Below are 96,384 nucleotides of genomic sequence, written 5' to 3' on the forward strand. Positions count from 1 at the left end.
GCCGTCACCATCATGGGCAAAACTACGGCATGGAGCGTGCGTTGGCAAGACCCTTTTCGTCCTATTACTAAAGGAAAGCGGCGCCCGAATGAGCGCCGCTTCAGGAATCTGCCTTCTGTCCGGGTCAGCAAGCGCACGGGTCGGGCCCGCTGCGGAACAGGTAGTTGATCAGGTAGGTCAGATCCGACACCTTGACCGATCCGTCGCAGTTGACGTCCGCCGTCTCCAGATGCGCCGGCGGCGGACCGGACCGGAAGAGGTACCCCACCAGGTAGGTGATGTCGGCCACGCTGATTCCCGGGCTCCCGTCCAGATCCCCTCGCGGCGGGCATAGGTCGAGCGTTCCCGCCTGCAGAACCGGCGTATACGTGGCCAGCGGCCCGCTGAATGCCGGCAGATAAGTACCGTAGCCGGTCAGCTTCACGTCGGCTGACTGCGGGAATTCGGCTTCCGGTGAGATGACGAAGACCAGGTTCACAATCGGTCCGGCCCCGGGTTCGAGCGGCGGGGCGGTCCCGGTCACCGAGCTCTGGAGCCGCACCGCCATGCGCCGGCCCCCCGGAAAGCTGTACCACAGGTCCTGAACCTGGAAATATGAGGTCCGACAGCCGACCGTGTTGAAAGTCGCACTCGAAATCAGGATGTCGCCGGGGTACTCGACGGGAATGTCAATGCGGGTCAAGGGGACGTTGTTGCGGGCGTAGATCGGCACGATGACCGTGTCCCCGCGCCCGCCTTGGGCGGCCGGGGCGACCATCGTGTCAGCCAGAACCGCCACGTAGTCGACCCGCTGGGCGACCCGCGGCTGCCCGTCCGCCATGATTTCCAGGCGAACCGTGTACTGCCCCCCGGCCTCGTAGGTGTGGACCGGGTCCTGAACGAACGCCGAATCACCGTCGCCGAAATCCCAAGTCCAACTGGTCACTTCAAGTCCGGAACTGCCGGTGAACGCCACGTCGAACGGCGCCCAACCGATCGTCGTATCGGCGCTAAACGAGACCCCGATCACCTGGTCGGTCGCGCCCTGGAGGTCGGGGAGCGGGCCGACATGTTTGTAGTGGGCCGCCTGGGGTGTGCCGTACGTTTGCATCAGGCTGCGGATTTCGTTGTGGTATAATGTGGTGCCGTGGGTCGCCTTGTTGATCCCCTGGAGCACGGCCGCCGACCCGGTGATGATCGGCGAGGCCGACGATGTCCCGGAGAAGGAACCGGTGTACGAATCATTGATGCCGGTGCCGTAGAGCGACCCGTAGCCGAGGGTGTACACATCCCAGGTGCCGAACGCATGCACGTCGACCCGCTGGCCGTAGTTCGTGAACGACGCGGGCACGTGGCCGGCGCTGGTGGCGCCGACCATGATCGCACCCGAGAAGCGGTAGGCGGGGTCGAACGTCTGGCCGTAGATGCCGACGTCGTCCAGGTTTTCGTTGCCGTTGCCGCCGGCTTCGACGACGATCCGGCCGAGGGCCGAGGCCTGGAGGATGGCATCGAAGACGTCCTGCCAGTACTCCATGGGGACATACCCCGCCTGGTCATCGCGGGGTTCGAAATCGTAGTGCGGACCGGGCGCGTGCAATTCGATGAGGAAGACGTCGCCGGCTTCGGAATTTGCCACCGCCGTCGTAATCGCCGCCGCCGTCGACATCGAGCCGATCGAGACGGTCCCGAGATCGACGTTGAACGCGATGCCGGTCATGCCGAAGGAATTGGAGTCGGCGGCAATCTCGCCGAGCACCGCCGTGCCGTGATTCCACCAGCCGGCGTCGTTGATCCGGGTGCCGGCGATGTGGAAATTGTCCGTGCCGCCGTGGAGATCCTCGTGCGTCTCGATCCAGTTCCCCTCGATGTCAATCACTCTGACCGTTTCCCCCTTGCCGCCGGGGTAGTTCCAGGCGTAGTACGCGTTCACGCCGATCGGGGCGGCTTTCAGGTAGTACTGGTTGTTCTCCCAGTTCGGGGTCGCCTGCACTTCGGCGATCGACAGCATGGCCGGGGAGAGGGATCTCCCGGAGGCCGGTTCGGGGTCGGGCTGAAAGAAGGCGATTTCCACGAGGTCAAGGGCGTTGAGGTCGTTGACCGCCGCCAGTTTCTCGGCCGCCGTGGCCGAGGCGGGGAACCGCAGTTCGTAGTACCGGGTGAGGTCGGGCATCGCCCAGCCGACGCGGGCCGAGGCCTCCTGCCGCATCCGGTCGAGCACGGCCGGGTCCAGCGGAATATGCGGCGCCAGCTCGCGGGCCGCTTTCGCCGGGCCGGCCACGATTGCGTTCAGCCGGTCCCACTGCGCCCCGGACTGAACGAAGCGTCCGCCCGCGACCGCGGGCCGATCGGGCGCCTCCGCAAGTTTGAACACCACCCGGCCGGCGCCATCGCCGGCGCGAAGAGATTTGAGCGCGCTTTTGACCGGAACCGGGCGCTTGAGCGAGGCATCGGCGGCGCCGCTGGCCGCACCGCTCCACCACAAAACGAGACTGAGGCAGCACGCTGCCACAAGGGCAATACGCTTGTTCACGATATGGTTACCTCGGCAGTAATGAAGTTTCTCTGTGAGCAGATCGTCCTGGCGGTCACACCAAAGATAATAGCCATCTCGAATTCTGCAACAAGTATTCCGTTGCCCGGTTCCCTCGCGACGGCCCGTCTCAGTCGGCCGGCGGCGGGCCCCCGCGAAACAGAAACGCCACCATGCAGGTGAGGTCGCCGATTGTCGGCTGCGCCGGATCATTGCCCGACCCGTCGCAGTCGCACCGGACCGAGGGGCAACTGCCGCCCCGGAAGAGCAGGTTGGTCAAACAGGTGAGGTCGCCGATGCCGTAGGCGCCGTCGCCGTTGAAATCGCACATCAGGGGTTCCGGCAAGACCAGCTTGATCGACCCGGGCCCCATCACGACCAGCGTCGTATCCATCTCGTGGACGTAAATATCGTAGACATAGATCGAATCCCAGTCGGCCGTGTCCGGGTCGATCTGAACCCACCCGAGGCAGATATCTCCGTCCCAGGCGGTGCAGCGGTAGAAGAGCGTGTCGGGGACGGTGTCGACCACCACCATGCCAATGCTGTTGCCGCGGGGATCGGAGAAGGTGTAGGGACCGGTGACCGTGATGTTGCAGGTCAGGCCGCCGGTGGTGTCCGGTTGGGCAGCCGTGCTGAAGGGCAGGCGGGCCAGAACGGCCCCGTTCTGGGCGGGGATCCCGGGCGTCTCCGGTCCGCTGAACGGCAGGTTGGCTAGCGCGATCAGCCGGTAAATGCTGTGGTCTGCGCTGTCCCGGGCCAGGACCAGCTCAAATCCGGACAGAAGGGCGCCGGCGGTGTCGAAATCCGGTCCACTCAGATCGAACCAGACAAGGTCCGGGCGGTCTACCGATAGGCGAAATTCAAGGCCCGCAATGGTATCGACATAATTGCTCAAGTATAAATCCAACCAGGCCGCCGACTCGCCCGGCGAGGCGGTGGTGTCCTGGACATCAAATACGATTCGCGGAGAATCGGCCGCCGTTGATAGCGGGGCCATCAGGACTCCCAGCACTAGGAAGGCCAGGCTAATTCGATGCGCGTACGCCATAGGGTCAATCCTCGTTCAACTTGCCTGTTTCGCAACGAATTAGCGCTGGTTCTCCAGTCGGATCTCCTCGGCCACGGGTGCATGGCGGACCGGCCGTTGGTAGTAGTATCGGCATCCGCAAGATAGGGCAAATCAGGAAATTGTCAACGCCAATCGGGCAACAGAAAGCCGGCCGGGAGGGCCCGGCCGGCGCGATCTGACCAATGCTCGAAAGCCAACCGCTCACTGCGGCGGCGCGAAGACCTCGGCCGCTATCGCGGTGTTGACGTCGAACACGCTGATATTCTCTTCCATGATCTTCTGGCCGTTCAGTTCGGTCACCGTAACCGTCGGAAGAGTGATCTTGCCTTTCGGCTGCAGGTTGGAGTACTTCTCGGTGACCATACCCTCGCCCATCATGGTCTGATCGAAGTACATCTTGGCGGCCAGTGTATGACTGCCGGCGTCAAAGCCGAAGCGGGCGAGCTGCTCGCCGGAGGCGTCGAGGATGGCGACCCATTCGACCGGGGTTCCGCCGAGCTCTCCTCGGCCGTTGTAGACCGCCTTGTAGTACGGATTGCCATAGGCCTGGAAGACGCGGATAGTCTCGCGGAGGCGCTCTTTCTCGCCTTCGGCCACTTCATCCGCCGACAGGGGCACCATCTGGCCGGTTTGATCGGTCCTCCAGCCCTGCTGGCCGACCCGAAGGCTGATGATCTTCTGACCCATGATGCTGATTTCGGATTTCTCCTTGTCGGGGATGACTTCCCAGCTGTTGACTGTCGCGGGGAGCTCCTGGCCGCCCATCACGAGCTTGATGGAGCGGGTGCTGACGACACTGGTGACGCCGGCGAAGGCCTCCGTCCCGCCGTGGGCCGCAATGGCCTTGCCCAGGATCTCCATCCCCTTGGCGATGTTCGCATCGTTGACGACCAGTTCCTCCTGGTCGGCCTGCTGCGGCGCCGGAATCGATATGTCGACCGCCTCGATCGGACCCCAGCCGAGCGAATCGAGCGGCAGGTCGAACTTCTCCTTGTCGCCGACGACCAGGATGACCATGGAGTCCGGGTGGAGACTGCGTTTCGCGGCCGCCACGACATCGTCCTTGGTGGTCTGCTCCACGCGGGTTTTCTCGCGCTGGAGGAAGTCCTCGGGCAGGCCGTAGAAGTCGTAGCTCATGATCCGGCCGATCACCTCGCGGCGGGAATCGAAGTTGAACACGAACGAGTTCAGGTATCCGTCCTTGCCCTTCTTCATTTCCATGTCGGTCGGCGGCACCGTCTGCATCGAGCGGATCTGCTCGATCATGGCCCGGCAGGCTTTGACGGTGTTCCCCGGATCGGTCGAGGCCAGCGCGAAGAAGTACCCGGGATAGGCGGCGTTCGACACGTAGCGCCCGCCGGCCGAGTAGGCCAGACCCAGGCGGGTCCGGACTTCATCGGTGAGCCGGCTTCCGAATCCCAGCCCGAGGATCGAATTCATCACGATCTTGTCGGCATAGTCGGGGTCTTTCAGCATGCCGCCGAGATGTCCCATGCGGATGTACGACTGCTTGGCGCCTTTCTTTTCGGCGTAGTACACCTGTTTGCGCCACTGGTAGTCGACCACCGGGGGCGGCGGCACTGCCGCGGTCCCTTTCTTCCAATCGCCGAACAGCTTCTTGACCCGGGCGAGGACCTTGTTCTTGTCGAAGTCGCCGTAGATCGCCATCTGGATGTTCTCGGGACGCACATAGCGGTCGTGGAAAGCGACCAGGTCGTCGCGCGTGACCTTGTCGAGCGTGGCGTACTCCATAGTGCGGGCGTAGGGCGACTCGGCCCCGTAGATCAGCTTGCGGAACTCGCGGAGCGCGATCTCGGAAACCTCGTCGTTGCGGCGCGCGATGTTGGTTCGCGCCTGCACCATGGCCAGGTCGATCTTGTCCTGGTCGAACCGGGGGTAGCGGAGAACTTCGGCCAGCACAAGGAGGCCGGTGTCGGCGTAGTCGCTCAGCACGTTGACGAACGCGCCGCCCTCGACGTCCCCGAAATTGGTCTCGACCATGCCGCCGATTCCCTCGAGCAGCTCGTCAATCTGATCGCCGGTCCAGGTGCGCGTGCCGCCCGTCCGCATGACGGTGCCGGTGATTTCGGCCAGTCCGGCCTGATCGCCTGGCTCGAGGTAGGAGCCGGCGGCGAGGCGTACGTTGACGTTGAACAGCGGCAGCGACTTGTCCGTCAGCAGGTAGAGCCGCAGGCCGTTGTCGAGCTGGATCTTCTCGACTTTCGGAATCTCCAGCGGATTGAGCGGCGGGAAGGTGATGCTCTCGACGTCCTGGGCGGCCGCCGGCAACGCGAGCGCCGCCAGCCACCACAGGCACAGGAGGGTCGTCCATTTCTTCATGACACACTGCTCCCCTAACTCTGAACCGTGTTCAGGCAGACGACGGTCCGGTTGTTCTTGGTGAAGTACTTCTTGGCCACGCGCTGGATGTCCTCGGGGGTAACGCCGTTGATCCGGCCGAGCTCCTTGAACAGGGCGCGCCAGTCGCCCCAGTCATTCTGGGCGGAGGCCAGCTGCGAGGCCATGCCGAGGTTCGAGGTCAGGCCGTTGATGAAGTCGGCTTTGGCGCGGGCCTTGATCTCGGCCACGTCCTCCGCGGGGAGCAGCTCGTTCTGCAGCCGCTCGACCTCCACGTACACCTCGCTCTCGCACTCCTCGTTGGAGTGGTCGGCGGCCGGGATGACGCCGACCAGGGCCAGCGTCGGGTATTTCGAGGCGGGATAGCCGGCAAAGGCAAACACCTCGGCGGCGATCTTCTTCTCCTTCACAAGGTTCGTGTACAGGAGCGACGTGCGGCCCTGGCCGAGGTAGTCCATGAGCGCCTGCACCGCCGGCCAATCGGGGTGGGTGTACTCCGGCACGTGCCATGCCGCGGCGAAGAACGGCTGAGCCGGATCCTCAAGGATCACCCGCCGCTCGCCCTGCTGCTCGGGTTCCACCGTGGCGACCGGCTCCGGATTCGGCTTGGCCGGCATGCCGCCCCAGTACTGCTCGGCCAGCCGGAAGACCTCGTCCGGGTACACGTCGCCGCAAATGGCGATGATCATGTTGGACGGGACGTAGTACTTCTCAAAGAAGGCCTTGGCCGCGTCACGCGTGTAGTTCTTGATGTCCGACATGTGTCCCACGATCGAGATGCCGTAGGGGTGGGCCGTGAAAGCGGTCGATTTCAGGACGTCGATCGCCCGGCCGATCGGGTTGTTCTCGAGCGTCTGGCGGCGTTCCTCGGCGATCACCTCGCGTTCGCGGTACATCTCGCGGAGCACGGGCTGGTTGAACCGGGCCGACTCCATCGCCATCCACAGCTCGAGCTTGTTCGAGGGCAGGCTCATGATGTAGCTGGTCTGGTCCATGCCGGTCCCGGCATTGAGGTTGACCGCCCCGTGGCGCTCGAGGATGTTGTCGAATTCGTTGGGCACGACGACCCGGTTGGCCGCCTCGATGGCCTCGTCAAAGGCCTTCTGGAGAGCCGCCAGGCGGGTCGAATCCGCCTGCGCGCCCTTTTTCCGCTCGGCGCGGAGCTCGTAGAAAATCGAATCCTCCACCTTCATCAACTGCAGTTCCGTGTCGATGTCCTGGGTGCCGACCTGGCGCGTGCCTTTGAAGGCCATGTGCTCGAACATGTGCGCCAGTCCGGTGTACTCCTTCGGGTCGTCCACGCCGCCGACATCGACGTACGTGACGAAGGACGCGACCGGCGCCTCGTGACGCTCCATGACGATGATTTTCAGGCCGTTGGCGAGGGTGTGTTCCGACACCGTCTTCTCGATCTTCTGAAAATCGAAGGCGAAGACCAACGGCGCGGAGACGAGGGCGAGGCAGGCGATCGCCGTGCCCGCTCGCAGGATCATGCGTCTCATCAGTACCTCCATATAGTTATGTCGCATTCCGGCAAAAGTCAGACTAATGTAGGGAACGGGGGAGAAGCTGTCAAGCGGCAGGCTGGCGGCGGCGGGGGGGGCGTCCCGGCGAGCCGCGGACGGGGCGGGCGCCGGACAAAAGAAAGGCGGCAGGCCGAAAGCCTGCCGCCGCCATCTGCCGCCGCACTCGGCACCCTACCACCAACTGATGAGGCGGGGTTTGAAGACGTGGGGGAGTGCGTCGTTGCGGGGGATGATCCGCGCCTTGATCCCGAACCGGCCCGACTCCGTGCACTCGACCTCAGCGGCGAACGTGTACGTGCCGCCGCCGTCGACCGGCTTGACCAGCTTGGCCGGCACCGAGCGGTAGTTCACGAGCTGCTCCTGAGAGTTCAGCCGCCCGGCGACCAGTTCGACAGACACGTCGTCGGGCGTGATCGCCCCCAGGAAAACGTCGGCTTCGATCGGGAGTTTCTGGCCCACGTAGACGGTGGCGCCGACGTCGGGAATGCGGACGTCGTTGATCGCCAGCGTTCCCCAGCCGGCCCGCATCCGGTCGAGCCAGGCGGTCAGGCTCCGGGTCTTCGCGAAGTTGTTGTCGCGGAGCTGGCGGGCAGAGTGGATGGCGCGGACGTAGAATTCGTCGGTGTAATTGCGCAGCATCCCCTGGGCCGCGAACTCCTCGCCGGCCATCTGCACGGCCGCCTTCATCTTCTGGATCCACTTCTCCGGCAGGCCGACGCCGTTCCGGTTGTGGAAGAGCGGCACCACCTCGCGCTCGAGCACGTCGTAGAGCATTTCGGCTTCGAGGCGGTCCTGAATCTCGACGTTTTCGTACTCCTCGCCGTTGCCGATTTTGAAGCCGCGCTCGTCGCTGTACCCCTCGGCCCACCAGCCGTCGAGCACCGACACGTGGAGCGCCCCGTTGAGGGCGGCCTTCATGCCCGAAGTGCCCGAGGCTTCCTGCGGCCGGCGCGGGTTGTTCAGCCAGACGTCCGCTCCCTGCACCATGTAGCGGGCGACGTTGATGTCGTAGTCCTCGAGGAAAATGATGCGGTTGCGGAAGCGCTCCTCGCTGATGACGCCGACGATGTACTTGATGATTTCCTTGCCGGGGTTGTCCAGCGGGTGCGCCTTCCCGGAAAAGATCAGCTGCACCGGGCGCTTTTCATCGTTGACCAGGCGTTCCAGGCGGGCGAGGTCGGCGAAGATGAGGCTGCCGCGCTTGTAGGTCGAAAACCGCCGGGCAAAGCAGATGGTGAGGGCCTGGGGATCGAGCAACTGCTCGGCGCGCTGGATATACAGCTGCGAGGCGCCCCGGCGCTGCAGCTGCTGTTTGAGGCGCTTGCGGGCGAAAAAGATGAGTCGCTCGCGCCGCCGGTTGTGGGTGCGCCAGAGCTCCATGTCGGGAATCTTCTGCACCCGCTTCCACACCTCCGGCGCCCCCGGCCGCTCGCGGTAGCGGGGGCCGAGGTACGATTCGTAGAGCTCGTCCATGTCGTGGGAAATCCACGACTGCGTGTGCACGCCGTTGGTGATCGCCTTGATCGGAACTTCCTCAATCGGCAGGCCGGGCCAAATGTTGTGCCACATCTCGCGCGACACCCGGCCGTGCAGTTTCGACACGCCGTTGGCGAAGGCGGACGTCTTGAGCGCGGCCACCGTCATGCCGAACGGTTCCGATTCATCCTCCGGCATCACCCGGCCGAGGGTGAGAAAATCCTTCCACGGCACGCCGAGCGAAGCCAGGAAGTCGCCGAGGTAGCGGTGCACGAGGACGGGGTCGAACTGCTCGTTGCCGGCCGGCACCGGGGTATGGGTCGTGAACACCGTCGTCGCCCACACATACTGGAGCGCCTCGTTGTAGCTTAGCCCCTGCTCCTGCATGAGAATCCGCAGCCGTTCGAGGGCGAGAAACCAGGAGTGCCCCTCGTTCATGTGGAAGATGGCGGGCTCGATCCCCAGCGCCCGCAGGGCCCGGACCCCGCCGATTCCCAGAAGGATTTCCTGGCGGATGCGCATGTCCTTGTCGCCCCCGTAGAGGACCGATGTGATCTCCCGGTTCTTGGTCGAATTCTCCGGGATATTGGTGTCGAGCGCGTACATCGGGATGAGGCCGACGGTTGTCTTCCAGACCTGGACGTGCACCGGGGCGCCGGCCATCTGCACGGTGATCCGGAGCGGCTGGCCGTTGGCGTCCTTGACCAGCTCCACCGGCATGTGGTACCAGTCGTTCTCCTCGTAGCGCTCCTGCTGCCAGCCGTCGGACGACAGGAACTGGCGGAAGTAGCCGTAGCGGTAGAGGAGCGCCACCGCGGTCATGGGGAGGCCGATGTCGGAGGCCGATTTCAGCGTGTCCCCCGAGAGCACCCCGAGGCCGCCGGAGTACACGGGCAGACTCGTATCCAGGCCGTACTCGAGGGAGAAGTAGGCGATGCGCTCCCCCTCGTACTGGCCGTACTTGTAGTGGAACCACTTTTTGGCCTTCAGGTAGTCCTGGTACTTGTCGTACACGCGGTGGAGGGCGGCGACGAAAGCGTCGTCATCGGCGGCGCGCTGGAGGGCGTCCTGGGGCAGACGCGACAGCATCTCCACCGGGTTCTGGTAGCACTGCTCCCACATCTCGGCGTCCAGCCGGATGAACAGCTTCACCAGGTCCCAGCTCCAGGCGTACCACAGATTCTGCGCCAATTCCTGCAGGGGCAGGAGGCGCTCCGGCAACTTCGGGAGGACAAAGAATTGACGTACTCGCATCGCTCTCCTACGCTTCCGCGGGTCGGACGGTCCCGGGGCTAGATAATTGTTCGGCAGCGGCGAATGCAACCATAAACTTCCCGGCTCCCGGACCGCGCGGGGTCCTCTGGCCGGGTTGTCGGTCCTCCTCATGTGATCGGCTCGTCGGGCGGTTTGGTTCACTCCCCGCCGCGACAATCCCCGGCCGGTCCCTCAAGCTCTCGGCCGGCCGGGCCGACAAATATTTAGGTTGTTTTTAACCCCCTCCCGGCCTTGTTTACAGCATGGCAAAATCGGTGAAACGAATCGGTGTGCTAACCGGCGGGGGCGACTGCCCCGGCCTCAACGCGGTCATTCGGGCGATCGTCAAGACCGCCGATAACGAGTATGACTGGAACGTGATCGGGTTCCTCGACGGCTACGAGGGACTCATCGACAACCGGTACCGGGAGCTGGCCGGCAGCGACGTCTCCGGGATCCTAACCCTCGGCGGCACCATCCTCGGAACCTCCAACCAGGCCGACCCCTTCCACTACCCGGTCCTCCAGGACGAGGGGTTCATCTACCTGGACCGGTCGAGCCAGGCGATCCGGAATTTTGAGAAACTGGGGCTCGACACCCTGGTGGCGATCGGCGGCGACGGCACCATGGCCGCTTCCGCCCGCATGATGGAGAAGGGCCTTCCCGTCGTGGGCGTCCCCAAGACCATCGACAACGACCTCTGGGGCACCGACGTCACCTTCGGCTTCGATTCCGCCATGGCCACTGCAACCGAAGCGGTCGACCGGATCCACACGACCGCCCAATCCCACCACCGGGTGATGATCATCGAGGTGATGGGGCGGTACGCGGGGTGGCTGGCCCTCGGCTCCGGCATCGCCGGCGGAGGCGACATCATTCTCCTGCCTGAATTCCCCTACGATATCGACAGCGTCTGCGGCGCCATCAAGGCCCGGAACGCGGCCGGCAAGCGGTTCTCGATCGTGGTGGTGGGGGAGGGGGCGAAGCCTCACGGCGGGGACCTGGTGGTCGAGCGGCGCATCGAGACCTCGCCTGACAAGATCCGTCTGGGCGGGATCTCGCGCCAGGTCGCCGCCCAGATCGAGGGGCTCACCAACATCGAGTGCCGCGTGACCATCCTCGGCCACCTGCTCCGGGGCGGGTCGCCGACGCCGCGCGACCGGCTGCTCGCCACCCGCTTCGGCTCGGAGGCGGTCCACCTCATCGCCCGCGGCGAGACCGGGCGGATGGTCGCCATGCGCAGCGGCGACATCGGCGCCGTGCCGATTGTCGACGTCGCCGGACGCCTGCGCGTCGTAACCCCCGACCACCCCTGGGTCCGGGCCGCCCGCTCGTTGGGCATCTCGCTCGGCATTCCCCCCGACGCCCGCCCGGAAGACTTCTTCGCCGCGCCCAAGCAGAAGGCCGGAAAACTGTAGCGGACACCACCGAGGGAAGGCAGGCATTGTCTTGATCACGCTCTCCTTTCACGGCGCCGCCGGCACCGTGACCGGTTCCAAGTATCTGGTGACTGTCAACGACGCCCAGGTGCTCATCGACTGCGGCATGTTTCAGGGCCCGCGCGACCTGCGGCTGAAGAACTGGGAGATGCCCCCCTTCGACCCCAAAGCCCTCGAGGCGGTCATCGTCACCCACGCCCACATCGACCACATCGGCTACCTCCCGCGGCTCGGGCGCATGGGATTCCACAAGGCGATCTTCGCCACGCCGCCCACCGTCGAACTGGCCCGCCTTGCGCTCAAGGACGCCGCCTACCTCCAGGAGGAAGACGCGGCTTACCGCAATAAGAAGAAACTGACGCGTTACGAGAAGGCCCTGCCGCTGTTCGACGAAGACGACGTGGCGCGGATCGACGAACAGTATGTGGACGAGCGGTTCGGGAAGTGGGTGGTGGCGGCCGAGGGTATCCGCTTCCGCTACCACATTGTCGGGCACATCCTCGGCGCGGCCTGTGTCGAGGTGGCGGCCGACGACGGCGGACGCGCGGTGTCCATCCTGTTTTCCGGCGACGTTGGGCGGTACGGCAACCCGCTCACTCGCAATCCGGGCGAGCCGCCCGTGACCGACTACCTCGTCTGCGAATCGACTTACGGCGGGCGGATTCACGAACCCGAGGATCCCTATTTCGAGTTCGCCAACCTGATCAACGAGGTGGTGGAGCGGCGCTCCATCCTGCTCGTCCCCGCCTTCGCCATCGGCCGCACCCAGCAGATCGTCTACCTGGTGAACGACCTCATCACCCACGGCCGCGTGCCGCCGATCGACATCCACATCGACTCCCCCATGGCCGTCACCGCCACCGAGCTCTACGTCAAGTACGCCGACTACCACGCGATCGACCTCCGGCGCCTGGCGGGGGAGGACTGCGTGCTCCACGGCCCCCGCGTTTTTCTCCACCGCGAGCGAGCCGATTCCAAGGAGTTGAACAAGCTGCGCGGCCCGGCCATCATCCTCTCCGCCAGCGGCATGCTCACCGGCGGGCGCATTCTCCACCACCTCATCCAGCGCCTCCCCGATCCCAAGAACATCGTCGCCCTCGTCGGCTACATGGCCGAGGGGACGCTGGGGCGGCGGCTTGAGGAGGGCGCGGCCAGCGTGTATATTCACAAGCAGCCGGTGGAGGTGCGGGCGAAGGTGGTCAAACTGCACAGCCTCTCCGCGCACGCCGACTACCACGAGATGCTGCACTGGCTGGAGCCGGTCAGCCGCCGGCCGCGGACTGTCTTTTGCACCCACGGCGAGGAGTCGCAGTTGGCGGCGATGGCCGGGCACCTGAGAGACGAACGGGGTTGGGAGTGCCGCATCCCCAGGCTCCACGAAAGCGTTGAACTGTAACGGCAGGAGAGGATCGACCATGGCCAGAAAGCCGCATGCCCACGACAAGGCCCCGCGGCCGCGTCTCACCAAGACCGAGATGACCCGACGTCTGAAACGGACGCCTGCGTACCGCCTCGCATACAAGGATCTCGATTTCCTGAGCACCGAGGACTGCCGCCCCATCCGGCTCGAACTCGAACTGCTCAAGCCGGAGCTGCTCCTGCGACAGAACAACATCGTCTCCACCATCGTCGTCTTCGGGAGCACGCGCATTCACGATCCGGCGGAGGCCCGGCGGGCGGTGGTCCGGCTGGAACGGCTGGTCCGGCGCGCGCCGCACGACCCTCAACTCCGCCGCCGCCTGCGCATCGCCCGTTCGGTCGAGGCCAAGTCGCACTACTATGAAGCGGCCCGCGAATTCGGCCGCATCGTCTCGGAGGAGAGCCAGGGGAATACCGAGAATCCCTACGTCATCGTCACCGGCGGCGGCCCCGGGATCATGGAGGCGGCCAACCGGGGCGCGCACGATGTCGAGGCCAAGAGCATCGGCCTCAACATCACCCTGGCCACCGAGCAGGAGCCCAATCCGTATATCACGCCGGAGCTGTGCATGCAGTTCCACTATTTCGCGGTCCGCAAGATGCACTTCATGCTCCGCGCCCGCGCCCTCGTCGCCTTTCCCGGCGGCTACGGCACGCTCGACGAGCTCTTCGAAGCCCTCACGCTGGTCCAGACGGGTGTGATGAAACCGCTGCCGATCATCCTGTTCGGTGAGGACTACTGGCGGGGCCTGATCAATTTCGACTACCTCGTTGACCAGGGGGTCATCGACCAGGATGATCTCAACCTCTTCGTGTTTGCCGACACCGCCCGCGACGCCTGGGAGTACATCAAGTACTTCTACGCCGAGGAAAACAACAACCACGGCATCCGCGACCGCCGCCGTCCGCGGCCGTGACATCCGGCCGGGAGCCGCAGCGGCCGTCCGCCGACAGCCCGCCGACCGACCGCTCTACGAGCGCAGCAGTCCCCGTTCCCGCAGGAAAGCCTCCAGGTGCGGCCGCCGCACCTGCGGATCCTCGCTCGCCAGCCGCCGGGCAGTGTGTTCCGACCAGGTGTAGCGGCCGGAGAATCCCGGGTAGCGCTCCGGTTCGACCGGTCGCGCCCGCAGGTAGCCGAGGCGGTCGAGCGTGTCGTCGTACTCCGCCACGGCGAGGTCGAAGTCCCGGTCCGAATACTCCTCCCGAAACAGCACGGCCGCCAACGGGAGCCGGGGTTTGACTTTCGGCGGCTCGGCCGGTTCCCCCAGCGACATGCCCATGACCGGGTAGACCAGGCGGGGCAGGCCGAGCAGATCGCAGACGTCGGCCGGGTGGTTGCGGACGCCGCCCACCATCACGCCGCCGAATCCCATCGCCTGCGCCGCCAGGAGCGCCCGCCCCGCCGCCAGCGCGGCGTCCCCCGTGGCCACCAGGAGCAGCTCCAGGTCGCCCCCGTGAAACGGATACCCGCGCGCCTCGTTCAGACGGCTCAGGCGGTGGAGATCGGCGCAGAAAACGAGGAAGAGGGGGCAGGCCGCGACGTGCGCCTGGTTGCCCGCCAGTTCCGCCAGCCGCGCTTTCCTGCCCCGGTCGCGCACAGCGACAATCGAGTAGGCCTGCAGGTTCGACGACGTCGGCGAACGCTGCGCCGTGGCGGCAATCAACCGCTCCTGCTCCTCCGAAATCTCCCGGCCCGTAAATTTGCGGCAGGAGCCGTGGGAATTGAGAAAGGCCAGCAGTTCTTCTTCCATGCGATCCATAGCCTCCTTTGAACAAGGGGCGGGAAAGCTGCCTTTCCCGCCCCGCATAAACGCACGGAGGATGCCACGGCCGGGGGCCGCGACTACATTTTCGAATATTGGCGCATGGCGCCCTTGGCGGCGTCGATCTGGCGGACCACTTCTTTGCAGTGGGCCAGCGACATGCCGTCGAGCTTGCCGGACGCCGCCGCCCTGGCCGCAGCCGTCCCGATCAGGTCGAGGTCGTTGGCCGCCAGCGTCCGCGCATCCGAGGGAAACGCCGCCGCATCGCTCAGGTAGATCTGGATCAGGCGCTGCAGGTGCAGCAACTGGAGCTGCCGCCGGAAGCTGTTGATCGTCTGGGCCTGCGCCAGCTCGCTCCAGATCGAACCGCGCACGTCGCTGAACATGTCGTACATCGTGTAGCGGTCGGCCGCCGGGGCCACGCGGGCGAGGTTGTTGCGGAGGCGCCCGAGGGTAAGCGGGTCATAGAGCCGGCTGAGGACGGCGTTCTGCATGCCCAACCAGATCTCGTGGAGCGGATAGTCGATCTGCTGGGTCGTCCAGATGCTCCCGCTGAAGTCGGACTCCCGTTCCGGCTGGAGCTTGTTCACCAGGTCGGCCGGGAGGGTGAAAGCATCGGCGGCGAAGATGTTGTCCTGAAGGAATTTCATCGCACGCCGCTGTTCGGCCGCCGGTACCGGTGTGAACGGCGTCACCCCCGCCGTGTCGCCGACGTGGTAGCGGTTGTGGTGAATGCCGCCGACATAGCGGCAGATGTACCCGGCCGCCTCGCTGTAGGCACGCCAGCCGGTCTGGAACGCCCGAAGCACCGTCTGGTACCCCTCGCCGCTGCGCTCGAACTCCTTCACCGTGTGATGCCAGAGCTGCTTGGTCAGGGCCAGTTTGTGCTCGCAGAACGCCACGTTGTCGTCGCCGTGGTCGAATGTGAGGCACTGAGGGTCGATCCCCTTGGTGCTGGTGCCGAACGCGTCCTCGTCGGTCCCGTAGGCCAGGAGCGGGTCGGCGGCGCGGCCGGCGATCGCCGCGAGCTTGTCCTTCTCCTCCAGCGGCGAGGCCACCGGGCCAAAATCAGCGTAGCCGTATTCGATTACCCAGTAGTCGTAGGGACCGGGGACGGAGGCGTAGAATTCCCCCTGAGGCTGGCCGACCGCGCCGATATTCGGTGGTGTGTAGTCCATGATGCTCCCGGTGGTTCCGTGCACGGTCGTAAAACTGCGGTCGCCGAGCTGGGCGAGCGAGTAGACGGTCGAGCCTTTGTAGTTGTGCCGGAGGCCGAGCGTGTGCCCCACCTCATGCGCCACCAGTTCTACCAGGTAGGCATGGACATACTCGCGGGTGAGCGAATCTTTCTCGGCCAGGCTCCCGGCGCCCGACAGCAGGTAGGTCAGGCCGACGGCCGCCTCTTTGGCCGATTCCCGGTCGTAGTCGCACCCGTAGCCGTACGCGTCGTTGTATTTCCGCCACTCTTCCAGCGGGTCGGGCGATTCCGGGAATCTCCCGTCGAACGACACCGGCTTGATGAAGTACTCCATGTTGTTGAACATGTAGCGGATGAAGTCGGCGGAGACGCGGATGTCGGCGTCGTAAATCTGCCCGGTGAAGGGATTGGCGCGGCTTGGGCCGACCGCGTAGCCGGCCCCCGGCATGACCATCCAGCGCACCGTGTTGTAACGCACGTCCGCCGGATCCCAGTCCGCCGTGTCGGGCATCTGTTTGGCCACCACCGCGTTGCGGAACCCGATCCGCTCGTAGGCCTTGTTCCAGAACTCGATCCCCTCGGCCACCGCGTCCCGGTACTCGACCGGCCAGGTGTTCTCCACCCAGAACACGATCGGCTCGACCGGCTCCGATATCCTCGCCTCCGGGTTCTTCTTCTTCAGGTTCCAGCGATTGATGTAGCGGACGTAGGGACTGTAAGTGTCCATGCGTGTGTAGTCCATGTACATCGTCTGGAAATACCCCACCCGGTCATCGGCCAGGCGCGGTACGTAGTCGGTCTCGGGCAGCGTCGAGAGCGAGTAGTGGATCGTGTGGAACATGCTGTAGGGGTTCTGCATCGTCTCGCCGTTCATCGGCTTGTTCGAACCGTAGTGGAGCCGGACGTCGATCTCCGTATTCTGCGGGAATGACTTGACCTGCGTAAAATAGCTGTTCTTCTGGTCGAACCGGAGGCCCATCTGGGCCGCCTGGCCGAGGAAGTAGCTGAGGTTCTGGGCGTCCTGAACGAACAAATCGGCCGGATCCACCAGAATCGTCCCCGAGTCGTTCGGGAGCGACTTGACCGTGGTCGAGGCCCACAGCCCGTCGGAGATGCCATGCTGGACCGCGCGATACGACGGCGATGCGGTGTCGGCCTGCAGGCGGAGATTCTTCTCCATCATCTGTACCGTCTTGCCGACCTTGGCGAAATAGAACGGGAACGACTCGCCCATGGAGCCGTTGTCGAAAAACGCCCCTTCGGCGGCCGACCGGGTCTGCCCGAGAAGGTAGATCGGGCCGAACTGGCTCGGCTTGATCGCCATGAGCCAGGTGTCGTCGGTGGTGTCCTTGTAGAACGTGAACAGCCCCTCAACCGCCACCTTGTTCTTGGTCAATTCGGCGAAGGGCTTCTCCGCCTTGCCGCCGTCCGGCCGGGGGGCCGCGTCGGCTTTCGGGGCCTCCTTGGCGCCGAACGTACGCACCCGCCGTCCGGCCTGGGCATCGGTCACCGCACCCGCCAACAGCGACAGGCACAAGGCGGCGACGCCGATCAGTCTTGCGCGCATGACAACTCCTCGGAATGTGAAAAGGAATATGTGTGAGACGATCGTTTGCATCCGGTCAAATGGCCGTATCCGCTTGCATTATTAGCACTAATACGGGGCCGACGCCGGATATGTTCCCGCCCCCCGGCCGTTTTTGCCCGGCCTAATTTCCTCCCGCAACCGGGGTCGCCGACCCGGGCCGAATCTCGCCGGCCGCCTTCGCACGCCCGCACCCTGACAGCCGGTGGCGCCCGCGACCACGCGTATGATTCCGTGGAATCTCACAGGGTCGGAACCTCAGCGGCCGGGGCTCATGCACTATTAACCGCGAATCCCACGGTGGGTGCGGACAAGGGACCGGGCAACGGCTTTCCGCATCGCTTTGCGTTGGGCCGGAACGAACCCACGCCGATCAGGCCGGTGACGAGCGCGATCTTTAACGAGCCGGACCAGATGATGCGTACGCCTGTAAGCAATTAACAGTCGGCGCGTTAGTGTCGGGTCGAGGGGAACGCTCCTGATGACGCGGGTAACCCGGTTTCGGCCGAGATGAATCTCTATCGCTTCCACGCCGGCAATTCCGTGCAGACGGAGAAGCTACAGCTCACGAGGCGGAGAGCTCTTCCCCGACACCGTGGACTCGGGGCAGGCCGGCACGGTGTGCCGAACATCTCTGGTTGTCCCTCCGCGCCGCCAGGCCGGGTCTTTCGGAATCCGGCCGCCCACTGATTGCGAAGCTGGCTCGGCGGCCGCTGAATTTGTCCGCGCCACTTGGGTTATCCGGCTTGACGGCGCGGATTGGCACCCTCATATTCGCATAAGCGGATACAAGGATGATACCGTCCTGGCTCGAAAGTGAGGAGCAACTGCGCGTGGCGAAGCACGAACCTAAGCGACTCTCATTTCTGGACCGCTATCTCACGCTCTGGATATTCCTCGGCATGGCGGCCGGGGTCGGGCTCGGTTATCTGGTCCCCTCGGTCGAGGGATTCATCAACCGGTTCCAGGTTGGCACGACCAACATTCCCATAGCGCTCGGCCTGATACTGATGATGTACCCGCCGCTGGCCAAGGTGAAGTATGAGGAGCTGGGCGATGTGTTTCGCAACGTTCGGGTTCTCAGCCTCTCGCTGGTGCAGAACTGGGTGATCGGACCGGTGCTCATGTTTCTCCTTGCGGTGGTCCTCCTGCGCGGCTACCCGGAGTACATGACCGGCCTCATAATGATCGGCCTCGCCCGGTGCATCGCCATGGTCATCGTCTGGAACGAACTGGCCAAAGGCGACACCGAATACGCCGCCGGTCTGGTCGCATTCAACTCGATCTTCCAGGTGCTGTTCTATTCGGTCTACGCCTGGATCTTCATCACGGTTCTGCCGCCGCTGTTCGGCCTCAAGGGGTCGCTGGTCGACGTGCGCATGGGCCAGATCGCGGAATCGGTCTTCATTTACCTCGGCATTCCCTTCCTGGCCGGCATGCTGACCCGCCTTCTTGTCCTCAAGACCAAAGGGCGAGCCTGGTACGAACAGAAGTTCATACCCAAGATCAGCCCCGTGACGCTCATCGCCCTTTTGTTCACGATCGTGGTGATGTTCAGCCTGAAGGGGGATCTCATCGTCCGGATTCCGCTTGACGTCGTGCGCATAGCGGTGCCGCTGCTGATCTATTTCGTCGTCATGTTTCTGGTCAGCTTTTGGCTGGGCCGCCGGATCGGCGCGGACTATTCCAAGACGGCCACCCTGTCATTTACGGCGGCGTCGAACAACTTTGAACTGGCGATCGCAGTCGCCGTGGCGGTCTTCGGCATCAATTCCGGGGTCGCCTTTGCCGCGGTGATCGGACCGCTGGTCGAGGTGCCGGTGCTCATCTCGCTGGTCGGTCTCGCGCTCCATTTCCGACGACGGTACTTTGACGAGAAGACCGCCGGGGCGGAGGCGCCGTGATCAAGCACCACGAGCTGTTCAAGGGGCTCGGCGACCCCACCCGGCTGCGCATCGTCGCTCTCCTGCTGGTGCGGGAGCTGTGCGTGTGCGATCTCATGGCGGTGCTGCGATTGCCGCAGTCTACCGTATCCCGGCATATGATCCGCCTGAAGGGCGCCGGTTTGGTTCAGGATCGCCGGGAAGGGAAGTGGGTGCACTACCGCCTCAAATCGAACCCGATCGTCAGCGACCTGCGCCGGTTTCTAAAAAGCCACGTGACCGACGCCGAACAATTCAGGAAAGACGCCGCCGGTTTGGCGCGGTACAGCCGGACCAAGCGCGGTGCACCGGCACAATGAGCGGGAAGATGCGCATCTTGGTCCTCTGCACGGGGAACTCCTGCCGGTCTCAGATTGCCGAGGGACTCTTCCGCCATTACGGCGGCGGGCAAGTCGGGGTCTATTCGGCCGGACTGGAGCCCAAGGGGGTGAATCCGCGAGCCGTCCAGGTTATGCGCGAGATCGGCATCGACATCGCGGGCCACACGTCCGACCACCTGTCGCAGTATCTGGAACGGTCGTTCGATTTCGTCATCACGGTGTGCGACAACGCGGCCACCAACTGCCCCGTCTTCCCCGGCGCCGCGACAAAGTTGCACTGGCCGTTTGCCGACCCGGCGAACGCGACCGGCTCGGAGGAAGAGATCACCGCATCCTTCCGCAGCGTTCGGGACCACATCGAACTGACCGTGAAGAGATGGCTTAGCGAGGCGCTGGGCAGAGGTGAGGGCGCTTGACGGACTCGCGAGCCCGCTCGCGACAGCGGTGAGGGTTGAGCCGGGCACCGCCCCGGCGGATTCCGCGTGTGGATCTGTGCGGCGTCTGGTGATGACGCTCAGAGCTATCCTCTGATTTTTCCCCACTCAACCGCCTTGACCGTCGCGCCGTCCCGACCGAACAAGGGAGGCCGCCAAGGTGCGGGAGTGGGCAGCGAGTACATACCGGGGGGCAGGATCGAACTGCCGACCTCCTGATCCACAGTCAGGCGCTCTAACCAGCTGAGCTACCCCGGCATGGGCGCCGACAAGGTAGCGCTTTTTGACCCGATGTCAAGGAAATTGGAGTCCCGCGATCGTTCCCCCCGCGGGCGCTCGCCCCGCAATCGTTCGTCGCGCGGGCGCTCGTGCCGCGGGCGCCCGGCCGCCGCGGCGGCCCCGCAGGCGCGCACCGCAATTGTCGGACCCGCTTCAGGCCAGCAGGTGGGCCAGGCCGGCCAAAATCACAACTACCGCCGCCACCGGCAAGAGGATACCGACAAGCCCGCCGATCGTGCCGAAGACGACTCCGAACAGGCCGACCACCAGGCCGAGAGCCGCGCCGAGGATCCCCGCGATCAGGCCGAACAGCCCGCCAATCAGGCCGAGCAACAGCCCGATCCCGCCGAGCCCAAGCAATCCCATCAGGAAGATGACTCCGATTACCGCCACAAACGCCTTGATCACGTCTCGTTCCTCCTCATCCTTCGGACCAGCCAGCCACTCTTCACTACGTTATCCGGCCGTCGAGGTTGCATCCGCACGGAGCCGCCGGCGCTGCCGTCAACGAGGATTACGCCCGAGCGGCCGGACTATTCACCCGGGATCCATGTTCCGGGCGATTCTCCGTACAATCTCCCACTCCGATCTCGACACCGGCTGGACCGACAGGCGGGAGCCGCGGCGAGCAACCTCCATGCCTTCAAGCCCGGGCGTCGTTTTCAACTTCGCCAGCGGGATGAGCTGCCGAAACTTCTCCACGAACCGCACATCGACCATGTACCAGACCGGGCGCGCCGGAGTCGATTTGGGATCAAATTGCTCGCCATTGGCCTCCCAGGCCGTGTGATCGGGATAACCGGCCCGCACCACCTCAGCGATCCCCGCGATTCCGGGGGTGGCCGTGCCGCTGTGATAGAAGAGAACTCCGTCACCGGCTTTCACGCGGTCGCGGAGGAGATTTCGGGCCTGGTAGTTGCGGGCACCGTCCCAGGGAGCGATCCCCTGCGGTGCGGCGCGAAGGTCATCGATGGAGAAGCGGTTCGGTTCCGATTTCATCAGCCAGTATCGGCGGGGCATCTTTTTGCGTCCTTTCTCTGTTGAGCGTCCACCGCCATCCAGTATATTGCAGCCGCCTCGGGCCGGCAAGTCGGTCGGCCCTGGCGGCGGCTTGCGCCTTCGGAGAGTGACGCAATGGCGGATCGAACCAAGGAAGAGAAGTACGCGCTGCTGCGCAGCCGGATGGTCGATGAGCAGCTGGTGCGGCGCGGTATCAGCGATCCCGGGGTGCTGGCCGCCATGCGGGCGGTGCCGCGGCACCTGTTCATTCCCGAGAAGTACCGGGCCGACGCCTACCGCGACAGCCCCGTGCCGATCGGCTCCGGGCAGACTATCTCGCAGCCCTACATCGTGGCCTCGATGACCGAGGAACTGGCGCTCGACCACGCAAGCACGGTGCTTGAAATAGGGACCGGCTGCGGCTACCAGACCGCTGTCCTGGCCGAGATCGCCGGCCGCGTCTATTCGATCGAGCGGTTGCCCGATCTCCACGAGCTGGCCTGCGCCACCCTCGGTCTGCTCCGCTACGACCGCGTGAACCTGCGTCTCGGCGATGGTTACCGGGGCTGGGCGGAGGAGGCGCCGTTTGACGGCATCATCGTCACCGCGGCCGCTCCGCGGATCCCGGAGCGGTTGACGGGTCAGTTGTCGGTCGGGGGGCGGCTCATTCTGCCGGTCGGATCCGAATTCGGCCGGCAGGAGCTGGTCCTCATCGAGAGGACGGCCACCGGCTTGGTGGAGAAAGTCCTCTACGAAGTGAGATTTGTACCGATGCAGGGGGATAGCCAGGCCTAGCGGCGGTCCCGCCCCCCTGGGATCTTCCGAAGTCCTGCCGCTGCTTTTCGTCCACACCGACCCTTCAAGCTAAGCCTCCTTTGAGAACGTCCCCTTGAGCCCCATGGGCCTCGATCGCGACTGGGCCGGAATGCTCCCACGATCGCCCGGCTTCTCGGCCACGGGCTTCCTGATCTCCTGCGCTCCCGGGGGATGGGCTGAGCTCCGGCAGAGTATTGGGAACCTCCCCCATCTTGGCCGGGCGCGGGGCGGCCGGGGCGATAAATCGCCCGGCGGTTCGTATTGTCCGCCAATAGGTTGCAGCCCGACGAGCAGTCCCGGGAACGGGTCGGAGCGTTTGGCAGCCGTTTTGCGGTGGTCCAGGGAAAAGACAAAGGAGTCTGCGGCTATGAGAATGAAATACATTCAGAAACAGAGCGGCCTGTCGCTGCTGGAAGTTCTCATCGGCATGATCGTGCTGGCGATGGGTCTGCTGGGTCTCGCCCCGATGCTGGTCATGTCGATTGAGGGGAACGTGATGTCCCGGGACAACACCGTGGCCGCCAACCTGGCCAAGCAGCAGGTGGAACAGTACGAAGGGATGAACTCGCTCCCGGCGATTCCGTTTACGCTGCAGGAGACGGGCCTCGCCGGCGGGCGGTACACCCGCTCGACCTATATCCGCGGGCACGCCACCGACGCCTCCATCCCCACGGGGGTCTACCAGATCGACGTGACGATCGCGTGGACAGACAACCAGAACGTGCCGCGCACCACGCAGTACTCCACGTTTATTCTCGAACCATGACGGGGAAGGACGGAAGGCAATGTATAGACCACTTCGACACAGCGCGGGCTACACGATCATGGAACTGCTCGTGGCCCTGGTGCTCACGGGCATTGTGGCGGCGGCCGGTTTCAGCTTCTACGTCTCCATGCACAACTCGGCGCTGACGCAGGAGGACATCTCCAACATGCAGCATACGTCGCGGTCGAGCCTGCAGGAGATCGCCAAGACGCTGCGCATGGCCGGGTACAAGCTGGCCGGGCACGCGGCCTACCGGATCAGCGGCGACAGCCTGTACGTCTTCTTCAGCGACACCCAGCCGGTGGACACGGTGCTGTACTACCTGCAGGAGAACACCGCGCTCGGGGTCAACGCGCCGAACGGGTGGAAGCCGATGTTCCTGATGAAGAAGGTGAACAATCAGCCCGCCGCAGTCTTCTCCGATGTCGTGCGCTCGATTACCTACACCGTCATCGACTCGGCCAACGTCCAGGTCTCGATCGAGGCGCAGACGGCGAAGTCCGACGAGTCGTGGGACGAGGACAGCGGCTACCGGTCGTTCACGGCGACCGAGCGGGTGACGATCCAAAACCTCGAACTCTAGCGAGGATGTCATGATGAAAGCGAAGTTACAGACGATACGAGGGAGCGCCCTGCTCATTGCTCTCCTGCTGACAGGGATGCTCTCGCTGATCGCCATCATGGCGATCGAGAGCTCCAACACGGATATCGAACTGTCGTACAGCCAGTCCCACCTCGACGCCGCGTTCTACAACGCGGAGGCGGGGGCGAAACGGGCTTTCGTGGCCCTCAACGATAACGACGACTGGCGGTCCGGGTACGCCGATTTCGGCTTCGGGCAGGGGACGTTCTCGGTGAACCTGTTTGACTCCCTGACCACGCCCAGCCTTGCCGACACCGTGGTCATTCGCTCGCGCGGCGACGTGCGGGAGGCGCAGGCCGAGGTCGAGATGTGGACTGTGCCGGTGTACATCAACCCGTTCGTCTGGGCGATGTTCGCCGATTCCGCAATCACTATGGATCAGACGACCTGCACCGATTCCTACAACTCCGACTCGGGCGCGTACGCGGCGACCGTGCTGCAGGACGAGGGGAGCATCGGCACCAACGGGCGCATTTCGACTTCCAAGACGGTCACGATCGGGGGGGATGCCAAGACCGCGGTCGGCGGCAGCATTACCCTCGGTGCCGGGAGCCAGGTGCTGGGCGACACCTCGACGACGCAGGATTCGGTCAACATCGACATCATCCCGCAGTCGGAATACGACTGGGCGCGCACCAACAGCCTGGCCCCGCTGGGTCTCTCCGGGACCGGCTGGAGCTACAACAACGGCACCCGCAAACTGACCATGGGGTCGTACTCCAGCGTCGTTCTCCAGAGCGGCGTCTACTACTTCTCGGAGATCGTGATGGGGCAAGGGTCGACCATCAGCCTTGCGCCGGGAGCCCAGGTCAGAATCTACATGAGCGGCAACATCGACTTCAACCAAAACGGGCGCGTGAACGCGAGCGGCGCCCCGCAGAACCTCCAGATTTACTCGCAGGGCAACCTCTTCCAGCTCGACCAGGGGAACATCTTCTGCGGTACGTTTTTCGGCCCCAACGCGCACATCCAGTACGACCAGACGACGCAGGTTTACGGCGCCCTGGTGGGCAACAGCATCAAGCTCGATAAGGGCGCCTGTTTCCACTACGACCGCAACCTCGCCAAGATCCGCCACGGCACGACCGGCGAGATGATCCAGGTGGCGTGGAAGGAGCTCTGACGGTGCCTTCCGTCCGCCGGACCGAGACACAGAACACGGTGGGTCGGGGCGGCCATGACAGCGGCCGCCCCGCCTTCACCTTTCAATCTGGGGAGTACGTACCGATGGACAAACCTTTCACCACTGAACGGGGGAGCGCCCTGCTGATCGCCCTGCTGCTGACAGGGATGCTCACACTGGTGGCCTTCATCGCCATGGACAACTCCAATACCGATATAGCCCTGTCCTACAACGTGATGAACAGCGACCGCGCTTTCTATGCCGCCGAGGCCGGGGTCAAGCGGTCGCTCGTCGCGCTCAACGCGGATCCCTCCTGGAACGAAGGCTTCGCCGACGTCCCGATCGGCGCCGGCAGTTTCAGCGTGGCGGTCGAGGACAGCTCGGTCACTCCGGCCCTGGCCGACACCATTATCGTGACTTCGACCGGCCTGGTCCGCGATGCCCAATCGACGATCGAGATGACGCTTGTGCCGGTCCGGTTCAATCCGTTCCTCAAAGCCCTTTTCGGCGACAACTCGGTGGACATCAAGAACAGCATGGAATCCGATTCGTACAACTCCGATTCCGGCGCCTACGCCGGCACGCGGACGTGGCACGACGGGGATGTCGGCTCGAACGGAACGATCACGATCGCGAACGGGGCGATTGTCGGCGGCGGCGTGGCGACCTCGCAGCCCGGCGGGCTGAGCATCAACGCCGGCGCGACCGTCTACGACGACACGACCAGCACGGCCCCGCGGCAGGAGGTGCCCGACGTGCCGCAGACGGAATTTGACTGGGCCGCCGCCCACAACCAGAATCTCAGCGGTATTTCCGGGAGCTTCACCTACAACCCCTCGACGAAAGCCTTCGAGACGTCCGGCAGTGTGACCCTGAGCAGCGGCGTGTACTATTTCAGCAGTATCATCCTGAAAAACAGCGCCTCGATGGAGGTCGCACCGGGGGCGACAGTCATGATCTACGTGACGGGGGACATCGAGATGAAAAACTCGGCGGCGATGAACACTGCCGGTGCTCCCAAAGACCTGCAGATCTACTCGCAGGGGGACATCGTGCTCAAGAACAGCGGCGACATCCATGCCGTGTTCTATTCCGCGGGCGGCGAGGCCGACCTTCGTAATTCGGGCCAGTTCTTCGGGGCGGTGGTCGCGCGCGACATCGTCGTCCACAACAGCGCCAAGTTCCACTACGACCGCTCGCTGGGCGAAATCGAGAAGAATTGGGACGCCCACATGAAAGTCGTCGCCTGGCGCGAACTCTAGCGCCCGCGGCCCAGGTCCGCGCGAACTACAGCGGCTGCCGTTCGATGGCGACGGCAGCCGCTTTCTTTGATCGTCCGGCCCGCCTCCGGGCTACTCGGCGCCGGACATGCTCTTGACCGCGCCGGGCTCCGCCAGCCGCCGGTTCTTCACGTAGGTGTCCAGCCATTGCGTCATCTCCCACAGCACGTGGAGGACCGATTCCCGCGCCTGGTAGCCGTGGCTTTCGTGCGGGAGCATCACGAGGCGGACTGTCGCCCCCTGCCCTTTCAGAGCGGCGTAGAACCGCTCGCTCTGCATGGGGTACGTGCCGGGGTTGTTGTCGGCCTCGCCGTGAATCAGTAGCAGCGGTTCGTTGATCCGGTCGGCTTGCATGAAGGGGGACATCGTGAAATATGTCTGCGGGGCCTCCCAGAAGGTGCGCTCCTCCGACTGGAACCCGAAGGGGGTGAGGGTGCGGTTGTAGGCGCCGCTGCGGGCGATCCCGGCGGCGAACAGGTCGGAGTGGGCGAGCAGGTTGGCGGTCATGAACGCGCCGTAGGAATGCCCGCCGACAGCGATGCGGTCGCGGTCGGCCACGCCCCGGCGGACCATCTCGTCGACCGCCGCCCGGGCGCTCGCCACCAACTGCTCCACGTACGTGTCGTTCGGCTCCGCATCTCCCTCCCCGACAATCGGCATCGAGGGATCGTCGAGAACGGCGTATCCGAGCGCCAGCCAGAGCAGGGGAGACGACCAGGAGGCGCGGACAAAGCGGTAGGGGGAGTCGGTCACCTGGCCCGCGGCGCCCGCCGACTTGAACTCCTCCGGGTAGGCCCACATGAGCATCGGCAGCGGGCCGTCCCGCTTCGGGTCATACCGCGGCGGCAGATAGAGCTTGCCGCTGAGCTGCACGCCGTCAGCCCGCGTATAGGTGACCAGCTCCTTCTTGACGTCTCTCAACTGCGGGGTCGGGTGGGGGAAGAACGTGATCTGCATGAGATCGTCGTGGCGAAGATCGCGGCGGAAATAGTTCGGCGGCTGGTCAACCGATTCCCGGCGGGTGAGCACCAGGCGGCGGTCGATATCGAGGAAATCCACCGGCTCTTCATAGTACGGGGCCGCGGAACGAAACAGACGGGTGGTCTCCTTCGTGTCCACATTGAAGGCATCGAGGAAGGGCTGGTTGCCCTCCGGCGAGGCGCCGGCCCCGGTGCGAAAGATCACCGTCCCGGTGTCGGCCGTCGCCAGGACATACGTGCCGCGCCCGCTCCGGTCCAGCATCGGTGCGCCCGGGTCCTGGTAACGGTCCTCCCACGACCGGTCGACGATCAGCTCGGCGCGGGCCTCCGGCCGGCCGGGACGGAGGCGCCAGGTCCGGACGGTGCGGGTCGGCCACCAGGTCTCGTTCACCAACGCCAAGCTGTCATTGCCCCACTGGACACCGGAGTAACGGAAACCCAGCGTCAACAGCGCCGCCGGCTCGCCGGTGAACGGGGCCGGAAGCAGAAAGAGGCGGTCGCGCTCGTCGGTGACGACGGCGGCATCCCCCCCGTCGAGCGCCTCCACCCAAAAGAGCGCCGCGTCGGCATCCGCGCGCCAGTCGACGTCGCGTGGGCCGGTCGGGGCCGAGCCGAACGTGATCGGCACCCGGTCGGCCAGCGGGAGGTCGGCGACCCGGTAGACGGTCGCGCCGGCGCGGTCCCACACCTCGATCGTGCGCGGGAAACGCTCGGCGGGCACCGTGTACGAGTAGGGGCGATGAATCGTCTCCGCCAGAATGTAGCGGCCGTCGGGCGAAGGAGACGTGTTTACGAGGACTCCGGTCCGACCGACCGGCGTCACCGCGCCATCGACGGTCACGAGCGCCGTCTGGGCGGCCCCGTAGTAGTCGAACAATTGCTCGTCGCAGGGGTTGGCCAGAAGGTCCTGGTAAGTGCGGGCGGGAGCTTTCGCCCCGAGATTCTCCTGGACGTTCGGGCCCTCAGGAACGCGCGGTTTGACGGGCGGCTCTCCCCGATCGTCGGGGAGGAACCGAACAAGCAGCGTCCGGCTGTCCGAGAACCATGTGAACGGGCTGCCGAACACGGCGTTCAGGGGCCGCTCCGAAAGCCGCCGGGCGGTGCGTGCAGCCAGGTCGAGCAGCCACAACTCAATCCGATCCTCGATCGTACAGGCAAAAGCGACCCGTGACCCGTCCGGAGACCACTCTATGTCGGTGATGCGGACGGGAGAGGGCAGACCCGTGATGGGATACTCGGTCCGATCATCGAGCGTCCGCAGCTTCATGCTGCTGTAATACCCGCCGCGGCTGGGGCCGTTGGTGCGGGGGTTGATGCGCTCGCCGGCAAGCCGGAGTTCCGGTTGGGCCACCTCCTCGAGAGGCGGGAGGGCGGGGTACTCCAGGAGGAGAAGGTTCTGTCTGTCGGGGCCGAGCGACAGCCGCGGCGTCCGGGGTGCGTCGACGATGTCGACAATCGCCTGCGGCGGCGTCTGGTAGGTGATGTTCTCCTGGGCCGCCGGCCCCGTCGCCGGGCCGAGCAGGGCCAGAAGAAGGAAGAGCGCGCAAGCGGTTCGCAGCGGGCGAGACATCATGGCGAGACTCCTGTAGAAAAGAGCACACATGTTGCTGGTCACGCCGGGAGTATAACACGGCCGGCGGCCGGGCACAAGACCGTCGGAATTGTCGTTGCGTCTTGAGGCCGCGCCCGGTAGTTTGGCCAGCGGATGATGCGAACTGCGTGCTACATGAGCCGCGCCGGGTGCGCGCTGGCCGCGCTTAGCGTGGGCGCGGCCCTCTCCGCCGGCTGCTCGAAATCGACCGATGCCGAACCGCCGCCGGCCCCCGACTCCACGCGCACTTACACGTACACGGTGATCGACAGCTTCCCCCACGACTCGACCGCGTACACCCAGGGCCTCGCTTTCGGTCCCGAGGGTTACCTGTACGAGGGGACCGGTTTGTACGGCGGCTCGTCGCTGCGCCGGGTCGAACTGACGACCGGCCGGGTCGATACGATGATCGGCCTCGCCGCGCTCTATTTCGGCGAGGGGATTGCCCTGCTGGGGAATCGCATCGTCCAACTCACCTGGAGAGAAAACTCGGCGTTCGTGTGGAACCGCGCATCGTTCGCGCGGGAAGGTCAGTTCAGCTATGCGGGCGAGGGCTGGGGGCTGACCTTCGACGGCAGCCGGTTTATTATGAGCAACGGCGGCTCGGCTCTCCAGTTTCGTGACACGGCCACGTTCGAGATCCGGCGGAGCGCCCAGGTTCGCGACGACGACGGGCCGGTTGACCGCCTCAACGAACTGGAGTATATCGACGGCGAGGTCTGGGCCAACATCTGGCTTACCGATTGGATCGCCCGGATTGACCCGGACGACGGCCGGGTGACGGGCTACGTCGACCTGACCGGGCTGCTCTCGCGAACTGCCCACCCGACGGCGGAGGTCCTCAACGGCATTGCCTGGGATTCGGCCGGGGCGCGGCTCTTCGTCACCGGCAAATACTGGCCCTGGCTCTACCAGATCGAAGTGCGGGAGGCGCCGTGACGGCCGGGCCCGGCAGGCCGCTGCGCGGCGCGGTCATCGCCGCCTTGCTGGCGGTGCTGCCGGCCGCCTGCGGATCGTCGCAGAAGCAGCCGGCGCCGCCGGCGAAGATCGCCGCCTACCGGGTGAAAGTGATCCGCACGTATCCGCACGACAGTCTCGCTTTCACGCAGGGCCTGGCCTACGAAGGAGGCTACTTGTACGAGGGGACCGGGAAACCCGGCGCGTCGAGCGTGCGCCGGGTCCGGCTCGAGACCGGTGCGGTGCTGCAGCGCCGCGATCTGCCGGCGCCCCATTTCGGCGAGGGAATCGCTCTGGTCGGAGACCGCCTGGTTCAGCTCACCTGGACCTCCCGCACCGGATTCGTGTACGACCGGGCGACGCTCGCGCCTCTGTCCGAGTTCAGGTATCTCACCGAAGGCTGGGGGCTCACGTACGACGGGATCCGTCTGATCATGAGCGACGGCAGCGCGACGCTGCAGCTTCTGGATCCGCAGACGTACGAGTATTGCAGTTTCCTGGCCGTGCGGGCCGACGGCGAACCGGTCGAGCGGCTCAACGAGCTGGAGTATGTCGACGGCGAGATTTTCGCCAACGTGTGGCCCGGCGACCGCATCGCCCGTATCAGCGCCGCCACCGGACAGGTCACCGGCTGGATCGACGCCTCCGGGCTGCTCGCGCCCGAGGACTACGGCGACAGCACCGATGTCCTCAACGGTATCGCCTGGGATGCCGAGCACCGTCGTCTGTTCCTCACCGGCAAGTGCTGGCCCAAGCTGTTCGAAGTAGAACTGGAACCCGTGGAATGACTGCAAGGAGTGTGAGCTGTGCGCGCCGGTAAGTCGATCGCGACGCTGCGGCTGGAACTGATCCCGGCCACGCCCTCGTTGCTGGCGGCCGATGTCGCCCGTTCGGCCCGATTGGCGGAGGAACTGGGGGCGGTCGTGCCGCCCGACTGGCCGCCTTCCGAACTGGCCGAGGTGCTCCCGCGCCTGCTGTCGGCTCTGGAGCGCCGTCCGGACCTGCGCGGCTGGTGGGCCTACTACTGGGTGGCTTCAGGCGAGGGACGCGGACCGCGCACCCTGATCGGCAGCGGCGGATTCCACGGCCGGCCCGATGCCGAAGGGTGCATCGAAATCGGCTACGGCGTGTTGCCGGACTTCCAGGGCCGCGGATACGCGACTGAGGCGGTGGCTGCCCTGGTCGCCTGGGCGCTGCGCCATCGCACGGTTACGATGGTCTTCGCCAACACCGGAGCGGACAACCAGCCGTCCATCCGTCTCCTGGAGCGGCTCGGATTCCTCCGCGCAGGCATCGGGGCCGAGCCCTGGACAGTCCGTTTCGAGGTTGACCGGCGGCGCTTTCGCCGCCCCATGCCCCGGTAGCCTCCTGCTAATCCGGTTTTCCGCCTTGCGCCGAAAAATCCCGCCGGCTCATCCCCGCCGCGCGCACGAATCCCAGACGCTCATAAGACGGCTGGACTGACGGATCGCACATCAGGTCGATCATATACAGCCCCGACAGCCGCTTAAGCAGTCGCCGGACCAACTCGCTTCCGATGCCCTGTCCCCGGTACTCGGGGAGAACCTCCAAAAGCGGAATGTAGGCGGAGAGGACGCGGTCGGTGAGAGCGTTGATGAAGCCGACGACGCGGCCGGCGGATGGATCGATCGCGAGCACGACACAGTCGCTCCGCCGGAGGATGCGCCGGTGCATCTCCGGCGACGGAGGATTCGGCCAGCCGGCGAAAAAGCCGGTCAGACGGTCGGGCGCGAGACCGGCCGCCGAATCCACATACTCGATCACCATGGATCACCTCCCCTTGGCAAAGCTTAGAATGATCCCCAAAACGAACGACCAGAGCGCCGCCAGGCCGATCTGGTACTCGGTCGGCAACGAAAAGGTCAGCGTGTGAGCCGGGATCCAGAACCACAGGAGCGTCCACCACGCGGTGGTTAGCCCGGTCATGTCCCAGCGGCGGAGGATGAGATTGTCCTCGAGCCGGTGGAAGAACATCATCTGCGGCCCGAAAAGGAGGTTGGTGAGCACGGAGACGGCGAACGCCCAGCCGAGCCCGGCGCCGCACGCCGCGGGCAGAAAATGATGGTCCAGCAGGGCCGCCGTAAATCCCTTCATCCCCGTGAACCCGTACTTGATGACAATGCCGAGCACTGCCCAGGCCGGGACTTTGGCGAGCGTTTCCCACCACGTTCCGGGGAGGGCGGGGCGGCCTCTCCGGATGCTGACCGAGACGATTTCACCAAGCGTGCCCAGCAGGGCAAACTGCAGGGCGGCCGAGAGCAGCGGGCGGGCCGTGACCCAGGCGACGTACGAATCCATCATCGCTCCAAAGGCGGTAGGTTGATGTCGACGACAGCATATCGGCCGCAGGCGGTGAGTTCAAGAAAAAACAGGAGAGATTAAACAGACACCGGGCGACTGCCGTCATTGATTGACAGCACAGGCATGGCGCGCTATTGTCAGGCATCAAATTCAATCGAGGAGGAACGAGGATGACCAGGTCTGGTATTGTGACAGCGTGGGCGCTGGCCACAGCCTTTCTCTGGACTGCAGGCCAGGCCCGAGATCAAAAACCGGACGCCGGTGAGGGGCGGCAGAACCGGGCGCTGTATGTTGCACCGTACGCCGCAGACACTGTGATTGATCCGCTGATCAACTGGCCGACGTACTATGGCCAGCAGAACACGGGACTGGTGCGCGCGACATTCGGGGATAATGGCTCCTTTGGGTGGTCCTTCCTGCGGCGTACGATGGGGATTCCCGGTTGGCCCGAGGCAGGTTTCGAAGTACCGGTGAGCAGCGGGGTCGATTACCTCTTCGGAGGCGCCGTCTGGATCGGCGGGGTGGTGGGGAGCGACACGCTGGTGTCCACAGGATCTGAAGGTTGGGTTAACGTGCGGGAGTTCTTCCCCGATGATCTCGCGGGCGCAGTCGATGAGCTGTTCGGTCCGGCGGACTTTGCGATGCGGGCTGAATTCACCGATACCAGCGTCGCCCGCGTTTCCGTGACGGATGAGTTTGACTCCCGCCTGCACCTGCCGCTGGATGTCCGGATCACCAACCGCAGCCATGCCTGGCGCACGTCGCCGGCCGATGCGGCTGTCGTCTATGACCTGGTAGTGACCAACATCGGCGTCGAGGCGGTTCACGACGGTTATATCGGGTTCTACTTCGACTCGGATGTCTGCGGTGACTGTGACGCCAACTCAGGTTTCGCGGATGATCTCTCCGGGTCTCTGCGCGAACAGGGAATTGGCTACGTCATTGACAACGACGGGGACTCATTGCCGGGTGAGACGCCCCGGGCGTTTTGTTTCAAGCTGCTGCACTCGTCCGTGCCGCTGCCCGACACGAGCTTCAACTGGTGGGCCTCAAGCGCAATCGCCGAACTGGATTTCGGTCCGCGGATGAAGGACCGGCCGGGCGACCCGTACCGGGATTTCGGAACCGGCGGGACAGGCACCGCCGTCGGGGATGCCAACCGGTACTACCTGATGCGCCATCAGGAGTGGGACTACGACCAAGTATGGTGTCACTCCATTGGTCCGGATGATACCCTCTGGTGGCAGCCGCCGCTGTCCCTGGCCTACGACCTGGCGGACGGCTTTGACGCCCGATTCCTGATGTCGTTCGGGCCGTTCGATCTGGCGCCGGGCCAGAGCGAGCGGTTCATCATCGCCACCTTCACGACCGATTCGATCCACACGCTCCCTGGGAATGCCGCCAACTTGCCGGGGGACCCGGCAGCCTATCTGGCGAACCTGGACTTCACCAGCATGATCCGCAACGCCAACGTGGCCGATTCACTGGCCGCGATCCTTGTTGACCCGCTGCAGCCGCCGGCCGGCTTGCAGGTGAGAGCGACCAGCGGGAACGACGTTACCATCGGTTGGGATGGCTCCTGCCTGCCCGAGGTGACCGGCCATGTCGTTTACCTGTCAGTGGTTGACCCCGCCTCTCTTCCCTATCCCGGGGTTGCCCCGCCCTGGCTGGAAATGACCGAATTGGAGATCGAGGCCACGCCCGGGCCGGAGCAGTCCGCTTGGACGCTCCCGAACCTTGCGACTGATCGTTTCTATCTCGCCTCGGTTTCCTACCGGAGTGCCTCCGGGACCGGTGAACCCGCCCATCCGATCACGGTCTGGGCCGGCGAGCGCGCCGAGGCGCCGGAATTTGTCGGCAGCGAGTACGTGTTCGTCGCGCCGGGCGACAACATCCCGCTGAGCTGGACGACACTTTCTTCGATGGCGGTTGATCACTTCAATCTCTACCGATTTTCTACGCCGCAGGATGCAGAGAACGCGTACCATGCGTTCTACGACCGTGGGTTCGCAGCGTCTGCGATCGCGCCGGCGGATTCGTTCGACGTGAACGGGCGGCGGTACTACTACTATGCCATGTCGCCGTATCAAGTACTTCCCGGCGCGGCGACATTATTTGTGGACGAACCGGTTGCGGAGAGCACGACCTACATCGTCGCGGCAGTCGATCCGGCCGGATTCGAGTCGCACTTCTCGGAGCCGGTCGAAGCGGTGCACGTGCCGCCGCGCGATAAAGATATCCTCGTGCTCACCCACGGTTCGCTCGCGGGCGTGCAATTTCAGAGCCTCAGCAGGGTGGTCGAGTTCTATGACTCACTGCTGACCGGCTACGATTACGACCTATACGACTGGGGCGACTCCAACCGCATCTACATCGAAACCGACTGGCACCTGCTGATGGAGTATAATCTGGTGGTCATCGATGACGATCTGCGGGACGGCATCTTCCGCCCGGTCTGGGAGGACACCACGCAGGCGTTCACCCGGTACCTCCTTTCTGGGGGGCGTCTGGCGTATTTCGGTTCAGGGGGCAGCATGGCCGGGGTGGATGCCATTACAGGCGCGCCCTCGACGCGAAACCTGACCCATTCGTTGGTGAGACGGTTTTTCGGAGCGGAGTCCGGCCGAATCGTCCCGGCCATCTACCTGGCCGCCCTCTACCATTTTCCGCCAAGCTATGCGGACACGATATTCGGATTCCAGCGGGCCGATCCGGCGGCGCTGGAGTACCCCGCGCTGACCTATGATCTCGCGAGCGGGCGCATCAACCCTGGCGCCCTGCAGCTCTGGCCAACTAATGCGCCGCTCTCGGTCTCGACTTTCGCGCCGACCGCCGCCGGGGAGGTCACCCACTTGTTCGGAGCCGATGCCGCCATCAATTCGACCATGGCCGGAGAACCCGTGGGTATCCGGCGACAGGTCGGCCCGGCCGAAACGTACCTGTTTGGATTCCACCTGTGGTACCTGGAATTGCCGGGCGCGCGGGCGCTCATCGACGGGATGTTCGACCGGGCGGTGCTGGCGCGGTTTGATCCGGATACCGTTCTGATGGTATCGGCCTGGAGCCTTGAGCCGGAGACGCTGACTGTCCATGTGGGCAACCTTCCGTCCGGCCTGTCGGTGTACGACATCGAGTCGGGATCGGTCCGGCTGTCGGAGACGGTGGTCCCTCTGTCAACGGAGTATACGTCCGGTGTGCCGGGGTTTGTGGGTGACGTGCTCGCGGTCAGGGTCTCCGCCGCAGACCTGCTGTCGCTCTACGGACAGGTCTACGGGTATTTCCGAATTCCGATCAAAGTCTCCGGATCCTTCGCCGGCGGCGATCCGTTCGCCGTGTACGCGGGGCTCGTGCTGCTCGGCAAGCTGGTCGGAGACTACGACTGGAACGGCAAGGTGAATATCGCCGACATCACCATGGGGGTCGATCGCCTCTTCCGCGGTGCTTATCCGGAGTTGGCGCCCGAGGACATGGATGTCTCCGGCGACTGCCGGTTCGGCGTAGCGGATCTGGCGGTACTGATTTCGTACGTGTTCCGCGACGGTCCGCCGCTCATGCGGTGTCCCTGACCGGGGCCCGGTGCGCGGGAGCCGGACACAGGTTCCGGGGGCGCCGAAAGGAGGTTCTTTTTCTTGTTGTCAAGAGGGAGTCCGGAGGATACATTGTCGTCAGGAATGGCGCCGCTGCCGAAGCGGTGGCTGTCGAACCGGCGCTGTGCCGGTCCGAGGTTTCAACCGTCTCTCCTTTCAGGGAGGTCGCATGCTCTATATCATCGATCCGATCGGCAAGAAGCCGAGCCCGTGCGGGCGCCTGAGCATCTACCCGGTGTGCCCGCCGGTGGTGATCTGCAAAGTGTACAAGTGATCGGCGCTTGCTGATCGAGTTCGTGAGGTTTGTGTGACACGGCGCTCCGTCGCGATGGCGGGCGCCGTGGCTCTGTTTGGGGGGGCGGGCTTAGCGGAAATCGCGCGAGCGGAACGTGACATCCCCCGGGGCCGCCTCGAGCGGCGCGAACTGCCTCCCGATCACGTTGATCACTCCGTCCTGGCGTTCAAGAATCCCTTGCACGATCAGCGCCTGGTGGTGGACAATGGTGCGGCGGTGGCGGGCCAGCATGCTCGGCATGACGACGACGTTGATGAACCCGGTTTCGTCCTCCATGGTGAGGAAGAGAAAACCCTTGGCGGTCACCGGGCGCTGGCGGATGACGACCACGCCGGCGACCGCGACCCGGCTTTTGTCGCGGCGATGGCGCAGGTCGGCGGCGGCGAGGATTTTGCATGCGGCCAGCTGGTCTCGGATCAGCGCCATCGGGTGCGGCCCGGTGGAAAGATCCATGCCCTTGAAATCGGCAACAATCTGCTCTCCTATGTGCATGGGGCGCAATGTCGTATGGCCTGTTTCCTCAACTGCTAAGTCAAGCTCTCCCGCGCGCCGCGAAAGGCCGAGCACAATCCAGAGCGCCTGCCGCCGGTGATACCCGAAACAATCGAACGCCCCGACCCGCGCCAACTGCGCCAGCGGCTGCGGGCCGAGACGGCTGCGGCGCACGAAATCTTTGAGCGAAGTGAACGGTCCCCGGGCCTGTTCGCTTTCGATCGTCGCCCGCGCGGTTTCGCCGATGTGCCGCACGGTCCGCAGGCCCAGCCGCACGGCGTCGCCTTCGACCGTGCTGTCGAACCGGCTGCGGGACACGTCGACCGGGAGGATCATAACGCCGCGGCGCCGGGCCTCGTAGACGATGCTCGACGGCGCGTAGAAGCCCATCGGCTGGGCGTTGAGCAGCGAGCAGTAAAATTCCTGGGGGTAATACACTTTCAGATACGCGGAGACGTACACGAGCAGGGCGAAGGAGGCGGCGTGCGACTCGGCAAAGCCGAAATCGGCGAAGGCGGCCAGTTGGTCGAAAATCCGCCGGGCGGCGTCGTGGGGAATGCCGTGCCGCTGCATCCCGTCGATGAGCCGCTCCGCCAGCGCCGCCATCCGCTCGCGCGAGCGCTTGTGCCCCATCGCGCGGCGAAGTTCGTCCGCCTGGCTGGCCGTGAACCCGGCCGCCGCTACCGCGACCTTCATCCCCTGCTCCTGAAAAAGCGGCACCCCGAGAGTGCGCCGGAGAATCGGCTCAAGGCACGGGTGCGGATAGGTGACCGGCTCCTCGCCGTTGCGGCGGCGCAGGTAGGGGTGGACCATGTCCCCCTGGATCGGGCCGGGACGGATGAGCGCCACTTCGATCACGAGATCGTAAAAACAGCGCGGCCGGTGGCGGGGAAGGGCGTTCATCTGCGCGCGCGACTCGACCTGGAACACGCCGAGCGTCTCCGCCCGGCAGAGGAGGTCGAAAACTTTCGGATCATCGTAGGAGAGCCGGGCCGGGTCGATCGTGACGCCGCGGTGCTCTTTCACCAGCTTGAGCGCGAGGTCGATCAGGGTGAGCATGCCCAGCCCGAGCAGGTCGATCTTGACCAGCCCGGCCGCACCGACGTCGTCCTTGTCCCACTGGATCACGCTCCGGTCGGGCATCGTCGCATTCTCGATCGGCACCACCTGCGAGAGGGGCTTGCGGGTGATGATCATGCCGCCGACATGAATCCCGAGGTGGCGGGGGAAACGGTGAATCTGACGGCAGAGGTCCAGCAGCAGGCGGACGCGGCGGTCGCCAAGATTGAGCGCCGCCTCGCGCAGCCGCTCCGCGACATCCTCCGGCGAGGCCCAGTGGTCGAGCAGTTTGGACAGGCGGGTGACCTCGTCCGGAGAAAACCCGAGCGTCTTGCCGATATCGCGCACCGCCGACCGTCCCCGATAGCTGATCACCTCGCATACCATCGCCGCGTGCGTCCGCCCGTACTTGGCATACACGTACTGGATGACCTCCTCGCGGCGGTTGTTGGCGATGTCGATGTCGATGTCGGGCGGCTCGCGGCGTTCCTCGGAAATGAAGCGCTCGAACAGCAGGTCGAGCTTGATCGGATCGACCGCCGTGATCCCGAGGCAGTAGCAGACCGCCGAGTTGGCGGCCGAGCCCCGCCCTTGGCAGAGAATGGCGCGCTCGGCGCAGAAACGGGCGATATCCCAGACGATGAGGAAGTAGCCGGCCAGCTTGAGCCGGTCGATGATGCGCAGCTCGTGTCTAAGCTGGCGGACATGCGGCTCCGCCATCTCCGGGTAGCGCCGCCGCGCCCCGGCCCAGGTCAGTTCCTCCAGGTAGCTCTGCTCGGTGTGCCCCGCCGGAACCGGGAAATCGGGCAGCGAGGTTTCGAGCTGCTCGAGCGAGAACCAGCAGCGCTCGGCGATCGCGAGGGTGTGGGCCGCCGCCTCGGGGTAGCGGGCGAACCGGCGCGCCATCACCGCCGGCGGCTGGAGGCACCGCTCCGCATTCGGGTAGAGCAGCTCGCCGGCCTCGTCGAGCGTGGTGTGGTGGCGGATACAGGTAAGCACGTCCTGCAGCCGGCGGCCGTCGGGGGCGGCGTAGTGGACATCGTTGGCGGCGACCGCGGGAAGGCCGAGCCGCCGTCCCAGCCGCACCAGCGCGGCGCAGAGGTGCTCGTGCACCGGCAGGTTGTGATGGCGAAGCTCGACATACACGTGGTCGCGCCCGTACAGGTCGCGGTAGTCGGCGAGCAGCCGTTCCGCCTCCGAGTGCTCCTCCCGCAAGAGACACGCCGCGAGGTCATCGTGGACGAGCGCGATGAGACCGTCGGCGTGCCGCTCCAGCAGAGCGCGCGACACCCGTGCCTCCCCCTTGGGGCTCTCCAACTGGGCGGTGGAGAGCAGCTCGGAGAGGTTGGCGTAGCCGGCGCCGTCTTTGACCAGCAGCACCAGCCGGTGCCCGGTGTCCAAAAGCGCGGCCGCCCCGAAAATCGGACGGAGCCCCGCCCGGCGCGCCTGCTGGTCAAAACGGACAATACCGTACAGACCGTTGGTGTCGGTGATCGCCAGCGCGGGATAGCCGAGTTCGACCGCCCGGTCGACCAGCGCCTCCGGGTCGCTGGCGCCGTCGAGGAACGAAAAGTTCGAGTGGCAGTGGAGTTCGATGTAGGGAACGGAGGTCATGGATCTTCTCGGTCAGGCCCCTTGTGGTCCTGACATTCTTGCCATCGATGAGGACGACCCCGTCAGGACCATAAAGGTCCTGACCTACAAGAAAAATCTACTCACCGAAGTCTCCCTCAAGGTTATCCGGTTTTACATTTCCCCAACCCTCGTCATAAAATCCTCGCTCGGCGAACCATGCCAGGGAGGAGTGCCGGTAGTCGAAAGGGTTGCCTACGAGGCCGTGTTTGACCGGGTTATAATGGATATAGTCTACATGGCGTTGCAGATCTGCCGGACTGCGGATGACATGATCCCAGTAGCGATGCTGCCACAAGCGGCCCTGGCGCACATGATGTCGAGCCCGATAGAGTGTGGAGAAATTCTGTTTCATGCGATGGATGATTACATCGGGCTGAGTATTCCGCGGTTGCAGAATAGCATGCCAGTGCTCGGGTTGAATTACCCACGCCAGTATTCGGTATTTCAGGACCATGCGGGTTCTCCTGATAGCGGACAGCAGCAAATCCGCGCAGTCGAGGAGAATGGGCTGCCGGTTGTATGTAACGCAGGTGATGAAATATGTCCGGCCAGGTTCGAAGAAACGACGCAGTTTCGACATAGGTGATTTCTTGTAGGTCAGGACCCTTGTGGTCCTGACATTCCTCCTATCCTCGATAATTCACCCGTCAGGACCATAAAGGCCCTGACCTGCCATTTCTCCCCATCAATCAAACACCCCCTGCACAAACCACCGCGCCCGGCTTCGGTCGAAAAAAACGAGGTACTGCCGGTGCTCCTCCGTCTGTAGCTCGTAGTACAAGCGGTCAAAACCGGTCTGCCACCAGTCGCCCGACAGTTTCCACGGCCCCCGCCGTCCGGTGACCCGATGCTTCCCCGAACCATCGCGCAACCAACCATCCGCCGGATGCACCTCGGCCGGCTGGGGCGGCTGCAACAGCCGGAGTCCGGCGATCCGGCGCAGGCTGTACGGGGGAAGGCGATCGAGGGGTGCGGCGCCGGCGGACAACGAAGAGGCGGAGGGGCGTTTGGCCGGCGACGGCGTCACGGGGGAGAGGCGGAACGCCCGCTCCGGCAGGTGCGACGGCAGCAGGCGCGCCGTGCACAGGCGATTCCCGCTCAGCGTGCGCCGGATTGTCGCGGCCGTCTCCGCATCGATCTCGCCCCGCGCGCCCGGCTGCGCGAACGCGGTCTGCTCCGCGGCCGCCGCGGCGGGGTGCGGAATGCGGAGGGTGATGTCGCGCACCGCGGCGGCCGGCGACATCCGTTCGAGCGCCAGGCGCACCTGGCGCAGGAAGCGGGCGGCGGCGGCCGACGGTTGTTCGACCGCCGCGGTGAAAACCTGCTCGGTGCGGTCATCAAGGTGCAGGCAGACCTGGATCTCGCGAACCGCGCACCCGGCGCAGCCTGGCTGCGCAAGCAGGTGCTTGAGCAGTGCTTCGATGTGGGCAAGGATCGTCGCCGCGTCGCGCACGGGAGAATCAAGTCCCGCCGTTGCGCACCAATCCGCGGCCGGGCGGTCGGGAGTGAACGGTTCCGGATCATCCCCGCGCGCCCGGCGGGCCAGCACTGCACCCTCGGCGCCGAACCGCTCCACCACCTCGTTGGCCGGCAGCGCCGCCGCCTGCCCGACCGTGGCGATTCCCAGATCCGACAGCGTCTCAGCGGTGTCGTCCGACAGCGCCAGGTGTTCAACCTGGAGCTGCTGCAGCCAGGCACTCTCGCTCCCGCTCGGAACGATCACCCAGCCGCCGGGCGCGGCCTGGCGGGCGGCGGTCAACGCGACAAACTTGTTGGCGGCGAACCCGATCGCCACCGGGTAACCGAAAGGCTGCAGGACCGCCTGGATCCGGCGGGCCAGCCCCGGTTCATCGCCGTACAATTTCCCCAGGCGCGCCGACTCCAGAAAAATCACACCGCCGGTCTCGATCTCGATTTCCGGCCCGACTCCGGCGAGCGCGCCGCCGATCTCCCGGAGAACCGCCGTTTCGCGGCCGCACTCGCGCACCCCGATGACCAGCCCGGGGCAGAGAGAATTCGCCCGGGCAACCGTCATCCCGGCCGCCACGTCGTATTGGGCGGCGCGCGCGTTGCAGATAGTCACAGTCGCCGTCTCCCCCTCCGCGGTCGTCAGCACAAGCGGGTGCGCCCGCACTTCAGGATGGAGCCTGCTGTACAACACGAGCGGAAAATCGGGCAGATGGATGCATGCCAGCCGCCGCTCATTCATCGAAACACACCTCCACGCTTTCTCCCTCTTTGCAGATGCGGCTCCGGGCGACCGTGAGGCGCACCCCGCGGCCGGCCCGCGCGACCGCCAGGCGAAGCGACGCCATGCTCGGCGGAATAACCCCGGAGTTGTTTTCGGTCAACAGCAGGACCAGCCCCCGGGAACGGCTGACTTTCAGACGCAGCCGGTGCAGCATGAGCCCCGGGAGCGGTTCCTTTTGACCGACCAGGTCGAGCACGATCCACGAGGCGATACGGGATTGCAGGAGCAGTTCGGCGACACGGAGAGCGGTCGGTCCATTGGCCGGAGCGACCGTCAGAAGCCGCTCCAGATCCACCCCGCAGGCCGCCGCCGCCGCAGGGAAAAACGACCGGCTCAGATCAATATACACCGCCCGCCCGCTCCGGCTCAAAGAGGCCAGCAGAGTCAGCAGCAATGTCGTTTTCCCCGAGGACGGCCCGCCGGTGATCTCAATCAACTGGCCGCAGGGAATCCCCTCATGAGGAAAAAGAGCATCGAGCGCCGGCAACCCGGTCCGGAACGCCAGATCCAGGCGCTCCGAAGCCAGCCCGACCGCCTCCGGCCACTTTCGTTGAATCAGCCGCTTGAGCGCGGCCAGATCTTGCGGGATGTCACCAGGAGCTATCATACGGTTCATGCTACCACGAGAGACACAACAGCCGCCGGGCGCCGGGGCGGCCTGACGGCAGGTTAATCGGCTGATACTGTTCATTTGTGCAGTATGTATACGAAAATTCCCTGAATTGTCAAGGGGCGGCCAATGAATATGTGACACCGGAATGCGGGTTCTCCGGAAGGCCGGGAAGAAACGGTTCGCCGGGGGGTATTTCCAGCAAGAACACAGACGATGGTTCCCCCGGATCGGCCGGATTCGGGTTAACCCAGGGCAAGGAGTACTCGTATGAGCAGCAAGCATTTACTGGCGGCAATGACGGTTGCGTTCCTGATGCCGGTTCTAGCGGCGGCCTCGGCCGAAGACAATTCCACGGTTATCGACTCGCGGATCGACCGGGTCACCGTATACCCGGATCGGGCGGGCGTGGTGCGGCTCAGCACACTGAACCTCCCGGCGGGGGAACACTCAATCCTGTTTGAAGGCCTGCCGATCGGAATCGACCCCGCGTCGTTTCGCTCAAGCGCCCGGGGTCCCAGGGGAACGATGGTGTTGGGATTGACCCATGAGACGGTTGCGCACCTCGATGCTCCCCAGGCCAGGGCCGCGGAACTGGAAAGGCAGATACAGACGCTGGAGCGGGAGACGCGCCAGGCGCTGCAGGTGCGCCTCGAAGTGTTAAACCGGCAGCGCGACCTGCTGGCGGCGCTGGCCAAAGAGCACGGGGAAGAGCCGGATCGCAACGGGGGCGTGGGACGCCTCGATATGGCCAACTGGGCGGCCGCCTACGAGTTTTTGTCGCGCCACCTCGTGCAGGTGGGCGACTCCGTGCGCCTGGTCACGATCGCCCTTGAAGACGCCGACCGGCAGCTCGCCCTGCTTCGCGAACAGCTCGACAAACTGCGCGCCGATCAGGGGCGCGAGACCCGTACGGTCCGCGTGGATCTGGCGCTGGCGCAGGCCGGCACGGTAGAGATCGAACTGCAGTACACGGTCGCGGGCGCAGGGTGGCGGCCAATCTACGACGCCCGCCTCCGTACCGCCGCCGACAGCGTCGAACTCGCCTGTTTCGGCGAGGTGATCCAGCGGACGGGCGAGGATTGGGAAAACGTGGCGCTCACCCTCTCCACCGCGATCCCCTCGCAGGGGATGGAGCCGGCCGCTTTCCGGCCGTTCTTCCTGAGCGTGCTGAGCGACGCCTACGAAGCGAAGAGACAGCGTAACACGGCGCTCGAGGCACCCGCGCCGGCCATGATGGACATGGCGGCGATGGGGAAGGCGGAGCAGGAACTCGCGGAGGCGGTCAATGCCGCGGCCATCATCAACGCCGGAGGACTTGCGACCACCTTCACAGCGGCCCGGCGCGAGGATGTCCCGTGTGACGGTCGCGGCGTCCGGGCTCCCATCGCCCAGTGGACCTTCGGCGGCACACTCGCCCTCATCAGCCGCCCGCGCTTTGCCGACGGCGCGTACCGCCGCGTGACCATGACCAACACCTCCGACGCTCCTTTCCTGCCTGGACGGGTGGCGGTTTTCGCCGGGTCGGATTTCCTCGGATCGACGGCGTTCACGAAATTCATCGCCGCGGGGGAGACCTTCGACCTCCCGTTCGGGCGCGATAACGACGTCACGGTCGAGCGGAAAATCGTCCGCCACGAGGTCGGCGACGGTTCCACCTGGCTGGGAATCGGCGGCAACCGGCGGCGGGTGAGCGAAACGGTCGCGATCACCATCAAGAACAACGGCCGCCGCGCGCGGACAATCACGATCGAGGAACCGCTGCCGGTCAGCCAGGACGACCGAATCGAGGTCAGCTTGAAGGATTTCAGCCGGAAACCGGACGATCAGGATGAATCAGGCCGGGCGATCTGGACGGTGACCGTCAATCCCGGGGCGGAGGACCGGCTGACCTACCGGTACGAGATTGTCCACCCCGCCGACGTGATCATCAGCGGAATCTAGCCTTCGGCCCTCCCCAGGCGCGCTCGCGACAACCGCCGCCGGGACTCCCCCCGGCGGCGGCTTTCCTGTGACAGAGAAATGACGGAAGGCCTTGACCCAGGTCAAGGAGTCTTCGCCCGCCGCCGGCGATCCTGGTACAGCATGATGGAGAGAGATTAACGACGATGCCGGACACGATGGAACAGCCAAGCGCGAGACAGACCGCCCCGCCGAAACCCGCCCGGCGCCCCCGCTATGTCCGGCGCGACCGGAGCGACAACATCCAGAAGTGGCGCTTCGCCGCCCAACTCTTCTCGACCGCGGTCAGCCTGTGGATCGGCGTGCAATTCTACCTTTGGACGAAGAAGCTCGAGGGCGCGGCCTTGTGGTCGTGGGTGCCCCGCCCGCCGGGCGTCGAGGGCTGGCTGCCGATCGGCGCCATCGTCTCCCTCCGCTACTGGATCGAAAGCCACGTGTTCAATTATGTCCACCCCGCCGGTCTCGTCATCTTCCTGTTCATCCTTGGTTCCTCGTGGCTTTTCAAGAAGGCGTTCTGTTCGTGGGTTTGTCCGGTCGGGTTCATCTCGGAAATGCTGGGCGATTTCTCGAAACGATTCCTGCGTCTGAGAATCCGCCCCTGGAAAGTGCTCGACTGGCCGCTCCGGATGATCAAGTACCTCCTCCTCGGTTTCTTCGTCTGGGCGATCCTCATCCAGATGACCCCGGCGTCGATCGAGGCGTTCGTCTACTCGAACTACAACCAGGTCGCCGATATTCTCATGCTCCGCTTCTTCACCGACATCTCCCGCTTCGCCCTCGCCGTGACCGGCGCCCTGGTTTTGCTGTCGCTGGTCGTGCGCGGCTTCTGGTGCCGCTACCTGTGTCCCTACGGCGCTCTTCTCGGCCTGATCGGATTGATCTCGCCCACCCGCATCCGGCGGAACGAGACGACCTGTATCGACTGCGCCCGCTGCGCCAAGGCCTGCCCGGCCTTCATCAAGGTTGACAAGGTAAAATACGTGGTCTCCGATGAGTGCGTGGGCTGCATGGCCTGCGTCGACAGCTGCCCGGTGAAGGATGCCCTGACAGTGCACATGTTCACGAAAAAACGGCCCGTCAACAAGCGCTACTGGGCGCTTGCCCTGGTCGTCTTGTTCTGGGTCGGGCTGGCCGGGTTCAAGCTGTTCGGACCCTGGGAAAACAACATCAGCGACGCCCAGTACCGCGAGCACCTGCCGCGCCTCGAGCGGGGAGAATACGTCCACCCGCGTTAGGCCGACACGCTTGCGGGGCGGGGACAATCACCGTATCATCCCTCCCATGAATGAGTCATTCCCGTCTGTTTTTGAGGTCTATGCCCACGAGTACGACCTCATCACCAACGCGGCCCAGCGCGAGCCGCACCACGCCGCCGAAGTGGCGGCGATGATCGCCCGGTTCGCGCCGGCCTCGGTTCTGGATGCCGGCTGCGCCACCGGTCTCACGACCCTCCTGTTTGCCCGGCAGGGGGTGGCTGCGGTTGGTCTTGACCGCTCTCCCCGGATCCTCGCCGTAGCCCGGCAGACCCGCTGTCCGGAGGGACTGCCGATCTCGTACCGCCGGGGTACTTTCGAGGATCTGCCGAAATCGCTGCGCAACCGCTTTGATCTGGTCGTGTGTTTGGCCAACGCCATCGCAGGAGTCGGCACCGTCGCCCGCTTGAACCTGGCCCTGCGGAACTTTTCCGCCGCCCTCCGGCCCGGCGGTCACCTCGTGCTCCAGATGCTCAACTTCGCGGTGGTCAAGGAAAACACGCTCCTGCCGGTGAAGGCCACCCACAACGACGGCCTCGTCTACGAGCGCTTCTCGGAACGGCGGGGCAAGACGCTGGCGATCTACGTCACCCGCGCCGACTTCAGCCGGACGCCCCCGACGTTCGAGGTGTTCCGCCACAGTTTCGGCAGTTTCACGCCCGAGCAGGTGACGGGCAGCATCGCCAGGGCCGGGTTTACGGACCTCGCCCGGTTCGGCGATCTGCTGTTCACCCGGCGTTTCTCGCGCCGCTCCCGGGACCTCGTCATTGCCGCCCGGAGGCCGGCGTAGCTTTTTATTGACGCCCGGCTGCGGTTTGCTATCTTGGCCCGATCATGAAGAACCTCTGGTGGACCCTCGCCGCAGTTCTCCTCGGCGCCGGGGCGGCAAGCGCCCAGCGGGCCGTTGCTCCCCGGCCGTCGCTCGAGGCTTTCCGCCCGGTCGGAGAATACCGCCTGTGGACATTCATCCAGAAGGACACGGTCCTCGGTACGATCGCCTCGACCGTCGAGCGTACGGTCGAGATCGGCGGCCTCCGCGGCTACGCCTTGAGGGAGGATTTCCTCCTTGATTTCACCAAGAGGAGCGGGGAGAACCGTTTCGCCGCCGCCGGCGAGCACTTCGTCGGCGCTGACGGCGCTTACCTCGGCGATGATCTCAAGCTGAATGTGAACGGCCAGGAGGGGCGGATCAACGTGAAGCGCAAGGGGGACGTGATCCGGGGGCTGGTCGGGCAGGGCCGGCAGCGCCGCGAAGCCACGGTCACGGTGCCGTCCGGAATGTTCGCGATCGACAACTACATGGCCGACCAGTTCGAGATCTATTTCGCCCTGCGCGGCCTGACGGCCGGGGAGACTATCGACGATTCCATCTTTGTCCCCCGCGACCTGCTGGCGGCGCCGCTGCGTGGGAGAGTGACGAATTTTTCGTGGGTGCAGCTCTACAAAGGGGTGTTTGACTCGGTCTTCACGGTGCAGCTCGACCAGCCGGTCCCGGTGGAGCTGTACATCAACCGCGAGCTCCACCTGCGGAAGCTGAACTACCGCGCCCAGGACATGCGCGTCTACCTCGACGTTGTCCGGGAGCAGGCGGAGCTGGTCAAGCCCCGGCTCACGCTCGGCGCGCTCGCGCGGATGATTCCCAAGTATCTGGTGTTCGCGCTCATCGGCCTGGTGGGGCTGGTGCTCTACGCGGGGTCGGCGGTTCGCCGCCTCACCCTCTGGCTGGGCGCGCTGACCGGCGCGGTCGGCTTCGCCCTGGTCGCGCTTGTGCAGCTGCCGCTCCAGGACTATCTCTTTGAAGCGCTCTACCGGCCGCGGGTGGCGGCCGGGTCGACCGCGCTGCCTTGGGCGCTCCTCGTCGTCCTTCCGGCCGGACTGATTCAGGAGGGGCTGAAGCTGCTGGGCGTGGTCGCGGTGGGGCAATGGCGGCGAATCCCGGCTCATTACGGCATGGCGACAGGAGCGGCTGTTGCCGCCGGACTGGGGATTATCGAAGCCTGCTATCTGGACACGGTCATCATCGATCCCCAGTTGTTCACGTGGCCGTTCCTCCAGCGCGTCCTCATCATATTGTTCCACGCCACGACCGGCGCCCTCATCGGGCAGGCCTACTTCGCGTCGAAGCGGCTCCTGTGGGGCGTGCTCGGCCTGGCCGTAGCGCTCAACATGATCCTCCGGGCCATGCCGATCCTGGTCCAGGCGCGCCTGATGGATGCCGGGCTGGTCAACATCACCACCGGATTCCTCGTCGTGCTCCTCATGCTGGGGGCAGTCGTGTGGCAGCGGCGCGCCGCCTGACATCGCCGGAGAGAGAGAAAAAAGGCGGGTTGCCCGAAAGCCGCCCGCCTCGTGATTTCTGTCTGAAGATCGGCCGTGTCAGCCGCAGGAAGAACATCCCCCCGAACTCTCACCGCAGTTGGCGCTGCCGACGCGGAGCATAAACCCCTGCCGTCCCGGCCCCTCGTTGATGTAGTCTATGTGAATGTCTCCGTAATTCCTGATAAAGTTGTTCAGGCCGGGATCAATATAGGCGGTCACGCCGTTCGATTCGAGCTTATCCAATCCATCCGTTGACTCATCCAGAGCCAGTCCCAAATTGGGACCGCTTCAGCCGACGCCGGCGAAGGTGACGATGAGGCTTTTGCCTTTGGCATGGTCGGAATCAAGAACCTTGCGCAGTTCCGTTCCGGCGGCATCTGAGACCTCGAACATGCTGTACGTCCTCACTTTCGTTGTCGCAATCACCTGTTAGATCAAAATCAATCTACAATGATTCACACAAATAGCCACATCAAATAACATCCACCGCGCGGTCCGGTTCCCGCAGCGGTAATGTCGATTTCCCGGTATAAGTTACTGAGATAGCAAAACTTCACAAATTTCGCTTGATTCCTGTCCCCCCGCCTCCCATCTTTGCCGGAGTGACTGCCCTGCCCGATGGGGCCGGGCCCTGCGGAACCGTGAAAGGCACAGGCAATGATAGAACATATCTGCATTTTTGAGGACGGGCATTTTCGGGACTTCTATCCGCTCACGCTGACCCGTCCGGTCTGCCTCATGCGGGCCGGCATCTTCCCGCAGTACGAGCGGATCCGCCGCCGGCTGGAGGCTCAGGCCGTGTCGCTGCTGTGCCGCGACCAGATTGCCCCGCTGGTGGCCGAACAGACGCCCAGACATCCCGTGAACATCATCAAGCGCGGCGACAGCGACCTGCTGTTCGTCAACGGTGGCATCCGCGATTTCGGCGACCTGCCGACCATGCTGGCCGATGACCGCCATACCCGCGCGTTTGAATCGGAGGGCCGGGTGGCGGCCGTGCTCCTGAAAGCGGATACGCTCAGGGCGCTCCCGCCGGTGGCCGCCCACGACGACTACATCCGCTTCCTGCTCGCCGAGAACGAGAACATCCCGCGCCACACGACCACTGCGACCCTCTACCGCGGCGCGTGGGAGTTCGTCGAGGACATCGAGACGGCCGTGACGGCCGACTTCCGCGCGCTCGAACCCGAATTCAGCGCGCCGCAGCAGGTGCGAGTCCACGACGGCGCCTACTTCGTCAACGAGAACGACGTTTTTCTCGGCGATGGCGTGCGGGTGCTGCCGGGGGCGGTGATCGACGCCTCGAAGGGGCCGGTATATATCGGCGCCAACAGCGCCGTGGAGCCCCACGCCGCGGTCGCCGGGCCATGCTATATCGGACCGAACTCGACCGTGCTGGCCGGAAAAATCACCGCCTCCTCGATCGGCCACACCTGCCGGGTCGGGGGCGAGGTGGAGGAGTCGGTTTTCCAGGCCTATGTGAACAAGTACCACGCCGGTTTTATCGGCCACAGCTATGTCGGGCAGTGGGTGAATTTCGGGGCGCTGACCACCAACTCGGACCTGAAGAACAACTACTCGACCATCCGCGTCACGGTCAACGGAACCTCGGTCGATACCGGCGCGATCAAGGTGGGGTCGTTCATCGGCGACCACACGAAATTCGGGATCGGGACGCTTTTGACGACGGGAATTGCAGTCGGAGTGTGCTGCAATATCTTCGGCGGGACCCTGGTTGCCGATAAAGAGGTAGCGTCGTTCCGCTGGGGATCCGGCGGGGCGTGGTCGCCCCACCGGTTCGACAAAGCGCTGGAGACGGCGCGGCGGACGACGGAGCGGCGCCACGTCAGCCTCTCCGACCGGGAGGCGGCGCTGCTGCAGGCCATTGCCGACGAGACGCTGGGCGATGCCGGCGTGCTGCCGCTGTGAGGACGAGACGGCCGAACGGACAGAGGGGCCGAAGGTAACGGAAGACCACAAAGGGAGTGATGCCGTATGCCCGAATTGCGTAAAGACCCGGTGATCGGTCGCTGGGTGATCATTTCGACCGAGCGGGGGAAACGCCCGAGTTCGTTCCAGTCGGTCTCCAAACGGGGACCGGCGCGGCTGTGCCCGTTCTGCCCCGGGGCGGAGAGCAACACCCCGCGTGAGATTCTTGCCTACCGCGATCCGGGCACCGAGCCGAACAAGCCCGGCTGGTCGCTCCGCATTTTCCCCAACAAGTACCCCGCCCTCGTCATCGAGGGAAACCTGACCCGCGAGCCGCACGGGGTCTACGACAAGATGCAGGGGATCGGCGCCCACGAGGTGATCGTCGAGACGGCCGACCACGCCCGCGACATGGACGGGATGAGCGAGAAGGAACTCCGCGACGTGTTCTGGGCCTACCGGGAGCGCATGATCGACCTCGAGCGCGACCGCCGTTTCCGCTACATCCTCGTGTTTAAGAACCACGGCCAGGCCGCCGGCGCCTCGCTCGAGCACTCCCACAGCCAGCTCATCGCCACCCCGATTGTCCCCAAGAAAGTCCAGGAGGAGATCGAGGGGAGCCGCCGCTACTACGAATTCAAGGAGCGCTGCGTGTTCTGCGACATCGTCCGCCAGGAAATCATGGACCAGGAACGCATCGTGACCGACTTCGACTCGTTCATCACGATGCAGCCGTTCGCGGCCCGCTTCCCCTTTGAAACCTGGCTGCTGCCGAAGACGCACCAGTCGAGTTACCTGGAGATGAGCGATTCCGACTTCTGGATTCTGGCCCGGACATTCAAGGATATTCTCACCCGTTTGAAAGTGGCGCTCAACGACCCGCCGTTCAATTTCGTGCTCCACACGCGGCCGATGTCGCCGGAGCACCACACCTACTACCACTGGCATTTCGAGATTATCCCCAAGCTGACCCGGGTGGCCGGGTTCGAGTGGGGCTCGGGGTTCTACATCAATCCGACCACCCCCGAGCAGGCGGCCGCCTACCTCCGCCAGATCGACGTCACCGCGCCGCCCGCGGCGGCGCCGTCCGAAATCAGCGAGAAGGAAGTATAGACATGAAGGTCTGTTTGGTGGGACCGGAGATGGTTCCGTTCGCGAAGACGGGAGGACTTGGCGACGTGGTGGGGGCGCTGCCCAAAGCCCTCGGGCGCCTCGGCCACGACGTCACCGTCTTCATGCCGCTCTACCGCGAGCTCGACTTCGGCGTCCACCGCGTCCACGCGGTCGACCTCGCTGTGTCCGTTCCCGTGGCCGGGTCCGTGCAAACCGTCTCGCTCCGCGCCGTGCGCCAGAAAAAGCACAACGTCGAAATCTACTTCATCGGCAACCGCCAGTATTTCGACCGCGACGGGTTCTACGTCGATCCCGCGACCGGCAAGGACCACGCCGACAACGACGAACGCTTCATCTTCTTCAATCGCGCCGTGCTCGAAGTGCTCAAAGCGCTCAACCTCCGGCCCCACGTGATCAACGTCAATGACTGGCAGACGGCACTCATCCCGGTCTACCTGAGGACCCTCGGCGCGGCCGACCCGTTTTTCGCCGGCGTCAAGACCGTCCTCACCATTCACAACCTCGCCTACCAGGGGAGCTTCCCCCGGGAGCGGTTTGCCAGGCTGGAGCTGCCCGGGGCGCTCTTCGCCCCGGCGGCGGGGCCGTTCGAATTCTACGGCCAGGTCAATTTCCTCAAAGCCGGTATCACCTTCGCCGACAAGATCACGACCGTCTCGAAGCAGTACGCCCGGGAGATCCAGACCGCCGAATTCGGCGCCGGTCTCGAAGGGGTGCTGGCCGGGCGGGCCGCCGACCTCGTGGGCATTCAAAACGGCGTCGACTACACCGTCTGGTCCCCCTCGCGCGACAAGAAAATCCACTACACCTATCACCTGGCCAACCTCTCCGGCAAGCGGATGAACAAGGTCGAGCTGCTCAACCGGGCGGGGTTGCCGATCCGCGACAGCGCGCCGCTCATCGGCATCATCTCGCGCCTGGTCGACCAGAAGGGATTCGATCTCATCGCCGAGGCGGCCGACCGGATCTTCGCCATGAACCTGCAGATGATTATCCTGGGGACGGGTGAAACCCGCTACCACGATTTTCTCACCCGTTTGCAGGCGGCCTACCGCGACAAGGTCCGGGCGTACCTCATGTTCGACGACACCCTCGCCCACCAGATCGAGGCCGCGGCCGACATCTTCCTCATGCCCTCGCGGTTCGAGCCGAGCGGCCTGAACCAGTTGTATTCGCTCAAGTACGGAACGGTCCCGATCGTGCGGCGGGTGGGCGGCCTGGCCGATACGGTGACCGATTACGACCCGGCGACCGGCGAGGGGACCGGCTTTGTGTTCGACGACTACACCGCCGAGGCGCTCACGGGGGCCATCGCCCGCGCCGTGTTGCTGTTCGAACGCAAGCGCGTCTGGACCAAAGTGATGAAACGCGGCATGGCCGAGGATTACTCGTGGCAACACACGGCCGAGGAGTACGCCCGGCTCTATCGAGACCTGGTCTCGTGAGACCGGTCCGGCGCAAGAAGTAATTGCCGCGACGACCCGGGCCGCACCGGGCCGTCTTTCACGACCCGCCCGAGCACAATCTCGGGGCGGGAGCGGAGATGACAGCACCATGCCCGCGCGAGCGCGCGAACGTGCGGAAGCGCTCCTTTGGCTCATTCCGGCCCTGGCGCTCTACGCACTTTTCGTCCTTCGATTGGAATTCGTTCAGGACGACGCCTTCATTTCCTTTCGCTACGTCGCCAACTTCCTGAACGGACACGGTCTCGTGTACAATATCGGGGAGCGGGTCGAGGGGTACACGAGCCCCGGCTGGGTGGTGCTCCTGTCGCTGGCCGGCGCCCTCGGATTCGACTACCCCGCGGTCGCCCGCTTCCTCGGCATCCTCTGCGGCGCCGGGCTCCCGGTTCTCGCATGGGCGGTGGCGCGTCGGACAGAGCCGCAGCGGGGCCCGCTTGCGGCCGCGATCCCGGCCTATCTGGTGGCGGCCACGGCCTCGCTGGCCTACTGGGCCGCGGCCGGTTTGGAAACCACGGCTTTCGCGCTGGCCGCCGGCGTGAGCCTGTATGGGTTCCTGGTGCGCCGCGTGCCGCTGCTGGCGGTCGGTCTGGTGTGGGCGGTCTGGCTGCGCCCGGAGGGCGCCGTGGTCGCCGCCATCCTCATCGCCGTCGAAACCCTCGTCATCAAGCGCTTTCCCCGCATGACCGTGGCCGCCGGCGCTCTCGCTTTCGTCCTTTCTCTGCCGATGGTCGCGTTTAAATTGGGGTACTACGGCGCCCTTCCGCCGAATTCGTTCTACGCCAAGACCGGCTGGGATTTCGAGCAGATCCGCGGGGGAGCGGAGTACGCCGGGCAGTTTTTCACTCACTACCCGGTGGCGGCCTTCGGACTGCTAGCCGGGCTGGTCACGTGGCGGGCCTCCGGGCCGACCGTCCGCGCGATCGGGCTGTTCTCGCTGTTCTATGTCGTGTATGTGATCCTGATCGGGGGGGATGTGCTGAAAGTCCACCGCTTCTTCCTGCCGATTCTGGGGCCCCTGATGGTGGCAGCCGTGTACGGCGCCGCGGGGGCGGTCGAAATGGTCGCCCGGCGAAGACGGCGGTGGACCGGGGCGGCCGTAGCGGCGGCGCTCGCGGCCATGGTGCTGACCTGGCTTTTGCCGCGCGCCTACATCGAGAACTACCGCCACCGCGAGCGGATGTTTGTGGCCCGCATGACGGCCATGGCCGAACAAATGAAGGCCACCGACCCGACCGATTTCTCGGTTGCTCTGTCGACGATCGGCGCGTTCGGCTACACCTTGACCGGCCACCGGGTGATCGATATGCTGGGGTTGACCGATTCCGCCGTGGCCCGTCACCCCGAGCCGATACCCGAGGGGATCGAGTCGACCTGGCGGGAGCGCAGTTTTAACTGCCGCTACCTGCTATCGCAGGGGCCGGACTACATTCTCTTCTCGACCAACAACAAACCCTCGGCGCCGGCCGAGCTCGTGCTCACGCTGTACCCGCAGTTCCAGCGCTCCTACCGCGCGGTTGGTTGGCATGTGCCGGGGAGCGGGCTGCAAGTGGCTTTCCGCCGCCAGGAGCCGATTACCGGAGCGCTCAAGCCGGCCGCTCCGGCGGCCTTTGCGCTCGCCTACAAGCGCGGTCTGGAGCAGCAGTGGAAAGGGGATCTCGTCGGGGCTCTGAACTCTTTCGATCAGGCGCTGGCGGTTTCGCCGCCGCCGTATTATCTTGATTTGGTGTTCCGCAAAGCCCTTTGCCATCGCGACCTCGGGCAGATGGATGAGGCCCTGCGGCTGCTCCAGTGGATTGTCGCCCAGGACCCGCGCATGGTCGATGCCCAGCGGGAGCTCTATATGATTGAAACGCTGCGCGGCAACCCGGCGCAGGCGGCGGAGCACCGGGCGTGGGTGGAGAAAATGACCCCTTGGGAGATGCCGGGGCTGGACTCGGCGGTGGCCGAAGTGGCCCGCTCAGCCCGGCGGACGCCCTGAGGGTGGTTTGTCGGAAACAGCTTGTGTGTGCGCCGGCCGGTCCGGTGAAGGAAGGGATCCCGGGAATAATCGTGGGGGAACCCCCCGGGCCGGTTCGGCACACAAATTCGCCGTCAAAGGTATTGACAAGCTTTCGGGGCGAAGTTAATATTAGATGCTTTGTGAGAAAGCGGGAATAGCTCAGTTGGTAGAGCACCACCTTGCCAAGGTGGCTGTCGCGAGTTCGAGTCTCGTTTCCCGCTTTTTTTGTCGGGCGGCATAGCCAAGTGGTAAGGCGGAGGTCTGCAAAACCTCTATTCCCCGGTTCAAATCCGGGTGCCGCCTTTTTTTCGTATCATTTTCAAGCACATAGCGTTAGAAACAAGCTGTCAGCCTCTTGAGATAAGCCTGAGGGCTATAACTTGAGAAGACTGCGCAAGAATGGCGCAGGCTGCGCCATCGGCTGCGCCATCGTGAATGGCGTACCTGCGCCATCGGCCGCGGCGCACAACAGGTGTAAAAACCTGTGCAATTTTCGTGTAATCGTGTAGTTTTCGCCTGATCCAGAATTTCAGTGGTGAACCAGGCGGTGGCCGAGAAACTCGTGCTGGCGGGAAGGATGTACCGCTACCGTCGCCCGCCCCGGGTGGTGGCGCTCGAGCTGCCCGCCAGTCTGACGCTGAACTTCGGCGCCTGGGGACGGCACGGCAAGGCCGGGGACTTCCTGGTGAAGAACCTCCAGAGCAACGAGCTGGACATCCTCCCGCGGGAGACGTTCTTGGAAATGTGCGAACCGGTGCAACGCCGGAGATAGAAACGGATGTCTATTGATGCGTTGTGAACGGCCTGGGGTGATTGCCCCAGGCCTTTGTTATGAAGTCCCCGAAGGAGGGGTCCATGAGTTCATAGAGCAGGGAGAGGCGGTTGATGGGGACATTGATGTCGCGGAGGCGGCGCCGCCGGCGTCGGCGGCCAGCCGGGGGCATGACCTGGGGCATGGGCACCAGCCCCAAGCCGCAGCGCCGGCAGCGCACGATGAGGTGGCCGTCGCGGAGCATCTGCTTGATGTAACTGGCCGCGGGCGTGAAGTCGTGGATGGAGTGGCATTGGGGGCAGCGCAGGATCATGGCTCCAGGTCCGAGATGAGACGGGTGTTGTTGCAGGCCAGGCGCATCCCCCCGCCTGGGGTATCAGGATGTTCGGCGATGGCTTCGACGAAAGCGGAAACCGGGCAGGGCTCGTCAAACTCCACGGCGAAGGTGCGGAAAGCCCCGGTGTGGAAGTCGTCGGAGGTAAAGAGCCGTCCGTTGACGTAGCTGGCGTTGCCGCGGACGATGACGGTGTCCCGGTAAACCCAGTGGTAGAGGGCGACGATGGGTCGCCGCAGGATAGCTTTCAGCATTTTACTCAGTCTCCCGGTGGTGTGCGTGGGGGCCTGACGCCTGTAATATACACCGATCGACGACCGTTGGCAAGCAGGGATCGGTGAGGAAGGCGCGCAGGTAGGCCCGTTCCCCCATGGCGGCCGTCCGCCGCCGGCCACCTGCTGAGGGGCGCGTGTCGGGTGACTCATGTGGCCGCCCCGGCCGTGGGGGCGGCCTTCCCGCAAGTGACGAGCCGGCGCGTTTTCCGCATGGCGCGGCCGACGGGCGCGCTGTATAATGCCGCGTGTGCGATTACTGCCGGCGGCGCCCGCGGCCGCCAAGATTGGAGAATTGCCCGTGGCTATGAAAATCACCGATGACTGCACCGCCTGCGGGCTGTGCCTGCCGGAATGCCCCACCCAGTCCATTTCGGAAGGAGATATCTACGTCATCGATCCCGGCTCCTGCAACGAATGCGCAGATCAGAAAGACGGTCCGCAGTGCGCGGCCATCTGTCCGGTCGAGGACTGCATTGTGAAGGCGTAGCTCGGGACAGAGCCGGAGAAACAGCCAGGGCGGCGGGGGAGAGGCGGTCGCCGGCGGGCCTACGTCAGTTCTTGGGGTGGCTCCGTCAAACCCGCCGGTCCAAAAAATAGAGGGTGCTCCTCTGTTTGGGTAGAGGGGGCTAGAAAACTACCCAGGGACAGCAGAGAATCACCCTCGTTGTCCTATAAATGACACAATCCGTCAGGGATGTCAAGGATTAATACGGAAGATTCTCAGTACTTTACGATCTTCACGGGGACGGTCAGGACTGTCGGGTCGCTATCGGCCGAAGTGACGGTCACGGTAAAATTCGATTCCAGCGTTCCGCGGGCAAGTTCCGGTGACGGAACAACTTCCAGCTCAATTGCGCCCCCCTTCTGGGCTTTCGGCGTCACTACGTTAACGGAGAAGTGCTGGTCCAACTGGTAGACCGCGGCCACTTCGATCCATTCGGAAGCGCGGTTCGGAATCGTGACTTTCCTGGATTTCTGAGGGGGCAGTATCATCACCGAGAGCGGATCCGGCTTGATCCCGTTGAACCATTGCCCAATAATCGACAGGTAGTAAAGGTCGATAGTCGATTGTCCTTCCCGGTCGGTGGTGATTGTGAGGCTCTTATTCTGGGGACCATAGAAGTCCCGGGTATTAAACCGCAGGTGGATGTTGGTCGAATCGCCGGGCGCCAGAACGCTGTCGGCGACAAAGGCTGCCGAACAATCGCAGTGCACATCGACTTTGCGCACGCGCACCGTGTCCGGCGAGCGGTTGATCACGGGGTAGCGGAAACGGACGGTGTAGTCGATGCCGATGTGCCCGAAGTCGAAAACGGCGGTCGGGAAGTCCAGCCCCTTGCCGGGAGCCGGCGACTGGGTCCCGGTCCAAGCGGCCAACGGAAGCGCCGCCGCGAAAGCGACGGCCGATATCAGAGCTCTACCCTTCGGCGTCATGTCTTCTCCGGGATCCCCGCCGGCAGGAAGCCGTGCTGGTGCATCCAACTGTCGTTGTAGCACTTGCTGAGGTAGCGGATGCCGGCGTCAGCGAAAATACCGACAATAATATCCTCCGGCCGTGCCCTGCGGGCCACTTGCTCAATTGCGACCGCCACCGCGCCCGATGACCCGCCGCCGGAGATGCCCTCGGTCCGCGCGATCAGCCGCGCCCGCTGGAAAGCGTCGCGGTCGGAAACGGTAATGACCTCGTCGATATATTGCGGATGGAGCGCCTCGGTGATCACGTCGGAGCCGATCCCTTCAATTTTGTACGCCGCGGGGGTGGTGGTCCGCCCGCTGCGGATATAGGCGGCGAACACCGAACCCTCCGGGTCGACCGCGATCGCCTTGATCGCCGGATTCTTCTCCTTGAGGAACCGCGCGACGCCGGAAAACGTCCCCCCGGTTCCGATCCCGGCCACGAAGTGGGTCAGCCGGCCTTCGGTGTCGTCCCAGATCTCCGGACCGGTCAGGCGGTAGTGGGCCTCGACATTCTCCTGGCTGTTGTACTGGTCGAGGTCGAAGTACCCGTGCTCGCGGGCCAGCCTCCGGGCCACCATGTAGGCTCCCTCCGGGTCGGCGTGATCCTCCGTCTCCCGCGTCACGATCACCTCAGCGCCGAACGACTTGATCAGGTCAATCTTCTCCTGGCTCGTCTTCACCGGCGTCGTCAGCACGGCCCGCAGTCCGAGCACGGAGCAGACCATCGCCACCGCCGAGCCGGTGTTGCCGGAGGTATTGTCGATCACGGTGTCGCCCGGTTTCAGCCGGCCGTCCCGCAGCGCCTTGGTGATGATGTAGTAGGCCATGCGGTCTTTCACCGAGCCGGTCGGGTTGAAGAACTCGAGCTTCACGTACGCCCGCGGTCCGGGATCGGTCATTCCGGTCCGCAGCCGCACCAGCGGGGTGTGGCCCACCAGGTCGAGAATGTGTTCTACTGTCCTCATACGCCTCTTGCTTTTACTCGTCAAGCGTAGGCATTTCTTATACAAATTTCAACTATTTTCATCGCCCCCCGGACAAACGCTTTTTCGTTGACAATCCCGGCCGCGCGCCCTAGTATCGGCCGGAAGCATCGCGTAGACCTAACTGCGGCGCCCCGGCGCCGGCGGGACTGATTTGGAGGTACTGTGAGATCCCTGGGGATACTTTGCTGCCTGATTCTGGCCGCCGCCTGCGGGCTCGCCGGCTGTTCGAAAGACGATGACATTGTCGAGCTGGAGCGGGAGGTGATGGCGCAACAGGGACAGACCGACTCCCACCCCGCGGCGGTTTCCGACGTCCCCGTGCTGCCGGCGGCGGCCTCAGCCCCCGATTCGGTCCGCCCCGAACTGAACGCCGGCGCGATTCCCGACGAGCCCCCGGACGAGCCTCTCAATGAGACGCCGGTCGAGGCGCAGGATGTCGCACCGGAAACGACCCCGGACCAGCCCCTGACCCCGGTTGACCTCCCGGTCCCGCCTGCCGGCGACGGTTTCGTCGTCCAGCTCGCGGGGTGCGAAGATCCCGATTACGCCGCCGAGCTGGTCGAGAAGTTCCGGGAGCGCGGCTACGAGCCCTTTGTGAGCACCGAGACTGTCGGGGGCGAGACCTACCACCGGGTACGGCTGGGGGTCTATCCGACCTACGCCGAGGCCCGGCAAGTGCAGCAGGAGCTGAGCGACAAGTACTCGTTTGACACCTGGATCGACCGGATCAGGTAACCGTCGGGTAGCCGTGTTCCGTGCAGCGCGCGCCGCATCCACCCCATGAAGCACTACCGCGAATTCCTTGAGTTCAACACCTCCCGCCGACGGGAGTACATCAATATTACGGCAAGCATCGAGCAGGCTCTGCAGCGCAGCGCCATCCGGGAGGGCTTGATCCTGGTCTCGGCCATGCACATCACCGCGTCGGTTTACATCAACGACGCCGAGCCGGGGCTGATCCAGGATATCGACGCCTGGCTGGACAAGCTGGCGCCGCACCGCGACGATTACCGCTACCACCGCACCGGCGAAGACAACGCCGACGCGCATCTGAAGAACCTGTTGCTGCACCACCAAGTCTTACTGCCGGTCAGCGACGGCCGCATTGACCTCGGGCCGTGGCAACAGGTGTACTACGCCGAATTCGACGGTCGCCGGCGCAAGCGCGTCATCGTCAAAATCATCGGCGAGTAGCCGCCCGCGCGGGGGAGAGGGGCCCGATGCGGTCGCGCGCCCCGACATCAGAGCCGCTCCGTTGAATTCCCCCGTCCCATCTGCCGATATACCGCTTAGATCGGACCCAGAGCCAAAATGGGGGTTATGTTGTTCCGACCACTCCGGCCCGGCCCGGCCGCTCGGTCTTCCTGTCGGGCTGCTCTGCCCTGTCTGTTCTCCGTGCCGCAGTTGGCGGCGGCTGCGCGCCTCCGGCTGCAGGCCGGCGATGCTCCCGGCGCTCTCGAGTGCGTCCGGGCGGTGATGAGACTCGCGCCGCACGATCCCGACGCCCTCGCGGTGGCCGGCGAGGTCGCGGCGGCGGCGGGGCTGGAAGCGGAGGCGGAAGCGCTGCTGCAGCGGGCGCTGGCCGCCGACCCCATGCTGGGCTCAGCCCACCGCGGCCTCTGCGACCTGTGGGGGCGGGTCCTTGCGCGCCTGGCCCCGGATCTCCGCCGCAAACGCGACCTGCTCCGCACTCTCCATTGGCTGTCGCGCTATGCCCCGGACTGCGCCGCCGCGCCCCTCCTGCGGGAGAATCTCCGGCTGCGGGAGGAAGCTCTCGCGGCCGGTCGCAACCGCTGGGTGCATGCCGACACCCGCATTCTCCTGCATCTGCCGCCGCCCGGCGCGCTGCGCTCCCTCATCGAAAACTGGGCCGAGGTGCTCGCCTACGGCGGGATTCCCGCCCGCCTCCTGCGGCGGGAGGACCCGACCGAACCGGTCTTCGAGCAGTTCCGTCCCGATGTCTTCATCACGCTCGCCGAACCGGCTGCGCAGGTCGGTCTCGACCGCGACTACATTGGGCGATATCGCCGCGCCCACGGGCTTCGCGTCGGGCACCTCACGTCGTTCCGGCACGAATATCCCCCCTGCGATTTCCTGATTGCCCTCGGTTGCCCGGCCGACCTTCCGCGCGCCGACGGAGCCGAGACGCCGCTTCTTGACATGCCGCCGGCGATCAACCCGTTGCGCCACTATATGAGGCCGCGCGCCGAGGTCTGGGACTACGCCTTCGTGGGCGACAATACGCCCCAGACGGTCGAGCGCGTGAAAGCCTGCCTCCTGCCGGTCCTCCGCCTGTATTCGGGAGTTCTGGCCGGGCGGGGCTGGGACATCGGTCTGGGCGAGCTCCACCAGGCGGAGGAGGCGGTTCTGTTCAACTTCGCGCGCGTCTGCCCGAATCTCCCCCTCCCGGGCCCCTCGTGGGAGTCCTTCGCCGCGAACCTGCGCGCCCTCGCGATTCCCGCCTGCGGGGGGTTTGCCCTGACCGACAACACCGCTTTCGGCGGCGCGTTCTTCGCCCCCGACGAGACCGCGGCGGCCGATTCTCCGGGCCGATTTGTGGAAATGTTCGATTACTTCCGGAACCATCCGGACCAACGCCTCCCGATCATCCGCGCCGGCATGGAGCGGGTCTATCGGGAACACACCCTCTTCCACCGGATGGACCTGCTGCTGGCGTTCCTCGGATGCCGCGGCGGATCTTTGCGCCGCGAGCGGCAGCCGGTGCCGCCGTGGGAGGAGTCGGCCACCCGGCCCGTTACCTGGGCCGACCGCCTCACTTAGCGGCGAGGGCAACGAGTCGTCCGGCCGCGATGTCGTACGGCGCGCCCTGGAAGTCGGCGTACGCCTCGGCCGACGCGAATCCCACCGAGCGCAGGAGGGCGCACAGCTCGGAGGCTCCGTAGATCCGCAGATCGAATTCAAATTCCCGCCGCTCGCTCCCCCGCAGGACGATCCAGCGGTTGTGCAGGCGCGTGAAGTGATCCACGAACGACCGCTCCTCGATTATGGTGATCCCGTGCGCCTCCTCCCAGTCGCGCCGCCGGAACGCCCGGATCAAGCTTTCCCGCCCGTGGAGTTCCATAACGAGACGCCCGCCGGGCCGCAGCGAGCTGAAGACGTTCTCCAGCACCCTCCGGTCGTCCTCAGGGTCCTCGAAATATCCGAACGAGGTGTACATATTGAGGACTGCCTCGAACGCTCCCTCGCGCCGGAACTCGCGCATGTCACAGCAGACGGTCTCGATATCGAGACTGCGCCCGCGCGCGCGGGCGGTGAGGGTGGCGAGGAACGCCCGGCTGCGGTCGACGGCGGTGACGGAATAGCCCGCCGCCGCCAGCGGAACGGCAAACCGCCCCGGCCCGGCGCACAGGTCCAACACCGGGGCCGGCGACGCCAGCCGCAAAAACGCCGTCAGCTCGCCGACCGATGACGCGGCGCGCTCAAAACGCTCCTCGCCGAACATGAACGGCGCCGTCCACTCCCAGAAATCCTCGCGCTCGTACCAGGGTTCTTGTGCGGTCATAGCTTTCCTCCCGGGCTGTTCCCGTGGCCGTTCGGGCGCCCCAACATCTTATCCAAAACGGTGATGTCCCAGGACAGGTTCATGCCTGCCAGGTGGAACAGGGCCGATTCTACGGACCCGCCAGGGCAAACCGCGCCCGCGGAGCGCGCAATTCGCCCGATCCGCAGGCGCCGGCCGCCGTCAGCTCTCTTTACTCCTTGCGCGCCTCCCCGGCCGGTTTCAGGTGCCGGGTGAAAAACTCCACCTGCTTGCGGTACTCGGCGATGATATTGACCCGCTTGCTTGCGCCGTGGCCCTCGTCCGGGAAGATGAGCGAGTCCACCACTCCGCCCGACTGCTTCACGGCTTTGATGATCTGCCGCGCTTCCCCCACCGGCACGCGGGGGTCGTTCTCCCCGTGCACGACCAGAAGGGGTGTCTTGATGAGGTGCGCTTTGTGAATGGGGGAGATCTCCCGCAGAAACGCCGGATCGCTCAACGGTCCGTACTCCGATTCCCGCAGCGCCCGGCGGTAGGGGGCGGTGTTCTCCAGGAAGGTCTGGAAATTGGCGATACCGACTTCATCGACCGCCGCGCCGAACAGGTCCGGGAATTCGGTCACCATGCCGAGCACGACATACCCGCCGTAGGAGGCGCCGCGGATGCCGATCATTCCCGGCGCGGCGTAGCCGTTGGCGATCAGCCACTCCACGCCCGCGCGGTAGTCCATGAGCGAGTGTTTGCGGTTCCGGTAATTGTCCATGTTGAGGTAATTGCGCCCGTAACCATCCGAACCGCGCACGTTCGGCGCGAACAACCCGAATCCGTTCAGGAGGAAGTACTGGAGGTTGCGCTCGAAGTAGGGCCGGTACTGCCCCTCCGGGCCGCCGTGGGCGTTCACGATGAACGGGACCGGCTGACCCTGCTTGTAGTTGGGCGGCAGATAGAGGAAGGCCGGGATCTCGAGGCTGTCAAAACTCTTGTAGCGCACCAGTTGCGGCTCGCGAAACAACTCGCGGTCGATGCCCGCGTAGATCGAGAACGTCAGCTGCTCGAGCTTCTCCGACTGCGGGTTCCAGCGCCACACGTCGGGGGCCCGGGTCGGCGAATTGAACGAGATCAAGCAGTTGCCCTGGCGGTCGAACAGCCCGCCCCCAACGATCCCCTCCAGCGGCGGGCTTTTCAGCTCCTTGCCGGTAGCCGCCTCGCGCAGCTTCAGCCGCGCGTACCCGTCTTCATTCAGGATCGCCGCCATGAACCGGTAGTCGCGCGAGAAGCCCAGTCCTTCGACCGCCCACTTCGGATCCAGCCAGCCGTCCGTGACAGACTCCACCTGCGGGCCATCGACCGTCATCCGGGCCAGCCGCGGCAGACCGTCGGGGTTGTCGTTGCAGATGAGCCAGATCGTCTTGTTGTCCGGCATCAGGGTGGGGGAATCATACATTACGTCGCTGGTGTCGGAGGTAATCCGGCGGTGCTCGCCGGATGCCAGATCGAGCAGGTAGAGGTCGTCATCCACGTTGGAATTGAACTGGTAGACGATCATCTTCGATCCGTCCTGCGAGAGGTCGGCCACCCCGTTGTACCCCGGCAGACCGAAAATCTTCCGGTACTCGCCCGTGGCGATGTCCATGCGGTAGATGAAGAAGTCCCGCTTGTTTTCCTCGTTGGAGCGGAAGAAGATCTCCCGGTCGTCGCGCGACCAGGCCACCGAGCCGTACTGCACCTGGTCGCCGGCGGTCAACTGCTTGACGCGCCCCGTCCGGGTGTCCATCAGGTAGAGGTTCGACTGCTCCGAGCCTCCGACCGAGGCCCCCACCACCGCCATCGTCCCGGAGTATGACAGGGCGAAGAAGTCGATGCCGTCTTCAAACGTCGTGAGCTGGTGCGGCCAGCCTTCCCGGGTGAGCCGGTACACCTGGCTGGCGCCCGACATGCTGGACGTGAAGTAGACGTCGCGGCCGTCCCAGCTGTACGCCGTCGGGCTGCAGCCCCCGATCTGGAGGAAGGTGGCGATATCGGGGATGTAGTCGCCTTGGTTGAGGACGGACACCGGCGGTGTGACGGGACCGTCCGACTCCGATTCGGCCGTGCAGGATAGAAGAAGCGTGCTGCCGAGCACCGCCGTGGTCGCAAGTACGAGCAGAAGTCGCATGCGGTTCTCCTGACTAGAGTTCGCGGTACGGGTCGTTCTACCAGGTGAGAGGAAAATAGAAACGGAATGTTCACGTGGCAACCCAAAAACGCGGGGAGGGCGGGGAGTGCAGACCGGGGACAAACAAGCGCGGGCCGGGAACGTCCGTTCCCGGCCCGCGTATGCTGGTGGGCGGCAAGTTGGAGCGCCTATGTGGGCGCCGTGCGGAAGGCGTAGGTCGCGGCGTCGTCTTCCTCGAACACGACGCGGCGGTAGAAATCACATTCGTGGCAGCGTCCCGTCCCGCACCGTCCCCCGCCCGCGCATCCCTCTTGGCGGTCGACCAGCCAGCAGATGCGCCCGCCGCCGAGCCCGCCGTTGACGCCGTCGTACTTCATTGCCGCGGCGACGGGGCACTGGCCCAGGAGGCCCGCCATGAGTCCCCCCGGCTCGCGGCCGCAGTTCTTGAACTCCCAGCAGTTGAGGCGGTGACGTCGTTCCTTCATGTTCTCAGATTCCGGCTAAGCGGTGGCTCCTCATGGATGTCCGTTGACAACCCGCAGCGCGGCGGCGTAGCGCTGGTCCGCCTGCAACTGGCGCATCTGGTTCTCGCTGGCGGTCTCGGCGAACTTGGCGTAGCTCCGCCGGACTTCATCAAAATTGCTCTCGGCCATGTGGCAGAGCATGAGGTACTGATAGACAACGGGGTTATTCGGTTCAATCGAGCGGGCGTCCTTGAAGTGCTTGATTGCCTCCTCGTACATGCCCTGGTTCATGCGCGACCGTCCCAGCCCGATGTAGGCGTGCGGATTGCGCCGGTCGAGCCGAACGACGGTCTCGAAATCCACCGCCGCCGCCCGTTCGTCGCCGCGCTGGAGGAAGAGGTCGCCGCGCCCGAGGTACGCGGCCGCCGACTTGTCGTTCACCCGGATGGCCGCATTGTACGCCGTGATCGCCCGGCTGTGGTCATTGCCGAAACGGTAAATCTCCGCGGCCCGGAGAAAGGCATCGTGGGCATTCGGCCAGTCTTTCACGCCCGCGTGCGCCTGGCCAAGCGCGAACCAGGCATCGGCGTGCCCGGGCTCCTGGCCGACCGCCTGGCGCAAATCGGTCACGGCCGCCTGGTAATCCTGCTCCTGCACGGCCGACAACCCGGAGAGATAGTAGTCCTCCGCAGAATATTCTTCCAGTTTCTGTGCCGTCGATAGCGGCGCCAGCGTCACCTCCAGGGTTTGCGTCTTGCCCTCGGCCAGCGTGATGGTCCCGGTCGCCGGAGCGTACCCCTCCCGGCTGACCGTGTACGAGTGCGCGCCCGGCGGCAACTGCGGGTAGACGAGGTTGCCGACCCCGAGGACCTTGCCGTCGACCGTGAGCCGGGCGCCGTCGACATTCGCCGCGAGTTTCAGTCCCGCCGAACCGGCCGCGCCGGTCGAGGTCTGGGCTTTCGGCTTCGCTTTCGGCGGAGCCGCGGTCTTGCCCGGCGTCTCCCGAGCCGGCGCCGGCTCAGGGACAGTCACGCCCAGGACGGCCGATGGAGCCGCCGCCTCGGGCTCCGCCGCCGCTGCTTCTTCGCCGGTCATCGGCTTGAGCGCGATCAGGCTCAGTTCTCCTCCCGCGACCGTCACGTAGTCCGAAGCGAAAGTCTTCCCGTTGACGAGGACCTCGACCTTGTGGCTGCCCGGAGGCAGAGCCTCGGTCTGGAACATCCCCTGGCCGTTGACGCGGATAGTCTGGCCGAGCTCCGGAAAGACGACCGACGCGCCCCGGTTGACCGGCAGCTGCATGTCGTCCAGGACGATCCCGGCGACTCGCCCCTCGCGGCCCGGACGGGACACGAAGAGCGTGGCGACGAGGAACAGGATGACGACGAAGGCTACGCCGCCACCGACCAGCAGGGGGGTGCGCCCGATCGTCTTGCGGCGCAGTTCGTAGGTTTTTCCGGCCACGGCGATTTCGTCACCCGCAAAGAGCTGCTGGCTGCCCCGCAGTTGAATCAGGTTGCGGTAGAAATAGGCCACCCCTCGGCCCCGGCCGGCCATTTTCGGCGAGGGCCCGAGGTTTTCAATCTCCGCCAGCACATCGGCCGGTTTCGGCTTCTCCCGCTCCGGTCGTTTCGGGGGCTCGATCGGCGCACTGCCCGCAAACAACTGCTCCTTGTCATCCAGCTTCTTCATCAGTTCCTTCTTGTCCTTGTCGCTGAGGAACGCGTCGGCGCGGTAGAGACTGCCGGCGATCGATTTCACTTCTTCTTCGGTCAACCGCCGGATCTTGCCGGAAGCCGTCAACTGCGGTTCTTCGGGCGGCGGCTGTGAACCGAACGAGGCATCGTCGTCTTCCGCCGGTTCCGGCACACAGGCCTCGGAGCCGGCGATCGGGGAGAAGTCGGGGTCGATCGTCGAGGCCGGCGGCCCGGCTGCGTCGGCCTCAGCCGGCGCCGGGGTGGCGGGGCGGTCGGCATCGGCGTCAAAATCGCGGGCGCCTCCGACAAACTCGCGGTCGTCGGACTCTTTCTCGTACACCCGGAATTCGAGATCGTCCTCCCGGGCCGTATCGGCGTTCGGAACCTCCAGAGCGTGCCCGCACTCGCGGCACGTGGTGGCCGACTCCGATATGTGTTCGGTTTTACAGGCGGGGCAGATTCGCAAGATTTGCTCCAGTGCTTTAGGGACTTCTCGATTTTCTACCTATTTATCGACTTAGCGGAAATAATCCTTTAGATGGCCGGGGGCCGCTCCGCGTCTGAAAAGAAAGATGAAACCTTTCGCTAAGAATGACTTGACACCCCTTGGGCGGGGGGGTTATACTCCCCAATTAGTTGCGATAACGAATGATAGCTCCTGTCACCTAGGAGGAGGATACAGTACATGACAAGGCGCTCCAACCGGCTGTTGCTGCTGGCCTTAGCAGCCGCCGCGCTCACTTTCTACTTCGGCTGCAGCCAGCCCGAGGACATTGTAACGCCGGTGACGACCAGCGTACTCACCCTGAACCCGAGCAAACTGCCGAGCCTGCCGAACGGCATGGTCTATGAGCTGTGGGCGGCCCGGTCCGGCGACACCGTCTCTCTCGGCCGGTTCGGGTATGACCAGACCAACCGCGTTTTCCTAAACGAGAGCGGACAGGTCCGCCCCGAGGGCGGGTCCTTCCGGGTGGGCGGCGATGTTCTGGCCTACGATTGGATCTTTATGTCGGTCGAGAATGCCGGAGCCGCGGACACCGATCTTAAGGCGCCGGCCAATTGCCTGCTGCGCGATCGGGCTACCAATCCGCGCGACAACCAGGTGGCGCTCGTGCTCCCCTACAGCGACTCGATCTTTTACTCTACCTGCTACTTCTGCCTGTCCACCCCCTCCGACCGGGACCGCGACACGAACAACATGGACGCCGGCCTATGGTTCTGCCAATATCAGCTCGAGCAGGTGAACCGCGACGTGCGGATCGGGCTGGACAGCGTGACCTACCAGCAGAAGGTGTATCCGCAGGAGTCCATTGGGGTCGTCATTTACACCGACTACACGATCGACCCGGAGAACCCGCTGGAGACGCTGCAGTTGAACTACTCCTTCGACACCCTTGAGATCATTCAGGCGCGGGTCACGATCGACAGCGTGATCATCTCCGATCCGCCCGAGACGGTCATGGTCGCCAATCCCTATTGGCAGCTGGGGGAGCGCATCGACACCCTCTTCGACAACTTTACCCAGGGCACCGAGGGATTCGGGATGGTCGACTACAGCGAGTTCGGCCTGCAGTATCGGGGGTGGGTTATGGCGCAGGCTGTGGAGGCACAGAACGCGAGCGTGGGTACGTTTACGCCGCCGGTCTGGTACCGCGACAACCTGTTCAATGTCTTCCGCTGGCCCGAGGGGAGCGGTCTGATCAGCACCGGCGCTTTCGGTTCGGTCGAAGACTTCGATTTGGGAAACCCGCACTCGGCCAGTACGCGCGTCCCGCCATACCCGGGCGAGGATTTTCTGGTGGATCTCCCCCACGGCGCGGCGGGCCCGCTGAATCTCATCGCCAAAGGGGAACTGCGGTACTATCCTGGGGATGTGTTCATCTCGCTGGAGCCATGGAACTACAAGGATACTACCACCAATTTCCCGCTCATCCTCTACACCGGGTTCCTGCCGTTCGGCGCCAAGGGTGAGCTGTATCCCGACACCACCAGCGACAGCCCCATCCAGTACTTTGTCATGCGGAACCTGACCTCGCCGGACGCGGACATCGGGATGCCCAAAGTGATCGTGGATATCGACCGATTCTAGCCGATCGCTTCTCCGAGCAAGACTTGACAGAGGCCGGCGCGCGCCGGCCTCTTTGCTTTTTCCGGCCGCCCGGCGCCAGTCCGGCACATCTCGGAGTGGTCTCGCCACCGCCTACTCAAGTGATTCTGGACGGCGTTGCCCGGCGGGGTCAAGTTACAGCAGGGCAAGGTCTTACAGCCGACACGATGCTTTGGCTCACAGGGCCCCCCTGGCGCCCGCTCCCACCGCGGCTCATGATCTGCCGCATTATCGCGCCACCGGCAGCGGCGCCGGGTGCTCTGCCCGCCTCGAACGCGGAAGCCGGGTCCAGACCAGGCGTCGAATGCAGCGACGACATTGAGGAGGACCTCCAGCCATCAGCTCCTTTGATCGCGCGCGGCAACCGGGATTCTCCTCCGCCGCAGCGGTACCGCCGCCTGTCCGGTGCGCGGCCGCTGCAGTCGCCATGGTTTTCTGAAACGCCGACTGAGGGCGACCGACGACATGCCCGCTCATGCGCCGGCCGATCACACCGCGGGCAGGCGCGGTGGCGCAGTCGTCGTCCATTAATCCGAATCTAGCTTGATCCGGTCGTATTGTGGAGCTATCCTGTGGGACGGCTCCCGGTCAATTTTGACGTGCCGCGTTGAATAAGCCGCCGAATCGGGGGTACCAATTGCAGCCGACGGCTGGGGAGAGTGAAACACTGGCCGGACGGATGCGTACAACTGTTCCATGAGGAGAAACTGAAGATGGAGAACGTGATGGCTCCCGCGGCGCCCGTGGAGAAAGTGCATCACCCCGGGCTGGGGTTTAAAGGGCTGTGGCAGGTCTTTGTGGCTCCCTCTCAATTGTTCGCGAAGGTCAAAGAGGATCCCAAGGTGCTTGTGCCGTACATTGTCCTCGGCCTGGCCATCCTGGGGCTGATGCTGCTGTTGGCGGACTACATCCTCCAGGCCCAGATGCAGAGCGAGCAGTTCCAGAAATCGCTCGAACAGCGCGGCGTCACCCGCGAGCAGTTGACCGGGCAGGTGCTCACGTTTATGAAGTTGTCGACGGTGGCCGCCGGCACGCTCGGGATGTTGCTGGTGCCTCTGCTCATTGCCGCGCTCGCGGCCTTCTGGGGCAAGTTCGTCTTCGCCGGTCGCGCATCGTTCAAGGCCCTCCTGTCGGTGTCGCTGTTCGGTGAGGTGCTCTATGCGCTGGGCAGTTACGTGACCATCCCGCTGGTGATGGCGAAGAAGAGCATCCTGGTGTCGCTCTCGGCGGCCGCCCTCCTGCCCAACCCCGACCTGACCTCGCTGAGCTACGCTCTGTTGTCAAAGATCAGCCTGTTTCACATCTGGGAACTGATCGTTCTGGGGATAGGTTTTTCGATCATTCTCGGCCTTCCGCGCAACAAGGGAATCTGGGTGGCGGTCTTATCGATGGGACTGCTGGCGATTCTCCATGCGCTCTCAAGCGGAATCGGAGCAATGTTCGCATAGAGGAGACAGTGAATGAGGTTCATGCGTGCCATTGGAATGACTGTTTTGGCCGCGCTTGCGGCCGCCCCGGGGATGGTTTCCGCGCAGCAGGTGCTAACGCTGGACGACTGCATCGACCTGGCCCTGAAAAACCGGGCCGCCGTGATCGCCGCCCGCGGCGATTATGAGATAGCCAAGTGGGACAAGGTCTACGCGATCGGCCAGTTCCTGCCTACCGTCAACGCCGGCTACTCCTATACCGACTACCGCAATTGGGACCAGGAGGCCGAGCAGTTGGTGGTGACCGAGACCGACACGGTGAGCTGGGAGGGGACGCTCATGGACGATTCTCCGGTCACCCTGAGGCAGGAGATTCCGCGCGCCACGGAACGGCGTACCGTTCCGATCGATGACGACGAGGGCACGAACAAGGACCTCTCGATTTCGGCCCGCCTCTCGCTGTTCAATGTGCCCAACTGGTTTGACCTGGCGGCGGCGGGCGCCGCCAAAGAGCAGGCCCGTCTCAACGTGCTCGCCTCCGAGCAGGACATGGTGAAATCGGTCAAGATTGCCTACTACCTCTACTTGGCCGCCGTCGAGGGGGTCGCGGTCGATTCGGAGGCGGTGAAGCGCAGCGAGGAGCAGTTGAAGCTGATCGAGTCCAAGTACGAACTCGGTTCGGCCTCGCGCTCCGACGTGCTCAAGCAGCGGGTCCAGATGGGGAACGACCGCCTCACTCTGCTCCGGTCGGAGAACTCTGTGGTCACCACGCGGGCGGAGCTGGCCTACGTCGTCGGCGTCGACCCGCGCGCCGACGTGGGATTCTCCACCGACTATCCGCGGCGCAGCTATGAAGGGGGGCTCGACGAGGCGATCCAGTATGCGATGGAGCACAACCCCGCGCTGTTGGCCTCCGGGAAATCGGTGGATGCCGCCCGTCATTCGGTGAAAGCGGCCTGGGCGACCTACCTGCCCACCCTGACCGGCTCGGCCTCGATGTCGGCGAACGACGGCACGCGCGGGGATACGGTCACCTACGATTTTTCGTCGAAGAGCCGCACTTTCGGTCTCTCGCTGAACTGGACGATTTTCGACGGGTTCCTCCGCGAGCGGCAGGTCGCCTGGGCCAAGGTGTCGCTGAACAATGCCCGCGCCTACCGGGTCGACCAGTTGAACAGCACGGTCGCCCAGGTCAAGAGTTTCTACCTTGAGATAAAGCAGGTCCAGGAGCAGCTCACCGTGGCCGGCGAAACGGTCGCCGCCGCGGAGGAGGATATGCGCATCACCCAGGAGAAATACAACCTGGGGGCGGCCACGATTCTCGACCTGCTGGACGCCCAGGTGTCCCTGAAGGAGGCTCAGTTGGGGCTCATCCGGGCGAACTTCGACCTCAATCTCGCCATCGCCCGCCTCGAAAGCGCCATGGGGAAGGTCTGAGCCGGCCGCCGGCTTCAGGCGTATACGATAGGATAAGTGAGTCGTCTATGTCGAAGAAGAAACTGCTGATCATCATCGGCGTCGTGGTTGTCGTCGCGGTCCTGGTGATCGCCAACCTGACCATGAACACGTCGAAAGCGGCGAAGGTGCAGGCCGACGTCGTCACGACGCGCGAGATCGTGGAACGGGTGTCGGCCTCGGGACGTGTGCAGCCGCAAACCAAGGTCAACATCACCTCCGAGGTCAATGGGGAAATTATCGGACTCTATGTGCGCGAGGGCGACCGAGTCGAGGCCGGCAAACTGCTCGTCCTGCTCGATACCGTGCAGGTGGCCAGCGATGTGCAGCAGGCCCGCTACGCGCTGAGCGAAATCAAGGCCCGCCTGGACGGGGCCAAGACCACGCTCGACCAGGCGGAGGAGGAATTCCGCCGCCAGGAAAAGCTGATGGAGAAGGATCTCACCTCCGAGACCATCTACAAGAACGCCCGCTACGCCCACCTGAATGCCAAGGCGACCTATGAGGCGATGCTGGCCCAGGAACAGCAGGCCCAGTCGCGCCTCGAAAAGCAGCTCGATTACCTCCAGAAATGCCGGATCACCGCTCCCATGCCCGGGGTAATCACCTTCCTCGATGTCGAGGTGGGGGAGATCGCGGCCGCCCAGACGGCGTTTACGCAGGGCAAGACACTCATGACCATTTCCAACCTCGACGTGTTCGAGGTGGAGGTGGAGGTCGACGAGACAGAGATAGTCAAGGTTGAACAGGGCCAGCCGGTTGATATCGAGATCGACGCCTTTCCGGACACGGTGTTCAAGGGGGGAGTCGTGGAGATCGGCAACACCGCCATTCTCGCCACCACGTCGTCCTCGGGCATGTCGACCAATTTCCGGGTCAAAGTCATTTTCATGGACGTGAACAAGAAGGTCCGGCCGGGCATGTCGGCGACCGTCGACATCGAGACGGCCCGTCGGGACAACGCCCTCTCCGTGCCTTACAGCGCAGTTGTCGTCCGCTCGCTGGACCGGGACTCGCTGGAGCACAGCCGGGCGGGTCAGGGTGAGGGGGAGCCGGCCGCCGGGTCGACCAGCGGCGTGATGGCGGCGACGGCCGCCGAATCCTCGGCCGCCGGGGAATCGGGGCGCGAGGCGCGCGAGGAGGTCCGCGGCGTCTATGTCATCCGCAACGGCGCGGCCGAATTCGTCGCCATCCAGACCGGCATCGCCGACCAGAAATTCATCGAAGTCACGTCCGGGCTGGCCGAAAAAGACTCTGTCGTGGCCGGACCGTACCGCGTGCTTCGCACCATCAATCCGGGCGATGCGGTCGCGCCGGAGGCGGCAGTCCCGATGAATGAGGGCGAATAGCCATGGCGCTCATTGAGACCAGGGATCTCTGGCGCACGTATCAGATGGGGGCCGAACTCGTGCAGGCGCTGCGCGGCGTCTCCATTACCATCGAACGCGGCGAGTACGTGGCCATCATGGGGCCTTCCGGTTCCGGCAAGTCGACCCTCATGAACCTCATCGGCTGTCTCGACACGCCCACCCGGGGGGAATACTACCTCAACGGGAAAGCTGTGTCGGTGATGAACGACGATGAGCTGGCGAACATCCGCAACCGGGAAATCGGTTTTGTGTTCCAGACGTTCAACCTGCTGGCCCGGGCCACGGCCCTGCACAACGTCGAGCTGCCCCTCATCTACAACGGTTCCCCGGCCGCCGAGCGCCGGCGCATGGCTGAGGAGGCGCTCGCGAGGGTCGACCTGGCCGACCGCATGCTCCACAAACCCAACGAGCTCTCGGGCGGCCAGCGCCAGCGGGTGGCGATCGCCCGCGCGCTGGTCAACCGGCCGTCGCTCTTGCTGGCCGACGAACCGACCGGCAACCTCGACAGCAAGACCTCCATCGAGATCATGCGCCTCTTCGACCAGCTCCACCAGCAGGGAAACACGATCATCCTCGTCACCCATGAACCGGACATCGCCCGGCACGCCCGGCGGGTGCTGTCGATTTTTGACGGGCAGATAGCCGGCGACGAGCGGGTGCCGGAACATGCCCGCGTGAGCTATTGATGGTATGGTTGTCCTCCCCATCCTAAACCTCGCCGTGCAGGCCCTCTGGGCCCACAAGCTCCGCTCCGGGCTGACGCTCCTGGGCGTGATCATCGGCGTTACCAGCGTGATCACGATTGTCTCCGCCCTCGAGGGTATGCAGGACGCCATCGAGGCCGAGTTCGACAGCCTCGGCCCGACGACCTTTTTCGTGCAGCGCCACGGCATCATCATGTCCCACCAGGACTGGCTCGAGCAAATGAAGCGCAAGCGGCTCGAAGAGAACCTCGTCCCGCTTTTGGACGAGAGCTGCGACCTGTGCGAGGTCATTTCGCCGGGGGTATGGACGATGTCTGAGGTGAAATTCGGCGACCGCAGCGTCCGCAACGTCCCCGTCATTGGCACCACCTTCAACCGCGTCGATATCGTCGACGTCGAGGTGCAGGAGGGGCGGTGGCACTCGCGGGAGGACGATCTCTACAAACGGCGGGTGGCCTTCCTCGGCCACGTGCTCTATGACGAACTCTTCAACGGCCAGGACCCGGTCGGCAAGGACATCCGTATCGGCGGACGAAAGTACCAGGTCATCGGGCTGGCCAAAGCGTCCGGGAGTCTCTTCGGCGACGACAACGACAAGCAGGTTTACATCCCGTTCAGCGCCCACCGTCAGGACTTCGACAGCGAGCGCGACGGCATCCACCTGGCGATCAAAGCGCGCAGCCTGGCGCGGCTTGACGACGCCATGGACCAGACTCGCATGATCCTGCGGGCCGCCCGCCACGTGCCCTTCGACAAGCCCGATGATTTCGCCATCCTCACGGCCGACAGCATCCTGGACACGCTCAACAACGCCACCCGCCTGTTCCGGATGGGGCTGTTGGGAGTATCGATGATTTCGATCGTCGTGGGCGGGATCGTCGTCATGAACATCATGATGGTCTCGGTGACCGAGCGGACGCGCGAGATCGGCATCCGCAAGGCGGTGGGGGCCAAGCAGACGTACATCCTCCTGCAGTTCCTGTTCGAAGCCCTGCTGACGACCGTCTTCGGCGGCATCATCGGCATCGTCCTCGGCTTCTTCATCGCCCGGGCCCTCGTCGGGATGATCAACATGGACATCTCCCCGTCGGCGCTGGCGGTCATTCTCGGCCTGGGCATTTCCACCTCGGTTGGGCTCATCTTCGGTCTGTACCCGGCGATGAAGGCCGCCCGGCTCGACCCCATCAAGGCGCTGAGCTATGAGTGAGGACGGCCCATGCTGATGACCTTTGTCGAAATGAGGGACTGCGTGCTCATGGCGCTCGGCTCTCTGCGCGCCAACAAACTGCGCTCCGGGCTGACCATCCTCGGGGTGCTGATCGGCGTCGCCTCGGTCATCGGCCTGGCCTCGCTCATCAACGGCCTCAACGCCGCCATGGAACAGGAGATCTCCGGCATGGGCGCGGCCGCCATCATCGAGGTCGAACGCCTCCCCGCCATGCGCGACTGGGACGACCTGACCGAGGAGGAGCGCAACCGGCCGGAGTTGACGGTCGGAGAGGCGGAGGCGATCCGCGACCACTGCCCGTCGGTCGACGGCGTGGCGCCGACCAATCACTACTGGGCCCCCGGCGGCAACGTCGTCAAATACCAGAACCGGAAAGTCCCCAACGTGCGGTATTTCGGCACCTGGCCGGACTACATGCGGGTGCGGGAGCGCTCGCTCCAGCAGGGGCGTTTCCTGGGCAGCATGGACGAGGCCCGGCGGGCCCACGTGGCCGTCATCGGCCATGACATCGCCAACACCCTCTTCGAGGGACGCAATCCGATCGGCCAGGAAATCCGGGTCAACGACGAACGGTTCGAAGTGATCGGCGTCTTCGAAAAGGCCAAGTCGAATTTCGGCAACACCTACGAAAACAACGCCGTCGCCATCCCGCTGTCCACCTTCGAAAAGATCCACCCCTGGGAGGAGGCGCTCGGGCTGTCGGTGCGCGCCGTCACCCTCGACAAGCTCGAGCAGGCCAAGGAAGAGGTCATCGGCGCCCTCCGCGTCTACCGCAAGGTCCCCTTCGGAAAAGAGAACAACTTCGACCTGCTGACCCAGGACGCCATCCGCGAGCAGGTGGAGAAGATCACCGACTACATCTACATCGCCATGCTCGTGATCACCTCGGTCGGACTGATGGTGGGGGGGATCGGGGTGATGAACATCATGCTCGTCTCGGTCACCGAACGCACCCGGGAGATCGGGGTCCGCAAGGCGATCGGCGCCAAACGGTCCAACATCCTCCTGCAGTTCCTCACCGAGGCCACCTCCCTCAGCGGCGCGGGCGGAACGGCCGGCATTATCATCGGCGTGCTCTTCGGAGTCGCCGTCAACAGCGCGATCGGCTTCCCCATCGCCATCTCCGTCTTCTGGATCGTCGTTGGCTTCCTGGTCGCTGTCTCAGTGGGGATGATTTCCGGCATGTACCCGGCAGTCAAGGCGGCCAAGCTCGACCCGATCGAGGCCCTGCGCTACGAATAACTGGTTTCTTTCTTCCCGGCCCCGGATATTTTTGATCTTGCCGCCGGGGTACCGCCGTCGATACCTTGGAACGGACCGGAAAACCCCTTCGTTTAAAGGGTGATATGGTGAGAACCTTCCTTCGCCTGACCGTCCTCGGACTTCTGGTGTGGGTAGTCGCCGCGGCCGCCGCTTTCGGGCAGTCCCCGCTCCTGCGCCGCGCCATCACCGGGGAAGCCAAGAAGCTGATCGTCGGCACCGGCGTCTTTCCGTCGGAGGAGCCGGGTCGGGTGCGCCTGGAGGTCTACTACCAGGTATACAACTACGCCCTCGACTTTCAGCAGTTGGGCGGGCTGTTCCGCGCCCGCTACGTGACGACGATTCGGGTCAACGACCGGAAGGCGGACACGACGGCGGCGGTGTCGCGCGAGGAGCGCGAGGCGGTTGTCGATGCGCTGGCGAAAACGACGTCGACCGCCGACTACCGCGCCGCCCAGGTCAATTTCGATCTGCCGCCCGGCGACTACGAGGTTCTCTTCCTGATCGAAAACGTCGGCTCCTCGGCCATCCTCAAGCGGGATTTCGACCTCCGCCTGGAGCCGTTCGACAGCCGCTCCGCCGAGCTCTCGGATATTGAACTGGCCCAGGCCGCCGGGCCGAACGAATCGGACTCGGCCGCCGGCGCTTTCGCCAAGGGCGAGTTCATCGTGGTCCCGTCGCTCACGGGCTCCTTTTCCGGCGACGACGGCGGCCGCCTGCTCTTTTACCTGGAAATCCACCGCGGGGGCGATTCCCTCAGCGAGGTGACCGTCGTCACCGCCCTGCGCCACGAGAGCAAGGGGATGGTGTACCGCGACAGCCTCACGACCGCGCTCCCGCAGCGCATCACCCGACAGCTCCGGGAGATCTCGCTGGACGGCTTCATGCCCGGCGATTACAGGCTGGAGGTGTCGCTGCACGGGCGACGGTACAAGCAGCTCGACCAGCGGCAGGCCGAGTTCCGCATCCCCTGGACCGCCGCGAGCGTCCTGCGCTACGACTGGAACGCCGCGCTCGACCAGTTGGAGTTGATCGCTGACGGCAACGAGATCAAGCCCCTGCGGAAGATCGACTCGCTGGCCGATCGGGTGGCCGCGCTCGACCGCTTCTGGGCAGAGCGCGACCCCGATCCCACCACCGCCGTCAACGAGATCAAGGTCGTCTTTTACTACCGCGTCGATCTCGCCAACCGCCTCTTCAGCATTCTCAACATGGAGGGCTGGCGCACCGACCGGGGGCGGGTGCTGATCCGCTACGGCGAGCCGGACCAGATCGACGACTACCCGCTCGTCGCCGACCGTTACCCCTACCAGGAGTGGCACTACTACAAGGACCGCCGGTACCGCAAATTTGTCTTTGTCGACGTGAACGATGACGGCGACTACCGCCTGCAGTATCCGTACGATGGCCTCTACCAGCGGCCGGATTTTTGAGCCGAAGAAGGATGGGCACTGATGCAACCGACCCGATTAATCGTTCTTGCAGCCGCGGCGCTCGTGGCGGGCGCCGCGCCGGCGCAGTCCGGAACGGGGGAGAACCTGACGGTCTACGCCGGCTTTGCCGTATACCCGGACCCGGCCTACGACACGGTGGCGCTGGTTCAGGTGCCGTTCTCGCTGGCCCAGAACGAATTCGAGTTTTTCCGGCCGACCGAAGTCGACAGCTTTCTCTACGCCCGTATTTTCGCTCAGATTGACCTCCTGGGAAACGCGGGCGTGGCTGTGGATTCCGCCTCTACCTATTTCTCGGTGCGCGTGAGCGACAGCCGCGAAGCCCACGAGACGGGCATCCGGATCTTCAACAAGCTCCTCCTGTTCGCCCGTCCGGGGGTGTACTCGGCCCGGCTGACGGTAATCGACGCGGTGAGCAAGCGCTCCGGGTCGGCCTTCCTGGATCGGATCGTGGTCGAGCCGCCGCGCCGGGACGCGGTCGCCTTGGGCGGTCCGTACCTGGCCTACAGCGCCGCGCCTTTCACCGACTCATCGGCGGTCAACCTCCGCCTGGTGGAGAACGGGCTCGCTGTGCTGCCCAACCCGCTCGGCGTTTTTGGAACCGGCGACAGCACCATGTACTGCGTGGGCGAGGTGTACCAGCCGGGGAAAGAGGTCGGGCATGCCGGCCCGTCCACCCGGCTCACCTTTGAACTGCTCGATTCCCGGGATTCGCTGCTGCGCGTGTTGGGGGCCCGGCCGGCGTTGCCCGGCGGCGCCACAATCGCCTTCACCGAGCGTTTCGACATCGGCGGCTGGCTGCCCGGCGTGTACCGCCTGCGGGTGGTTGCCGACGACTCCGCCGCCGCCCGCGCCGATACCCAGGTCGTGCGGTTCGCCGTGGTCTCGCCGGCCGATCTCCTCGTCATGCGCGACCAGAGCATCCCCGGCGATCCCTACCGCCTGCTCACCACCGACCAACGGACGGCGCTCACCTGGTACTTCCTCTCTCCCGAGCAGCAGAGAGTGCTCGAGCGGTTGACGCCGGAGGGGAAGGAGACTTTCCTCGCCCAGTACTGGGCGGAGCACGATCGCGACCCCGCCACCCCCCTGAACGAAGGGCGGGTCGATGCCGTGGCCCGCTTCCACTATGTCAACGAACGGTTTTCGCTGACCGAGGCGCGCGATGACGGCTGGCGTACCGACCGGGGACGGGTTTACCTGGTGTATGGAGCGCCGGATGAAGTGGATGATCGGGTGGTTCCGCTGACCGATCAGCCCGGAATCGGGGCGGACAACTCCGGCCGTCCGTACCAGATCTGGTACTACCGGGGCGTCGGGGAGGGGAAGCTGTTCGTGTTTGTGGATGCCCGGAGCAACAACGAGTACCGGCTCGTCCACTCCAACGTTTACGGCGAGGTGTACAACAAGTACTGGGAAAGCCTGCTGCAGCAGGGTTTCCCGGATCTCGACCGGGACCTGTAGAAGCGGTATAGGGTTGCGGGCTCCGGGCGGGGCCCGGTTCGACCTGCCCCCGCCGACAAAATAACGCCGCCGATCGTATCCGATCGGCGGCGTGCGAGTTTTATCCGTTCCGGCTCCGGCCGGGGCGCGCTCAGTGCCCGCCCCTCGGCAGCACCTTCGTGGCTCCCGCCTGATTGGCGACGCGGACCGTCCGCTTCACCGGTACGGTGAACCGGGCCGCTGCCCCATTGCCGTTGCCCGGCGGGGTGGCCTCGATCGTGAACGACTTGTCGAACGACATGGTCCCGGCCGAGGCGCGCAACGTGACCTTGCCCTCCACCTGCTGGCCCGGCCCGATCTGTTTCGGCAGATCGAGATCGAAGTAATCCCCCTCTTCGGCGATCAGGTGAATGTCGAGGGTCTGCTCCGACACGTTCTTGAACGTGATCGGCGACTGGTCGATCACCTTGTCGCCGAGCTGCGACAGGTCGATCTTGTAGGGGCTGATGACCAGGGGATAGGTCGAATCCGGCCGCAGCACGACGGTGGCCGTAATCGAGACGTGCTTGTCGGGCGCGCCCTCGTTGGTCTGAATGCTCGGGCGCTTGGTCACCCGGCTCGAATACGTCTTGGTGTCGAAAATGATTTGCAGGCGTGTGCTGTCACCGACAGCAAGCTCCGACTTCTCCAGCGGAGCCTTCGTGCAGCCTCACCCAGGCACCACTTTCAGAATCTTCAGCGTGTCGTCGCCAGTCGAAAACAGCCAGAATGAGTGCGAGATCGTGGAGTTCTGCGGCACGTACCCGAAATCGAAATCCGATTCGGGCATCGTGAGCCGGGGAGCTCCCCAGGCCGACCCCGCCACAAGCGCCGCCGCCGCCAGCCCGAGGCATGTGGTTTTGAGTCTTGTCATGTTCGTCGTCTGACCCCTGGTAAAAACGGTTTGTTCTGTAACTCTATAATATACGCACTAAATCCCCTTTTGTCGACCCCAAACCTGCCTAGTAGAACTTCCGCCGCACGGGAATCGTGACGTGCGTGTTTCGCTCGTCCCGGACCAGCAGCGTGATCGACGTGCTGAACTCCGTGTTCCGGAACTCCGGTTTCACTCGCACCGAACCGCTCGCCGAGCCGTTGGCCGGGATCTTCTCCGGCAGCACCAACTCGATTTCCTCCGGCGCTAGCGAGAGCAGCTCGATCGACAACTCCTCGCCGGAATGATTCGTCAGGGTGAACGGCAGGCCGTCGATATCCTTTATCGCCGCCCGCGACAGCTCGAACCGGAACGGCTTGACCGTCACCGGGCGGGCGGTCTCCGGGTCGTCCCACACCTGCCCCTCCAGCGACAACCGCAGAGTCTGCTCGGAATTGTTGAAGAAGACCAGGGGGGACCGGAAGATGGAGCCGTGCGAGCGACCGATATCCCACCGAATCCCCAGCAGCACGCTGTCGCCCGGCGCCAGCACGTTCTTCTCCAGTTCGCTCGCCGCGCAGGAACACCCCGTCTTGACATCGGTGATCGTCACCGTGTCGGCGCCCGCCGAGCGCAACCAGAAGTGGTGCACGAGGACTGAATTCGGGGGGAGAATGCCGAAGTCGAACTTGTCCAAAGGGGCCACCAGGCGCGCCTGGCCGAAAGCCGTTGCCGCCGTAAGCAGGCCGATCCCCACGATGCCGCCGAGAACTTTCATCATACCCCTTTATAACGTATTTCTACAGTTCGGTTCCGCCAAATCGCCATGCAAGATAGACGGCCTGACCGGGCCCGTCAAGAACTACCCGGTTGCGCCGCAACCTGTTAATAATCAAGTGCATATACCGACGGTGCGGTGGCGCCGGGCGCCCCGCTTTCCCCGGCTCATGACGGATCGAAGATCTTGCCGGGATTGAGAATATTCGCCGGGTCAAACTGCGCCTTTATCCGCCGCATCAGGTCGACTGTGTCGCCGTGGTGTTCCTGAAAGAGTCTCTTGTGGCCGAGACCGATGCCGTGTTCGCCCGAGATCGTCCCGTCCACTTCGAGCGCCTTTCGGATGATCATCTCGTTAGTCTGCCGGGCCGCCGACCACTCGGCCGCATCCTCCCGTCGCGCCAGCAAGAGCGCGTGCAGAAGCCCCATGCCGACATGCCCGAATGTGTGAATGGCAAGGCCCGCCGCATCCGCTGTCCGGTAGCAGAACTCCACCAACTCCGCCAGGCGGGAAATCGGGAAAGCGATGTCGTTGCGGAGAATGGAGTATCCGGGGCGACGATGCTTCACGGCGTCGGTTGCCCAGTGCCGGATCTCCCACGGATTCTGCCCTTCCGCCAGCGTGATCCGCCGGCCTCCCATCTCCTCGCAGATCCCGGCTGCAAGTTCGGCGTTGGACGCAAGCACGGCTTCCGGGCCGTGGTACTCCAGGAACAGCGAAGGGGCCTCGGTGAGGCCGTACTCCTTCAGGCGGTTCAGGGCCTCCAGCAGCCGGCCGTCGAGGAATTCAATGGCCGCCAGATCCAGTCCGTAGCGCCGCATCTCCGACACCGCCCGCGAGGCCGCTACTTCGTTCCCGAAGGCGTAGGCTTCCTGCCGCCGTCCCTCCGGCAGCCCGGCCAGCCGGATCGTGACCGCGCCGATGATCGCCAGCGTTCCCTCCGACCCGCTGATCAGATCGACCAGGTTGTAGCCGGAGGATCTCTTGACGGCCCGGTCGCCGAGCGTGAGAATTTCCCCAGTCCCGGTGACCACCCGGAGGCGCAGGACATAATCACGCGTGCCGCCGTATTTCACTGAATAGATGCCGCTGGCGTTGGTCGAGACCATGCCGCCGATGGTCGCTACATCACCCGAGCCGCCCGGTGAGGGAGGGAAGAACAACCCGTCGTCTTTCAACCTGCGGTTCAGGTCATCATATATAAGTCCTGGTTGTACTTCGACTTGCAGGTCTTCCGGCCAGTATCCGAGAATCGCCGTCATCCGGCTGAGATCGAGCACAATTCCTCCCTCCACCGGTACAGCCGATCCCTCCAGCGCACTCCCTCCCCCGCGGGTCGTAATCGGAACCCGGTGAGCGCGACAGAGGCGAACCACGGCCGCGATCTCGTCGATTGTCACAGCCCAGACCACCGCGCGCGGCGTCACCGGCGTCGTCGTCGATTCATCCTTCGCCGCCACCCGCAGATGGTCGGGGTGGGTGCTGAACTGCTCCGGCGGAACCAGCCCCGCCAGTCGGCTCAGAAAATCATCCATGGTCCGCGCCGCCTACTTCAGGCGCTTGGCGGCCTGGTAAAACGGATCCCAGGGCGGCAGCACCACCGGCGCCTGGTCGAGCTTTTTCCGGTCGGCCTCCGCCAGCAGCCGCTTCTCCACCGCCACCAGGTACACGTTGGTGTCAAACCAGTCGTTGTACATGATCCAGTAACCGTCGTTGCCTCCTTTGTCCCCCCAGCTGTTGGCCACGAGCCACTTGACGGGCGACCCATCCGCGGCGGTGTCAACCCCGACCAGCGTCATGGCGTGGTTCGGGTAGCTGTCGCGCAGGGTGATGCGGTCGGCCTTGGCGATAGCGAACGACACCCCGAGCGTCCCCTCGAAATCATAGATGCCGTTGCGGAGAATGCCGGAATCGCCGAAATTGTCCACGCCGACGTCGCACGCGAACCAGACCGCCTGCGAGTCGAGCAGCGCTCTCAGGCAATACTCCTTGAGCCGCGCGACCGGCAGGTTGAGCATGGTCAGGTCCGCCCGGTCGGCCATGTTGCGGCTGCTCTCGATCCGGTAGAGCGTGTCGTACCCCTTGGCCGGGTTGTCCATGAGGATGGCGTAGTCGGGGAGCGGTCCCCCGAAGATCTCGTCGTAGAACGACCGCGGCGTGTAGGTTTTCGGCTCGGTGACCACCGAGTCCTTGACCTTATAGCGGAAGGTGAACTCGGTCGGCGGCGGGCCGTAGGCGGCGACGAGGAGGCGGTAGATCTCCGCCAGCATCCGTTCCTTGCGCGCCCGAAGCTGCGCGACATCCGCGCCCCCGGCGGCCATCCGCCGGATCTCCGCCGCGAAGGCGCGCAGCTTGCGCTCGGCCAGCGAATTGACCGTCCCCGTCGCGCCCGACTGCTTCGTCTCCGGCATCGCCGTCAGCGGCACCACGCCGTATTTCTCGATCAGCGCGGTGGCATAGTGCCACCAGCCGCCGTCCCCGAAAGGACCATCGAGCGCCACCGCCAGTTCCCGGTCATACAGCGGCCGCTCCCGCAGGCGGATCATCTCTTCGAGAAAGAAGTTCGCCTTTTCCATCTTGTCCCAGAAGGCGAGATACGGCTGGGAGAACTGGAATTTCGACAGGTCGAGCTTGGTGCAGACCCGGGGGGAGAAGACATTCAGTCCCGCAAAAAGCCAGCACCGGCCCGAGCCGGCCTGGTTGGTGATCCCGGTCTCCTTGAGGCGCACGTTGAACAGGTCGTCGAAGGCGGTCACTTTCTCCCGGCTCAGGGCGAGCGCTCTGAGGTCGTTGTTGGTGACGGCGTTGACGGTGGCCGGCGAAAACCCGGTCGCGTCGTAGTCGGCGCGAATCCTGGCCACCAGGGCGGGATCCAGGCCGCCCTCCGCGGCCCACACCGACGGGCCTCCGATCCACAGGGCGGCAAGGGTACTGAGGATGAGCGGGCGCATGTGTTGTCTCTCCCTTCTGAGCGTCGATATTCCCGACCGTTGGCCGGCGATTTTCCCGGCAAGGTAGCGGATTTGCGCGGAGCGGGCAACGGCGATTGTCGCCGCGGGCGGGATTATCGGCGGATGCGCACCTCGACCCGGCCCCCCGACACGGTCGCCAGCGAGAAACCCGTCAGCCGGCCGCTCCCCTCCCAATAGAGAAACGGCCCGCTGCCGAAGGACGCCCCGCTGAAGAACCCGTAGACGAGCACGCGCGTTTGTCCGTTGACATAGGTGCTGTACACATCAAGCCGGGTGTTGTAGACGTGAGGGACGATCCGTCCCCGGAACACGAACCGGGCCGCCACGAGCGAGTCCTCGGCTTCCACTGCGAGCTCGTTCTCCTCGAGCCGCAGGGTCGCCCGGCTGTCTTTCGGGGGGGGCGGCGCGAACGGGCTCTCCGCGGGCGCGTCGCGGTTGAGAAACATCCCCGGGTCCGGCACATACTCGCCCAGCACCGCCCGCATCAGCAGCACGAGATCCTCGATCGTTCCCGTCCGCGCGTCGCGGTTCATGTCGGTGGCCGCCAGCGAGGCGGTCCGGCGCCGCGCCAGGGCGGTGTCGCCCAACAGGAGGTACTTCGCGAACATCCAGGAATCCTCGATCTCGTAAGGGATGCCGTTGAGATTGAGATCCCCCCGCGGATCGGCCGCGCAGGAGCCGCCGCGCAGGACGACGCCGCCGTTGATCAGATTCACAAACGGCACCGGCGAGGACCGCCGCTCCGATAGGCACGTGTCCGGCGGACCGAACCAGCCCGGAAGGGGAGAGGAAAAGCGGGAGATCTGCCACCCGGTCGGTTCGAGCACCAGTTGCGCGATCGTTTCGACCTCGTTGTGCGGCAACGGGGTGATCGAGGCGGGCACGGAAATCCGGTTGTCGTAACACGACCGCCAGTAGAACCGGACCGGCGAGTAGCGGCAGCCGTACTCCGGACCCGGCGCGGTCCGGAAAACCAGCGAAAACAGCCCGACCGGCTTCGCCGCACGGTTGTAGCAGGCCGGCACGTGGGTCGGCGTGAGACTGGCCACCGAGACGATCCGGACGGTGTCGGTGGCGCGCCCGTATTCGTTGCGCGGTCCGCCCGGCCCGGCGTGCCACGTGAAGTACTCCCAATCGCAGGTGCGGCCCACCTCTCCCTGGATGACCGACTGAACCGCCAGCGGGCCGTTCTCATAGGTAATGAGGAAATCAAACCCGGCCATGCTGGCCCAGCCGGTCTCCAGCGACACCGCGACCGTGCAGACCGCCCCGGGCGCCGCCGGGTCCAGCCGCCCGATCCGCACCGTATACGGCTCCACCGTCTGGGCGCGCGCCGGGCAAGCGGAAACCACCAGAAGCAGGATAAAGGAGAAGCATGTGATCGGGCGGCTCATTTCAGAAGCACCATCTTGTGCGATTTAGCCTGTCGGCTGTCGCGATACGATATCAATAAAAGCCGCCCGATGCAACCGTTCGATCGCGACCTTGCACCCTCGCCCATTGCCGACCACCGGCGCCCCGCCGGGCGCCGGCTCGCTGCCTCCTATCGCGCTGATCCCTCGCCGGATACTACTGTCGCCCTCACCGGAATGCCCTGCGCGGTGGCCGCATCGATACTCAGTATGGTCGGATGGATATCAAACGTGAGGAGAGGTCCCAGCGTGCTGTCTCCCTCCGGCGACCAGACCAGCAGCCGGGTGCAGTCCGTAAATGGATGGTATGAAAACTTGAGTTCCATTTGAGGGTCGGAGAGAGTCGGGGTCACGTTCCCTTCAAGAATCATGAATACACCACCCATCGTCTTCTCCGATTCCACGCTGATGGTGGTGTCGGAAACGGTGAACCAGGCGGGCACGGCCGGTATGGGCGTGGGGTATGGCAGTGCATCGCCGACTACAATCCGGACCAAGTAGACCAGGTCGGCCACCCGCAGGAATTGCCCGTCAGCGTTGACATCGGTGGCGGCGATCTGCTTGCCCTCGTCATGCGTGAAAACCACCGTGCCGTACACGAAGTAGTTTCTGAAGAGCATTAGGTCGGCAATCGTGTTCGCCCAACCGTCGAGGTTGATGTCGCCGCGCACGTCGATCGAGTCGGCGCAGGCGATGGCGATCCCGCCGTTCGTGAAGTCGATCAGCCGCAGCGGTTCCGGCTTGTTCGGCCCGCCCGCGGTCTCGCAGACCGCTGGGGCGCCAAAATTGGTCGGGAAGGCCGCATCCGGGTCCTCGATCGCTATCGGCCCGATGATGGTATCGAACGGATAGTCGTAGACATGGCGGCTGATAAACAGCGTGTCACCGGTCTTGGACGCAATCGCGTTGTCGCCGCAGTCGTACCAGATGAATTGGACGGGGATCTGCGTGCACTCATATGTCCGATCGTTGGTGACCAGGAAGGTCAGCTTGAACAGCTCGGTGTCGGTCGTGCTGGCGAAGCAGTCGGCGTAGTTGGCGCCGTTGTTCATCTCGGCGATCGCCACCACCCGCACCACGCCGCTCGGACAGGGCGCACCGCCGCATATGGCGTTGGCCCCGTAGCGGTAGGTAAAGTACTCCCAGCCGCAGGTCTGCAGGAAGCTCCCCGGCGAGACCTGCTGCAGCGTCAGCGCGCTGGAACCGTACTGAAGCAGGAAATCAAATCCACCCAACTGGAACGAGGTGTCAATTTCGCCACTGAAGGAAACGGAGATATCTTCGAAACTGCCCTGAAATGTTTCCTCGGTCGTCTCAATGACCACGCTGAGCGAACCTTCCCGGTGGTCTTCCTCGTCGTTGTCGGTTGGAGTTTGCGGATTATCGCAGCCCGCCGCCGCCAGAACGGCGATTGCACAGCACTTGATGGCATAATGCATAGCCGGTGACTCCTTGCGCCACGATGTTGTTTGCAGAGAAGCCTGCTTCCCGCTGGTGCGGGTAGACGATAATCTAGGGCGGCGAGATAGTTCCGTCAAGGCGGAATCCGTGCCTCCGCGCTGACAGGTCAGGTACCTGGGTGCCGGTTCGCCGAGCAGGCCGGGGAAGCCCGCTCCGAAGCGGGGGGCAGCCCCCCCGCCTTCTACTTCAGGAGCATCATCTTGCGGGCAGCCGCGGTTTCCCCCGTCGCGAGGCGGTACACGTACACTCCGCTGGCGGCGACCCGGCCGCCGTCGGTCCTCCCATCCCATACCAACCGGTGGTATCCGGCCGGATAGTCCCCAACCTGGCGGTACACCCGCCGCCCAAGCGTGTTGTAGATCTCGAGCGTGACCCGACCCTGCCTCGGCAGATCGAACGGAATCACGGTTTCAAGATTGAACGGATTGGGGCAGTTCTGGTGGACGGCAAACGTCGAGGGCAGCGGCGGTCCCCCGGCTGTCCCGTCCGGATTATGCTCCCCGACCGGTGTGGCTGGCGGGCCGGCTATCTTCACACCGCCGTTGAAGAAGTCCACCCGTCGAATCGGGGCCGGGTGCGGCATCGCAGCCGCATCGCAGTCACCGACCGCCCCGCCGGTCGCGGGGAACGTACCGAGCGGGTCGGTGATCGCCAGGAACGAATAGACTTCGCCGTCTTCCGCCAGAACGCTGTCAAGGTCATACACCTCCCGTGATATCAGGAGGTCGGTGTACTCTGGGATCTCGGCGATGAGGCGCGCGGCGAGGGCGTTGGCGGTGCAATCCAGCCAGAGGAAGCGGACCGGCACGAACACGCCCGCCCAGGCGGGTTCGGCGCTTTCCAGAAACTCGAGTGTCGCCAGCGAAAACGGCGCGGCCGGGCGGAAACACGAAGGGTGCGCCTCCCCGTTGTTGGTTTCGGCCAGGCCAACCAGTCTGAGGATGCCCGAGGGACACTCGGGGCAGGCCCCTCCGGCGCCGTAGCGGTAAGTAAAATACTCCCAGCCGCACGAATCATAAACGGAGCCGGGCGACACCCCCTGCAGGTTAAGGGCCGCCGCCTCGAAACCGATGGTGAGGTCAAAACCCTGGAGCTCCAGGTTGTTTTGGGTGACCGTGAGGTCCAAAGCATGCCGGCCGCCGGGTGTATCGCCGCCGATCCGCTCGATCATCACGGCCACAGGGTCCCGGTTCAGGTGGCGGTAGTCGAATTCGCAATACGCCGTATCAACCGCATCGGCGGCGCCGATCCGGATGGTGAAAGTCTCTTCAAGCTCCGCCGGGGCCAGCGGCATCGTGAAAGATCCGTCCTCAGGGTCAAACGTGAAACCGCCGACGGGCAGAGGGGAGACGCCGGCGACAAACAGCGCGACCGGACCGCATTCCTCCGGATCGACGGCCTCCACCTGCATCTCGAAGAAGGGCGGGCTGCCGGGGGGAGCGTTCACCAGCGTGTGGCACAGCGAGCCGGTAAACAGGGGCGGCTGGTTCTCGTCCACCCGGACCCAGAACCGGCAGATCTGGTCCCCGGTCGTCATGGTGTCGCCGTAGTGGGCCGCCACGCCGATTTCGAACACCTGCCCGGCATCCTCGGGCCGCCCCCGGAAGCGATACTCGCCCGTAGAGCCTTGCACGCTGCCGGGGTAGTAAGGCATGGGCGCGATGCGGTAGAAGATTCCTGTCGGATCATCCGGAAAGTCGGGATCGATCGCCCGCAGCCGGCAGGAGAGGGTGGCGCAGACGGCCACCGACAGAGTCTCGGAGGGGCATTCGACAAACACCGGCACAACATGGCGCCGGGTATCGATAATAACCTGACCTTCATGGGAGAACTGCCCGGACGTCAGCCCGTACGTGACGACGAACCTCTGGCCCGCGTCGGTCGCCGCCAGCTCGGCCGTCAGGGTCGAGTCGGTGAAGAATATCTTCCCCGCCGGCGCCGGATCGATCATTCGAAGCGCCACCGCCGGCTCGTCGCACCAGTCCGGTTCAGAGATGCGGTAGGTCACTGCCGTAGTCCCCGGGGCGTCAGCCGCAATCACCGGCGTCTGCGCGTGCATGGTGTCGCCGCCGAGCATCCAGATCAGCCGGGCGTGCTCGTCGCGGTATAGCACGCTCAGGTGGGCCCGGTTTTCCGGGAGCGTCTCAATGTCCTGGTTGTTGATACAGGCGCCGACGACCACCCTGCGGATCCGCGCCGTGTCTTCGGGCGCCGGATACCACACCCATCGGCCGGTCTTCTCGTTGATCCGGCCGCACCCGTCGATCAGCCGGTAGCGCACCCGTCCCTGGGCCTGGGGCTGGTTGGGAATGATTGCCTTGAAAATGAAAACGGCGGAGTCGTCGCAGCGGGATACCCGCAGCAGCCGCCGGGGCTCCGGTGAAACGAACACCGGCGGCTCGAGTTCATCGGGCGGAACAGCCAGGCTCGACGCAGCCAGGAGACCGGCCGCCGACAGCAGTGGTAGCAAGACAACTAATCGAAAGAACATGCGCCCTTCCCCTCGTTCATAGTTCCGTGATGTTCGTGCTATCATCGACAAACATACCTAATTTCCGAGAAATGTCAATGCAAATACACCGATACTACTGCCGCCGGATGGTCAACCGGAGACCGATAGGGAAGGAAAAAATGCTTTTCTTTGGGTCGCGATTGCCTACATTTACCCGCGAGAGTCGGTGACCGGAAGCCCAGCAACAAGTTAGGAGACCATGGCCAAAGACGACCGCAAGAAGCCGGAAAAGGTAAAGCCGCAGGTGCTCAAGGGATTTCGCGACTACCCGCCCGATGAGCAGATTGCCCGCGAGAAGATGCTCGCCAGGTGCCGCGAGGCGGTTGAGCTGATGGGGTTTTTGCCTCTCCAGACCGCGTCGCTGGAGTTCGCCGACACGCTGCTCGGGCCCCACTACAGCGCGGAGAACCTCGCCGAGCTGTTCGGTTTTCGCGGTCCCGATGACGTCGACATGGCTCTTCGCTACGAGTTCACGGTCTCGCTGGCCCGCTATGTGGCCGGCAACCCGGCGCTGCCCCTGCCGTTCCGCCGCTACCAGTACGGCAACGTGTGGCGGGTGGACAAGCCGGGCCCGGGGCGGTTTCGCGAGTTCATGCAGTTCGACATCGACATCGTCGGCACGCGAAACCTCCTGGCCGACGCGGAGATCATCGCCGCTATGGTGAAGACCCTCGACCATCTGGGCATCGGCAAGTTCAAGGTCCGCTACTCGACCCGCCGGCTTCTCAACGGCCTGATTGAATTCGCCGGCATCCCCGCCGCCGTCGGCCCCGACGTCATGCGCGTGATCGATAAGCTCGAAAAACAGGGGAGAGCGGCGGTGGTGCTCGAGCTCGGTCCCGGCCGGACCGATGCCTCCGGCGACCGAATCCCCGGTCTCGGCCTCGCCGACGGCCAGATCGCCCAGATTGAGAAGTTCCTCGAGATCGCCGGGCAGCACGACCGCGACCATCTTCCCGAGGCCGAACGCCTGCTGGGCGGCATCCCCGCCTCCCGCGAGGGTCTCGACGAGCTCAAGGAGATTTGCGACCACCTGGCCGCCATGGGTGTCGATCCCGCCAAATCCGGCGTCGACCTGACGATCGTCCGCGGCCTCGGCTACTACACCGGCCCCGTCTTTGAAACCACCCTCCTCGACCTCCCCGAATACGGCTCGGTCTTTTCCGGCGGCCGCTATGACAACCTCGTGGAGCGGTTCATCAACCAGAGCGTCCCCGGTGTGGGGTCCTCGATCGGCATCGACCGCCTCCTCGCCGCGCTCCTCAAGCTTGAGACCCTCGACCCGGCGCAGGCCACCTCGCAGGTGATCGTCACCGTCATGGACCGCGAGCACATCCCCGACTATCTCGGGATGCTCCGCGAGATCCGGGCCGCCGGTATTCCCTCCGAGATCTACTCCGGCGACACGAGGAACCTGACCAAGCAGATCAAGTACGCGGACAAGGTGGGCATCCGCCTCGCCGTGATCGCGGGCTCCGATGAATTCGAGCAGGCGAAAGTCACGGTCAAGAACCTCGAAGCCGGCCGGGAGAAGGCCCGCCGGGTGGACGACCGCGAGGAGTGGTTGAAAGCGGAAGAGATCCAGGAGACGATTCCCCGGGACGACCTGGTGCCGTATCTCCGCCGCGTCCTGAGCAGTCCGCGGGCCAGCTCCTGATCCCGGGCGGTGCGGCGTGGGGCGCGGCGGCTCCGGCCCGGCCGACGGTCAGGCCTTGCCCGGCCCCCCGCGATGGCGTATCATCCGCACAACCGGTTGACAGGAGACGGCAGTGCCCGAACACATTCTCATCGGCCTCGGCGCCATTATCGTCCTGGGGGTGATCGCCCAGTGGCTGGCTTGGCGTCTGCAACTGCCCGCCATCCTCCTCCTGCTGGTCTTCGGTTTCCTCGCCGGCCCAGGGACCGGGCTGCTCCGCCCCGATGAGTTGTTCGGCGACCTGCTGTTTCCCGTTGTCTCGCTCTCGGTGGCGATCATTTTATTTGAAGGCAGCTTGTCGCTGAAATTCCACGAGCTCCGCGACGGCGGTGCCGTGGTCGCCCGCCTGACCACGATCGGTATCGCCGTCACCTGGCTGCTTGCCTCGACCGCCGCTCATGTTGCGGTCGGGCTCAGTCTTCCTATCGCGCTCCTCCTCGGGGCCATCCTGGTGGTGACCGGCCCGACCGTCATCATCCCTCTCCTCCGCCAGGTTCGCCCGGTCGGGCGGGTCGGCTCGGTGGTCAAGTGGGAAGGGATAGTAAACGACCCGATCGGCGCCATCCTCGCCGTCCTGGTCTTCGAGGCGGTCGTCGCCTCCGGCGCCGGTATGCCGTCGATCCTGATCGCCGGCGTCCTGAAAGCCCTGCTTCTCGGCTCCCTGCTCGGGCTGCTCGGGGCCGCGCTCCTCGTGGCGATCCTCCGCTACTACGCGGTCCCCGATTCCCTCCAGAATTCGGTCGCGACCATGCTCGTGGTCGTGGTCTTCCTGGTCTCCAACGCGGTCCAATCGGAATCCGGTTTGCTGGCGGTGACGGTCATGGGCATCGCGCTGGCCAACCAGCGCCTGGCGGCTATTCGGCACATATACGAATTCAAAGAGAATCTCCGCGTCATCCTGATCGCCGGCCTGTTCATCATCCTCGCCGCCCGCCTGCCGGTCGCCGACCTCGACCTGACCAACCGGCGTGAGTGGATCTTTGTCGCGGCGCTGATTCTCGTCGTCCGCCCGGCGATGGTTTTCGCTTCGACCATCGGTTCCCGGCTCGCTCTCGCCGAGAAGCTCTTCCTGTCGTGGATGGCGCCCCGGGGAGTGGTCGCGGCCGTCGTCGTCTCTCTCTTCGCCCTGCGGCTGGAGAGCAGCGGCCTTGCCGGAGGGGAGCGGCTGGTTCCGCTTGTGTTCAAGGTTATCGTCGCCACGGTGGCAATCTACGGCCTCACCGTCCCCCCCCTAGCCCGCCGCCTGAAAGTTGCCCGGCCGAATCCGCAGGGGGTGTTGTTCGGCGGGGCGCAGCCCTGGATTCGGCGCGTCGCCGAGGTTCTCAAGGAAGAAGGGTTTGCCGTCGCCCTCATCGACTCCAACGCCGAACACGTCGCCCGCGCCCGCCAGCTCGGTCTTCCCGCCTTTCACGCGAATCTGCTGGCGGAGGATATCTTCCAGACGCTTCCGCTGGACGACCTTGGCCGGTTCCTCGCCGTGACGCCCAACGACGACGTGAATGCCTTGGCCGCGATCCACTTCGCCGAGGTGTTCGGCCGCTCGGGTGTCTACCAGCTGTCTCCCGACGACGCTCCCGGCGCGAGAGTGGCCGGCGGCGCCGCGGGCCGCGTTGAAATGCCCCGGCATCTCCAGGGCCGGCTCCTTTTTGCTCCTCACGCGGGCGAGCGACACCTCCGCGAACTGCTGGCCGACGGCGGAGCCGTGATGCGGACTCCCATCACGCCGGAATTCGACCTGAAGCAGTTCCGGGAAATCTATGGGGAGTCGGCCGTGCCGCTTTTTATCATAACTGAAGATCGTTCTCTGAAAATCTGTACCGTGCAGGATCCGCCCGCGCCCAAACCGGGGGAGAGGCTGATCGCGCTCGTGTCCACCGGCCGCGCGGGCGGCCGGGTCGGCGATGCGGGCGACGTGCACCCCGCACGGTTGTGAGAGGAGAAATGAGGCCATGCCGCGCAAACCCGATTCCCCCCGCCGTCATCGGCACACCGATTACTCCGCCTTGCCCGCGTCGCTGGATGAGGACAGTCTGCTCCGCCGGCTGGGCGCGCTGCCGGGTCCGGCCCTGGTGCTGGTTCTTGACTCGATCACCGATCCGCATAACCTCGGGGCCTGCCTTCGGTCGGCCGAGGGTGCCGGCGCACATGCGGTCGTTGTCCCCAAAGACCGCTCCGTCGGTCTCACCGACACCGTTCGCCACGTCGCAGTCGGCGCCGCCGAACACATCCCCTTCGCCATGGTCACCAACCTCGCGCGGACCCTCGATCAATTGAAGGAGGCCGGCCTCTGGGTAGTCGGCACGACCCACGAAACCGAGCGGGTGATCTACGACCTCGACCTCACCGGTCCGGTGGTCTTCGTAATGGGCAGCGAAGGGAAGGGTTTGCGCCGCCTGGTGGCCGAAAAATGCGATTTCCTCGCGCGTATTCCCATGGCCGGCCGGATCGAAAATTTGAATGTTTCGGTTGCCGCCGGCGTCTGCCTGTTCGAGGCCGTGCGCCAGCGCCGCGCCGGAACCCCCGGCCGCACATGATGTATGGGCGGATCAATCACTTCAAGGGCCCGGAACCGTCGGCCCGATCCGCTGTTATAATTCGGCAAACGAACTGGAAACACTGACAGAGGAGATTTTGACATGCTGAAGAAGGCTGCTCTTGCCTCATCGGTCGTGCTGGCCGCCGGCGCCGGCGTATCCGCGGCGCAATGGGAAATCGACCGTGCTCACTCGTCCATCGGCTTCTCCGTGCGCCATATGGTCGTCTCGAAAGTCCCCGGAAAATTCACCGACTTCGACGGCAACCTCGAGATGGCCCAGGCGGCCGACGGCAAGCTCGACCTGGCCAGCGCCAAAGTGTCCATGACCGCCAAGGCGGCCTCCATCAACACCGACAACGACAAACGCGATGAACACCTGCGCAGCGCCGATTTCTTCGACGCCGCCACCTACCCCGAACTGACTTTCGTGTCAAAGAAGGTGATCCCGGGTGAGGGGGATAAGTTCAAGCTCATCGGCGACCTGACCATCCGGGGCGTGACTAAAGAAGTGACGTTCGACGGCACCCTCAATGGTGTGGTGACCGACTTCATGGGCAACACGCGGGCCGGTTTCTCCGCCGCCGCGACCATCAACCGCCAGGATTTCGGCGTCTCGTGGAGTAAACTCCTCGACAACGGCGGACTCGTTGCCGGCGACAACGTCGACATCATCATTGAGATCGAGGCGGTCCTGCCCAAGCCGGAATCCAAAGGCTGAGCCAAGCGGCCGACTTTGATACGGAAAAGCCCGCGTCCGTGCGGGCTTTCTTGTGTCCCAAAATCCGTAGGCGCCGCACCGGGAAAAGCTACTTCAGCCGCCGCAACAACCCGATGACTTTACCCGCGATCCGGAACTCGTCGGACTTGCGATCCACAAAAATCGGTTCAAAGTCATCGTTTTCCGGCTGCAGCCGTACCCGGTTCCCCTCCGGGAAATAGCGCTTGACGGTTGCCTCGCCGCCGATAATCGCCACCACGATATCCCCCTTCTGCGCCACCCGCTGCTTTTTCACCAGCACGATGTCGCCGTCGAGAATCCCCGCGCCCTGCATCGAATTCCCGGCCACCCGCAGCGAAAACGAGTCCTCTTTCGGAAGAAACGACTCGTCGACGGCGATCTCACCCTCGACATTCTCGACCGCGTCGATCGGGCGGCCGGCCGGAACCGTCCCCACCAGCGGAACCCGCCCCACCCGGAGCGCCAGCGTGCGCGTCGGTGCCAGCCCCCGCGAAATCTGCGCCTCCTTCTTCAGGTATCCCTTCCGAATAAGTGCGGTGAGATGGGTCCGGACGCCGTTGGTCGAGGCAATGCCGAACTGCTGCCCGATCTCCCGGATCGTGGGGGAGTGGCCGCGCTCGGCGATCTGCCTCTCGATATACGCGAGCACCGCCCGCTGTTTGTCCGTCAAATCGGCTCGTGGCATGTGGCTTCCTCATCGTTGCGCGTTGCTTGGCTCATCTATACTGCCCATGTGTTCAGCTGTCAATAACAAAAACCACCTCAGGAAGAATGTGATTGTGGGCCGGCCCGGCGCCAACAGAAACGGCCCCGGTCGGGAAGACCGGGGCCGGAGCCTGGACAGCAGACGAGACCGAGGCCGCGCTTACGAGGCTTCCTCGGCCGCGGCTTTAGCTTCCTCAATCACTTTCTGGGCGGTCTCGTGCGGGACCTCCTCGTAGTGGGAGAACTCCATGGTATACACGCCCTGGCCCTGGGTCATCGAGCGGAGATCGACCGAGTACTGGTACATCTCCGCCTGCGGCACCTGGGCGCGGATCCGCTGGTGCGTGCCCGCCGGATCCATGCCGGCGATCTTTCCGCGCCGCGCCGAGAGATCGCCCATGACGTCGCCGGTGAAATCCTCGGGGACTAGCACCTCGACGTTGTAGATCGGCTCGAGCAGAACCGGCTTGGCCTGCATGAAGCCCTGTTTGAAGGCCATCGAGGAGGCGATCTTGAATGCCATATCCGACGAATCGACTTCGTGGTACGAACCGTAGAAGACCGCCACCTTCACGTCGATCACCTGAGAGCCGGTCAGCGGCCCGCGCTCCATCGCCTCGACCACGCCCTTTTCGACCGCCGGGATGTACTTGTTCGGGATCACCCCGCCCTTGATCTCGTCGAGGAACTCGAACCCCTTGCCGCGCTCGTTGGGCTCCAGCCGCAGGTGTACGTCGCCGAACTGCCCCCGCCCGCCCGACTGCTTCTTGTGGCGGTACTGCGTCTCCGCCTTCGCCCGGATCGTCTCCCGGTAGGGGATGCGCGGCCGCACCAGGTCGACTTCCACCCCGTACCGCTTCTTCAGCTTCTCGGTGATAATCTCGATCTGGGTGGCCCCCTGCCCGACGAGAACCATTTGCTTGAGAGCGGCGTCGTGGATGATCCTGAACGTCGGATCCTCCTGGCTGATTTTCTGCAGGCCGGTCCCGATCTTCTCTTCATCCCCTTTGGACTTGGGCCTGATCGCCACGTCCATCACCGGGTTGGGGTAGCGCACCGGCGGAATGACGAGGCTGAGATTGCCGCCTGTAAGCGTATCGCCGGTATTGGTGTTGCGCAGTTTTACCAGCGCTCCGACGTCCCCGGCCACAACTTTGCTCAGCTCCGATCGGTTCTTCCCCTGCTGCGTGTATATCTGGGTGGCCCGCTCGGAGTTGCGCGTCCGCTGGTTGACGAAATCCATGCCCGAGGAGACCGCTCCCGAGTACACTCTGAAAAACGCCAGTTCCCCGAGGTGGCCTTCGGTGATCGTCTTGAAGACGAACAGCGCCGGCGGGCCGTTCGGATCGCACCGCACCTCGACCAAATCGGCGGCGCCGGTCTTCTGGGCCTGCGGCGCCGGCATCTGGTCCGGCGACGGCAGGAACTCGACCGCGAAATCCAGGAGCACCCCGGTGCCCCAGTTCTTGCCCGCCGCGCCGCAGAGAATGGGGTAGAGCTTGCCGCGCGCAATCCCCTGCCGCAGCCCTATCCGGACATCCTCTTCGGGTAGCGTCCCCTGGTCGAAAAACTTTTCCATCAGCTCGTCGCTGGCTTCGGCCGCCATCTCGACGAGCGCTTCGCGATCGGCCTGAGCCCGGTCCTTCAGGTCAGCCGGAATATCGATCTCCTTGCGCGTCCCGTCCGGCGCATACTCGTACGCCTTCATGTGCAGCAGGTCGATCATGCCCCGGAATTTGTCCGCCTCCCCGATCGGGATAGTCACCGGCACGGCGTGGTTGCCGAAGGCCGCCTGGATCGACTCCACGGTCGTCTGCCACTTGGCGTTCTCGATCTCCATCTTGTTGACGAAAATGAAGCGGGCATGCGGGGAATCGGCGAGCGACCGCCACTGCAGTTGTGTCCCGACTTCCACGCCGGCGGTGGCGTTCACGACGAAACAGACGACGTCGGAGACTTTGGCGCAGGCGAGGAATTCGCCCATGAAGTCCAGGTGCCCCGGGGCGTCGAACAGATTGAGTTTGCAGTCTTTCCACGCCATCGCCAGCAGCTTCAGCTGAATCGATGTCCGGCGCGAAATTTCGCTGTCGGTGTAATCCAGCAGCGAGGAACCGTCGTCGACCCGCCCGATCCGGTTGTTTACGCCTGTGGCGTACGCCAGCGCATCGGCCAGGCTGGTCTTGCCGCATCCCCGCTGCCCGGCAAGGCAGATGTTGCGGATTTTGTCGGTCGGATATTCCTTCACCAGGGACCCTCCAAACTATCGTATCATAAATTCTATGTTCCGTCCGTTCTTTCCGTTGCGGGCTTTCCGCCCGAAACCGCGAACTCCATACATACCAAACAGGGGCTGAAAAGTCAACGCCTTTGGCCGTCCCGCCCGGGAAATCGGCCGGCGGGGAAGGGCGCGGACAGGCGCGCCGGCGCGGTGGCGGTGGCGGGGGTTTGTGGTAATAGCCGAAGCCCCGCCGGGGAGGCGGGGCTTCGGGGATGAGCTATGGTAAGCAGGCGGGAGTTACTTCAGCAGGACCATTTTCT

76 protein-coding genes and 3 tRNA genes are annotated in these 96,384 nt (G+C 64.6%); 43 read left to right on the forward strand and 36 right to left on the reverse strand.

Features of this window, described 5'->3' with window-relative positions:
* Window positions 1-124: 124 nt before the first annotated feature.
* From KA261_13530 to glgP, 5 genes are all read right to left on the reverse strand, one after another.
* Complete coding sequence (locus KA261_13530; GenBank protein MBP7698823.1) at window positions 125-2,509, reverse strand: S8 family serine peptidase; 2,385 nt, start codon at window positions 2,507-2,509, stop codon at window positions 125-127.
* Window positions 2,510-2,639: 130 nt separating this feature from the next.
* Window positions 2,640-3,509: a hypothetical protein gene (locus KA261_13535; protein MBP7698824.1), complete on the reverse strand. Its 870-nt coding sequence runs from the start codon at window positions 3,507-3,509 to the stop codon at window positions 2,640-2,642.
* A 273-nt stretch (window positions 3,510-3,782) separates the two neighbouring features.
* The gene (locus KA261_13540; GenBank protein ID MBP7698825.1) at window positions 3,783-5,921 is read right to left on the reverse strand and encodes an insulinase family protein; all 2,139 of its coding nucleotides are present in this window, start codon (window positions 5,919-5,921) and stop codon (window positions 3,783-3,785) included.
* A gap of 14 nt (window positions 5,922-5,935) precedes the next feature.
* Window positions 5,936-7,441, reverse strand: coding sequence for an insulinase family protein (locus KA261_13545; protein ID MBP7698826.1), 1,506 nt, complete (start codon window positions 7,439-7,441; stop codon window positions 5,936-5,938).
* Window positions 7,442-7,636: 195 nt separating this feature from the next.
* Window positions 7,637-10,195: an alpha-glucan family phosphorylase gene (gene glgP / locus KA261_13550; protein MBP7698827.1), complete on the reverse strand. Its 2,559-nt coding sequence runs from the start codon at window positions 10,193-10,195 to the stop codon at window positions 7,637-7,639.
* Window positions 10,196-10,458: 263 nt separating this feature from the next.
* On the opposite strand from glgP, the gene KA261_13555 reads away from it, so the two are divergent.
* Genes KA261_13555 through KA261_13565 form a run of 3 tightly spaced genes read left to right on the forward strand, consistent with a single transcriptional unit; the run spans window position 10,459 to window position 13,970 of the window.
* On the forward strand, window positions 10,459-11,613 hold the full coding sequence (locus tag KA261_13555) for an ATP-dependent 6-phosphofructokinase (protein ID MBP7698828.1): 1,155 nt from the start codon (window positions 10,459-10,461) through the stop codon (window positions 11,611-11,613).
* Window positions 11,614-11,644: 31 nt separating this feature from the next.
* On the forward strand, window positions 11,645-13,030 hold the full coding sequence (locus KA261_13560; GenBank protein MBP7698829.1) for an MBL fold metallo-hydrolase: 1,386 nt from the start codon (window positions 11,645-11,647) through the stop codon (window positions 13,028-13,030).
* 19 nt (window positions 13,031-13,049) lie between these two features.
* Window positions 13,050-13,970 (forward strand): TIGR00730 family Rossman fold protein, encoded by a 921-nt coding sequence (locus tag KA261_13565; GenBank protein ID MBP7698830.1) that lies wholly within the window; start codon window positions 13,050-13,052, stop codon window positions 13,968-13,970.
* Window positions 13,971-14,024: 54 nt separating this feature from the next.
* Here KA261_13565 and KA261_13570 read toward each other — a convergent pair whose 3' ends face one another.
* Window positions 14,025-14,813 (reverse strand): nitroreductase family protein, encoded by a 789-nt coding sequence (locus tag KA261_13570; protein MBP7698831.1) that lies wholly within the window; start codon window positions 14,811-14,813, stop codon window positions 14,025-14,027.
* Window positions 14,814-14,896: 83 nt separating this feature from the next.
* Window positions 14,897-17,581 carry a zinc-dependent metalloprotease gene (locus tag KA261_13575; protein MBP7698832.1) on the reverse strand — a complete coding sequence of 895 codons (2,685 nt, stop codon included), beginning with the start codon at window positions 17,579-17,581 and terminating at the stop codon, window positions 14,897-14,899.
* An 812-nt stretch (window positions 17,582-18,393) separates the two neighbouring features.
* On the opposite strand from KA261_13575, the gene arsB reads away from it, so the two are divergent.
* The 3 genes from arsB to KA261_13590 are packed head-to-tail and all read left to right on the forward strand — an operon-like array spanning window position 18,394 to window position 20,278.
* Window positions 18,394-19,503 carry an ACR3 family arsenite efflux transporter gene (gene arsB / locus KA261_13580; protein MBP7698833.1) on the forward strand — a complete coding sequence of 370 codons (1,110 nt, stop codon included), beginning with the start codon at window positions 18,394-18,396 and terminating at the stop codon, window positions 19,501-19,503.
* On the forward strand, window positions 19,503-19,841 hold the full coding sequence (locus KA261_13585; GenBank protein MBP7698834.1) for a metalloregulator ArsR/SmtB family transcription factor: 339 nt from the start codon (window positions 19,503-19,505) through the stop codon (window positions 19,839-19,841). Before arsB ends, KA261_13585 begins: the two co-directional genes overlap by 1 nt.
* Window positions 19,838-20,278, forward strand: a complete 441-nt coding sequence (locus KA261_13590; protein MBP7698835.1) for an arsenate reductase ArsC — start codon at window positions 19,838-19,840, stop codon at window positions 20,276-20,278. The genes KA261_13585 and KA261_13590 overlap by 4 nt, the downstream gene beginning before the upstream one ends.
* Before the next feature lie 202 nt (window positions 20,279-20,480).
* On the opposite strand, the gene KA261_13595 is transcribed toward KA261_13590, so the two are convergent.
* The 3 genes from KA261_13595 to KA261_13605 all read right to left on the reverse strand — a co-directional run bounded on the left by KA261_13595 (window position 20,481) and on the right by KA261_13605 (window position 21,595).
* Window positions 20,481-20,554: transfer RNA gene (locus KA261_13595), tRNA-His, on the reverse strand.
* A 174-nt stretch (window positions 20,555-20,728) separates the two neighbouring features.
* Window positions 20,729-20,983, reverse strand: a complete 255-nt coding sequence (locus KA261_13600; GenBank protein ID MBP7698836.1) for a hypothetical protein — start codon at window positions 20,981-20,983, stop codon at window positions 20,729-20,731.
* A 129-nt stretch (window positions 20,984-21,112) separates the two neighbouring features.
* On the reverse strand, window positions 21,113-21,595 hold the full coding sequence (locus tag KA261_13605) for an EVE domain-containing protein (GenBank protein ID MBP7698837.1): 483 nt from the start codon (window positions 21,593-21,595) through the stop codon (window positions 21,113-21,115).
* Between the two features lie 114 nt (window positions 21,596-21,709).
* Between KA261_13605 and KA261_13610 the strand changes: the two genes are divergently transcribed.
* From KA261_13610 to KA261_13630, 5 genes are all read left to right on the forward strand, one after another.
* Window positions 21,710-22,369 carry a protein-L-isoaspartate(D-aspartate) O-methyltransferase gene (locus tag KA261_13610; GenBank protein MBP7698838.1) on the forward strand — a complete coding sequence of 220 codons (660 nt, stop codon included), beginning with the start codon at window positions 21,710-21,712 and terminating at the stop codon, window positions 22,367-22,369.
* 388 nt (window positions 22,370-22,757) lie between these two features.
* Entirely contained in the window at window positions 22,758-23,156 is a 399-nt protein-coding gene (locus KA261_13615; GenBank protein ID MBP7698839.1) for a prepilin-type N-terminal cleavage/methylation domain-containing protein, read from the forward strand.
* A 19-nt stretch (window positions 23,157-23,175) separates the two neighbouring features.
* On the forward strand, window positions 23,176-23,739 hold the full coding sequence (locus tag KA261_13620) for a prepilin-type N-terminal cleavage/methylation domain-containing protein (protein ID MBP7698840.1): 564 nt from the start codon (window positions 23,176-23,178) through the stop codon (window positions 23,737-23,739).
* Between the two features lie 13 nt (window positions 23,740-23,752).
* Window positions 23,753-24,922: a hypothetical protein gene (locus tag KA261_13625; protein MBP7698841.1), complete on the forward strand. Its 1,170-nt coding sequence runs from the start codon at window positions 23,753-23,755 to the stop codon at window positions 24,920-24,922.
* A gap of 104 nt (window positions 24,923-25,026) precedes the next feature.
* On the forward strand, window positions 25,027-26,184 hold the full coding sequence (locus KA261_13630; GenBank protein MBP7698842.1) for a pilus assembly PilX N-terminal domain-containing protein: 1,158 nt from the start codon (window positions 25,027-25,029) through the stop codon (window positions 26,182-26,184).
* Window positions 26,185-26,274: 90 nt separating this feature from the next.
* On the opposite strand, the gene KA261_13635 is transcribed toward KA261_13630, so the two are convergent.
* Entirely contained in the window at window positions 26,275-28,752 is a 2,478-nt protein-coding gene (locus KA261_13635) for a S9 family peptidase (protein ID MBP7698843.1), read from the reverse strand.
* 156 nt (window positions 28,753-28,908) lie between these two features.
* Here KA261_13635 and KA261_13640 point away from each other — a divergent pair, with 156 nt between their 5' ends.
* From KA261_13640 to KA261_13650, 3 genes are read left to right on the forward strand one after another with little or no spacing between them, the layout of a single operon-like run.
* Window positions 28,909-29,712: a glutaminyl-peptide cyclotransferase gene (locus KA261_13640; GenBank protein ID MBP7698844.1), complete on the forward strand. Its 804-nt coding sequence runs from the start codon at window positions 28,909-28,911 to the stop codon at window positions 29,710-29,712.
* Between the two features lie 35 nt (window positions 29,713-29,747).
* A complete protein-coding gene (locus tag KA261_13645; GenBank protein ID MBP7698845.1) occupies window positions 29,748-30,518 on the forward strand; it encodes a glutaminyl-peptide cyclotransferase in 771 nt (256 codons plus the stop codon).
* A gap of 18 nt (window positions 30,519-30,536) precedes the next feature.
* Window positions 30,537-31,094: a GNAT family N-acetyltransferase gene (locus KA261_13650; protein MBP7698846.1), complete on the forward strand. Its 558-nt coding sequence runs from the start codon at window positions 30,537-30,539 to the stop codon at window positions 31,092-31,094.
* A 7-nt stretch (window positions 31,095-31,101) separates the two neighbouring features.
* Here the strand turns inward: KA261_13650 and KA261_13655 are convergent, their stop codons facing one another.
* Both KA261_13655 and KA261_13660 read right to left on the reverse strand, forming a co-directional pair.
* Window positions 31,102-31,518, reverse strand: a complete 417-nt coding sequence (locus tag KA261_13655; protein MBP7698847.1) for a GNAT family N-acetyltransferase — start codon at window positions 31,516-31,518, stop codon at window positions 31,102-31,104.
* Window positions 31,519-31,521: 3 nt separating this feature from the next.
* On the reverse strand, window positions 31,522-32,049 hold the full coding sequence (locus KA261_13660; GenBank protein MBP7698848.1) for a hypothetical protein: 528 nt from the start codon (window positions 32,047-32,049) through the stop codon (window positions 31,522-31,524).
* Between the two features lie 173 nt (window positions 32,050-32,222).
* Between KA261_13660 and KA261_13665 the strand changes: the two genes are divergently transcribed.
* Window positions 32,223-35,618: a hypothetical protein gene (locus KA261_13665; GenBank protein MBP7698849.1), complete on the forward strand. Its 3,396-nt coding sequence runs from the start codon at window positions 32,223-32,225 to the stop codon at window positions 35,616-35,618.
* A gap of 385 nt (window positions 35,619-36,003) precedes the next feature.
* Here KA261_13665 and KA261_13670 read toward each other — a convergent pair whose 3' ends face one another.
* The 4 genes from KA261_13670 to KA261_13685 all read right to left on the reverse strand — a co-directional run bounded on the left by KA261_13670 (window position 36,004) and on the right by KA261_13685 (window position 41,978).
* Complete coding sequence (locus tag KA261_13670) at window positions 36,004-39,099, reverse strand: error-prone DNA polymerase (GenBank protein ID MBP7698850.1); 3,096 nt, start codon at window positions 39,097-39,099, stop codon at window positions 36,004-36,006.
* Window positions 39,100-39,196: 97 nt separating this feature from the next.
* The gene (locus KA261_13675) at window positions 39,197-39,700 is read right to left on the reverse strand and encodes a transposase (GenBank protein MBP7698851.1); all 504 of its coding nucleotides are present in this window, start codon (window positions 39,698-39,700) and stop codon (window positions 39,197-39,199) included.
* A 105-nt stretch (window positions 39,701-39,805) separates the two neighbouring features.
* A complete protein-coding gene (locus KA261_13680) occupies window positions 39,806-41,329 on the reverse strand; it encodes a DNA polymerase Y family protein (GenBank protein ID MBP7698852.1) in 1,524 nt (507 codons plus the stop codon).
* Window positions 41,322-41,978 carry a hypothetical protein gene (locus KA261_13685; protein MBP7698853.1) on the reverse strand — a complete coding sequence of 219 codons (657 nt, stop codon included), beginning with the start codon at window positions 41,976-41,978 and terminating at the stop codon, window positions 41,322-41,324. The genes KA261_13680 and KA261_13685 overlap by 8 nt, the downstream gene beginning before the upstream one ends.
* Before the next feature lie 273 nt (window positions 41,979-42,251).
* On the opposite strand from KA261_13685, the gene KA261_13690 reads away from it, so the two are divergent.
* From KA261_13690 to KA261_13705, 4 genes are all read left to right on the forward strand, one after another.
* On the forward strand, window positions 42,252-43,925 hold the full coding sequence (locus KA261_13690) for a mucoidy inhibitor MuiA family protein (GenBank protein ID MBP7698854.1): 1,674 nt from the start codon (window positions 42,252-42,254) through the stop codon (window positions 43,923-43,925).
* A gap of 176 nt (window positions 43,926-44,101) precedes the next feature.
* Complete coding sequence (locus tag KA261_13695; GenBank protein MBP7698855.1) at window positions 44,102-45,178, forward strand: 4Fe-4S binding protein; 1,077 nt, start codon at window positions 44,102-44,104, stop codon at window positions 45,176-45,178.
* Window positions 45,179-45,224: 46 nt separating this feature from the next.
* Window positions 45,225-45,986, forward strand: coding sequence for a class I SAM-dependent methyltransferase (locus tag KA261_13700; protein MBP7698856.1), 762 nt, complete (start codon window positions 45,225-45,227; stop codon window positions 45,984-45,986).
* A 44-nt stretch (window positions 45,987-46,030) separates the two neighbouring features.
* Complete coding sequence (locus KA261_13705) at window positions 46,031-47,494, forward strand: hypothetical protein (GenBank protein ID MBP7698857.1); 1,464 nt, start codon at window positions 46,031-46,033, stop codon at window positions 47,492-47,494.
* Window positions 47,495-47,572: 78 nt separating this feature from the next.
* Here the strand turns inward: KA261_13705 and KA261_13710 are convergent, their stop codons facing one another.
* A complete protein-coding gene (locus KA261_13710) occupies window positions 47,573-47,758 on the reverse strand; it encodes a hypothetical protein (protein ID MBP7698858.1) in 186 nt (61 codons plus the stop codon).
* A 414-nt stretch (window positions 47,759-48,172) separates the two neighbouring features.
* On the opposite strand from KA261_13710, the gene KA261_13715 reads away from it, so the two are divergent.
* The 7 genes from KA261_13715 (at window position 48,173) to KA261_13745 (ending at window position 54,809) form a co-directional block, all read left to right on the forward strand.
* Window positions 48,173-49,444, forward strand: coding sequence for a hypothetical protein (locus KA261_13715; GenBank protein ID MBP7698859.1), 1,272 nt, complete (start codon window positions 48,173-48,175; stop codon window positions 49,442-49,444).
* Window positions 49,445-49,510: 66 nt separating this feature from the next.
* Window positions 49,511-50,557 carry a galactose-1-phosphate uridylyltransferase gene (gene galT / locus KA261_13720; GenBank protein ID MBP7698860.1) on the forward strand — a complete coding sequence of 349 codons (1,047 nt, stop codon included), beginning with the start codon at window positions 49,511-49,513 and terminating at the stop codon, window positions 50,555-50,557.
* Between the two features lie 2 nt (window positions 50,558-50,559).
* Window positions 50,560-52,020, forward strand: coding sequence for a glycogen synthase GlgA (gene glgA, locus KA261_13725; protein MBP7698861.1), 1,461 nt, complete (start codon window positions 50,560-50,562; stop codon window positions 52,018-52,020).
* Between the two features lie 109 nt (window positions 52,021-52,129).
* The gene (locus KA261_13730) at window positions 52,130-54,016 is read left to right on the forward strand and encodes a hypothetical protein (GenBank protein MBP7698862.1); all 1,887 of its coding nucleotides are present in this window, start codon (window positions 52,130-52,132) and stop codon (window positions 54,014-54,016) included.
* A 169-nt stretch (window positions 54,017-54,185) separates the two neighbouring features.
* Window positions 54,186-54,258: transfer RNA gene (locus KA261_13735), tRNA-Gly, on the forward strand.
* Window positions 54,259-54,268: 10 nt separating this feature from the next.
* Window positions 54,269-54,340, forward strand: a tRNA-Cys gene (locus KA261_13740).
* 232 nt (window positions 54,341-54,572) lie between these two features.
* Window positions 54,573-54,809, forward strand: coding sequence for a hypothetical protein (locus KA261_13745; GenBank protein MBP7698863.1), 237 nt, complete (start codon window positions 54,573-54,575; stop codon window positions 54,807-54,809).
* A gap of 10 nt (window positions 54,810-54,819) precedes the next feature.
* Here the strand turns inward: KA261_13745 and KA261_13750 are convergent, their stop codons facing one another.
* Both KA261_13750 and KA261_13755 read right to left on the reverse strand, forming a co-directional pair.
* Window positions 54,820-55,122, reverse strand: coding sequence for a hypothetical protein (locus KA261_13750; GenBank protein MBP7698864.1), 303 nt, complete (start codon window positions 55,120-55,122; stop codon window positions 54,820-54,822).
* Window positions 55,119-55,397 carry a hypothetical protein gene (locus tag KA261_13755; protein MBP7698865.1) on the reverse strand — a complete coding sequence of 93 codons (279 nt, stop codon included), beginning with the start codon at window positions 55,395-55,397 and terminating at the stop codon, window positions 55,119-55,121. Before KA261_13755 ends, KA261_13750 begins: the two co-directional genes overlap by 4 nt.
* 319 nt (window positions 55,398-55,716) lie before the next feature.
* Here KA261_13755 and KA261_13760 point away from each other — a divergent pair, with 319 nt between their 5' ends.
* Window positions 55,717-55,905, forward strand: a complete 189-nt coding sequence (locus KA261_13760; GenBank protein ID MBP7698866.1) for a 4Fe-4S binding protein — start codon at window positions 55,717-55,719, stop codon at window positions 55,903-55,905.
* Window positions 55,906-56,138: 233 nt separating this feature from the next.
* Here KA261_13760 and KA261_13765 read toward each other — a convergent pair whose 3' ends face one another.
* Together KA261_13765 and KA261_13770 are read right to left on the reverse strand one after the other, a co-directional pair.
* Window positions 56,139-56,852, reverse strand: a complete 714-nt coding sequence (locus KA261_13765; protein ID MBP7698867.1) for a DUF1573 domain-containing protein — start codon at window positions 56,850-56,852, stop codon at window positions 56,139-56,141.
* Entirely contained in the window at window positions 56,849-57,841 is a 993-nt protein-coding gene (locus tag KA261_13770; GenBank protein ID MBP7698868.1) for a cysteine synthase family protein, read from the reverse strand. Before KA261_13770 ends, KA261_13765 begins: the two co-directional genes overlap by 4 nt.
* A 183-nt stretch (window positions 57,842-58,024) precedes the next feature.
* Here KA261_13770 and KA261_13775 point away from each other — a divergent pair, with 183 nt between their 5' ends.
* The 3 genes from KA261_13775 (at window position 58,025) to KA261_13785 (ending at window position 60,643) form a co-directional block, all read left to right on the forward strand.
* The gene (locus tag KA261_13775; protein ID MBP7698869.1) at window positions 58,025-58,597 is read left to right on the forward strand and encodes an SPOR domain-containing protein; all 573 of its coding nucleotides are present in this window, start codon (window positions 58,025-58,027) and stop codon (window positions 58,595-58,597) included.
* Between the two features lie 45 nt (window positions 58,598-58,642).
* Window positions 58,643-59,056: a secondary thiamine-phosphate synthase enzyme YjbQ gene (locus KA261_13780; protein MBP7698870.1), complete on the forward strand. Its 414-nt coding sequence runs from the start codon at window positions 58,643-58,645 to the stop codon at window positions 59,054-59,056.
* A 210-nt stretch (window positions 59,057-59,266) separates the two neighbouring features.
* Window positions 59,267-60,643, forward strand: coding sequence for a glycosyltransferase (locus tag KA261_13785; protein MBP7698871.1), 1,377 nt, complete (start codon window positions 59,267-59,269; stop codon window positions 60,641-60,643).
* Here the strand turns inward: KA261_13785 and KA261_13790 are convergent.
* From KA261_13790 to KA261_13805, 4 genes are all read right to left on the reverse strand, one after another.
* Window positions 60,636-61,385, reverse strand: a complete 750-nt coding sequence (locus tag KA261_13790; protein MBP7698872.1) for a class I SAM-dependent methyltransferase — start codon at window positions 61,383-61,385, stop codon at window positions 60,636-60,638. The two genes, KA261_13785 and KA261_13790, sit on opposite strands and share 8 nt — an antisense overlap.
* A 190-nt stretch (window positions 61,386-61,575) precedes the next feature.
* A complete protein-coding gene (locus tag KA261_13795; protein MBP7698873.1) occupies window positions 61,576-63,519 on the reverse strand; it encodes a S9 family peptidase in 1,944 nt (647 codons plus the stop codon).
* A gap of 188 nt (window positions 63,520-63,707) precedes the next feature.
* A complete protein-coding gene (locus tag KA261_13800) occupies window positions 63,708-64,004 on the reverse strand; it encodes a hypothetical protein (protein ID MBP7698874.1) in 297 nt (98 codons plus the stop codon).
* Window positions 64,005-64,034: 30 nt separating this feature from the next.
* Window positions 64,035-66,143 carry a tetratricopeptide repeat protein gene (locus KA261_13805; GenBank protein MBP7698875.1) on the reverse strand — a complete coding sequence of 703 codons (2,109 nt, stop codon included), beginning with the start codon at window positions 66,141-66,143 and terminating at the stop codon, window positions 64,035-64,037.
* A 219-nt stretch (window positions 66,144-66,362) separates the two neighbouring features.
* On the opposite strand from KA261_13805, the gene KA261_13810 reads away from it, so the two are divergent.
* The 9 genes from KA261_13810 to KA261_13850 all read left to right on the forward strand — a co-directional run bounded on the left by KA261_13810 (window position 66,363) and on the right by KA261_13850 (window position 78,143).
* Window positions 66,363-67,766, forward strand: coding sequence for an anti-sigma factor (locus KA261_13810; protein MBP7698876.1), 1,404 nt, complete (start codon window positions 66,363-66,365; stop codon window positions 67,764-67,766).
* Window positions 67,767-68,497: 731 nt separating this feature from the next.
* Window positions 68,498-69,232 (forward strand): YIP1 family protein, encoded by a 735-nt coding sequence (locus KA261_13815; GenBank protein MBP7698877.1) that lies wholly within the window; start codon window positions 68,498-68,500, stop codon window positions 69,230-69,232.
* A 12-nt stretch (window positions 69,233-69,244) separates the two neighbouring features.
* Window positions 69,245-70,648: a TolC family protein gene (locus tag KA261_13820; protein MBP7698878.1), complete on the forward strand. Its 1,404-nt coding sequence runs from the start codon at window positions 69,245-69,247 to the stop codon at window positions 70,646-70,648.
* Between the two features lie 47 nt (window positions 70,649-70,695).
* Complete coding sequence (locus KA261_13825; GenBank protein ID MBP7698879.1) at window positions 70,696-72,015, forward strand: efflux RND transporter periplasmic adaptor subunit; 1,320 nt, start codon at window positions 70,696-70,698, stop codon at window positions 72,013-72,015.
* Window positions 72,016-72,017: 2 nt separating this feature from the next.
* The gene (locus tag KA261_13830) at window positions 72,018-72,722 is read left to right on the forward strand and encodes an ABC transporter ATP-binding protein (GenBank protein ID MBP7698880.1); all 705 of its coding nucleotides are present in this window, start codon (window positions 72,018-72,020) and stop codon (window positions 72,720-72,722) included.
* A gap of 4 nt (window positions 72,723-72,726) precedes the next feature.
* A complete protein-coding gene (locus KA261_13835) occupies window positions 72,727-73,947 on the forward strand; it encodes an ABC transporter permease (protein ID MBP7698881.1) in 1,221 nt (406 codons plus the stop codon).
* A gap of 9 nt (window positions 73,948-73,956) precedes the next feature.
* Complete coding sequence (locus KA261_13840; protein ID MBP7698882.1) at window positions 73,957-75,210, forward strand: ABC transporter permease; 1,254 nt, start codon at window positions 73,957-73,959, stop codon at window positions 75,208-75,210.
* Between the two features lie 107 nt (window positions 75,211-75,317).
* Window positions 75,318-76,661 (forward strand): GWxTD domain-containing protein, encoded by a 1,344-nt coding sequence (locus KA261_13845; protein MBP7698883.1) that lies wholly within the window; start codon window positions 75,318-75,320, stop codon window positions 76,659-76,661.
* A gap of 21 nt (window positions 76,662-76,682) precedes the next feature.
* Window positions 76,683-78,143, forward strand: coding sequence for a GWxTD domain-containing protein (locus KA261_13850; GenBank protein MBP7698884.1), 1,461 nt, complete (start codon window positions 76,683-76,685; stop codon window positions 78,141-78,143).
* Window positions 78,144-78,273: 130 nt separating this feature from the next.
* Here the strand turns inward: KA261_13850 and KA261_13855 are convergent, their stop codons facing one another.
* The 8 genes from KA261_13855 to KA261_13890 form a co-directional block, all read right to left on the reverse strand.
* Complete coding sequence (locus KA261_13855; GenBank protein ID MBP7698885.1) at window positions 78,274-78,735, reverse strand: hypothetical protein; 462 nt, start codon at window positions 78,733-78,735, stop codon at window positions 78,274-78,276.
* A gap of 96 nt (window positions 78,736-78,831) precedes the next feature.
* Window positions 78,832-79,035: a hypothetical protein gene (locus KA261_13860; GenBank protein MBP7698886.1), complete on the reverse strand. Its 204-nt coding sequence runs from the start codon at window positions 79,033-79,035 to the stop codon at window positions 78,832-78,834.
* A gap of 88 nt (window positions 79,036-79,123) precedes the next feature.
* The gene (locus tag KA261_13865) at window positions 79,124-79,816 is read right to left on the reverse strand and encodes a DUF1573 domain-containing protein (GenBank protein MBP7698887.1); all 693 of its coding nucleotides are present in this window, start codon (window positions 79,814-79,816) and stop codon (window positions 79,124-79,126) included.
* Window positions 79,817-79,980: 164 nt separating this feature from the next.
* On the reverse strand, window positions 79,981-81,348 hold the full coding sequence (locus KA261_13870) for an FAD-binding oxidoreductase (protein ID MBP7698888.1): 1,368 nt from the start codon (window positions 81,346-81,348) through the stop codon (window positions 79,981-79,983).
* Window positions 81,349-81,360: 12 nt separating this feature from the next.
* Window positions 81,361-82,764 carry an aminopeptidase gene (locus KA261_13875; protein ID MBP7698889.1) on the reverse strand — a complete coding sequence of 468 codons (1,404 nt, stop codon included), beginning with the start codon at window positions 82,762-82,764 and terminating at the stop codon, window positions 81,361-81,363.
* 113 nt (window positions 82,765-82,877) lie between these two features.
* Window positions 82,878-84,179, reverse strand: a complete 1,302-nt coding sequence (locus KA261_13880; GenBank protein MBP7698890.1) for a hypothetical protein — start codon at window positions 84,177-84,179, stop codon at window positions 82,878-82,880.
* Window positions 84,180-84,328: 149 nt separating this feature from the next.
* Window positions 84,329-85,636 carry a hypothetical protein gene (locus KA261_13885; protein ID MBP7698891.1) on the reverse strand — a complete coding sequence of 436 codons (1,308 nt, stop codon included), beginning with the start codon at window positions 85,634-85,636 and terminating at the stop codon, window positions 84,329-84,331.
* Window positions 85,637-85,839: 203 nt separating this feature from the next.
* Complete coding sequence (locus tag KA261_13890; protein MBP7698892.1) at window positions 85,840-88,149, reverse strand: T9SS type A sorting domain-containing protein; 2,310 nt, start codon at window positions 88,147-88,149, stop codon at window positions 85,840-85,842.
* A 220-nt stretch (window positions 88,150-88,369) separates the two neighbouring features.
* On the opposite strand from KA261_13890, the gene hisS reads away from it, so the two are divergent.
* From hisS to KA261_13910, 4 genes are all read left to right on the forward strand, one after another.
* A complete protein-coding gene (gene hisS / locus KA261_13895; protein ID MBP7698893.1) occupies window positions 88,370-89,827 on the forward strand; it encodes a histidine--tRNA ligase in 1,458 nt (485 codons plus the stop codon).
* Between the two features lie 112 nt (window positions 89,828-89,939).
* On the forward strand, window positions 89,940-91,799 hold the full coding sequence (locus KA261_13900; GenBank protein ID MBP7698894.1) for a cation:proton antiporter: 1,860 nt from the start codon (window positions 89,940-89,942) through the stop codon (window positions 91,797-91,799).
* A gap of 16 nt (window positions 91,800-91,815) precedes the next feature.
* Complete coding sequence (rlmB, locus tag KA261_13905; GenBank protein ID MBP7698895.1) at window positions 91,816-92,400, forward strand: 23S rRNA (guanosine(2251)-2'-O)-methyltransferase RlmB; 585 nt, start codon at window positions 91,816-91,818, stop codon at window positions 92,398-92,400.
* A gap of 102 nt (window positions 92,401-92,502) precedes the next feature.
* Window positions 92,503-93,120, forward strand: coding sequence for a YceI family protein (locus KA261_13910; GenBank protein MBP7698896.1), 618 nt, complete (start codon window positions 92,503-92,505; stop codon window positions 93,118-93,120).
* An 88-nt stretch (window positions 93,121-93,208) separates the two neighbouring features.
* Here KA261_13910 and lexA read toward each other — a convergent pair whose 3' ends face one another.
* On the reverse strand, window positions 93,209-93,826 hold the full coding sequence (gene lexA, locus KA261_13915; protein ID MBP7698897.1) for a transcriptional repressor LexA: 618 nt from the start codon (window positions 93,824-93,826) through the stop codon (window positions 93,209-93,211).
* Window positions 93,827-94,006: 180 nt separating this feature from the next.
* A complete protein-coding gene (gene fusA / locus KA261_13920; protein ID MBP7698898.1) occupies window positions 94,007-96,091 on the reverse strand; it encodes an elongation factor G in 2,085 nt (694 codons plus the stop codon).
* Window positions 96,092-96,384 lie beyond the last annotated feature (293 nt).

This window comes from Candidatus Zixiibacteriota bacterium (genome assembly GCA_017999435.1).
Taxonomy (GTDB): domain Bacteria; phylum Zixibacteria; class MSB-5A5; order GN15; family FEB-12; genus JAGNLV01.

Coding starts and splice junctions, on each gene's coding strand:
- KA261_13535 (MBP7698824.1), bottom strand. CDS start 3,509: ATGGCCCCGCTATCAACGGCGGCCGATTCTCCGCGAATCGTATTTGAT.
- KA261_13540 (MBP7698825.1), bottom strand. CDS start 5,921: ATGAAGAAATGGACGACCCTCCTGTGCCTGTGGTGGCTGGCGGCGCTC.
- KA261_13545 (MBP7698826.1), bottom strand. CDS start 7,441: ATGAGACGCATGATCCTGCGAGCGGGCACGGCGATCGCCTGCCTCGCC.
- glgP (MBP7698827.1), bottom strand. CDS start 10,195: ATGCGAGTACGTCAATTCTTTGTCCTCCCGAAGTTGCCGGAGCGCCTC.
- KA261_13555 (MBP7698828.1), top strand. CDS start 10,459: ATGGCAAAATCGGTGAAACGAATCGGTGTGCTAACCGGCGGGGGCGAC.
- KA261_13565 (MBP7698830.1), top strand. CDS start 13,050: ATGGCCAGAAAGCCGCATGCCCACGACAAGGCCCCGCGGCCGCGTCTC.
- KA261_13570 (MBP7698831.1), bottom strand. CDS start 14,813: ATGGATCGCATGGAAGAAGAACTGCTGGCCTTTCTCAATTCCCACGGC.
- KA261_13575 (MBP7698832.1), bottom strand. CDS start 17,581: ATGCGCGCAAGACTGATCGGCGTCGCCGCCTTGTGCCTGTCGCTGTTG.
- arsB (MBP7698833.1), top strand. CDS start 18,394: ATGATACCGTCCTGGCTCGAAAGTGAGGAGCAACTGCGCGTGGCGAAG.
- KA261_13590 (MBP7698835.1), top strand. CDS start 19,838: ATGAGCGGGAAGATGCGCATCTTGGTCCTCTGCACGGGGAACTCCTGC.
- KA261_13605 (MBP7698837.1), bottom strand. CDS start 21,595: ATGCCCCGCCGATACTGGCTGATGAAATCGGAACCGAACCGCTTCTCC.
- KA261_13610 (MBP7698838.1), top strand. CDS start 21,710: ATGGCGGATCGAACCAAGGAAGAGAAGTACGCGCTGCTGCGCAGCCGG.
- KA261_13615 (MBP7698839.1), top strand. CDS start 22,758: ATGAGAATGAAATACATTCAGAAACAGAGCGGCCTGTCGCTGCTGGAA.
- KA261_13620 (MBP7698840.1), top strand. CDS start 23,176: ATGTATAGACCACTTCGACACAGCGCGGGCTACACGATCATGGAACTG.
- KA261_13625 (MBP7698841.1), top strand. CDS start 23,753: ATGAAAGCGAAGTTACAGACGATACGAGGGAGCGCCCTGCTCATTGCT.
- KA261_13630 (MBP7698842.1), top strand. CDS start 25,027: ATGGACAAACCTTTCACCACTGAACGGGGGAGCGCCCTGCTGATCGCC.
- KA261_13635 (MBP7698843.1), bottom strand. CDS start 28,752: ATGTCTCGCCCGCTGCGAACCGCTTGCGCGCTCTTCCTTCTTCTGGCC.
- KA261_13640 (MBP7698844.1), top strand. CDS start 28,909: ATGAGCCGCGCCGGGTGCGCGCTGGCCGCGCTTAGCGTGGGCGCGGCC.
- KA261_13655 (MBP7698847.1), bottom strand. CDS start 31,518: ATGGTGATCGAGTATGTGGATTCGGCGGCCGGTCTCGCGCCCGACCGT.
- KA261_13660 (MBP7698848.1), bottom strand. CDS start 32,049: ATGGATTCGTACGTCGCCTGGGTCACGGCCCGCCCGCTGCTCTCGGCC.
- KA261_13665 (MBP7698849.1), top strand. CDS start 32,223: ATGACCAGGTCTGGTATTGTGACAGCGTGGGCGCTGGCCACAGCCTTT.
- KA261_13670 (MBP7698850.1), bottom strand. CDS start 39,099: ATGACCTCCGTTCCCTACATCGAACTCCACTGCCACTCGAACTTTTCG.
- KA261_13675 (MBP7698851.1), bottom strand. CDS start 39,700: ATGTCGAAACTGCGTCGTTTCTTCGAACCTGGCCGGACATATTTCATC.
- KA261_13680 (MBP7698852.1), bottom strand. CDS start 41,329: ATGAATGAGCGGCGGCTGGCATGCATCCATCTGCCCGATTTTCCGCTC.
- KA261_13685 (MBP7698853.1), bottom strand. CDS start 41,978: ATGATAGCTCCTGGTGACATCCCGCAAGATCTGGCCGCGCTCAAGCGG.
- KA261_13690 (MBP7698854.1), top strand. CDS start 42,252: ATGAGCAGCAAGCATTTACTGGCGGCAATGACGGTTGCGTTCCTGATG.
- KA261_13695 (MBP7698855.1), top strand. CDS start 44,102: ATGGAACAGCCAAGCGCGAGACAGACCGCCCCGCCGAAACCCGCCCGG.
- KA261_13700 (MBP7698856.1), top strand. CDS start 45,225: ATGAATGAGTCATTCCCGTCTGTTTTTGAGGTCTATGCCCACGAGTAC.
- KA261_13705 (MBP7698857.1), top strand. CDS start 46,031: ATGAAGAACCTCTGGTGGACCCTCGCCGCAGTTCTCCTCGGCGCCGGG.
- KA261_13715 (MBP7698859.1), top strand. CDS start 48,173: ATGATAGAACATATCTGCATTTTTGAGGACGGGCATTTTCGGGACTTC.
- galT (MBP7698860.1), top strand. CDS start 49,511: ATGCCCGAATTGCGTAAAGACCCGGTGATCGGTCGCTGGGTGATCATT.
- glgA (MBP7698861.1), top strand. CDS start 50,560: ATGAAGGTCTGTTTGGTGGGACCGGAGATGGTTCCGTTCGCGAAGACG.
- KA261_13730 (MBP7698862.1), top strand. CDS start 52,130: ATGCCCGCGCGAGCGCGCGAACGTGCGGAAGCGCTCCTTTGGCTCATT.
- KA261_13750 (MBP7698864.1), bottom strand. CDS start 55,122: ATGATCCTGCGCTGCCCCCAATGCCACTCCATCCACGACTTCACGCCC.
- KA261_13755 (MBP7698865.1), bottom strand. CDS start 55,397: ATGCTGAAAGCTATCCTGCGGCGACCCATCGTCGCCCTCTACCACTGG.
- KA261_13765 (MBP7698867.1), bottom strand. CDS start 56,852: ATGACGCCGAAGGGTAGAGCTCTGATATCGGCCGTCGCTTTCGCGGCG.
- KA261_13770 (MBP7698868.1), bottom strand. CDS start 57,841: ATGAGGACAGTAGAACACATTCTCGACCTGGTGGGCCACACCCCGCTG.
- KA261_13780 (MBP7698870.1), top strand. CDS start 58,643: ATGAAGCACTACCGCGAATTCCTTGAGTTCAACACCTCCCGCCGACGG.
- KA261_13790 (MBP7698872.1), bottom strand. CDS start 61,385: ATGACCGCACAAGAACCCTGGTACGAGCGCGAGGATTTCTGGGAGTGG.
- KA261_13795 (MBP7698873.1), bottom strand. CDS start 63,519: ATGCGACTTCTGCTCGTACTTGCGACCACGGCGGTGCTCGGCAGCACG.
- KA261_13800 (MBP7698874.1), bottom strand. CDS start 64,004: ATGAAGGAACGACGTCACCGCCTCAACTGCTGGGAGTTCAAGAACTGC.
- KA261_13810 (MBP7698876.1), top strand. CDS start 66,363: ATGACAAGGCGCTCCAACCGGCTGTTGCTGCTGGCCTTAGCAGCCGCC.
- KA261_13815 (MBP7698877.1), top strand. CDS start 68,498: ATGGAGAACGTGATGGCTCCCGCGGCGCCCGTGGAGAAAGTGCATCAC.
- KA261_13820 (MBP7698878.1), top strand. CDS start 69,245: ATGAGGTTCATGCGTGCCATTGGAATGACTGTTTTGGCCGCGCTTGCG.
- KA261_13825 (MBP7698879.1), top strand. CDS start 70,696: ATGTCGAAGAAGAAACTGCTGATCATCATCGGCGTCGTGGTTGTCGTC.
- KA261_13830 (MBP7698880.1), top strand. CDS start 72,018: ATGGCGCTCATTGAGACCAGGGATCTCTGGCGCACGTATCAGATGGGG.
- KA261_13835 (MBP7698881.1), top strand. CDS start 72,727: ATGGTTGTCCTCCCCATCCTAAACCTCGCCGTGCAGGCCCTCTGGGCC.
- KA261_13840 (MBP7698882.1), top strand. CDS start 73,957: ATGCTGATGACCTTTGTCGAAATGAGGGACTGCGTGCTCATGGCGCTC.
- KA261_13850 (MBP7698884.1), top strand. CDS start 76,683: ATGCAACCGACCCGATTAATCGTTCTTGCAGCCGCGGCGCTCGTGGCG.
- KA261_13860 (MBP7698886.1), bottom strand. CDS start 79,035: ATGACAAGACTCAAAACCACATGCCTCGGGCTGGCGGCGGCGGCGCTT.
- KA261_13865 (MBP7698887.1), bottom strand. CDS start 79,816: ATGATGAAAGTTCTCGGCGGCATCGTGGGGATCGGCCTGCTTACGGCG.
- KA261_13870 (MBP7698888.1), bottom strand. CDS start 81,348: ATGGATGATTTTCTGAGCCGACTGGCGGGGCTGGTTCCGCCGGAGCAG.
- KA261_13875 (MBP7698889.1), bottom strand. CDS start 82,764: ATGCGCCCGCTCATCCTCAGTACCCTTGCCGCCCTGTGGATCGGAGGC.
- KA261_13880 (MBP7698890.1), bottom strand. CDS start 84,179: ATGAGCCGCCCGATCACATGCTTCTCCTTTATCCTGCTTCTGGTGGTT.
- KA261_13885 (MBP7698891.1), bottom strand. CDS start 85,636: ATGCATTATGCCATCAAGTGCTGTGCAATCGCCGTTCTGGCGGCGGCG.
- KA261_13890 (MBP7698892.1), bottom strand. CDS start 88,149: ATGTTCTTTCGATTAGTTGTCTTGCTACCACTGCTGTCGGCGGCCGGT.
- hisS (MBP7698893.1), top strand. CDS start 88,370: ATGGCCAAAGACGACCGCAAGAAGCCGGAAAAGGTAAAGCCGCAGGTG.
- rlmB (MBP7698895.1), top strand. CDS start 91,816: ATGCCGCGCAAACCCGATTCCCCCCGCCGTCATCGGCACACCGATTAC.
- KA261_13910 (MBP7698896.1), top strand. CDS start 92,503: ATGCTGAAGAAGGCTGCTCTTGCCTCATCGGTCGTGCTGGCCGCCGGC.
- lexA (MBP7698897.1), bottom strand. CDS start 93,826: ATGCCACGAGCCGATTTGACGGACAAACAGCGGGCGGTGCTCGCGTAT.